We start from the raw sequence: 109,827 nt of genomic DNA on the forward strand, positions 1-109,827 counted from the left end.
AGCACCGTGCTCTTGCCGGCGCCGCTGGGGCCGACGAGCGCCACCGTCTCGCCGGGGCGCACGTCCAGCGAGAAGTCCGCGAGCGAGGGCTGGCCGGGGCGCGACGGATAGCAGAAGGTGACGGCGTCCAGTCGCACCGCCGAGCCGCCCCGGGTGGCCGGCAGGGCCCGCGGCTGCGCCGGGTCGGCCACCGGCGAACGCGCCGCCAGCAGCTCCATCAGCCGTTCGGTGGCGCCGGCGGCGCGCAGCAGCTCGCCCCAGACCTCGGACAGCACCGCCACCGCGCCGACGAAGATGATGACGAAAACCACCGTCTGGCCGAGGTGGCCGGCGCTGATGCGGCCCTCGATCACCGCCTGCGTGCCCTGGTACAGGCCCCAGACCAGCGCCCCGAAGGTCGCGGTGATCATGAAGCCGACGAGCAGCGAGCGCACCACGGTGCGCCGGCGCGCGGTGTCGAAGGCGCTCTCGGTGGCGGCGTCGAAACGCGCCGACTCGCGCCGCTCCTGCACGTAGCCCTGCACGACGGGAATCGCGTTGAGCACCTCGGCGGCGATGGCGCTGGAGTCGGCGACGCGGTCCTGGCTGGCGCGGCTCAACTTGCGCACCCGGCGGCCGAAGTAGATCGACGGCAGCACGACCAGCACCAGGATGCCCAGCACCTGGGTCATCACCCAGGGGTTGGTGACGACCAGCGCGGCCAGCGCGCCCAGGCCCATCACGGTGTTGCGCAGGCCCAGGCTGAGGCTGGAGCCGACGACGGTCTGCACCAGCGTCGTGTCGGTGGTCAGGCGGCTGAGCACCTCGCCGGTCTGGGTGGTCTCGAAGAACTCCGGGCTCTGGCGCACGACGTGGGCGTAGACCGCGTTGCGCAAATCGGCGGTGATGCGCTCGCCCAGCCAGGTGACCATGTAGAAGCGCAGCGCCGAGAACAGCCCCAGCGCGCCGCCGACGGCGAACAGCGCCAGGAAGTGCCCGCGCAGCGCCATCACGCGCTGGCCCGGGTCGGCGGCGACCAGGCCCTGGTCGATCAGCGACTTCAGCGCCACCGGGAAGGCCAGCGTGCTGGCCGCGGCGAGCACGAGGAACAAACCGGCCAGCGCGACGCGGCCGCGATACGGCCGCACGAAAGGCAGCAGTCCGGAGAGGGAACGCACGCGGCGCGCCGGCGCCGGCTCTTCGGCGGCACGCGCCGCCGGGGCAGTGGAGGAGGAGGCCATCGCCGCGCAGTGTAGGCAGCGCCGGCCGACGGCGCTGGCGGCGGGCCGGGCGCTAGAGGTTGTTGGCGAGCAGCCGGCGCACCAGCAGGTCGCGCAGGCCGTGCGCGTCGGCCAGGCCCAGGCGCTCCAGGTAGGCGCGCGGCGCCTCGCGGCCTTCCCAGAGGCTTTTGACCGTCATCTGCAGCAGTTCGGCCGGGTGCTCGCTGGCGTGCTTGAGCTTCTTCAGCGCACGCACGATGCGGATCTCGTCGTCGGTGAGGTCGGTGCCGAACGGGAACTCGGGCAGCAGCCCGGCGGCGGCCCAGGGCTGGAGCTGGTCTTCCAGCTTCTGCGGCAGGTTGTGGCGCTGACGCTCGGGCACGACGTAGCCGGCTTCGAGCTTGCCGTGGGCCTGCGCCTGGCGCACCAGCTCGTCCTGGAAACGCGAGTCGGCGATCGCGATCAGGCGCTTGACGACCTCGCCGTCGGGCTGGCCGCGCAGGTCGGCGACGCCGTACTCGGTGACGACGATGTCGCGCAGGTGGCGCGGGATCGTCACGTTGCCGTAGTTCCAGACGATGCTGCTGGTGAGCGCCTGCTTCGTCGCGTGCGTCGAGCGCAGCATCATCACCAGGCGCGCGTCGGGCAGGGCGTGCGACATCGCGACGAAGTTGTACTGGCCGCCGACGCCGCTGACCACCTGGCCGTTCTCCAGCGCGTCGCTGGCCGCGGCGCCGAGCAGCGTGACGACCATCGTCGTGTTCATGAAGCGCGCGCGGCGGCGCTGCTGGCGCTTCAACTCGTCGTCGCCGTAGAGCTGGTTGATGAAGTCGATGCGCGTCATGTCGATCTTCGCCAGCTCCTGCGGCGGCATCGTGCGCAGGCGCTCGTAGAAGTCGCGCGGGCCGAGGAAGAAGCCGCCGTGCATGAAGACGCCGCCCAGCAGCCGCGAGCCGAGCATCGTGCCGCAGACGGTGTCGAAGGCGCGGGCATCGCGCAGGTCGGCGCTGCAGCGCGTCGTGCCGCAGACGAGCTCGCCGCCGTCCAGGCGCACGTCGGCGCGCAGCACGCCGAACTTCTGCAGATAGGCCAGGTCGCGCGCGTCCAGCGGCGCGCGCACGCGGCCGGCCTCCAGCAGCGCCGTGAGGGTCTGCGGGCGCACCGTCGCGTCGGCGATGCGGCCTTCGTTGAGCAGGCGTTGCAGCACCGCGTCGGCATAGACCTCGCGGCGCACGATGCCGGCCTCGATGAGCTTCAGGAAGCCGTTGACGAACATCTCCGAGCAGCCGTAGAGCCCGGTGTCGAAGCGCCCGGTCTCGCGGCCGGACAGGTCGCCCTGGGTCAGCGACTCGAGGATGCGGCGGTACTCGCTGCCGTGGCGGTCGCGCACGATCAGCGACTGCGCGATCGCGTCGCCCAGCGAGCCGATGCCGATCTGCAGCGTGCCGCCGTCGACGACGAAACTCGAGGCGTGCAGGCCGATCGCGTAGTCGGCGAACGAGACCTTGTTGTTCGGCGGCGCGAACACGGCGTGCGTGCCGCGCGGGTCGGTGACGACGAGGTCGAACAGCCCCGGGTCGACCTCGGCGCCGTTGGGCATGAACGGCATCTTCTGGTTGACGACGCCGACGGTCATCACCTTGCGGCCGCTGGCGTGCACGCGCTCGATGATCTCGGCGCTGACGTCGGGGTTGGACGACAGCGACAGCCGCATCTGCGCGCCGGTGCCGCGCGCCGCCACTGCCTGGGCGATGACGTTCATGCCCTGCACCGCCATGTCGCGCGCGACGAAGGTGTAGTTCGTCGAGATGTAGTTCTGCTGCGCCGCGGCGTTGCCCAGGTAGTCGCCGGTCTTCATGAAGAACTCGCTGACCTCGACGTTGCTCGGCAGCCGGCCGGCGCGCAGGTCGACGACGTAGTCCAGGTCGGGGTAGTCCTCGAAGACGCGAGCCACCAGCGGCTCGAGGAAGTGGCGCTCGATGTCGGTCTTGCCGACCGGCTTCTGCAGCGACAGCGCGGTGACGATGCGCAGCCGCCGCGACGGATCGGCGCGCAGCCGCCGGTACAGCGCGTTGACGAACGGGTTGGGCTTGCCCACGCCCAGCGGGATGCCGAGCACGATGTCGCCCGGCACGCTGGCCAGGACCAGGTCGACCGCCGCCTCGATCGAGTCGACGAACTTCGGGCTGCCCATCTCTGTCTCCGTTGTGATGTCTGTTGGGGTCGCGGTCAGCATCCTGTGCGCCCCGCCCGGTCCGCTTGACGCAGAGCAAGCGGCCGAAGCCCGCTTTCTAGGGGGTGATGACCGTATGCTTCAGTCGCCTCCGGATGTGGTCGAATACCGGACGGCGGTGCGCCCATGCTGAACGTTCCGACGATCCCGACCCCCGACGAGACCCTTACTCCGCGTCGCCGGCTGGCGACCGGGGTCGCGCTCGGCGTGCTGCTGGTCGCGCTGATGGCCGCCGCCGGCTGGGGGCTGGCGCGGCTGTTCGGCGGTTTCGGCACGCTGGCGGCACCGGCGGCCGCGGCGCTGGCCGCCGCCGGGGTCGGCGTGCCGCTGGTGCTGTGGCTGCTGCACCTGCTGCGTGCGCTGGACGGCACGCGCGCCGCGCTGGCGCGGCTGGACACCGTCGACCCGGCCACCGGCATCGCCAACCGGCCCAATTTCCTCGCCTCGGCCGAACGCGAGTGGTCGCGGGCGCGCCGCTACGGCACCGGCGCGGCGCTGCTGGTCGCCGAGGTCGACCAGGTCGACCGGCTGATCGAAGGCCGCGGTGTCGCCGCCTCCGAGACCGCGCTGCGCGCGCTGGCGCGCGACACCGAGCAGACGCTGCGCGGCGGCGACCTGATCGCGCGCTTCGGCGACACCCAGTTCGCCGTCTGGCTGGTGCACGCCGACCCGACCGGTGCGCTCGACGTCGCCGAGCGCATCCGCGAGCGCGCCGAGCAGATGGAGATCCCCTGCGGCGCGCATCCGCTGCGTGTCACCGTCAGCGTCGGTGTCGCGGCGCTGCGGCCGGCGCACCAGAACCTGTCGGCGCTGATCGACGACGTCGAAGCCGCACTCGCCGCCGCGCAGCAGGCCGGCGGCAACTGCGTGCGCGCCGCGCCGGTGGACCTGCGCCGCCGCCGCGCTGACGCGCCGCCGCCTTGATCAGCCCAGGCGCAGCCGGCTGGCGTAGCCCGTCATCTCCAGGTAGCCCAGGCCGACGCGGCGCCCGCTGTCGTCGAGCAGTTCGCTCAGGCCCTCCCAGTAGACCGCGCCGGTGCCGCCGCGGCTGTCGAGTTCCTGGCCGTCGAGCAGCGCGCGCACGCGCCAGCGGCCGGCCGGCGTGTCGACCTGCCACTCGACCGGGTAGTCGGCGCGGGTGGCGGGGCTGGTCCAGCGCCGGCCGGGCGTGAAGACCACGTCGCCGGGAGCGAAAGCCGCCGCCGTGCCGTGGGCCGCACGCCAGCTGCCGCCGGCCCACAGCGCCGCGCCGTCGGCACGGCGCAGGCGGAAGGCGGTCAGCGCGCTGCCGTCGAACAGGTTGATGCCGATCCAGTCCCAGCCGACGGCCTCGGCGTGCAGGATCTCGTCGCTCCACTCGTGGTCCATCCAGGCGACGCCGCGGGCCTCGGCCGGGCGGCCGTCGGCGCTGAATCGGCACGAGGCCGCGAGTTGGGGCTCGCTCACGTAATGGCTGGCCTGGCGTTCGTCCGGGCCTTTGCGCGAGAAACCGGCGTCGCCCTGCAGCAGCAGCGGCTGCGTCGGTGCCAGAGTCAGGTCCAGGCCGAAGTCGCCGGCCGGCAGCCGCGCGCGGTAGCCGCTGCCCGACCGTTCCAGCTGCCAGTCGCCCAGGCGCACGCCAACGTCGTCGGTCTTCGCCCAGGCCGGGCCTTCGCTGCCGTCGCCCGACCAGCGTGCGATGCGCTGCGCGTGGTGGTGGCGGCGCGCGCCCAGGTCGGTCAGCGCGGCGTGCGCGAACAGGATCTGGCGCGGCGCGAAGCGGCTCTGCACGTCCTCGGCCAGCCCGGTGCGGCTGCGGAAGAAGGTCAGCTGGAAGCCCCAGCGCGGCGCCTCGGGCGTGCCGGCCCAGCCGGTGGCGTACCACCACTCGGTGCGCGTGTCGGGGTGGGCGCCGTGGTCGCGCGGGAAGGCCAGCGGCCGGCGGCGGATCCCGGCCTGCACCGGCAGCGAGGCGGCGCCGGCGAGCAGCAGCAGATGGCGGCGTCGCATCACCAGTCCTCCTTCACCGACAGCACCGCCGAGCGGCCGGCGGCGCTGCGCGCGCTGAACGCGGCGGTGGCGATGCCGGCGGCGAACACCGCCGCGGCCAGCGCCGCCAGCCGCCCGACCGGCACGACGAGCTCCATCGTCCAGTGGAAACTCTGCGGGTTGACGACGAAGACCAGCACCGCGCTGACCGCCATGCCCAGCGCCAGCCCGACCAGCACCCCGGCGGCCAGCCAGGCCGCGCCTTCGCCGGCGACCAGCGTGATCACCTGGCCGCGTGTCAGCCCCAGGTGCGCCAGCAGGCCGAACTCCTTGCGCCGCGCCAGCACCTGGGCCGACAGGCTGGCGGCGATGCCGACCAGGCCGATGCCGATGGCCACCGCCTGCAGGTAGTAGGTGACGGCGAAGCTGCGGTCGAAGATGCGCAGCGACATCACGCGCAGCTCGCCGGTGGCGGCGAACTCGAGCATCGCCGGGTCGGGCAGCAGCGCGCGCAGCCGCGCCTGCACCGCGGCCATCTCGGCGCCGGGCGCCAGCCACAGCGCCAGGTCGTTGACGCGTTCGTCGCCGGTGATGCGGCGGTAGTCGGCGGCGTCCATCACGATGCTGCCGAACTGGCGCGCGTAGTCGCGCCAGACGCCGAGCACGCGCACCGTCGTGCCGCCGGCCAGCGGCAGCACCAGCGTGCCGCCGACCTTGGCGCCGTAGAGGTCGACCATGGCCTCGCTGACCCAGACGCCGGTCTCGCCGGCGCGCGGCGGCAGCGCCGTGCCGACCAGCGGCAGCGCACTCGCCGCGTCGGGCACCGGCCGCGCCATCAGCGTCACCGCCGGCCGGCCTTCGGCCATCTGCAGCGCGCGGTGGCGCGTCGCCGCCACGCGCGCGACGCCGGGCACGCTGGCCGCGGCGGCGAGGAAGTCCGGCGGCAGCCAGGCCTGCTCGGTGGTGCCGCCGGTGGCGGCGCTGCGCGCGTAGAGCTCGGCCGGCAGCATCGAGTCCAGCCAGTGCGAGACGCCGTCGCGGAAGCTGGCCACCATCACCGTCAGCGCGACCGACAGCGCCAGGCTGGCGACGACGCCCGACACCGCGGCGGTGGCCGTCGCGCGCTGGAAGCGGGCACGCTGCAAGGCCAGCAGCGCCAGCGCCGAACGCGGCGTCGAGATCCCTCCGAGCAGCGCGTGAACGACGGCCGGCACCAGCGCGACGCCGCCGAAGAGCAGCGCCGCGACCGCGACGTAAGCCGCCAGCGGCAGGCCGAAGACCGGTGGCGCGAAGGCCAGCGCAGCGCCGGCGGCCAGCAGCAGCAGGCCCGGCAGGGCCGGCGGCGCCGGCTGCTGCGGTGCACCCAGGCCTTTCAGCGCCTGGGCCGGCGCCAGGCGCTCGGCCTGTTTCGCCGGCCACCAGCCGCCGATCAGCGCGGAGGCCGTGCCCAGCGCCAGGAAGGCCAGCGCGCCGCCGGCGCCGAAACGCACCGTCGGCGCGATGCCGGGGAAGTAGCCGCCGCCCAGGTCGCCCGACATCCAGCGCAGCGCCAGCACCGCCATGCCGGCGCCCAGCGCCAGCCCGGCCGCGCTGCCGGCCGCGCCCAGCGCCGCGCATTCGGCCAGCACCAGGCCGCGGCGCTCGCCGGCGGTGAGCCCGAGCACGCCCAGGAGCGCGAAGCTCGGCGTGCGCTGCGCCACCGACAGCGAGACCACCGAGAACACGAGGAAGGCGCCGACGAACAGCGCCACCAGCGCCAGCACCGTCAGGTTGACGCGGTAGGCGCGCGACAGGTTGGAGATGCGCTGCTCGGCTTCGCCCGGCGCGACGGCCTCGACACCGGCCGGCAGCGCCAGCCGGGCGACCAACGCCGCGCAATCCGTTCCCGGCGCCAGCCGCAGGTCGATGCGCGTCAGCCGGCCGTCGTAGCCGAAACGCGTCTGCGCCGCGGCAACGTCCATCACCGCCATCGGCGGCCCGCCGGCGGCGACGCTGCCGGCGATCTCGAAACGCTGCCAGGCGGTGCCCGCCTGCAGCGCCAGCATCGTGCCGTCGGCGGCGCCGGTCTGCTGGCGCGCCGCGGTGTTGAGGAAGACGAGCGCCGGGTCCAGTCCGGCCATCGTGCGGCTGTCGTCGGCCGGGCGCGGCAGCAGCGTCGCCGCCACCGGCGCGATGCGCAGCACGTCGATGCCGACGACACGCAGCGCGACACGCCGGCCGTCGGCGGTCGCGGCATAGGTCTCGAACTCGACCACCGGGCTGGCGAGCTCGACCGCGGCGTCGGTCGCGACGCGGTCGAACAGCGCATCGTCGAAACCTTCGCGCTGGCCGCGGATCGTCAGGTCGGGCTCCCCGTTGGCGGCGCGCACCGCGGCCGAGAACTCGGACAGCGCCGAGCTGTTGATCAGGTGCACCGAATACGCCAGCGCGACGCCCAGCGCCACCGCCAAGAGCGCGACGCCGTGGCGCCAAGGGTGGTGGCGCCACTCGCGCCACAGCAGGCTGGCCAGCAGGTGGCGGTTCATCGCGCCACGATGCCGTGCGCGCTGAGGCGCAGCACGCGGTCGGCGCGCGCCGCGGCGGCTTCGGAGTGCGTCACCAGCAGGCAGGCGGCACCGGCTTCGCGCACCTGGGCGAGCAGCACGCCGAGCACGCGTTCGGCGGTCTCGGGGTCGAGGTTGCCGGTCGGTTCGTCGGCCAGGATCAGCCCGGGCGCGTGCACCACCGCGCGCGCGATCGCCACGCGCTGCAGCTGGCCGCCGGAAAGCTGGGCCGGATAACGTGCACCCAGCGCGCCCAGGCCGACGGCGTCCAGCAGCGCGGCGACGCGGCGCTCGTCCGGACGGTTCAGCAGCAGCAGCGGCAGCGCGACGTTTTCGGCCACCGTCAGGTGCGGCAGAACGTGGAAGGCCTGGAAGACGAAACCCAGGCGGGCGCGGCGCAGCCGGGCGCGGCCGGCTTCGTCCAGCGTCGCGAGGTCGGTGCCGCCCACCGTGATGCGGCCGGCGTCGGCGCCGTCCAGCCCGGCGATGCAGTTCAGCAGCGTCGACTTGCCGACACCGGACTCGCCCAGCAGCGCGACGAACTCGCCGGTGCCCAGTTCGAGCGTGACGTCGTGGAAGACACGGGTCTCCCCGTAAGACTTGGACAGACCCTCGAGCAGCAGCATGGGCGGCGATGATGCCCGAGCGGCCGCGACCGTCCCGGCGCGGGGTCAGCCGGCGGCTGCTTCCAGCGCCGCCAGCGCCTGCGCCAGCGCGTCGGGTGCGTCGCAGGCCACGACGACGCGCTCGGGCATGGACCGCAGCCAGGTGATCTGGCGTTTGGCGAGCTGGCGAGTCGCGGCGATGCCGCGTTCTCGCAGCGGCGCCAGGTCGCCGGCGTCCAGCGCCTCCCAGGCCTGGCGGTAGCCGACGCAGCGCATCGACGGCAGGCCCGGGTGCAGGTCGCCGCGCGCACGCAGGGCACGCACCTCGTCGACGAAACCGGCCGCCAGCATGGCGTCGAAACGCTGCGCGATGCGCTCGTGCAGCCAGGCGCGAGAGGCCGGCTCCAGCGACACCAGCGGCCAGGCCGCGGCGGCGGGCTTCTCGCTGCGGGCGCCTTGCTGCCAGGCCGAGATCGGCCGGCCGCTGCCGAGATAGACCTCGAGTGCGCGCTGGATGCGCTGGGCGTCGTGGGGCGCCAGCCGCGCGGCCGTCGGCGGGTCGACACGCGCGAGTTCGGCGTGCAGCGCCGGCCAGCCCTCGGCGGCGGCGCGCGCGTCGAGCGCGGCGCGGATCGCCGGGTCGGTCTCGGGCATCGCGTCCAGGCCGTCGCGCAGCGCCTTGAAGTACAGCATCGTGCCGCCGACCAGCAGCGGCAGCCGGCCGCGCGCGGTGATCTCGTCGACCAGCCGGCTGGCGTCGGCGACGAAACGTGCCGCCGAGTAGCTGTCGGCCGGGTCGACGATGTCGATCAGGTGGTGCGGCGCGGCGGCACGTTCGGCGGCGCTGGGTTTGGCCGTGCCGATGTCCAGGCCGCGATAGACCAGCGCCGAGTCGACGCTGACGATCTCCACCGGCCGGTGCGCGGCCAGCGCCAGCGCCGCGGCGGTCTTGCCGCTGGCGGTGGGGCCGGCGAGGCAGACGGCGTGTGCGCTCATTTGTGCACCGCCTCGGGCAGCCGCCGCACCAGCGTCCACGCGACCAGCGTCGTCGCCACGGCGCAGAAGGCGACGGTCAGCGCATACGGCCGCACGTCGGCGCCGAGCACCAGCCCCAGCCAGCGGCCGATGCAGAAGGCGGTGAAGGCCAGCACGAAGCCGGCCAGCGCCGAAGCCGCGCCGGCCCCGCGCGGGAAGGGGCCGACGGCGCCGGCCTGGCCGCAGGGCTGGTGGATGCCGTGGCCGAAGCAGAACAGCGCCTGCGGCAGCAGATAGGCCCAGAGGCTCTCGATGCCGGCCAGCGCCGCGCCGGCCGTGCCCAGGCCGCCGGCCAGCGTGAAGAGCGCCGCGCGGCGCACCGAACGCGACATGCCGTGGTGCAGGATCCAGCGCCGGCAGACCACCGTGCCGCCGAGGTAGGCCACCGAGCCGGTCGCCATCGCCAGGCCGTACTCGCCGGCGCCGAGGCCGAAGCGGTTCATGTAGACGAAGGACGAGCCGGCGAGGATGGTGTACAGCCCGCCGTAGGTGCAGGCCGTCAGCAGCGCCCAGGCGAGAAAGGTCGGGTGGCGCGCCACCTGGCCCCAGGCGGCCAGCAGCGGGCCCGGCGCGGTGGCGTGCGCATTGCGCTGCACGATCGTCTCGGGCAGGCGCAGCGCCAGGAAGGCCAGGATCGCGGCGCTGCCGGCGCCGATGACGGCTAGCGTCGCGCGCCAGCCGCCCCAGCCGGCGACCAGGCCGCCGAACACCGGCGAGGCGATCGCGATCAGCCCTAGCCCGGACAGCGCCAGCGCCATCACGCGCGCGCCTTCGTGCGGCTCGTAGAGGTCACGCAGCATCGCGCGGGCGACGACCACCGCCGCGGCCAGCGCCACGCCCTGCAGCGTGCGCCACGCGACCAGCGTGCCGACGTCGGCCGCCAGCGCGGCGCCGATGGCCGCCGCGGTGTAGAGCGCGACGCCGGCCAGCAGCACCGGCCGCCGGCCGATGCGGTCGGCCAGCGGGCCCCAGACGAGCTGGGCGATGCCGAAAGCGAGGATCAGCGCTGCCATCGTCATCTGCACCGCCGGCATCGGCGCGGCCAGGTCGCGCGCCAGCAGCGGCAGCGCCGGCATCATCACGTCGGTGGCCAGCGGCTGCAGCCCCAGCAGCAGCGCCAGCGCGACGGCGGCCAGCGCGTGCGAGACGCGCGGCGGCGCCGCCGGCACCGAGGCGGCGGCGGACATCAGATGAAGCGCTCGTTCTCGCCGAGGTAGCGCCACTGGCCCGGCGGCAGCTGGCCCAGCGACACGCTGCCGATGCGCACGCGCTTCAGGCCCACGACCTTCAGCCCGACCAGCTCGCACATGCGGCGGATCTGGCGCTTGCGGCCTTCGCGCAGCACGAAGCGCAGCTGGTCCTCGTTCTGCCAGCTCACGCGCGCCGGGCGCAGCGGCCGGCCGTCGAGCTCCAGGCCGTGGCGCAGGCGTTCCAGCTCCGCGTCGGGCAGGCGGCCGGGTTTGCCGTACTGCACGCGCACCAGGTATTCCTTCTCGACCTTGGTCTCGTCGCCGATCAGCGTCTTGGCGATGCGCCCGTCCTGGGTCAGCACCAGCAGGCCGGTGGAATCGATGTCCAGCCGTCCGGCCGGCGCCAGGCCGCGCAGCTGGCCGGGGTGGAAGGCCATGCGCGTCGGGTCGTCCTTCCAGCGGTTGGCCGGGATGACCAGCGTCGCCGCCGGCTTGTAGCCGTCTTCGGCCTGGCCGCTGACGAAACCCATCGGCTTGTGCAGCAGCACCGTGACGCGCCGCGCCTGCTCGTGGCGCGCGCGGGGATCGATCTCGATGCGGCAGTCGGCCGCGGCACGCTGGCCCAGCACGGCCATCTTGCCGTCGACCTTGACCCAGCCGGCCTCGATCCAGGCGTCGGCCTCGCGGCGTGAGGCCAGGCCCCGTTCGGTGATCAGCTTGGAGACGCGCACGCCCTCGGCGGCGCCGGAAATCGGCTCGGACATCCCTGAATTGGACCACGGCCGGCAGCCGCCGTGCCTGCCGCGCTCCGGGCAAGCACCGAGGCGACGGCCCTACGCGGCGGCCGGTGCATGGGCTAGTCTGGGGCACCACGGCCCGCGGGAGCTCGACGATGAAACCGGTCTCCGAAGTGCTGCACCGTCGCCAGGGCACGCTCTGGCACCTGCACCCCGACGACAGCGTCTACGCGGCGCTGGAACTGCTGGCCGAGCACGAGATCGGCGCGCTGCTGGTGATGGACGGCGGGCGCCTGGTCGGCGTCGTCTCCGAGCGCGACTACACGCGCAAGGTGGCGCTGCAGGGACGCAACTCGCGCGAGACCAAGGTCGCCGAGATCATGACGCGCGAGGTGGTGCGCGTGCAGTCCGACGCGCCGATGCACGAGTGCATGGCGCTGATGAGCGAGCACCGCATCCGCCACCTGCCGGTGGTCGACGGCGCCACGGTGCTGGGCATGATCTCGATCCGTGACCTGCTCGACGAGCTGATCGCCGAGCAGGAACGCACGATCGCCGAGCTGGAGCACTACATCCACTCGTGACCCGGTGGCGGGCGGTTCGTCGGCCGCGGCAGCCGTTTCGTCGCAAGGGGGATGCTCCCCCGCCAGGGGCGGTGCATGCTCTGCCGCGTCTCTTTCCGAGGAAACGCCTGCATGACCAAGCCTCTTCTCGCGCCGCTGGCCGCGGCTGCGCTCGTGTTGCCCTTCGTCGCTCCCGCGTCGGCCCAGCAGGCTGCGCCGGCCGCCCCGGCGGCGCGTGCCGCCGTGCCGCCCGAACTGCCGCTGCGCGACTTCTTCCGCAGCCCGGCGCGTTCGGGCTACAACCTGAGCGACGGTGGCCGCTGGGTCTCGTTCCTGCAGCCGGCCGCCGGCGAGGCCGGCGCCGCGCCGCGCCGCAACGTCTTCGTGCAGAAGCTGGTCGACGGCCGCGCCGTCGGCGAGCCGCGCCAGCTGACGCGCGAGACCGCACGCGACATCCGCATGTACGCGTGGAAGGGCGACGACACCGTGCTCTTCATGAAGGACTTCGGCGGTGACGAGAACTTCCACGTCGTCGCCGCCGACGCCGCCACCGGCAAGGTGCGCGACCTGACGCCCTGGGAGGGCGTGCGCGCCGAGCTCGTCGACAACCTGCCCGAAGACCCCGGCCACGTGCTCGTGATGCACAACCGCCGCGACCGCAAGGCCTTCGACGTCGTGCGCCTGGACGTGCGCAGCGGCGCCGAGACCGTCGTCGCGACCAACCCGGGCAACATCGTCAACTGGGTCACCGACCACCGCGGCCGCATCCGCGTGGCGATCGCCAGCGACGGCGTCAACAACACCGTGCTCTACCGCGACGGCGACAGCGGCGAGTTCAAGCCGCTGCTGACGACCGACTTCCGCACCGCCGTGCAGCCGCTGTTCTTCGACGGCGACAACCGCCTGTTCTACGCCGTCAGCAACCGCGGCCGCGACAAGAGCGCGCTGGTGCTGATCGACCCGGCCAAGCCTGACGCCGAACAGGTGGTCTACGCCCACCCCGAGGTCGACGTCGAGGGCGCGCACTGGTCGCGCGTGCAGAAGAAGGTGCTGTGGGCGAGCTACGAGACCGACAAGCACGGCAAGCAGTTCTTCGACCCGGCGATGCAGGCCACCTACGAGAAGCTGCAGCAGCAGTTCCCCGGCGAGCAGGTCGACCTGACGGCCTGGACGCTGGACGAGAAGCGCTACATCGTCGTCAACTGGAGCGACCGCACGCTGGGCGCGCGCAGCCTGTACGACGTGCGCAGCGGCAAGCTGACCAAGCTCGCCGACGCCGCGCCCTGGATCAAGCCCGAGCAGATGGCCGAGATGAAGCCGGTGCGCTACACAGCGCGCGACGGCCTTTCGATCCCCGCCTACCTGACGCTGCCGGCCGGCCGCGAGCCGAAGAACCTGGCCTGTGTCGTCAACCCGCACGGCGGCCCCTGGGCGCGCGACAGCTGGGGCTTCAACCCCGAGGTGCAGTTCCTCGCCAACCGCGGCTACTGCGTGCTGCAGATGAACTTCCGCGGCTCCACCGGCTTCGGCCGGCAGTTCTGGGAAGCGAGCTTCGGCCAGTGGGGGCTGAAGATGCAGGACGACATCAGCGACGGCGCCAAGTGGCTGGTGGAGCAGGGCATCGCCGACCCGAAGCGCATCGGCCTGTACGGCGGCAGCTACGGCGGCTACGCGACGCTGGCCGGCGTGACCTTCACGCCCGACCTGTACGCCGCGGCGGTCGACTACGTCGGGGTGAGCAACCTCTTCACCTTCATGAAGACCATCCCGCCGTACTGGGAGCCGTGGCGCCAGCAGATGTACGCGATGGTCGGCAACCCGGACGATGCCAAGGACAAGGAGCGCCTGACCGCGACCTCGCCGGTGTTCCACGTCGACCGCATCAAGACGCCGCTGCTCGTCGCCCAGGGCGCACGCGACCCGCGTGTCAACAAGGCCGAGAGCGACCAGATCGTCGAGGCGCTGAAGAAGCGCGGCGTCGAAGTCGAGTACCTCGTCAAGGACAACGAAGGCCACGGCTTCGCCAACGAGGAGAACAAGTTCGAGTTCTACGGCGCGATGGAGAAGTTCTTCGCCAAGCACCTGAAGTGAGTCGGCGGCGCCGGACGCTCGTCTCGCGGGATGAGCGTCCGGCCGCCACCGCGGCGCCGGCGCCTCGCCGGCGCCGAAGATGCGCCGCCCGGGCCCGTGACGCCCGGAAGAGCGCTCGTCGATGAAGCGATTCCTGAACCTCGGCCGGCGGCTCGCCGCCGGTCTGCTGGTGGCCTCGGTGACGGCCTCGTTGACGGCCGCGACGGCCTGGGCCGCCGGGCCCGACCGCCTCGAAACGCCGCGAGGCGCTCACCTGGCCGTGCGCGCCGACTTCCCGCCCGGCCCGGGCCCGTTCCCGACGCTGGTGCTGGCGCCGGGCGCCGGCTACCACATGGATCTGCCGGTGCTGGCCGAGACCGCCGCTCAGCTGCTGGCGCGCGGCTTCGCGGTCTGGCGCTTCAACTGGGCGTATTTCACCGCCGACCCGGCCGGCGGGCGGCCGTCCGACGAGCTGACGCCCGAGCGCGAGGACCTGCTGGCGGTGCTCGACCGTGCGCTCGCCGATCCGCGGGTCGCACGCGAGCGTGTCTTCGTCGGCGGCAAGTCGATGGGCTCGGTCGTCGCCTGGAGCGTGCTGCGCGAGCGGCCGGCCGTGCGTGGCGCGGTGCTGCTGACGCCGGTCTGCAGCCGTGTGGTGGCCGGTGTGCCGGTCGCCGAGTTCGACCAGAGTTATCCCGGCGTGGCCGACGAGCGGCGGCCGTTGCTGCTGATCTCTGGTGACCAGGACCCGCTCTGCGCCCCCTCCGTGCTCTACCGGCTGGCGGCCTTGCCGTCCGGCCCGGTGCGTGTCGCGGTGCTCGATGGCAACCACGGGCTGGAGGCGCCGGCCGGGTCCGTCGACGAACGCGAGGCTGCCCGCCGCCACAACGCCGCGCTGGCGGCGACGCTGGTCGCCGACTTCGTCGCCGCGCACGCCGGCCGCTGAGACGCCCGGGGCGCTCCCGGCGTGACGCCTGCACGCCCTGCAGGCGCCGTCGGCGCAACGTTTGCTTGCATGTCACGCGCTGCGGCGACAATCTCGCAAAGCCGCACAAAGCTCTGGAATCACCAGTTCCGGGAGCGCGGTCGCGCCGGGTCCGTCGACGGCGAGAACGAGATGCAAGAACGACAACACTGCAGAAAGAGCGCGCGCTGATGGCTACCTGGGGTTTCGGTCTGCGCGCCAAGTCCATCCTCGCGCTGGTGGCGGCCTGCCTGCTGGCGCTGCTGCCGGCCAGCCTGCTGGGCTGGCAGCTCGTCGAGGGCGTGCGCGACTATTTCGGCGAGGCCTACGCCCGCAACTACACGCAACTCAAGCGCGAGCAGATCCTGGGCCTGCTCGACCGCGAGCTGGCGCTGGCCAAGCGCCTGGCCGGCTCGCAGCTGACGCGCCAGTGGCTGGCCGACGAGGACGCCCCGGCGAAGAAGACGCTGGCGCTGCGCGAGGCCGAGGCCTTCCGGCTGGACCTGCACGACCACGCCTACTTCATCGCCAGCGGCATCAGCGGCCACTTCTTCTTCAACGACGACAGCAAGCCCTTCAGTGCCCAGCCGCGCTACACGCTGGACGCGGCCAAGGCCGAGGACTCGTGGTTCTTCGCCACGCTGCGCCGGCCCGAGGACTACAACATCAACGTCAACGTCGACGTGCCGCTGCAGATCACGATGGTCTGGTTCAACGTCGTCATCCGCGACCGCGACCGCGCGATCGGCGTGGCCGGCGCAGGGCTGAACCTGCGCGAGTTCCTCGCCGAGTTCATCAACACCGAAGAGGCCGGCGTCACGCCGATCATCCTGGCGCGCAGCGGCGCGATCCAGGCGCACCGCGACACCAAGCTGATCTCGACGAACCAGGCCGGCAGCACGGCGCGCGCCGAGCAGACCCTGGCCGGACAGCTGGCCGATGCGGTCGATCGCGCCGAACTGGGGCGCGCGATGGAGAACGCCGCCGCGCGGCCGGGCCAGGTGGCCAGCTTCTGGGCCACGCTCGACGGCCGGCGCCAGCTGCTGGCGCTGTCCTACGTGCCCGAGCTGAAGTGGTACGTCGTCACCGCCGTCGACCTGAAGACGGCGCAGGTGCTCGACGGCGACTGGCTGCGCACCGCGGTGCTGGTGGTCGTCGGCACGCTGGCGCTGCTGCTGACGGCCTTCGCCCTGGCGGTGCACCGGCTCGTCATCCACCCGCTGCGCCGGCTGCACCGCTCGGCCACCGCGATCTCGCACGGCGACTTCCAGGTCAGCGTGCCGGCCGACGGCCGCGACGAGATCGCCGACCTCGGCCGGGCCTTCGCGACGATGGCCGAGAAGGTGCGCGCCTACACCGAGAACCTCGAACGCGAGGTCCAGGAGCGCACCCAGGCGCTGGAGGCGGCCAACCGCGACATGCGCGCCGCGCACCAGAAGATCAGCGACTCGATCGACTACGCCAGCCTGATCCAGCGCGCCATCCTGCCGGCGCGCCAGCTGACGCAGCAGCTCGGCGAGCACCACTTCGTGCTCTGGCGTCCGCGCGACGTCGTCGGCGGCGACTTCTACGTCTTCCGTGCCGACGGCCCGCGTTACCTGATCGGCGTCGTCGACTGCGCCGGCCACGGCGTGCCCGGCGCGCTGATGACGATGCTCGCGCGCGCCGCGCTGGACCACGCGATGTCCGAGGCCGGCATCGCCTCGCCGGCCGAGGTGCTGCGACGCACCGACGCGGCGATGCGCGCGATGCTGCAGGACACGCCGCTGCCGCGCGCCATCGCGACCAACATGGACGCCGGCCTGGTCTGCGTCGACCTGGAGAACCGGCGCATGGTCTACGCCGGCGCGAAGATCCCGCTCTTCTGGAGCGACGGCGAGACGCTGGCCAGCGTGCCCGGCGGCCGGCGTGCGATCGGCGACCGCCGCCAGGGCGAGTACAGCGACGAGGTCGTGCCGCTGCGCCCGGGCACGACCTACACGCTGGTCACCGACGGCTATCTCGACCAGTCCGGCGGCGAACTCGGTTACGGTTTCGGCAACGCGCGTTTCGCCTCGCTGCTGCGCGAGGTGGCGCGGCGGCCGCTGCGCGAGCAGGCGCAGGCGCTGGAGCAGGCCCTGGGCGAGTACCAGGGCGAACATTCACAGCGGGACGACATCACCATCCTGTCCTTCCGTTTCGACTGACTCGGAGCATCATGGAATCCATCGATCTGTTCGGTCTGAGAGAGCACTTCAACCGCGGCCGCATCCTGCTGTGTTTCAACGGGCCGATCTCGCGCAGCCTGATCGAGGAGATCGGCAACGCGCTGAAGAACTACCTGCAGGCCGACCAGGCGCGCACCTCCTCGGCGATGGACGTCTTCGGCGTCTACATCGAACTGACGCAGAACATCCGGCACTACGCCGCCAGCCGCAACTACGACGAACTGGCGGGTTCGGCGACGGTCGTCGTCGCGCGCGACGAGAATGGCGGCTACATCGTTCAGGCCGGCAACCTCGTCGAGGCGTGCGACGGCGTGCCGCTGCTGGAGCGGGTGCGGGCGCTGGCGGCGATGGACAAGGCGCAGCTCAAGGCCGCGTACAAGGAGCAACTGCGCAAGCCGCGTGCGGCCGACGCCGCGTCCGGCGCCGGGCTGGGGCTGATCGACGTGGCCCGCAAGTCGGCCGCGCCGCTGGCGGCGGCGCTGTCGCCGGCGGGCGAGGGCAGGGCGTTCTTCAGCCTGCGGGCGGTGATCTGAAGCGAACGAGATGACGATGAAAGAGCTGCACATCCAGGGCGGGCAGTCGACGCCCGAGATCCTGGCCGACTGGGAGCAGGGCGTCCTGGCGATGCGCGGGGACTCGTACCCGGAGAACTCGTTCGAGTTCTTCGCCGACGTGATCCAGTGGCTGGAGGACTACCTGGGCCAGCACCAGCGGCCGCTGCGGCTGGAGCTGCGCCTGGTCTACATGAACACCAGCTCGGTGAAGGCGATGATGGACATCTTCGACCTCTGCGAGGAAGCCTTCGGCAAGGGCCGCGACGTGCGCGTCGCCTGGTACTACGACCCGCGCAACGACCGCGTCTTCGATCTCGCCGAGGAGTTCAAGGAAGACTGCAGCTTCCCCTTCGAGATCCTGGCCGATGGCGGCGCCTAAACTTCACGGCGACGACCTGGAGCTGGTGGCGCGCGTCGAGGCGCTGCTGGCCGACCCGGCGCAGCAGCACAACCCGCTGCACGAGCCGCTGGCGGCGCTGCTCGGCCACTTCCGCGGCCAGCGCGAGCGCCTGGAGCGCCTGGTGCGCATCTCCGACGGTTACCACCACGTCGCGCGCGAGCAGCGCCTGACGCTGGTCGAGCAGTACGACAAGCAGGTGCGCCGGCTGGAGAAGCTGGTGCGCATCTCCGACCGCTACCAGAACAGCCTGCGCGACCTGAGCCTGGCGCTGCGCGACGCCGCGATGCGCGACCCGCTGACCGGCCTGGGCAACCGCCGTTTCCTGATGGAGCGGCTGCGCGAGGAGAGCGAGCGCACCCAGCGCCTGGGCCGCGGCTTCGCGGTGGCGATCATGGACGTCGACCACTTCAAGGCCGTCAACGACGCCTACGGCCACGAGACCGGCGACCAGGTGCTGCTGGCGATCGCGCAGGCCGTCGAGTTCGGCCTGCGCAAGTACGACCACTGCGGGCGCTGGGGCGGCGAGGAGTTCCTGATGCTGCTGCCGGAGACGCCGGTCGAGCATGCCTACACGATCGTCGAGCGCATCCGCCTGGCGATCGCCGAGATCGCCGACGTCGGCGGCGTGCGCGTTTCGCTGACCGCCAGCTTCGGCCTCGCCGGCCACCGCGAAGGCGAGGGTTTCTCGGCCACCGTCAGCCGCGCCGACCAGGCGCTCTACGCCGCCAAGGCCGCCGGCCGCAACCGCGTCGAAAGCGCCTGATCCGCCGCCGCGGCGGCGCCGGCTGCGCCGAGAGCCCTGCGGTACAGTGAGGCTCAGCTCACAGGCTGCGTCGCGGCCGGGTGCCGGCCGCTGCAGCCTCCCCGAGGCAATCCCTCCATGTCGGTTTCCTTTTCCACGATCAGACCGGGCCTGCGACTGGCCGACCAGGTGGCCAGCGCGCTGGAAGCCGAGATCCGCTCCGGCGCGCTCGGCGCGGGCCAGAAACTGCCGACCGAGCAGGCGCTGGTGCAGCAGTTCGGCGTCAGCCGCACCGTCGTACGCGAAGCCGTGCAGCAGCTGAAGTCGCGCGGCCTCGTCGATTCGCGCCAGGGCAGTGGCGTCTACGTGCTCGCCGCCGGCTGCGAGCCGCTGAGCTTCGAGCCGACGGCGGCCGCCTCGCGCGAGGCGGTGCTGCAGATCATCGAGCTGCGCCGCGCGCTCGAGGCCGAGGTCGCCGAGCTCGCCGCGCAGCGGCGCACGCCGGCGCAGGCGCGGGCGATCCGCGAGGCGCTGCAAGCCATTGCCGACGCGGTGGCCGGCGGCGGCGACGGCGCCGTCGAGGACGTGCGTTTCCACCGCGCGATCGGCGAAGCCGCCGGCAATCCCTTCCTGATCCGCACGCTGGACTACCTCGCCCAGTTCCTGCAGGGCGTGACGCGCGTGACGCGCGCCAACGAAGCCCGGCACCGCGAGTTCGCCGAGCAGGTCAAGCAGGAGCACGAAGCGGTCGTGCGGGCCATCGAAGCCGGCGACGCGCCGGCGGCGCGCCACGCCGCGGCGCAGCACATGAACAACGCGATGCTGCGCCTGCAGCACGCCGACGCCAGCTTCTGGCGGCAGGACGGCACGCGGCTGGCCGCGGTGCTGGTGCCGCCGACGATGCCGGCCTGAGTCGCGCGCCGCGGCGCGCGCTCCATTTCCGCTTGCTTGGCCCCCGAACGCCGCCCGGCGTGTTGTACCCGTGCGGTTCCCGATCGCCTCGCTGCGGGCCGGTGACACGCGCTCGCCGGCGGCGCGGGCCCGGTTTTGTGCTCAACGGGGGCCAAAACCGCCGTTTGTGCTGCAACGACACGAATCCGGGTTAACCCTAGGGTGTAACTTGTCTGAAATGTGTACGATGACCATATGAACTGATCGGTTCATGGCGCCGGCCATCACCCGCACGCGGCCGCACCTTCCACACACTCCAAGCGCCCGAGGAGACAAACCGCATGTCCACCCCCCATCCTGCTCGGCATAGGCGCGGCCGGCATCGCCCTGCTGTTGCTGATGATCATCCGCTGGCAGGTGCACGCATTCGTCGCGATGATGCTGGTCAGCCTGCTCGTCGCCCTGGCCGTCGGCATGCCGATCGGCGACATCATCAGCACGCTGATCGCCGGCATGGGCGGCACGCTGGGCAGCGTCGCCATCCTCGTCGCACTCGGCGCGATGCTCGGCCGCATGATCGAGGTCTCCGGCGGCGCCGCGAACCTCGCCGGCCGCTTCACGCAGATCCTCGGCCCGACGCGTGTGCCGGCGGCGCTGACCGCCGCCGCGCTGGTGCTGGCGATTCCCGTCTTCTTCGACGTCGGCTTCATCATCCTGGTGCCCATCGTCTACGGCTTCTGCAAGGCTGCGAAGGTCGACCCGGTGAAGTTCGGCCTGCCGGTGGCCGGCATCATGCTGGCGGTGCACGTCGTCGTGCCGCCCCACCCGGGCATCGTCGGCGGCTCCGCGGTGCTGAGCGCCGACGTCGGCTGGGTGACGATCATCGGCCTGCTGGTCTGCCTGCCGCTGGGCGTGCTGTCGCAGGTCGTCTCGAAGTGGCTGAACCGCCGCCGCTACGAGATGCTGCCGACGACCGCCGAGCAGTTCGCCAAGTTCGGCGGCGAAGGCGAGCCCGGTGCCGCCAAGCTGCACGCCCCGGGCGTCGGCGTCGTGCTGACGCTGATCCTGGTGCCGCTGGCGCTGATCATGGTCGGCACCACCGGCGCGACGCTGCTGCCCAAAGGCGACGCGCTGCGCAACGTGCTGGCCTTCATCGGCTCGCCGATCTTTGCGTTGATGGTCGCCATCGGCCTGTCGTTCTGGCTCATCGCCCGCCGCCTCGGCTGGAGCATGGCGCACACCAACCAGGTCATGGAGTCCTCGCTGCCGCCGGCGGCGACCGTGATCCTGGTCACCGGCGCCGGCGGCGTGTTCGCCAAGGTGCTGACGGCCAGCGGCATCGGCGCCGCGCTGTCGTCGAGCATCGCCGCGGCGCACCTGCCGCTGATCCTCGCCGGCTTCGTCATCTCGCTGGTGCTGCGCGCCGCGCAGGGCTCGGCGACGGTGGCCATCCTCACCACCTGCGGCCTGCTGGCCGAAGCCATCACCGGCGGCGGCTACAGCCCGCTGCAGGTGGCGCTGCTGACGGTGGCCATCGGCTTCGGCGGCCTTGGCCTGTCGCACGTCAACGACTCGGGCTTCTGGATCGTCACGCGCTACCTCGGCCTCACCGTGGCCGACGGCCTGCGCAGCTGGACGGTGCTGACCACCGTGCTCGGCGTCGCCGGCTTCCTGATCACCTGCGGCCTGTGGGCGGTGCTGGCCTGAGCCGGCACCCCATCCGCCGCGCTTCGTCCTCACGGACCTTCTGAACGGATCTGACTGTCATGACTACCCGCAATGTCGGCGTGATCGGCCTCGGCGCCATGGGCGTGGGCATCGCCCAGACGCTTCGCCGCAACGGTTTCAACGTGCACGTCTGCGACGTGCGTCCCGGCGTCGCCGAAGCTTTCGCCCGTGAAGGCGGCGTCGCCGGCGCCAACCCGGCGGCGCTGGCTGCGGCCTGTGACACGCTGGTGTCGGTGGTCGTCAACGCCGCGCAGACCGAAGCCGTGCTGTTCGGCGAAGGCGGCGCCGCCGCGGCGATGCGCCCGGGCTCGACCTTCATCATGTGCTCGACGGTCGACCCCAACTGGTCGATCGCGCTCGAAGCCAAGCTCGAGGCCGCCGGCATCCACTACATCGACGCGCCGATCTCCGGCGGCGCCGCCAAGGCCGCTGCCGGCCAGATGACGATGATGACCTCGGCCAGGCCCGCGGCCTACGCCGCCGCCGGCGCCGTGCTCGACGGCATGGCCGGCAAGGTCTACCGCCTGGGCGACAAGGCCGGTGCCGGCTCCAAGGTGAAGATCATCAACCAGCTGCTGGCCGGCGTGCACATCGCCGCCGCCGCCGAGGCGATGGCGCTGGGCCTGCGCGAAGGCGTCGACGCCGCCGCGATCTACGAGGTCATCACGCACAGCGCCGGCAACAGCTGGATGTTCGAGAACCGCATGGCGCACGTGCTGGCCGGCGACTTCACGCCGCTGTCGGCGGTCGACATCTTCGTCAAGGACCTGGGCCTGGTGCTCGACACGGCGCGTGCGAGCAAGTTCCCGCTGCCGCTGGCGGCCACCGCGCACCAGATGTTCATGCAGGCCTCGACCGCCGGCTTCGCCAAGGAAGACGACAGCGCCGTGATCAAGATCTTCCCGGGCATCACGCTGCCGGCGAAGAAGGACGCGCCGTGAGCACCCGGCTCAAGCTCGGCTGCATCGCCGACGACTCGACCGGCGCCACCGACCTGGCGAACAACCTGGTGCGCGCCGGCATGCGCGTCGTGCAGACGATCGGCGTGCCGCCCGGGCCGCTGGACGCCGACGTCGACGCCGTCGTCGTCGCGCTGAAGTCGCGCACCATCGCGCCCGAGGACGCGGTGGCGCAGTCGGTCGCCGCGCTGCGCTGGCTGCAGGCGCAGGGCGCGACGCAGTTCTATTTCAAGTACTGCTCGACCTTCGACAGCACGGCGCGCGGCAACATCGGCCCGGTCACCGAGGCGCTGATGGACGCCTTGGGCACGCCGTTCACGATCGCCACGCCGGCCTTCCCGGAGAACCAGCGCACGGTCTTCAAGGGCCACCTCTTCGTCGGCGACCTGCTGCTCAGCGAAAGCGGCATGAAGGACCACCCGCTGACGCCGATGACCGACGCCAACCTCGTGCGCGTGCTGCAGGCGCAGTGCAAGCGCAAGGTCGGGCTGATCGACTACCAGGTGGTGGGGCAGGGCGCCGACGCGGTGCGCGCACGCATCGCCGAGCTGAAGGCCCAGGGCGTAGCGATCGCGATCGTCGACGCCGTCTCCAACGCCGACCTGCTGCGCATGGCACCGGCGCTGGCCGAGCTGCCGCTGCTGACCGCGGGTTCGGGCGTCGCGATCGGCCTGCCGGGCAACCACGGCCTGGCGCCGTCGTCGCAGGCGGCCGAGCTGCCGGCGGCCGAAGGGCTGCAGGCGGTGGTCTCGGGCAGCTGCTCGCTGGCCACCAACCGCCAGGTGCTGGACTTCATCCGCTCCGGCCGCCCGGCGCTGGCGATCGACCCGCTGCGCATCGCCGCCGGCGAGGACGTCGCCGCCGAGGCCCTGGCCTGGGCCGGCGAGCACCTGGCCAGCGGCCCGGTGCTGGTCTATTCGACCGCCGAGCCGGCCGCGGTGCGCGCCATCCAGGCCCGGCTGGGCGTCGAGCAGGCCGGCGGTCTGGTCGAGCAGACGATCGCGCGCATCGCGCAAGGCCTGGTCGAGCGCGGCGTGCGCCAGCTGGTCGTCGCCGGCGGCGAGACCTCGGGCGCCTGCGTGCAGGCGCTGGGCATCGCCCAGCTGCGCATCGGCGGCCAGATCGACCCGGGCGTGCCCTGGTGCCATGCGGTCAGCCCGGCTGCGCCCGGCGGGCTGCACCTGGCGCTGAAGTCGGGCAACTTCGGCACCGACGACTTCTTCACCAAGGCCTTCACCCGGTTGCAGGGCTGAGCACCATGGCCACGCCCTTCCTCGACGAAGACTTCGCACGAGCCGAGATCTGCCGCGTCGGCCGCAGCCTGTTCGAGCGTGGCTACGTGCACGCCACGGCCGGCAACATCAGCGTGCGCCTGGCCGACGGCTACCTGATCACGCCGACCGACGCCTGCCTGGGCATGCTGGAGCCGGCGCGGCTGGCGCGGCTGGACGCCGAGGGCCGCCAGCTCGCCGGCGACCGCGGCAGCAAGACCATCGTGCTGCACCGGCGCATCTACGCCGCCAGCGAAACGACGGCGCAGCCGGCGCGCTGCATCATCCACACCCACAGCACGCACCTCGTCGCGTGTTCGCTGCGGGCCGCGGCCGGCAGCGTGCCGGCCGAGGGCGAGTTGCTGCCGCCGATCACGCCGTACTTCGTCATGAAGGTGGGCCGCGTGCCGCACATCGCCTACCAGCGCCCGGGTGCGCCCGAAGCCGCCGACGCGGTGGCCGAGGCCATCACGCGCTACGCCGCCGCCGGCAGGCCCATCCGCGCCGTGATGCTGGCGCGCCTGGGCCCCAACGTCTGGCACGACAGCCCGGCCGCGGCGATGGCGGTTCTGGAGGAACTCGAGGAGACCGCGCGCCTGGCGCTGCTGGTGCCCGAGGCCGGCCACTGCCCGCTGGACGAGGCCCGGATCCAGACCCTGCGCGACACCTTCGGTGCCTCCTGGTGAGGCGTCTTTCCCCCTGAACAACACGAGTCCACCATGCCCCGTTTCGCCGCCAACCTGTCGATGCTCTACAACGAGCACGACTTCCTCGACCGTTTCGCCGCCGCGGCGCGCGACGGCTTCAAGGCCGTCGAGTACCTGTTCCCCTACGCCTACACGACCGAGCAGCTCGCCGCCTTGCTGAAGGCCCACGACCTGCAGCAGGTGCTGTTCAACGCGCCTCCGGGCAACTGGGACGCCGGCGAACGCGGCATCGCCTGCCTGCCCGGGCGCGAAGCCGAGTTCCGCGACGGCATCGCCCAGGCGCTGGCCTACGCCCGCGCGCTCGACTGCCCGCGCATCCACGTGATGGCCGGCCTGGTGCCCGCCGGCCAGACCCGCGAGTCGGTGCGGGCGACCTACGTCGCCAACGTCGCCTACGCCGCCGCCGAAGCGGCCAAGCTGGGCATCAATGTGCTGATCGAGCCGATCAACGAACGCGACATGCCGGGCTTCTTCCTGAACCGCCAGGACCAGGCCCACGCCATCGTCGCCGAGGTCGGCGCGGCCAACCTCAAGGTGCAGATGGACCTCTACCACTGCCAGATCGTCGAAGGCGACCTGGCGGCCAAGATCCGCCAGTGGCTGCCGACGGGCCAGGTCGGCCACTTCCAGATCGCCGGCGTGCCGACGCGCCACGAACCGGACGTCGGCGAGATCCACCACCCCTATCTGTTCGCGCTGATCGACGAACTCGGCTGGGACGGCTGGATCGGCTGCGAGTACCGCCCGCGCCGCGGCGCGGTGCCGGGCGGCACCTCGGACGGCCTGGGCTGGATGAAGCCTTACCTGGCCTGAAGACGGCCGCGGGCACCGGCCGCGCCGGCGCCCGCGGGTTTCACTTCATGCAGTTGGCGTAGAAGGCCGGCGTCGCCGGCCAGTCGCTGAACATGCCGCGGATGCCGACCTGGCGCGCGAGCACGTCCAGCACCAGCAGCATGTCGCCTTCGCGGTGGATCGCGCTGTCGAAGGTCTGGTAGTACGAGCCGTTGTTGCCGTCGGCCAGGATGCCCGAGCGCTCCAGCGACCAGCTGATGATGTCCAGCCCGGCGGCCTTCGCGTCCTTGGCGTATTGCGAGGGCACGATGTTGCCGGCGGCGTCGGTGGTGAGCAGCGCGAAGATCGGCGGCGCGACGATGTTGATGCCCTGGGCCTTGTAGCCGGCCAGTTCGGCCGCGTTCGGCAGGTCGGCCGGCGTCGCCGCATCGTCCAGGTAGACCGCCTGCTTGCCGTAGGCGGTGTTCTGCACCCAGTACTGGATGTCGGGCAGGTAGAAGGACTGCGGGAACACACGCGCCGGCGGCACGCGCGCGGCCTTGTATTCGTCGATCAGCTTCTGCGCGTAGGCCTCCTGCGTGAAGCCGTCGAACGGCATCGCCACCGCGGGGTACTTCAGCTCCGGCGTCATCTTCACGCCCAGCTGCTTGAAGAGCTCGATGCTCTCCTTGTGCGTCATCAGCGTGCCGCTGGTCGGGCCCGAATACAGGTCGGTGCGCCAGCCCGGCGTGCCGGCCATGTACTCGGCGACGGTGCGCGCCTTCGGGTTGTAGCCGTCCATCTTGCCGCGCAGGGTCTTGAACTCGGCCAGCGTCAGTTCGCTGGTGCGGCAGCTGGCGCTGGCCGGCGTCAGCAGGTTGCCGGCGGCGTCGAAGGTCGCCGGCGTGAAGGGCTTGACGCACTTGGCCGCCAGCGGCGTGGCCAGGATGTTGGTCGTCGTGTGCAGATCGTCCTGGGCGTGGCGGCAGACGAGCTGCTTGTCCTTGGTGAAGACGACGTCGCACTCGACGATGCCGGCGCCCATGCGCGCCGCGGCGACGTAGCTCTCGCGCGTGTGCTCGGGGAACTGCAGCGACGCGCCGCGGTGGCCGATCGCGAAGTCGTGGCGCGTATAGGCCTTGCGCCCGGCGGCGCAGGCCTGCAGCGCCGTCTTCAGCGGGCTGTCGGCCATGTCGTCGACGAGGAAGAAGGGGCGCGGGCCCAGTTGCACCGTCGGCGGGACGACGGCGGACGGCGCGGCCTGGGCGCCCAGCGTGGTGATGGCCAGCGTGGCAGCGGCCAGCGCTCGGATCGGCGTGTGCATCGGTGTCTCTCCTGTGGTCGTGGTCACCGGCTCGAGGGCCGGCGGGCGCGACGCTAGGGGCCGTGCATGGCGCCGCCGTGACGGCGACAAGTCCTTACCGTCCGCGCAGGAAGAGCGCGTCCAGCTCCTTCATCGTCAGCTGGCGCCAGGTCGGCCGGCCGTGGTTGCAGGTGTCGGCGCGTTCGGTGGCTTCCATCTGGCGCAGCAGCGCGTCCATCTCGGGCAGCGTCAGACGGCGGTTGGCGCGCACCGCGCCGTGGCAGGCCATCGTCGCCAGCAGCTCGTCGCGCGAGCGCTCGACGGTGCGGCTGGCGCCGGTCTGCTCCAGCTCGGCGAGCACCGAGCGTGCGAGTTCGGCGACGTCGGCGTCGGGCAGCGCCGCCGGGCGGCTGCGCACCACCAGCGTCGTCGCCGACAGCGGCGCGACGTCCAGTCCCAGCGCCAGCAGCGCCTCACGTTCGGCTTCGGCGGTGGCGACCTCGGCGGCGGTGGCGGCAAAACTCACCGGCAGCAGCAGCGGCTGTGCCGGCAGCGTCGTCGCCGCCGATGCCGCCTGCTTCAGCCGCTCGTAGACGATGCGTTCGTGCGCGGCGTGCATGTCGACGACGATCAGGCCGTGCGCGTTGCGCGCCAGCACGTAGACGCCGCCGACCTGGCCGATCGCTTCGCCCAGCGGATGTGCGGCGGGGGCGGCTTCGGGCAGCGACGGGGCGGGTTGCGACGCCGGGCGTTCGACCAGCGCCGGCTCGGCGGCCGCCGGCGGCCGCAGCGCGGCCCAGGCCTGCAGCCCGCCGCTGCCGAGCGGCGTCGTGCGCGGGCCCGGGTCGCGCCAGGCGGCGGGCGCCGGTGCATCGCGCGCGACCAGCGGCAGCGGCGGCTGCCAGGCCGGGCGCGGCGACGGGGCGGCGGGCGCGGCCACGGGCGTGGCAACAGGCGCCGGCTCGGCGGCGACCGCCGGTGTCGTTTCGGCCGCCGGCGCCGCGTGGGCGCGCGTGCCGGCCAGCGTGTCGACGACGGCGCGCTGCACCGCCTGGTGCACCGCACGGCCGTCGCGGAAACGCACCTCGATCTTCGTCGGGTGCACGTTGACGTCGACGAGCTCGGGTTCGATCTCCAGGAACAGCGCGTAGGCCGGCTGCTTGCTGCCGTGCAGCTGGTCTTCGTAGGCGGCGCGGATGGCGTGCGAGACCAGGCGGTCGCGCACGTAGCGGCCGTTGACGAACAGGTACTGCAGGTCGGTGCGGCTGCGCGCGGCCTCGGGCTGGCCGGCCCGGCCCGTCAGGCGCAGCGGCCCGGCGGCGGCCTCCAGCGGCCGGCTGGCGGCGACGAACTCGCGGCCCAGCACGTCGGCCAGGCGCTGCTCGGTGCCGGCGGCGCGCCACTGGGCGACCGCACGGCCTTCGTGCCAGACGGCGAAACCGACGTCCGGCCGCGCCAGCGCGTGGCGGCGCACGGCGTCAAGCGCGTGCGCCAGTTCGGTGGCTTCGCTCTTCAGGAACTTGCGCCGCGCCGGCGTCGAGAAGAACAGCTCGTGCACCTCGACCGTCGTGCCCTGGGCGCGCGCCGCGGGCTGCAGCTCGCCGCTGCGTGCGTCCACGCGCCAGCCGTGCGCGGCGTCGGCGTTGCGGCTGGTGATCGCCATCTCGGAGACCGAGGCGATCGCGGCCAGCGCTTCGCCGCGGAAACCCATCGTGCGCACCGACTCCAGTTCGCCCAGCGAGCCGATCTTGCTGGTCGCGTGGCGCTTGAGCGCCAGCGGCAGCTCTTCCATCGGGATGCCGCAGCCGTCGTCCTCGACGACGATGCTGCGCACGCCGCCGGCGGCCAGGCGCACGACGACGGCGCGGGCGCCGGCGTCCAGCGCGTTGTCGACCAGTTCCCGCACCACCGAGGCGGGGCGCTCGACGACTTCGCCGGCGGCGATCTGGCTGACGAGCTCGTCGGGCAGTTCGCGGATCGGGCGGCGTTCGGTCGGGGCGGTCATCCGGCGGGATTGTAGGCAGCGCCCTCCGGCGGCCCGCAGTCGCGGCGCAGCAGCTTGAGCAGCAGCTCGGCGCGCAGCGCGTCGACGCGGCCGCGGGTGGCGAAGACACGCTGCGCATCGCCGTCGCCGCCCTGGGCGACGATCTCGAAGCGGCGTGCGCCGTCGTGGGCGCGCAGCAGCAGCTCGCTGCCGGCCAGCGGCAGCACGAAGAGTTCCTGGACGCTGAGCAGACCGCGGCGCTCGGCGCGCAGCAGGCATTCGGGCGTCAGCTCGAAACGCCAGTCGATCTCGGAGGCGGCGGCCGCGGCGGCTTCGTTGAGCAGCTGCAGCCGGCGGGTCTGGTCGAGGCGGTGCGGATCGGGCACCGGCGCATCGCCGCTGGGGTAGCCGTCGGTGCAGGCGGCGAAGACGACGGCAAAGACCAGGGCGAGCGCGGCGCTCGTCCTGGCCGGAACGGGAAGTCTCATGGTGAGCTGCCGCGCGAGCGGCAGGGCAGGGCGGGAAGGACGGCCCCGCGGGCGCGGGGCGGCGGCGGACGCGGGGTGTCAGCCGCGAGGCGGCCTGAAGCGGCCGGCCTGCGGCGCGTCGGGGCGGCGTGCGCCGGCGGGTGGCGGCACGCGCCGCACGCGGAGGTCCGCCGGCGCCAGGGCCGGCGTGGCGGCGATCAGCACGTCGGCGGCCGGCAGGTCGCCGCCCCAGGCCGACTGGGCCGGGGCGTCGTCGAGGTGGTGGTCCTCGACGCTGCCGTCGTCGCCGGCCCCGGCCGGGACCGCGGCGACGCCGTCGTGCCCGGTGGCGGCGAAGACGTCGCCCTGCGTCGCCGCGCCGGCCCAGGCCAGCGTCAGCACCAGCAGCAGGGCGAGCAGGCGCCGGGCCAGCGGCACGCGTCTCACAGCCATTGCGCCAGCAGCGCGCGCAGCTGCTCGCGCGTGTAGGGCTTGGACAGGTGCGCGTCCATGCCGGCGGCCAGCGACAGCGCCGCGTCCTCGTCGAAGGCGTTGGCCGTCAGCGCGACGATCGGCACGCGCGCCGTGCGCAGCCGGGCTTCGCGTTCGCGGATGCGCTGCGTCGCGGCGTAGCCGTCGAGCACCGGCATCTGGATGTCCATCAGCACCAGGTCGAAGTGCTGGCCGTCGATGCGCGCCAGCGCCTGCTGGCCGTCCTCGGCCTCGACGACGTCCAGGCCGAAGGACTTCAGCATCTCGGCGGCGATCAGCCTGTTCACCGGGTTGTCCTCGACCAGCAGCACGCGCCCCTGCAGCGCCGGCGCGGCGTCCAGCGGCATCAGCCCCGAGTCCAGCGGCGGCGGGGCCATCGGCACCGGGTCGGGCGCCGGCGGCAGCGCCAGCGTGAACATGAAGCGCGAGCCCTGGCGTTCGGCGCTCTCGACCGTGATGCGCCCGCCCATCGCCTCGACGATGCGCTGGCTGATCGACAGCCCCAGCCCGGTGCCGCCGTGGCTGCGGCTGCGGGTCGCGTCGACCTGCGAGAAGGGCTGGAAGAGCTTGGGCACGGCCAGCGGCGGAATGCCGATGCCGGTGTCGACGACCTCGAAGCGCACGCCGCACAGCCCCGGCGGCGCCGGCGCACGCGCCAGCCTCAGGCTGACGCCACCGCGCTCGGTGAACTTGATGCCGTTGCCGATCAGGTTGAGCAGCACCTGCTTGAGCCGCGAGGCGTCGCCGATGACGGCGTCGGGCACCTCGGGCTGGATCTGCAGGTCCACCGTCAGCCGGCGCTGCTCGGCGGTCGAGCGCAGCAGCGCCGCGGCCGAGGCGGCGACGGCGTGCAGCGACATCGGCCCCGGGTCGAGCTTGAGCTTGCCGGACTCGATCGTCGAATGGTCGAGCACGTCGTCGATGATGCACAGCAGCGACTCGCCCGAGGCGACCGCGGTGCGCACCAGCGAGCGCTGGCGCTTGTCCAGCGGCGTCTCGCGCATCAGGTCCAGTGCGCCGAGGATGCCGTTCATCGGCGTGCGCATCTCGTGGCTCATCGTCGCCAGGAACTGCGACTTGGCGATGCTCGCGGCGTCGGCGGCCTGCTTGGCGCGCTGCAGCGAGGCGTTGACGGCCTCGGCCTCCAGGCCGCGGCGCAGCGACTCGGTGATCGTCGTGCGCAGCTCGCGCGCGGCGTTGAGCATCGCCAGCCCGTACAGCGGCGCGATGACGGCCAGCGGGATCGAGCGCACCGGCTCCAGCACCAGGCTGACGACGACGATCGCGCCGACCTGCAGCGCCGTCAGCCAGGCGAAGGAACGCCCGGCCATGGCCATGAACTGCGCCGAGTAGGCGATCGAGCCGCAGACCATCACCAGGTACAGCGTGCGTGCCGTCTCGCCGAGCGCGGGGTAGACGGCGAAGGTGCAGACCGCCCACATCAGCCCGACGGCGATGGCGGTGGCGTCGAGCCAGCGCACGACGCGTGCCATCTCGGCCCCGGTCTCGGGCGGGCGCTCGGCGTGGCGGCGTTCGAGCCAGTGCCGCATCAGCGCCGCGACGCCGCCGACGGCGGCGGCCAGCGCGCCGGCCAGCGGGCGCTGGGCCAGCCAGCCCAGTACGGCCACCAGCAGCATCGCCACCAGCAGCATCCAGACGCTGCGGGTGGCGTTGCGAAGCGCCGTGTGCAGCAGCCTGCGGCGAACGGCGCTGTCGATGTCCGTCGACGGCTGTATTTCGATTCCCATCCGGGAGCGAGCATAACCAGCCGTCGATAATCCCGTGCCATGGAACTCGTGCATTGGTTGATCGACTTCGTTCTCCATGTCGATCTGCATCTGTCGGCGTTCGTCCAGGACTACGGCACCTGGGTCTACGCGCTGCTGTTCGCGGTGATCTTCGTCGAGACCGGCGTCGTGGTGATGCCTTTCCTGCCCGGCGACTCGCTGCTGTTCGTCGTCGGCGCCCTCTGTGGCGTGGGGCTGATGAACCTGCCGCTGTCGATGGCGCTGCTGATCGCCGCGGCGGTGCTGGGCAACCAGTGCAACTACACGATCGGGCGCACGCTCGGGCCGCGTGTGTTCGGCTGGAACCAGTCGAGATTCTTCAATCGCAGTGCTTTCGATCGCACCCACGCGTTTTACGAACGTTACGGCGGATTTACGCTGATCGCCGGGCGCTTCATGCCCTTCGTGCGCACCTTCGCGCCCTTCGTCGCCGGCGTCGCGCAGATGACGCGCAGCAAGTTCACGCTGTTCGACGTCACCGGCGCGGTGCTGTGGATCGGCGGCCTGACGACCGCCGGCTACCTGTTCGGCAACCTGCCCTGGGTCAAGCAGAACCTCAGCACCATCATCTGGTCGATGATCCTGGTGCCCGGGCTGTTCGTGCTCTACGGCGCCTGGAAGGCGCGGGGCGCGGGGCCCGAGGCGGCCTGAATCAGAGCGTGCGCTGCCGCGCCAGCGGCGGGTTCTTCGCGAAGTAGCGGCGTATGCCGGTGGCCAGCGCGTCGACGAGGCGATCGCGGTAGTCGGCCTCGCGCAGCAGGCCTTCTTCCTCGGGGTTCGAGATGAAGGCCGTCTCGACGAGGATCGAAGGGATGTCCGGCGCCTTCAGCACCGCGAAGCCGGCCTGCTCGACGTCGCGCTTGTGCAGCCGGCCGACGCGGTCCAGCCGCGACAGCACTTCGCGGCCGAGCTTCAGGCTGTCCTTGATCTGCGCCGTCGTGCTCATGTCCAGCAGCGCCTGGCGCACCTGGGCGTCGCGCACGTTGGCGACGTTGACGCCGCCGATCTGGTCGGCGGCGTTCTCGCGCTGCGCCATCCAGCGCGCGGCGGCGCTGGACGCGCCCTTGGTCGACAGCGCGAAGACGCTGGCCCCGCGCGCCTCGGGGCGCATGAAGGCGTCGGCGTGGATCGACACGAACAGGTCGGCCTGCACGCGCTGGGCCTTGCGCACGCGCTCGTGCAGCGGCACGAAGAAGTCGGCGTCGCGCGTCATCATCACGCGCATGCCGGGCACGGCGTTGAGCTTCTCGCGCAGCGCCAGGCCGACGGCGAGCACGACGTCCTTCTCGCGCAGCCCGGTCGGGCCGATCGCGCCCGGGTCCTCGCCGCCGTGGCCGGGGTCCAGCGCGACGATGATCAATCGGTCGACGCGGCGGCGCTCGGCGTCGGTCGGCGGCGTCTCCTTCTCGGGCGCCGGGGTCTGCAGCGGCGGCACCGGCACCGTCGGCTTGGGCCGGGTCGGCTGCGGCAGGCCGGGTTTGTCGACGCGTGCGATCAGCTCGCCGAGCGCGTCTTCCACCGCCTTGGCGGCTTCGCGTTCGGCGGCTTCCTTCTCGCGGATCAGCGCCAGCAGCGGGTCGGTCTCGGCCTTGGGGTAGAGGTCGAACACCAGCCGGTGCTGGTAGGCGGCCACCGGCGCCAGCGTGAACTGCTGCGGCACCACCGGCTGCTTCAGGTCGAGCACCAAGCGCACGACACGCGCCTGGAACTGGCCGACGCGCACGCCGGCGATGTACGGGTCGTCGGGGCGGACCTTGCCGACGATGTCGCGCAGCATCGGGCTGAGTTCCAGGCCGTCCAGGTCGATGACCAGGCGGTCGGGGGCCTGGGTGACGAAGTGCCGGGCGACGAGCGCGCCGTCGGACTCGATCGTCATGCGCGTGTAGTCGGCCGCCGGCCAGACACGCACCGCGACGATGCCGGCGCCCCAGGCGATCTGCGGGGCACCCAGCAGCAGCACGAGCTGGCCGGCGCCGGCGAGGAGCTGGCGGCGCTTCATGCCAGCAAGGCGCGGCCGCGCGCGGTGCAGGCCTCGACGGTGACGAGGCGGCGATCGTCGTCCTGCGGCGCGATCGCCAGCCGCAGGTCGGGCGGCGGCAGCACGGCACGCGCCTTCTCGGGCCATTCGGCGATCTTCAGGCCGGGGCGCGCGAAGACGTCGCGGAACCCGGCGTCCTCCCACTCGCGTGGGTCGTCGAAACGGTAGAAGTCGAAGTGCGAGACCGTCAGCCCGTCCGGCAGGACGTAGGGCTCGACGACGGCGTAGGTGGGGCTCTTGATGCGCCCGGCGACGCCGAGCGCGCGCAGCAGGTGGCGCACGAATGTGGTCTTGCCCGCGCCGAGCGGGCCATCGAGTTCGAGGTAGGCGTCGCGGAGTTCGGGCCGGGCGGCGAGCGCGGCGGCCCAGGCGGCACAAGCGGCCTCGTCAGGCCAGGCCACGAGGCGGCTCTCTAGAATCGTCGGATGCGAACCGAACGACACGTCGACGGGCCCTCCGTGCTCGCACGACTGCGGACCTGGGCGCATGAGGTGGGATTCTCCCAGATCGGCGTGGCCGACATCGACCTGGCATCCGCCGAACCGGGCCTGCTGGCCTGGCTGGAGGCCGGTTTCCACGGCTCGATGGCCTACATGGCGGCGCATGGGTTGAAGCGTGCGCGGCCGGCCGAACTGGTGCCGGGCACGGTGCGCGTGATCACCGCGCGCATGGACTACTTGCCGCGCGACCTGGCCGAAGACTGGCGCGATGCCGAACGGCGCCGCCTCGCGACACCCGGCGAGGCCGTGGTCTCGGTCTACGCCCGCGGCCGCGACTATCACAAGGTGCTGCGCACCCGGCTGCAGCGCCTGGCCGACCGGCTGGCGGCCGAGATCGGGCCCTTCGGCCACCGCGTCTTCGTCGATTCGGCGCCGGTGCTGGAGGTCGAGCTCGCCTCGCGCAGCGGCATCGGCTGGCGCGGCAAGCACACGCTGACGCTGTCGCGCGAAGCCGGCTCCACCTTCTTCCTCGGCGAGATCTACGTCGACCTGGCGCTGCCGGTCACCGCGCCCGAGGCGCCGCACTGCGGCAGCTGCACGGCCTGCCTGGACGCCTGCCCGACGCAGGCCATCGTCGCGCCCTACCGCGTCGACGCGCGGCGCTGCATCAGCTATCTGACGATCGAGACCGACGACCCTGTTCCCGTCGAGCTGCGGCCGGCGCTCGGCCTGCGTGTCTACGGCTGCGACGACTGCCAGACGGCCTGCCCGTGGAACAAGTACGCGCGCCGTGCGACCGTGCCCGACTTCGACTGGCGGCCCGAGCTGGCGGCGCCGTCGCTGCTCTCGCTGTGGGCCTGGACCGAGACCGAGTTCCTGAAGCGCACCGAAGGCAGCCCGATCCGCCGCATCGGCTGGCGACGCTGGCGGCGCAACCTGGCGGTGGCCGCCGGCAACAGCCTGCGCGCCGCCGACGACCCGGCGCTGGCCGCGGCACTGGCCGCCGGGCGCGACGCCGCCGGCGAAATCGTCGCCGAGCACGTCGACTGGGCGCTGGCTCAGCGCAGCGCGGCCAGCGCCGCCAGCGCCAGCGGCAGCCCGGCCATCGCGACCAGCGTCGACAGCGTCACCAGGCCGGCGACGTAGCCGCCGTGCCCGCCCATGCGCGTCGCCAGCACGTAGGCGCTGGACGCGGTGGGCAGGGCGGCGAAGGCGACGACGATGGCCTGCTGGCCCGGCGGCAGGTCCAGCGTGATCACCAGCGCCAGCGCCAGCGCCGGCAACGCCAGATGGCGGATCGCCAGCAGCGCCGCGGCCAGCCGGGGCGCTTCGCGCAGGGCGCCGAACTGCAGCCCGGCGCCGACCGCCATCAGCCCGATCGGCACCGCTGCCGAGCCGACGCGGCTCAGCGCGCCGGACAGCAGCTCGGGCAGCCGGAGCCCCAGCAGGTTGAACACCAGCCCCGAGGCCGTCGCCAGGATCAGCGGGTTGCGCACCAGCTCGCGGGCATAACCGTGGCCGCCGTGGCGCGCCAGCGGCCAGACCGCGGCGATGTTGCACAGCGGTACGCACAGCGACACCAGCAGCGCCGTCCAGGCCACGCCGTCGGCGCCGGCGATGCGCGCCGCGACCGCCAGGCCGACGTAGGAGTTGAAGCGGAAGGCCGTCTGCGCGCCCGAGGCGTGCAGCCGCGCGTCGACGCCGGGCGCGTGCGCCAGCGCGTAGGCCAGCACGATGCCGGCGGCGACGACGGCCAGCCCGCTGCCGGCCAGCGGCAGCATCGCACCCAGCGACAGCGGCTCGCGCACGATGCTGCCGAACAGCAGCGCCGGGAACAGCACGTAGTAGACGAGGCGCTCGGCACCGTCCCAGACGCCGCGCCCGAGCGGCGTGTGGCGGCAGATCAGGTAGCCGGCGACGATGAGCAGGAAATCGGGGGCGAGCAGCAGCAGGTCGGGCATCGGAGGCGCAGTGTGCCAGCGCCCCGGTCGGCGGCGGGGCTTGCGGCTGCGTTGTACAACGGGCCGCCTTCCCCGATGGAAACGACGATGATCGATCGACGCCAACTCGTGCTGGCCGCTGCCGCCGGCCTGCTGCTCGCCCGCCCGGCCGTGGCCCAGATGACGATCGCCGGCCAGACTTTTCCGGCGACCATGAAAGTCGGCAACGCCGAGCTGGTGCTCAACGGCGTCGGCACGCGTTCGGTCGCCTGGCTCGACGGCTATGCCGCGGCGCTCTACCTGTCCAAGCGCGCGAACACGCCCGACCAGGTGGTGGCCACGCCCGGCGCCAAGCGGCTGCAGCTGCGCATGCTGCAGACCGCGCCGGCCAAGGAGTTCGTCAAGGCGATCGACAAGGGCTTCCGCCGCAACACGCCGGCGGCGCAGCAGCCCGCGCTGGCGCAGCGCCAGGCCGCGTTAGACGCCCAGGTGATGGCCGCCAAGCAGGTGAAGAAGGGCGATGTCGTGAACCTGGACTACCTGCCCGGGCGGGGCCTGGTGTTCTCGATGAATGGCAAGCCGGGTGGCGCCGACCTGCCGGGCGAGGACCTCTACGCGGCCGTGCTGCGCATCTTTCTCGGCGACCGCCCCGTGGACGAGCGGCTGAAGGCCGGATTGCTCGGACAGCCGAAGAGCTGATCACCCACAATCGGCGGCAGACCCCGTTCCCACCCACCACGAATGGAGACTGCCCGCATGAAGAGACGATCGCTGACCGCGCTGTTCCTCGCCTGCCTGGCCGCACCGCTGGCCGCCTGGGCCCAGGGCTACCCGACCAAGCCGGTGAAGCTGGTCGTGCCCTTCGCGCCGGGCGGCACGACGGACATCATCGCGCGCACCGTGGCTGACAAGATCACGCCGGCGCTGGGCCAGACGATGGTCGTGGAGAACAAGGCCGGCGGCGGCGGCATCGTCGGTGCCAACGACACCGCCAAGACCGCGGCCGACGGTTATTCGCTCGGCGTCGCCACGGTGTCGACGGTGGCCTCCAACCCGGCGATCAACCCGAAGGTGCCGTACAACCCGCTGACCGACTTCACGCCGATCATCAACATCGCCGCCACGCCCAACGTCATCGTCGTGCACCCGAGCTTCCCGGCGCGCGACTACAAGGGCTTCATGGCCGAGCTCAAGAAGAACCCGGGCAAGTACAGCTACGCCAGCTCGGGCACCGGCGGCATCGGCCACCTGCAGACCGAGCTCTTCAAGAGCCTGGCCGGCGTCTTCATCACCCACATCCCGTACCGCGGTGCCGGCCCGGCGCTCAACGACACGGTGGCCGGGCAGGTGCAGATCATGTTCGACAACCTGCCGTCGGCGCTGCCGTTCATCAAGGACGGCCGGCTGATCGCGATCGTCGTCGCCGCGCCGCAGCGCCTGGCGGTGCTGCCCAACGTGCCGACCTTCAAGGAAGTCGGCCTGGAGCCGGTGAACCGCATGGCCTTCTACGGCGTCTACGGGCCCAAGAACCTGCCCAAGGAGGTCGTCGACAAGATCCACGCCGCGGTCAAGACGACGGTCATGCTGCCCGAGGTGAAGAAGCGCATCGAGGACACCGGCTCGCTGATCGTCGCCAACACGCCCAAGGAGTTCGGCGAGCAGATCAAGTCGGAGTACGAGGTCTACAAGAAGGTCGTGCAGACGGCCAAGCTGTCGCTGGAGTGAGCCCGCAGACCGTCGACGCGCCGGCCGCCACCGAGGCCGGCGCCAGCGCCGCCTCGATCGACCGTTTCGTCGACGCGCTGTGGATCGAGGACGGGCTGGCGCCGCTGACGCTGGCCGCCTACCGGCGCGACCTGGAGCTGTACGCCGGCTGGCTGGCGCGCCGCCAGGGCAAGCGCCTGGACGACAGCCGCGAGGCCGATCTGCTGGCCTACATCGCCGAGCGCCACGCGGCGACGCGCGCGACGACGGCCAACCGCCGGCTGACCGTCTTCAAGCGCTACTTCCGCTGGGCGCTGCGCGAGCACCTGGTCGCCGCCGACCCGACGCTGCGCCTGCAGTCGGCGCGCCAGCCGCTGCGTGTGCCCAAGAGCCTCAGCGAACGCCAGGTCGAGTCGCTGCTGGCCGCGCCCGAGACCGACACCGCGCTCGGCCTGCGCGACCGCGCGATGCTGGAGCTGATGTACGCCAGCGGGCTGCGCGTCAGCGAACTCGTCGGCCTGAAGAGCGTGCACCTGGGGCTGGCCGAAGGCGTGCTGCGGGTCGTCGGCAAAGGCTCCAAGGAGCGCATCGTGCCGTTCGGCGAGGAGGCGCACGGCTGGCTGCTGCGCTACCTGGGCGAGGCACGCGCGGCGATCCTCGGCGGCCAGGCCAGCGACGCGCTCTTCGTCACCGCGCGCGGCGGCGCGATGACGCGCCAGGCCTTCTGGCTGCTGGTGAAAAAGTACGCGCGCGACGCCGAGATCCTGGTGCCGCTGTCGCCGCACACGCTGCGCCACGCCTTCGCGACCCATCTGCTGAACCACGGCGCCGACCTGCGTGCGGTGCAGATGCTGCTGGGCCACGCCGACATCGGCACGACGACGATCTACACCCACGTCGCGCGCGAGCGGCTGCGGCTGCTGCATGCCCGCCACCATCCGCGCGGCTGACGCTCAGCCGTCGGTCGGCAGCGGCGCCTGCGGCTTGATCTCTTCCAGGCAGATCATCGAGCGCACGTCGTCGACGCCGGGGATCTGCATCACGCGGTCGGTCAGGAACTGCGACAGCGCCTTCAGGTCGCGTGCGACGACCTTCAGCAGGTAGTCGTAGTCGCCGCTGACGGTGTGGCACTCCAGGATCTGCGGGAAGTCGCGGATGCGGGCCTCGATGTCGCGCACGCGGTCGAAAGCGCCGCCGTGGATGTTCAGGCTCACGAAAGCGGTGACGCCTAAGCCCAGGGCGGCCGGCTCGACACGCGCGCCGTAGCCGCGCAGCACGCCGCGCTCCTCCAGCGCGCGCGTGCGCCGCAGGCACTGCGGCGCCGACAGGTGCACCCGCGCCGCAAGTTCGACGTTGGAGACGCGGCCGTCGCGCTGCAGTTCGGCGACGATCTTGCGGTCGATGGCGTCAAGCTCGTTCACGGCACGTTCCATCCGTCGTTTCGGAGAAAGAATATTGCACCGAAACGGCGGAACCGCGCAGCATCTGGAAAGCACATTTCCTCGCCGCTTGGGCACAGTGTGGGTATGAACGACCGTCTGCACCCCACCGCGACCCGGCTTTCGCCGATCGAACTCGAGGCGCGTTACGGCGCGCACAACTACCACCCGCTGCCGGTCGTGCTGACCCGCGGCGAAGGCGTCTGGCTGCGCGACACCGAAGGGCGGCGCTACCTGGACATGATGAGCGCGTACTCGGCGGTCAGCTTCGGCCACGGCCATCCGGAACTCGTGGCCGCCTTGACCGAGCAGGCCTCGCGGCTGGCGGTGACCTCGCGTGCGTTCCATACCGATCGCCTGGGGCCGTTCCTGGAGCGCCTGTGCACGCTGACCGGCATGGACCGCGCGCTGCCGATGAACAGCGGCGCCGAGGCCGTCGAGACGGCGCTGAAGGCGGCGCGCAAATGGGGCTACAAGGTCAAGCGCATCCCGGACGGCCAGGCGCGCATCGTCGTCGCCGCCGGCAACTTCGCCGGCCGCACGACGACCATCGTCGGCTTCTCTAGCGAAGCCCAGTACCGCGACGGCTTCGGCCCGTTCGCGCCCGGGTTCGACAGCGTGCCATTCGGCGACGTCGCGGCGCTGGAGGCGGCGATCGGCGAGCACACCTGCGCCGTGCTGCTCGAGCCGATCCAGGGCGAAGCCGGCATCGTCGTGCCGCCACCGGGTTATCTGCGCGCCGCGCGCGAGCTCTGCACGCGCCGCAACGTGCTGCTGATCTGCGACGAGATCCAGACCGGGCTCGGCCGCACTGGCCGCCGTCTGGCCGTCGACCATGAAGAGGTCGTGCCGGACGGCCTGACGCTGGGCAAGGCGCTCGGCGGCGGCCTGCTGCCGGTCAGCGCCTTCCTCGCGCGCGAGGACGTGATGGCGCAGTTCACGCCGGGCGACCACGGCAGCACCTTCGGCGGCAACCCGCTGGCAGCGGCGGTCGGCCTGGCGGCGCTGGACCTGCTCGAACGCGAGCAACTGGCCGAGCGCGCGGCGGCAATGGGCGAGCGCCTGATCGGCGCACTGAAGGCGCTGGGCCATCCGGCCGTGGCCGAGGTTCGTGGTCGCGGTCTGCTGGTCGGCGTCGAACTGGCGCCGGACTTCGCGTCGGCGCGTGCTGTCTGCGAGGCGCTGATGGCCGAGGGCGTGCTGACCAAGGACACGCACGGCACGGTCGTGCGCCTGGCGCCGCCGCTGATCGTCGACGCGCCGCAGATCGACTTCGCCGTGGCCGCCTTCGCGCGTGCACTGAAGGCCTGCGGCGGTTGATCCGGGGCGGCCGGCTCGCGGCATCGCGCCGCGAGCCGGCATAAAAAAAGCCGGTCTTGCGACCGGCTTTTTGCTGTCGGTTGGAAACCGATCAGAAGTTGTGGCGCACGCCGACCGCGAAGGAGCTCGGGTCCTTGCCGGTGAAGGCGGTGCCGTAGGCGGCGTTGCTGTCGTTTTCGACGGCCGTGTAGAACGCGTACACCTTGGTGCGCTTCGACAGGTTGTAGTTGTAGCCCACCGTGTATTGCAGCGCGCCGCTCTTGCTCAGGTCGTCCCAGTCGTCGGCCCAGCCGACGTTGACGTGGAACTCGCTGGCGCCCAGCGTGTACATGGCCGAGGCACGCACCGAGTTGCGCTTGCCGAGGTCGACGCTGTCGGCCAGCTGGTAGTAGCCGCCGAAGGTGAAGGCGCCCATTTCGTACAGCGCGCGGATCGCGAACTGCTTGTCGCCCGGGTCGTTCTCGTCGTAGCCGGCGCCCAGGTGCAGCGCACCGGCGTCGTAGTTGACGGCGGCTTGCCACGACTTGGCGGCGTCGTTGCCTTCGCCGGCGGAGGCGGCGAATTCAGCGGTCAGGCCACCGAAGCTCGGGGTCAGGTAGGCGACGGTGTTCTTCGGCGAGCTGGCCGCGACGTACAGCTTGTCTTCCGACGTGCCGGTGTCGTGGTTGTGCATGCTGACGTAGTCAGCCGTGGCGTAGTAGGCCGGGCTGGTGATACGGCCAGCGCGGATCGTGCCGTAGTTGGTCTGCAGGCCGACGTAGGCGTCGCCGGACCAGAAGTCGCCGGTCGTCGTGCCGGTGTCGCTGTTGAAACGGTGCTCGAGCAGGAACAGGGCCTTGATGCCGCCGCCCAGATCTTCCGTGCCCTTGAAGCCCAGACGCGAAGCGTTGTTCTGCAGAACAGTCTTCGTGTCGGTCGAATCGATGTTCTTCTGATATTCGACCGTGGTGTTCAGGCGGCCGTAGATCGTGACATTGCTTTGCGCGAACGCGGCCGTCGAGGCCAGGCACGCGAGAGCGATCAGGGTGCGCTTCATAGTCGTTTCGTCCTTTACGTTAGACCCCAGGAGCTCTTCGTGAAGTCTGTCTCCGGGGTTCGCAGCAAGTCTACGGCCCAGCCTCGGGCAAACCCGGTGCAGCCCTGTCATATGGCGGCCTCATGACAGGGATCTGCGGCTTCCACGCAACAGCTGCACCGTCATGGGGCGGGCACCGGCCGAGGCGACAATGACGCCATGGATCATGACTTTCTCTCGGCTTTCGTCCTGCTTCTGCTCGTTCTGGACCCCTTCGGCAGCCTGCCGATCTTCATCTCCGTGCTGCGCGGCGTCGATCCCGCGCGCCGCCGCCGCGTCGCCATCCGGGAGGCGACGATCGCCTTTCTCGTGCTCGCCGCCTTCATGGTCGGCGGGCAGGCCTTCCTGTCGCTGATGCGGCTGTCCGAGCGCTCGCTGGAGGTCGCCGGCGGCGTCATCCTGCTGATCATCGCGATCCGCATGATCTTCGCGACCGGCGGCGAGGTCTACGCGGCCGACGGGCGCGGCCGCGAGCCCTTCATCTTTCCGCTGGCGGTGCCGCTGCTGGCCGGGCCGTCGGCGATGGCCACCGTGCTGCTGCTGGCCTCGCGCCAGCCCGACAACATGGCGCAGTGGTTCGGTGCCCTGACCGCCGCGATGCTGGTCTCGGGCATCGTGCTGCTGGCCGCCGACCGCATCCGCAACCTGCTGGGCTCGTCGATGGTCGCGGCGATCGAGAAGCTGATGGGTCTGGTGCTGACCGCGGTGGCAATCGAGATGATCCTCGCCGGCCTGAAGCGCTACTTCTTCGACAACTGATCGCCAGGCATGAAAAAGGCCGGCGGCCCCGAAGGGCGGCCGGCCTGTCGCCGAGCAGGCGGCTTCAGCGTCCGCGCAGATGCGCCGGCGCTTCAAGGCGCTTGGCCAGCAGCGACAGCGTCAGCGTCAGCACCAGGTACATCGCGGAGATCGCGAGGTAGGGTTCCCAGTAGCGCGAGTACGCGCCGGCCACCGTGCGCGCCGCCAGGGCGAGCTCCGCGAGGCCGATCGCCGACACCAGCGACGAGTCCTTGATCAGCGTGACGCCTTCGTTCACCAGCGCCGGCACCATGCGCCGGAAGGCCTGCGGCAGGATCACGTAGCGCATCGCCTGCGCATGCGTGAGGCCGACGCTGTAGGCCGCCTGGGTCTGTCCGCGGTGGATCGACAGGATCCCGGCGCGGAAGATCTCGCTGATGTAGGCCCCCGCGTTCAGGCTCAGCGCGACGCAGCCCGACAGGAAGGCGCCGTGCTCCTGGCGGAACATGCGCGCCGTCTCGCCGGAGATCAGCAGGCCATGGTCCGGGTGCACCAGCGCCGGCATCAGCGCGAAGTGCACCAGCAGGATCTGCACGAACAGCGGCGTGCCGCGGAAGAACGTGACGTACGCGAGCGTGATCCCGCGGGCCACGCGCAACAGCATGGCCAGCGGGGGAGACTTCGGTTGGGGTGCGTCGGCCGAACTGCTGACGAGGCCGAACATCACCCCCAGGACCAACCCGGCGCCGATGGCGACCAGCGTCAGCTGGATCGTCATCAGCAGGCCGCTGACGAACAGCGGCCCATAGCCGGCGAGGATCTCCCAACGAAGATCCATCGCCGATCCGGGTTAGTTCGAAGCGGCGGAGGCCGGCGCTTCAGCCTTGGCCGGCGCCGCGCCGAAGTACTTCGCGTAGATCTGATCGTAGGTGCCGTCGGCCTTGATCGCGGCCAGGCCCTGGTTGATCTTCTCGAGCAGGGCGGTGTTGCCCTTCTTCACGGCGATGCCGTAATGCTCGGGCGCGAACTCCTTGTCGCTGATGGTCTTGAACTTGGCGCCCGGGTTGTTGGCGACGTGGTGGATCACGACGCCGTTGTCGGCGACGACCGCGTCGACACCGCCCGATTCCAGTTCCTTCAGCGCCAGCGGCGTGGACTCGAAGCGCTTGATGTTGGTGTTGGTCTTGCCCAGCAGCTTGGTGGTCGCTTCGTCGCCGGTCGTGCCGGTCTGCACGCCCACCTTCAGCTTCTTCAGGTCGGCGAACTTGGCGACCTTGCTGTTGTCGCGCACGGCGATCAGCTGGGCGGCGTCGAAATACGGCTCGCTGAAGTCCAGCGTCTGCTTGCGCTCGTCGGTGATCGTGACGGCCGAGACGACGATGTCGCGGTCACCCTGGCCGAGCGCGTTGAAGATGCCTTCCCACGGCGTGTTGATGAACTTGACCTCGAAGCCGGCCTTGGCGGCGATGGCCTTCAGCACGTCGATGTCGAAGCCGACGATCTCGCCCTTCTCGTCCTGGCTCTCGAACGGAGCGTAGGCGGCGTCGGTGCCGACCGCATAGACGGTGGGCGCCGGGGCCGGAGCCGGGGCCGAGGCCGCCGGGGCCACCGGAGCCGGCTCCTCCTTCTTGCCGCAGGCGGCGAGCACGATGCCGGCCGCGAGAACCGCGGCCGTCTGCAGGAAGCGACGGGTCGTAATCTGGGTCATGGGGTTGGGACAGGAAGGGTTGAGGCCCGCGAAGTGTACTCGTGGGTCCGCTGCTTTTTTCAGCACGAAGCGCGGTCCAGGTCAAGGGCGGCGCGCGATGTCCTGAGGCAGTCGGGTCCACGGGAGCTCGGCCGGGTCGGCGGGCATCGGACCCGGCGCGAGCGCGACGATGATGCGCGAGGCGATCGCCGTGAACGCGGCGCGGAAATGCACCGAGCTCTTCAGGACAAGCAATTTCAGCGCCCGGGGCTCGACGCCGAGGAAGCGGCACAGCGCCTCGTCGAGCAGCTGGCCCTTGCCGCTGGTGACGAGCACGCGCACGCCGTCGATCTCCAGGCAGGCGCTGGGCCCCAGGTGCACGGTGTTGCCGGCGCTCATCGGCCCGTGCAGCGCGACCTCGCCGTCGTGCAGCGCGAGCACGGTGGCGCTGGCCTGCAGCGGCGGCTCGCTGTCGCGCCCGTCGGCGCAGCGCACGCTGCGGCCCAGCGTCAGCGCAAGCGTCGCGCCGAGGCCGGCGGCGTGCGCGGCACGCGCCGCCTCGGGGTCGTGCATCAGTCCGAGCGCCACCGCACCGGGAAAGCGCCGCCCGGCACCGGCATCGAGCAGCGCGCGCAGCAGACCGGTGGTGTTGGCGTCGGCGCCGGCCCCGGGGTTGTCCTGGGTGTCGGCGATGACCAGCGGCCGCTCGGCGTGGCGCGCGGCGCGCAGCGCCTGGGCGACCGCTTCGGCGGCGTCGGGCAGCGAGACGGCGAAGTCCTCGCGCGCGTCGATCAGGTTCTCGGCCAGCGCCATCACGTTGGCCTCGACGGCCTCGGCGTCGCGGCCGTGGCCGAAGACCACCGGCCCGCATTCGGGCACGTCGGCGGCCGGGAAGCCGAAAGCCAGGCCGAGGTGCACGCCGCTCTGGGCCTCCAGCGTCGCCAGGTCGGCCATCACGCCGGCGGCCGGGTCGACGAGCGTGCACTGGGCGTTGATCGGCAGCAGGAAGGGCAGGCGCCGCGAACGCGTGACGAAGGCGCCGCCGGAGACACGTTCGGCAAGCAGCCCGGCGGCACGCGCGCCGGTCTCGGCCATGTCGACGTGCGGATAGGTGCGGAACACCGTCAGCGCGTCGGCGTGGCGCAGCAGCCGGGCGCCGACGTTGGCGTGCAGGTCCAGGCTGGCGACCAGCGGCAGCGTCGGGCCGACGACGGCGCGCAGGCGTTCGAGCAACTCGCCTTCGCAGTCGTCGACGTGCTCGGCGACCGCGGCGCCGTGCAGGTCCAGGTAGACGGCGTCGAAGCCGCCCTGGCGCGCGTCCTCCAGCAGCATCGCGGCGATGTGCTCGAAGGCCTCGCGCGTGACCTGGGCCGAAGGCGAGGCGCCGGCCCAGATCGACGGCACGAGCGTCCAGCCGCGCTCGTGCGCGTCGGCGATGAAGCCGGCCATCGGCAGCGAGGTCGGTGCCAGGCGCTCGAGCATCGCCGCGCCGCGCGTGAACTCGGGGAAGGCGTCGCCTGCGAGGAAGGCCGGCCAGTCGGCTTTCGTCGGCGCGAAGGTGTTGGTCTCGTGCTGGAAACCGGCGACGAAGACTCGCATCAGCGGCCGGCCTCCAGCGCCGCGAGTTCGGCCTCGTCGAAGCCGGCGGCGCGCCGGGCCGCGGTGTTGAACGGGCCCTTGAGCCGCGGCGCGCCGTGCGTCGCCGCCAGCCGGGCGTAGGTCGCCAGCGGTTCCAGACCGTCGCGTGCACAGAGCCAGCGGTACCAGCGGTTGCCGATCGCGACGTGGCCGATCTCCTCGGCGAGGATCACGTCGAGGATCTCGACGGCGCGTGCATCGCCGGCCTGGGCCAGCCGCGCCTGCATGCCCGGCGTCACGTCCAGCCCGCGCGCTTCCAGCGTGCGCGGCACCAGCGCCATGCGCGCCAGCGGGTCGGCGGCGGTCTTCTCGGCCATCGCCCACAAGCCGTCGTGGGCGTCGAAGTCGCCATAGGCGTGGCCCAGCGTCGCCAGGTGCCCGGCCAGCAGGCGGAAGTGGCGCGCCTCCTCGGCGGCCACACGCAGCCAGTCGCGGTAGAAGTCCTCGGGCAGGCCGGCGAAGCGCCAGCAGGCGTCGAGCGCGAGGTTGATGGCGTTGAACTCGATGTGCGCGATGGCGTGCAGCAGGGCCGCACGGCCTTCGGGCGTGAACGGGGAACGCTGCGGCACCTGCGCCGGCGGCACGAGCCGCGGCCGCGGCGGGCGGCCGGGCAGGGCGGCCGGCGGCTGCAGCGCGGCCAGCGGGTCGACCTGCGGCGCGGCGGCGTGCAGCGCCAGCGCCGCCGCGGCCTTGGCCTCGGGGTCGGCGAGCGCCAAGGCCCGCAGCGCGTCGGATCGCAGCTCCATCCTTAAAATTATCCCCTTTGCCTGGAGTGCCGCCGTGGCCATCTACCGCCTCGGGGACGCCGTCCCCCGCATCGATGCGACGGCCTGGGTGGCCGAGACGGCCACCGTGATCGGCCGTGTCGCGCTGGAGCCTGGCGCCAGCGTCTGGTACGGCGCCGTGCTGCGCGGCGACAACGACTGGATCACGGTCGGCCGCGACAGCAACGTGCAGGACGGCAGCGTGCTGCACACCGACGCCGGCATCCCGCTGGCGATCGGCGAACGCGTGACGATCGGCCACAAGGTCGTGCTGCACGGCTGCACGATCGGCGACGGTTCGCTGGTCGGCATGGGTGCGGTGCTGCTCAACGGCGCGCGCATCGGCGCCGGCTGCATCGTCGGCGCCGGCGCGCTGGTCACCGAAGGCAAGGAGTTTCCGGACGGCTCGCTGATCGTCGGCGCGCCGGCCAAGGTGGTGCGCACGCTGACGCCGGAACAATCGGCCCGGCTGGCGCTGTCCGCCGTGCATTACGTGAACAACGCGGCTCGCCACCGCGACCAACTGGAGCGAATCGGCTGATGTCCGACCTGACCAAATTCCTTTTCGAAGGCCTGCCGGTGCGCGGCATGCTCGTGCGCCTGGGTGAAGGCTGGCGCGAGATGCTGGCGCGGCGCCAGGCCGCCGGCGGCTACCCGCGCCCGGTGCGCGAGCTGCTCGGCGAGATGTCGGCCGCGGCGGTGCTGATGCAGGCCAACATCAAGTTCAACGGCGCGCTGGTGCTGCAGATCTCGGGCGACGGGCCGGTCAAGCTGGCGGTCGCCGAGGTCCAGCCGGACCTGGCGTTCCGCGCCACCGCGACGCTCACCGGCGAGATCACCGACGACGCCCGCCTGGAGGCGCTGGTCAACGTGCACGGCCAGGGCCGCTGCGCGATCACGCTGGACCCCAAGGACCGCCTGCCGGGCCAGCAGCCCTACCAGGGCGTCGTGCCGCTGCACGGCGACCGGCGCGAGCCGCTGCAGAACGTCTCCGAGGTGCTGGAGCACTACATGCTGCAGTCCGAGCAGCTCGACACCAAGCTCGTGCTCGCCGCCGACGACATGACCGCCGCCGGCCTGCTGATCCAGCGCCTGCCGGTCGAAGGCGAGCTCAACCTCGCCGGCAAGCGCAACGAGGACGACATCGGCCTCAGCGAAGCCTTCGAGCGTGTCGCGATGCTCGCCGCCACACTGACGCGCGAGGAGCTGCTGGAACTGCCGCCCGAGCGCATCCTGCACCGCCTGTTCTGGGAGGAGACGCTGCGCGTCTTCGAGCCGATGACGCCGCGCTTCGCCTGCACCTGCTCGCGCGAGCGCGTCGGCGAGATGCTGAAGACCCTGGGCCGCGAGGAGAGCGTCTCGCTGATCGAGGAGCGCGGCGAGGTCGAGGTCGGCTGCCAGTTCTGCGGCCAGCACTACCGTTTCGACGCCGTCGACGTCGGCGAGATGTTCACGCCGCAGCGCGACCAGCCGCCGTCTTCCGGCACGATGCAGTAGGCGCCTGCGCCTCAGCCGCGGCGTGCGGCGTGCTCGCAGGCCGGGTCGTCGCAGAGTTCGCAGCGCCAGGGGCGGTCGGCCGCGTCGCGGCCGGCCAGTCGTGTGAACAGCCCGCGCCGCGGTGCGCTGCGCTCGCGCAGCAGCGGTGCGAGCGCGTCGAGCGCGTTCTCCAGCCGCTCGTCGCCGTCGCCGCAGACCAGCGCCCAGGCCACGCCGTGCCGGGCGAGCAGTTCGCGGATCGTCGCATCGACCGGTGCGCGCACCTGCGGGCCGTCACGCTGCAGGCCGTCAGGTACCCAGGGCAGGTCCAGCGCGGTGAGCAGCGTCGCGGCGCAGCGCTCGCGCTGCCAGGCGCAGGCTTCGGCGTCCAGCGTGTCGTCGGCGAACAGCAGCCGGCTGTAGACCGCGGTCATCAGCGGCGTCGTGTCGGCGACGACGACGTCGGCGCCGGCGGCCGCGGCCTCGATCGCGTCGCGCTGGGCGCTTGCGATCGCCGCCTGCTCGTCGGCGCGCGGCGTGCGCCCGCGGGCCTCGCACCAGATGCGCAGCTGCTCGGGCACCCAGGTGCAGACGAGGCCGGTCTCGGCCTCGATGCGGGCGGCCAGCGTCTGCGCGAGCACCGTCTTTCCGGTGCTCTCGGCGCCGACGATGGCGAGGATCAGCGCTTCAGCGGCCACGGTGTTCCTGCGCCAGCTGTGCCCAGGCGCGCCAGCCGAAGGCGGCCATCACCGCGAACACCGCGTACAGGACCACGGTGAGCCACAGCCCCTTGAAGCCGAAGAGCGCGATGCTGACCGCGTTGACGGCGATCCACACCGGCCAGTTCTCGACCAGCTTGCGGCCCAGCAGCAGCTGGCCGGCGACGCTGCCGACGGTCGGCAAGGCGTCCAGCCAGGGCACGTCGCTGTCGGTCGCCAGGTCCAGCAGCAGCGCCAGCGCTGGCCAGGCCAGCGCCGTGGCCAGCAGCGCGCGCTGGCGCGCGGCCGGCGTCAGCCGGTGCACGACCAGCGGCTGGCCGTCGTCGCCGCGGCCACGCAGCCATTGCCACCAGCCCCAGAAGGCCACGGCGATGAAGAAGAACTGCAGCGTCGCTTCGCCGTAGAGCCGGCTGTCGGCGAAGAGCAGGGCGTACAGCAGCGAACTGGCGATCGCCAGCGGCCAGGCCAGCGGGTTCACGCGCAGGTTGCACAGCACCATCCAGACCCCGAGCGCGAAGGCGACGAGCTCCAGCCAGGTCACCGGGCTGCCCAGCAGCGTGAAGGCCACGCGCAGCAGCGGCTGCGCGGGCGCGAGGACCGCTTCGATCACGTCCGGGACCGTCTCAGCGCCGGGGCGGCGCCACCTGCACCAGGATCTCGTCGGGCTTGACCATGCCGAGTTCGGCGCGTGCCTTCTCCTCGACCATCTCCAGCCCTTCCTTCAGGTCGCTGACCTCGGCTTCCAGGCGCTCGTTGCGTTCACGCGCCCGGTCGTTGGCCGCCTGCTGGGCGGCCAACTGGGTGCGCAGGCTCATCGTGTAGGGAACGCTCGAGCGGCCGAACCAGAGGTCGGCCTGCACGGCGGCGAGCAGCCCCGCCAGCACGAAGCTGAGCCAGCGCAAGGCTCAGCGAAGGTTGTAGAACGCCGAGCGACCCGGGAACGAGGCGATCTCGCCCAGGTCTTCCTCGATGCGCAGCAGCTGGTTGTACTTGGCGATGCGGTCGCTGCGCGACATCGAGCCGGTCTTAATCTGGCCGGCGTTGGTGCCCACGGCGATGTCGGCGATTGTCGAGTCCTCGGTCTCGCCCGAACGGTGGCTGATGACGGCGGTGTAGCCCGCGCGCTTGGCCATCTCGATGGCGGCGAAGGTTTCGCTCAGCGTGCCGATCTGGTTGATCTTGATGAGGATGGAGTTGGCGATGCCCTTGCGGATGCCTTCCTCGAGGATCTTGGTGTTGGTGACGAACAGGTCGTCGCCGACGAGCTGCAGCTTGTCGCCCAGGCGCTCGGTCAGCAGCTTCCAGCCGTCCCAGTCGCCTTCGTGCATGCCGTCTTCGATCGAGATGATCGGGTACTTGTCGGCCCAGGTGGCGAGCATGTCGGTCCACTCGCCGGCCGACAGCACCAGGCCTTCGCCGTCGAGGTGGTACTTGCCGTCCTTGTAGAACTCGCTGGCGGCGCAGTCCAGGCCCAGCGCGATCTGCTCGCCCGGGGTGTAGCCGGCCTTGTCGATGGCTTCCAGGATCAGCTGGATCGCGGCCTCGTGGTTGGCGACGTTGGGCGCGAAGCCGCCTTCGTCGCCGACCGAGGTCGGCATGCCCTTGGCGTCGATGATCTTCTTCAGCGCGTGGAAGACCTCGGCGCCGTAGCGGATGGCTTCACGGAAGGTCGGCGCGCCGACCGGCAGGATCATGAACTCCTGCAGGTCGAGGTTGTTGTTGGCGTGCGCGCCGCCGTTGATGACGTTCATCATCGGCACCGGCAGGCTCATGCGGCCCATGCCGCCGAAGTAGCGGTACAGCGGCAGGCCCGATTCCTCGGCCGCGGCACGCGCCACGGCCATGCTGACGGCCAGCGTCGCGTTGGCGCCCAGGCGGCTCTTGTTCTCGGTGCCGTCCAGGTCGATCAGGGTCTTGTCCAGGAAGGCCTGCTCGCTGGCGTCCAGGCCCAGCACGGCTTCGCTGATCTCGGTGTTGATGTGCTCGACGGCGCGCAGCACGCCCTTGCCGAGGTAACGGCTCTTGTCGCCGTCACGCAGCTCGATCGCCTCGCGGCTGCCGGTGGACGCGCCCGAGGGCACGGCCGCACGGCCCATCGTGCCGCTTTCCAGCAGCACGTCGCATTCGACGGTGGGGTTGCCGCGGCTGTCGAGAATCTCTCGGCCGACGATATCGACGATCGCACTCACGGTGGCTGCCTTTCTTTTCTGATGGAGGTTTGTCGTGCTCAGACCGGGGCGTCAACGCCTTCGACGAGCACCATGTTGAAGTAGTCTGTCGCGTCCTGACGGTGGACACGCGCGGCACGATACATCTGGCCGTCGTAGAAGGACTTGGCCGCCTCGTAGCTGGGGAAACGCAGCATCGCCACGCGCGCCGGGTTCCAGTCGCCTTCGAGGCACTCGTGGCGGCCGCCGCGCACGAGGTATTCGCCTCCCGCAGCCTTCACCGCCGCCGGCGCCTCGGCCATGTACTGCTTGTAGCGCTCGGGGTCGCTGATCTTCATCTCGACCAGCAGGTAGGCGGGGGCGGTCATCGCCGGGCTCAGCAGCTGAAGTCGTTCTCGAGCAGCGGCTGCTGCTTGACGACGCGGTCGATGGCGACGAGCTGTTCCAGCAGCGCCTTCATGTGCTTCAGCGGCACCGCGTTCGGGCCGTCGGACATCGCGTTGGCCGGGTCCGGGTGCGTCTCCATGAAGAGCCCCGCGACGCCGACGCCGACCGCCGCGCGCGACAGCACCGGCACGAACTCGCGCTGGCCGCCCGAGCTGGTGCCCTGGCCGCCCGGCAGCTGCACGCTGTGCGTGGCGTCGAAGACCACCGGCGCGCCGGTCTCGCGCATGATCGCCAGGCTGCGCATGTCGGAGACGAGGTTGTTGTAGCCGAAGCTCGCGCCGCGTTCGCAGACGGTGAACAGGTCCTCGGCCAGGCCTTTCTCGCGCGCTGCGGCGCGGGCCTTGTCGATGACGTTCTTCATGTCGTGCGGAGCGAGGAACTGGCCCTTCTTGATGTTCACCGGCTTGCCGCACTGGGCGACGGCGCGGATGAAATCGGTCTGGCGGCACAGGAAAGCCGGCGTCTGCAGCATGTCGACCGCGGCCGCCACCAGCGGCACCTCGGCTTCGGTGTGCACGTCGGTCAGCACCGGCACGCCGATCTCGCGGCGCACCTTGGCCAGGATCTCCAGCCCGCGCTCCATGCCCGGGCCGCGGAAGGAGCTGCCGCTGGAGCGGTTGGCCTTGTCGTAGCTAGACTTGAAGATGAACGGGATGCCCAGCGCCGAGGTGATCTCCTTCAGCCGCCCGGCGACGTCCATCTGCAGCTGCTCGCTTTCGACGACGCAGGGGCCGGAGATCAGGAAGAACGGCCGGTCGAGGCCGACGTCGTAACCGCAGAGCTTCATGCGACGGCCTTACGGACGGGTTCGGCGCGGCGCGCCTGGTGTTCCAGCGCCGCCTTGACGTAGCTGGAGAAGAGCGGGTGCCCGCCCCAGGGCGTGCTCTTGAACTCGGGGTGGAACTGCACGCCCATGAACCACGGGTGCTGCGACTGCGGCAGTTCGACGATCTCGGTGAGCTGCTCGCGCTGGGTCAGCGCGCTGATGACGAGGCCGGCGGCCTGCAGCTGGTCGAGATAGTTGACGTTGGCTTCGTAGCGGTGGCGGTGGCGTTCGGTGACGACCGGGCCGTAGATCTGGTAGGCCAGCGTGCCCGGCTTGACGTCCGAGCTCTGCGCGCCCAGGCGCATCGTGCCGCCAAGGTCGGAGCTGGCGCTGCGCTTCTGGATCGAGCCGTCGCGGTCCTGCCATTCCTCGATCAGGGCGATCACCGGGTGGGCGGTCTGCGGCTCGAACTCGGTGCTGTTGGCGTCGGTCAGGCCGGCGACGTGGCGCGCGTACTCGATCGTCGCGACCTGCATGCCCAGGCAGATGCCGAGGTAGGGCAGGCGGTGCTCGCGGGCGAACTTGGCGGCCAGGATCTTGCCCTCGATGCCACGCTTGCCGAAGCCGCCCGGCACCAGGATCGCGTCGTACTGCGCGAGCTGCGAGACGTTGTGCTCGTCCAGCGTCTCGGCATCGACGTACTCGATGTCGACCTTGGCGTGGTTGTGGATGCCGGCGTGGCGCAGCGCCTCGTTGAGCGACTTGTACGAGTCCGACAGGTCGGTGTACTTGCCGCACATCGCGATCGTCACGCGCGCCTGCGGGTGCTCGACTTCCTGCACCAGCGTGTCCCATCGGCGCAGGTCGGCGGGCTTGGTCAGCAGCTGCAGCTTCATGCAGATCAGCTCGTCCAGGCCCTGCTCGTGCAGTACGCGCGGCACCTTGTAGATGGTGTCGACGTCGGGCATCGAGATCACGCCGTGCTGCGGCACGTTGGTGAACAGGCTGATCTTCTCGCGCTCGTCGTCGGGGATGCGGCGGTCGGCGCGGCACAGCAGCGCGTCGGGCTGGATGCCGATCTCGCGCAGCTTCTGGACCGTGTGCTGCGTCGGCTTGGTCTTCAGTTCGCCGGCGGCGGCGATCCAGGGCACGTAGGTCAGGTGCACGAAGGCGGTGTTCGCCGGGCCGAGCTTCAGGCTCAGCTGGCGCACGGCTTCGAGGAAGGGCAGCGACTCGATGTCGCCGACCGTGCCGCCGATCTCGACGATCGCGACGTCGACGTCGACCGCACCGCGGCGCACGTAGTCCTGGATCTCGTTGGTGACGTGCGGGATCACCTGCACCGTCTTGCCCAGATAGTCGCCGCGGCGCTCCTTCTCGAGCACGCTCTTGTAGATCTGGCCGGTGGTGAAGTTGTTCGTGCGCTTCATCCGGGTGGTGATGAAACGCTCGTAGTGGCCGAGATCCAGGTCGGTCTCGGCGCCGTCGTCGGTGACGAACACCTCGCCGTGCTGGAACGGGCTCATCGTGCCCGGGTCGACGTTGAGGTACGGATCCAGCTTGATCAGGGTGACCTTCAGACCTCGCGACTCGAGGATCGCCGCCAGCGAGGCTGCCGCGATTCCCTTGCCGAGGGAGGACACCACGCCGCCGGTGACGAAGACGAACTTGGTCATGTCGCGTGGGGCAGCAGCGCGTGAGCGTGCGCCCAGGTGGTAAAGCGTGATTATAGGCGGCACCCCCCGCATCGCCGGGGTGCGCCGGTGCGGCGCTCGGGCGTGCCGCTTGCCGGGGCGGCGGTGCTAGACTCCGCCCCGCTTGCATCAGGTGCCCTCTTGCACGGCAGGTGTCGGAGGGTTGAACGGGAAGCCGGTGCGCGGCGCGTCCAGGACGCGCGGCAATTCCGGCGCTGCCCCCGCAACGGTCGGCGAGGTGCGGTCAGCATTGCGGCCACTGGTCCTTCGAGGACTGGGAAGGCGCTGACGGCTTCGGTCCACGGCACACGCCGTCGGACCGGCACTCGCGAGCCCGGATACCGGCCCGATGCCAGGGATGCCGGCGTCGCGGTGGGCGGCGCGCACGAGCTTCGGCCCGCAGTCCGTTCGCGACCTCGGGGCCGAGGTCCGCTTCTGCGCGCGTGTCCACGGACGGTGGCTGCTTCATCACTGTCCGCACGGGGTGTGCGGCTGGAGGCCGTCTTGTTCGTCACCATCTTCGACCGCCGTTCCGTCGTCGCGGTCGCTTCCTGCGTTGTCGCCGCCACCGCGGCGGCGCAATCTTCCGAAACCATCGTCATCACCGGCTCGCGCGAGCCGCTGGCCGTCTCGCGTCTGGCTGCCGACGTCGTCGTGATCGACGGCGACGCGCTGCGCGCATCCAGCGCCGGCTCGCTGGCCGACCTGCTGCGTGAGCAGGCCGGCGTGCAGATCTCGCGCAATGGTGGCCCCGGTGCCGCCACCTCGGTGATGATCCGCGGCTCCTCGGGCAGCCAGACCGTCGTGCTCGTCGACGGCGTGCGCGTCGGCTCGGCGACGCTGGCCGATCCGTCGATCCAGGCGCTGCCGCTGGCGCAGATCGAACGCGTCGAGGTGCTGCGCGGCCCGGGCTCCAGCCTCTACGGTGCCGACGCCGTCGGCGGCGTGATCAACATCGTCACGCGCCGCGCCGACGCCGGCCTGCGGTTCGACGCCGCCACCGCGTTCGGCAGCCGCGGCGCACGCGAGCTGTCGGCCGGCGTCAGCGCCACGCAGGGCGCCTGGGACATCGCCGCGTCGCTGGCCCAGGAGCACGACGACGGCGGCAACGCGATGCGTCCCGGCGACCCGTACGGCAACTACAACGCCGACCACGACGGCTACACGCGCGACAGCGGCCAGGCGCGCATCGGCTTCACGCCGGCGCCGGGCCACCGCATCGGCCTGTCACTGCTGCGCAGCCGCCTGGAAACGCAGATCGACAGCACCGAGTACGCGCCGCCGACCTACGCCCCCGACAACACGCCCGACTTCCGCGACAAGCTCGACGTCGACGCCACAGCGCTCGACTGGCGCGGCACGCTCGCGCCGGGCCTGGTCGCGACGATGCGCCTGGACCGGGCGGTCGACGACTCGCGCAGCGGCAAGGCCGTCGTCGATCGCTACCGCACGACGCGCGACCACGCGCTGGCCCAGATCGCCTGGGAGACCGGCGTCGCCGGCCAGCTGGTCGCCGCCATCGAACGCCTGGAAGAGAAGGCCAAGACCAACAGCTACCGCGGCGACCGCGACACCGACATCGGCGTGCTGTCCTGGACAGGCACCGCCGGCCGCTTCTCCTGGCAGGCCGACCTGCGCCGCGACGACAGTTCCGACTACGGTGCCGAGACCACCGGCCGCCTGGGCGCCAGCTTCGCCCTGACGCCGGCATGGCGGCTGCGCGCGCTGGCCGGCAACAGCTTCCGCGCGCCGTCGTTCAACGACCTGCTGTATCCCGGCTACGGCGTCGCGGACATCAAGCCCGAACGCGGCCGCAGCGTCGAGTTCGGCGTCGAGTGGGCCGCCGACGGCGACCGCGCCGGCCTGACGGTGTTCCACAACAAGGTCAAGAACCTGATCGGCTACCAGCCCGACCGCAGCTTCTGCCCCGAGGACCCGGCCTACAACTACGGCTGTGCCGGCAACGTCTCGCGCGCCCGGCTGCAGGGCGCGACGCTGTCGGGCGCCAAGGCGCTGGGCGACTGGTCGCTGCGCGCTCAGGTCGACTTCCTCGACGCCAAGAACGAGGACACCGGTGCCCGCCTGGCGCGCCGCGCGGCGCACCAGGAGACGCTGGGTGTCGACTGGCGCCACGACGTCTGGAGCGCCGGTGCCAGCCTGCTGCGCGTCGGCGCACGGCCGGACAGCCGCGAACTCGGCGCCGAGACCACGCTGGACCTGAAGGCCGGCTGGCGCTTCGCCAAGGGCTGGACGCTGGAGAGCCGGCTGCTGAACGCGACCGACGAGGACCTCGAGCCCTCGGCCTACTACCGCGGCCCGGCGCGCCAGTTCTGGCTGGGCCTGCGTTACGAAGGCGGCGTCTGACGCTGCACGAAAGGGGCGAACGATGCACGAGCTGATCCTCGGCGGCGCCAAGAGCGGCAAGTCGCGCTGCGCCGAAGGGCGCGCCGCGCACTGGCTCGCGCTGCCGGGACACAGCGCCGTGCTCGTCGCCACCGCGCTGGCCGGTGACGACGAGATGCGCGTGCGCATCGAGCGCCACCGGGCCGACCGCGCCGCGCGCGTGCCGGCGCTGGCCACGCGCGAGGCGCCGCGCGCCCTGGCCGCGGCGCTGCGCGAGGAGTCGCAGCCCGGCCGCCTGGTCGTCGTCGACTGCCTGACGCTGTGGCTCACCGGCCTGCTGATGCCGCTCGAAGGCGCTCCGCTCGACGATGCCGATGCCGAGGTCGACGCGCTGCTTGCGGCGCTGAAGGCCGCGCGTGGCCCGGTCGTGCTCGTGTCCAACGAGATCGGCCTGGGCGTGATGCCGATGTCGCGCGAGGCGCGGCGCTTCGTCGACGAACTCGGCCGGCTGCACCAGCGTGTGGGCGCCGAGTGCGCGCGCGTGACGATGATGGTCGCCGGGCTGGAGCTGCCGCTGAAGGGGCCGCGATGAGCGCGATGAGGCTGTTGCGACGCCTGGCCGGGCTGCTGGCGCTGTGCGCCGGCGTCGCGGCGGCCGCCGAGCCGGTGCGCGACGACCGCGGCGTCGCCTGGCAGGGCGGGCCGCCGCGGCGCATCGTCAGCCTGCTGCCTTCGCTGACCGAGACCGTCTGCGCGCTAGGCGCCTGCGATCGTCTGGTCGGCGTCGATCGTTTCTCCGACTGGCCGGCGCAGGTCAACACGCTGCCGCGCCTGGGCGGGCTGGACGACGCCAGCGTCGAGCGCATCGTCGCGCTGCGGCCCGACGTCGTGCTCGCCGCGCGCTCGGCGCGGGTCGCCGAACGTTTCGAGGCCCTGGGTCTGAAGGTGCTGGTCTTCGACTCGGACAATCACGCCCAGGTGCGACACTCGACCGAGGCCCTGGCGCGCGTGCTGGGCCAGCCGCAGCGCGCGGCCCAGCTCTGGGCCGCGATCCACCGCGACGAAACGGCGGCCGCGGCGCGCATCCCGCCGCGGCTGCGTGGGCGCAGCGTCTATTTCGAGGTCGACTCGACGCCTTACGCTGCCGGCACCACCTCGTTCATCGGCGAGACGCTGCAGCGCCTTGGGCTGCGCAACGTCGTGCCGGCCGAATACGGCGCCTTCCCGCGCCTGAACCCCGAGTTCCTGGTGCGCCGTTCGCCCGACCTCGTGATGGCGATGGACCGCGAACTGGCGACGATGGCCGCGCGCCCCGGCTGGCACACGCTGCGCGCGCTGAAAGACGGCCAGACCTGCGGCTTCGAGTCCGAGCGTTACGTGCTGCTGATCCGGCCCGGCCCGCGCATGGGCGAAGCCGCGCTCGCGATCGCCGACTGCCTGGCCGGGCTGCCCGAGCGATGAACGCCGCCCTCGCGCTCGACCTGTCGCGCCGTCGCCGCCTGGTGATGGGGCTGGCCGTCGCCGCGCTGGCGCTGTCGCTGCTCGGCCTGGGCGTCGGCAGCGAAGGCTGGAGCTGGCACTGGAGCGACGCCGATTCGGCGGTGCCGATGGAGCTGATCGTCGGCCAGATCCGTGCCCCGCGCACGCTGGGTGCGCTGCTCGTCGGCGCGCTGCTCGGGCTGGCCGGCGCGATCGCGCAGGGGCTGTTCCGCAACCCGCTGGCCGATCCTTATCTGCTGGGCACCGGCTCGGGTGCTTCGCTGGCCGTGGTGCTGGTGCTGGCCGCCAGCGCTGCCGGCGGCCACGCGCTCGCGCTGGCCAACGTCGAGTGGCTGCCGCGCATCGGCCTGGTCGTCGCTGCGTTCTTCGGCGCGCTGGGCGGCGTCTCGCTGACGCTGTTGCTGGCGCGCGGCGCGCAGGAGCCGCTGCGGCTGCTGCTGTCGGGCGTCGTCGTCGGCGTCGTGCTCGGTGCCGGCAGCGACCTCGTGACGACCTGGTCGCCCGACGCGCTGCGCGGCAAGCAGAGCTTCATGCTCGGCTCCACCGGTTTCCTCGGCTGGCAGAGCGTGGCGCTGCTGGCTGCCGGCCTGGCGCTGGCGCTGCCGCCGGCCTGGCGCCTGGCGCGTGCGCTCGACGCGCTCGGCCTGGGCGAAGAAAGCGCCGCCAGCCTGGGCCTTGCGCTGCCGCGGCTGCGGCTGCTGCTCGTCGTGCTGCTGGCGCTGTGCACCGCGCTGGCGGTGTCGCAGGCCGGGCTGGTCGGTTTCGTCGGCCTCGTCTCGCCGCACCTCGTGCGCCGCTTCGCGCCGGCGCCGCAGCGTTTCATGCTGCCCGCCAGCGCCGCCGCCGGCGGCGTGCTGATGCTCGGCGCCGACATCCTGGCGCGCGGGCTGATCGCGCCGCAGGAGCTGCCGGTCGGCGTGCTGACCGCGGTGCTCGGCGGCGGCTACCTGCTGTGGCTGCTGCACAAGCGGGGCGTGCGATGAACCTGATCGCCGCCGACGTCGGCGCGCGCCTGGGCGCACGCGAGGTGCTCTCGGGCGTGAGCTGCGTGCTCGAGACCGGCTGGACGACCATCGTCGGCCCCAACGGCGCCGGCAAGTCGACGCTGCTGCGTGTGCTGGCCGGGCTGCTGCCCTACCAGCGCGGCACGGTCGAACTCGACGGCCGGCCGCTGGCCGACTGGGCGCCGCGCGAGCGCGCCGTGCGCGTGGCCTGGCTGGCGCAGGCCGGCGAAGCGAGCGCCGATCTGACGGTGCGCGACACGGTGATGCTCGGCCGCCTGCCGCACCTGGGGCTGCTGGGCACCGCCGGCGCGCGCGACGACGCCGCGGTCGACGCGGCGATGGACGCCACCGAGTGCCGCGACTGGCAGTACCGGCGGCTGCAGCAGCTGTCCGGCGGCGAGCGCCAGCGCGTGCTGCTGGCGCGGGCGCTGGCCACCGAAGCGCCGGTGCTGCTGCTCGACGAACCGACGACGCACCTTGACGCGCCGCACCAGGTGGCGCTGGCAAAGTTGTTCCGCCGGCTCGGAACTACGCACACGGTGGTCTCCGTGCTGCATGATCTGCCGTTGGCGCTGCACGCCGATCGGCTGCTGGTGCTGTGCGGCGGGCGCGTGCTCGCCCACGGCAGCCACGATGATCCGGTCGTGCACGCCGCACTCGTCGACGCCTTCGGCGGCGCGGTGCGCATCGACCGCAGCGGCGCCCGGGCCATGGCGCTGCCAGATCTGGGATAAGAGTTCGTGATGGAAAAGAAGGCTAGGGCGCTGATCGTCTGGGGTACGACGAGCGGCGCCGGGAAAAGCTGGCTGGCCACCGCTTTGTGCCGTTGGGCTGCGCGCCGCGGCGTCGACGTCGCGCCGTTCAAGGCGCAGAACATGAGCAACAACGCCCGAGTCGTGCCGGCGCTGGACGGTGGCTGGGGCGAGATCGGCGCGGCGCAGTACTTCCAGGCGCTGGCCTCGGGGCTGGCGCCGTCGGTCGAGCACAACCCGGTGCTGCTCAAGCCCGAGCGCGACACCGCCAGCCAGGTGCTGCTGCACGGGCGTGTCGAACCGGGGCTGTCGCGTGCCGGCTGGCGCGAGCGCAGCGAGCTGCTGGCCGCCACCGCGCGCGACAGCCTGGAGCGGCTGCAGCGCCGCCACGAGCTGCTGATCATCGAAGGCGCCGGCTCGCCGGCCGAGATCAACCTCGCGCCGCACGACTACGTCAATCTGCAGACCGCACGCTGGGCCGAGGCCCGGGCGCTCCTCGTCAGCGACATCGACCGCGGCGGCTCCTTCGCCCACCTGTACGGCACCTGGGCGCTGCTGCCCGACGACCTGAAACCGCAGCTGCAGGGCTTCGTGCTGAACCGCTTCCGCGGCGACCCGGCGCTGCTGGCGCCGGCGCCGCAGCAGCTGGAAGAGCGCACCGGCGTGCCGACGCTGGCCGTCGTGCCGATGTGGCGCGACCACGGACTGCCCGAGGAAGACGGCATGCTCGACGAAGCGCCGATCGGCCGCGGCCCGGCGCGCCGGCGCATCGCCATCGTCGCCTACCCGCACATCAGCAACCTCGACGAGTTCCAGCCGCTGGCGCGCGTCGAGGGCCTGCGCCTGATCTGGGCGCGCGACGCGGCGGCGCTCGAAGGCGTGGACTGCATCATCCTGCCCGGCTCCAAGCAGGTCAGCGGCGACCTCGCCTGGCTGCGCGCCCGCGGCCTGGACGCGGCCATCGCCCGCCACGCCGCCGCCGGCGGCCCGGTGATCGGCGTCTGCGGCGGGTTGCAGATGCTGGGCCAGACGCTGGCCGACCCCGAGGGCCACGACGGCGACGTCGGCTTCTCGGCGCCCGGCCTGGGTCTGCTGCCGCTGGCCACCGGCTTCGTCGCCGACAAGCACGTGCAGCCGGCGCGCGTGTGTTTCGGCGCCACCGACGGCGCCTGGCACGCGCTGTCCGGCGTCGAGGCCGCCGGCTACGAGATTCACTGCGGCCGCACCGTGGCGCTGTCCGACGCCGCGCGGCCGGTGCTGCACGACCCCGCCGGCCTGGTGATCGGCTGGCAGCGCGGCAACGTGCTGGGCGTCTACGCCCACGGCCTGTTCGAGTCGCCGAACGTGCTCCACGCGCTGTACGGCGACACCGTGCCGACGCTGCAGAGCGTCTTCGAAGGCCTGGCCGACCACGTCGAGGCGGCGTTCACGCCCGGCACGCTGGAGCGCCTGCTGCTCGCTTGAACCCAGCGGCGCCGTGGCCTTGCAGGGCGGCCGGCGCCGTGTTTCGTGTCCTGCGTCACCCGGCGGCGACCGTCCGCCGGAGCTTCCATCGTCGTGCCGCTTCGGCGGCCAGTGCTCCATGAACTTCTCCGTCCCCGACTTCCAAGACCCCCAACTCGCCGCGCGCGTGCAGCACCGGCTCGACCAGAAGACCAAGCCGCAGGGCTCGCTCGGCCGCATCGAGGCCGTCGCGCTGCAGATGGCGCTGGTGCAGGGGCGCGAGAACCCGCGGCTCGACGCGCCGCAGATGGTCATCTTCGCCGGTGACCACGGCATCGCCGCGCAAGGCGTCTCGGCCTTCCCGCAGGAAGTGACGGTGCAGATGGTGCACAACATGCTGGCCGGCGGCGCCGCGATCTCGGTGCTGGCGCGCCAGCACGGCCTGGCGCTGACGGTGCTGGACTGCGGCGTGAAGGAAGACTTCGCGCCGGCGCCCGGCCTGGTCGCCGCCAAGTGCTGCCGCGGCAGCGCCGACAGCACGCAGACCCAGGCCCTCAGCGACGCCGAGTGCGAAGCCGCGATCGCCAACGGCGCGGCCTTCGTGCGCGACCTGCCGGGCAACGTGCTGATGCTCGGCGAGATGGGCATCGCCAACACCTCGCCGGCGGCGCTGCTGATGGCGCGCCTGACCGGGCTGTCGATCGAGCAGTGCGCCGGCCGCGGCACCGGCCTGGACCCGGCCGGCGTCGCCCACAAGGCGGCCGTGCTGCAGCGCGCGCTGGACCGCCACCCCGACGCGAAGACGCCGATGGCGGCGCTGGCCGCGCTCGGCGGCCCGGAGATCGCGACCATGGTCGGCGCCGTGCTGCAGGCCGCGGCGCTGCGCCGCCTGATCGTCGTCGACGGCTTCATCACCACCTCGGCGGTGGCGGTGGCCGCGGCGATCGAGCCGCGCGTGCTCGGCGCCTGCGTGTTCTCGCACGGCTCTGCCGAGAACGGCCACGGCCGCTGGCTGTCGCTGCTGGGCGTGCGCCCGCTCGTCGACCTGGGCCTGCGCCTGGGCGAAGGCTCGGGCGCGGCGCTGGCCTGGCCGCTGATCAAGTCGGCCGAGCTGATCCTGGCCGAGATGGCGAGCTTCGAGTCGGCGCAGGTCAGCAGTGCTGCATGAGCTGAGGCTGTTCTTCGTCGCGCTTCAGTTCATGACGCGCGTGCCGGTGCCGGCCTGGGTGGGCTGGCGGCCGGAGCTGATGCACGCCAGCTCGCGCTACTACCCGGCCGTCGGCCTGGTGGTCGGCGGCTTCGGCGCCGCGGTGCTGTGGTTCGCGGCACCGCTGTGGCCGGCGCCGGTGGCCGTCGGGCTGTCGATGGCGGCCACGGTCTGGATGACCGGCGCCTTCCACGAGGACGGCCTGGCCGACACCTTCGACGCGCTGGGCGGCGCGGTGAGCCGCGAGAAGGCGCTCACGATCATGAAGGACTCGCGCATCGGCAGCTACGGCGCCTGCGGGCTGGTGGCCGTGCTCGGCCTGAAGGCCGCGGCGCTGCACGGGCTGGCGACACGCGACTTCCTCGCCACGCTGGCCATCCTGCCGCTGGCGCACGCCTGGTCGCGTGCGGTGCCGGTGCTGATGCTGCGCCTGCTCAGCTACGCCGGCGACCTGGAGCACGCCAAGTCCAAGCCGCTGGCGCAGAAGGCGAGCGTGGGCACGCTGGCGGTCGTCGTCGGCTGGTGCGCGGCGGCGGGCGCCGCGGCGGTGCTGTGGCGGCTGGACCTGGCGCACACGACGCTGGCGGCGCTGGTCGTCGGCGCGGTGACGCTGTGGATGGCGCGCTGGCTGGCGCGCCGGCTGGGCGGCTACACCGGCGACACGCTGGGCGCGGCGCAGCAGTTCGCCGAACTCGGCGTCTACCTCACCTTCCTGGCGGGCATGCAGCATGGCTGAACTCTGGGCCTGGCGACATCCGCGTGTGGCCGGCGCCGCCGGCCGCTGTCTGGGCCGCACCGACCTGCCGGTCGACCGGCGCCGCGCCAAGCGCCTGGCGCACCGCATCCGCGCCGCGGCGCGCCGTAACGGCCTGCCGCGGGCGGTGACGGTGTCGCCGCTGGCGCGCTGCCGCGAGGTCGGCCGCTGGCTGGCGCGCTGGGGCTGGCGGGTCGAGGTCGACGCCGGCCTCGCCGAACTCGACTTCGGCGCCTGGGACGGACGTCGCTGGAGCGACATCGACTGGGCCGAGGTCGAGGCCTGGCAGAACGACCTCTGGCGCTACGCGCCGGGCGGCGGCGAGACGCTGGAGGCGCTGACGGCGCGGGTGCACGGCTGGGCCGGCGCGGTGCAGGGCGTGCGCCTGGCCGTCGGCCACGCCGGCTGGCTGAACGCGCTGCGCGCCGTGCCGCGTGGTGCGACCGACTTTGCCGCGCGCGACTGGCCGACACCGCCGCGCCACGGCGAGTGCGTCGTCTGGCGCGGCTGAAAACGCAGTTCATCGGCCGCGCTCCGCACTTCGTCGCACGCGGCTCGCGGCGCCCGGGGCCGCTGCCTAGAGTTCACTCCATCGACAACGCCACCCGATGGAGAGCGAAATGAAAGACAGCTTCGTTGCCCGTGCCGCCGCCTTCGGTCTGGCCGCGCTGATGACCCTGGGCGTGCTGGAGAGCGTGGACTTCCTCGCCACCCCGCAGGCCACCGCCTCGGCCGGCCAGCTGGCTGCCGTGCCGGCGCCGCGCGCCTGAGGCGCTCAGCGCCGCCGCACCACCAGTTCCGCGTACCCCGTCGCCGTGTCGGGCTCGCGCGAGAAAGCCCAGTCGGGCAACAACACGAGCAGCACTTCGGCCGTCGTCAGCACGATAGCGCCGTAGCCCAGATGGCCGCCGAGCACGCGGCCCGCCGCGTCGGAGACGCTGGCATGCAGGTGCGACGCCCCGGGCGCCACGCTGCCGGCCAGCGTCAGCAGCTCGACGCTGCCTTCGGGCGCCACCGTCGTCTCGGCGCCGGCCAGCCGCAGCACGGCCGGCTGCAGGCTGCCGATGCCTTGCAGCACGAAGCCGGCCTCGGCGCCGTGTTCGGCCAGCGCCGCTTCCAGCGCACGCCGCAGGTCGGCGCCGGGCGCCAGCCGCAGCGGCAGCGTCTTCATGCCGCTTCGGCCGCCGCCAGGCGCGCCAGCACCGCGTCGGCCACCGCCAGTGGCTGCTCCATCGGGATCAGGTGCGTGCCGGCGATCCACTCGACCTGGCCGCGCGTGATCGCGCGGGTGGCCGCCAAGCCGACCTGGCGCACCTCGGCCGACTGCGTGCCGCCGATGAAGGCCACCGGGCAGCGCGGCGGATGCCGGTGCACCAGCTCGCCCAGGTGGTGCGGCAGCGTGTTGTAGAAGCGCGTCTCGACGTCGCGGTGGAAGGCCAGACGCACGCCGCCGGTCGGGTCAGGCTCGGTGCCGTGGGCGATGTAGTCGGCCAGCACGCGCGGGTCCCAGCGTGCGAACACCGCCTTCTTCGCGAAGTGCTCCAGCGCCGCCTCGGCCGAGGGCCAGTGCTGGCGCCTCGCCTTGGACACCTTGCCCGGCGAGATGCGGCCGATCAGCCGGGTCGCCTTGGCCACCTGCACGCTGTGCGCACGCCAGCCGGCGAGCACCGGCGAATCGAGCATCACGACCGAGGCGGCGATCTCGGGCCGCCGGCAGGCCGCCATCAGGCTCAGGTAGCCGCCCAGCGAGTGGCCGACGAAGTGCACGCGCCGGCCCGGCGCCGCCTGGTCGACGAAGTCCAGCAGCTGGCGCGCGATGTGCGGCCAGTTGCCGGTGACGGGGTAGCGCGGGTCGTGGCCGACCTTGGGCAGCGCCAGCACCTCGTGCCCGGCGGCGCGCCAGTGCGCGAACAGCACGCCGTAGCTGCCGGCCGGAAAGCCGTTGGCGTGCGAGAAGACGATGGGGGAATGCTCCGTGGCCATCTGCAGTATTCGTGGACGGCGAATGATCGTCGACAACCGGGACGCGGAGCACGTCTCCGGCGGGACAGGCGGCCGCGGCGCGGCCGTGGATCAGACGATCCTCTCTCCAGGGTGCGTGATTTTCCGCATCGGCTCGTAGCGCGAATGGCGCGACAGCAGCGGGTGAGCGGTGTCGCCGCCGTCCCAGCGCGGGTCGTCGATCGACTCGAAGACTTCGCGCAGGCGCTGGCCCCAGGTGCTGCGGATCATGCGGAAGTACGGGTTCTGCTCGTCGATGCAGACGTGGTCGCCCGAGGACAGCGCGCCGGCGCGGTAGACCATCAGGTCCAGCGGCAGGCCGACCGAGAGGTTGGACTTCAGCGTCGAGTCCATCGACACCAGCGCGCACTTGGCGGCTTCGTCCAGCGGTGTGGACGGCGTCAGCACGCGGTCGAGGATGGGCTTGCCGTACTTGCTCTCGCCGATCTGGAAGAAGCAGGTCTCGCGCGTGGCCTCGATGAAGTTGCCGGCCGAATAGACCAGGAACATGCGCATCGCCTCGCCGCGGATCTGGCCGCCGAAGATCATGCTGGTGTTGAAGTCGACGCCGGCAGCCTTCAGCGACGGGCCGTCCTGCTGGTAGACACGGCGCACCGCGGCGCCGAGCACGCGCGTGGCGTCGAACATGCTGCGCGCGTTCCAGATCGTCAGCGGTTCCTCGTCGCCGTTGTCCAGCTTCTCGACCTGCAGGATCTCGCGCACGCTCTGGCTGATGCTCAGGTTGCCGGCCGACAGCATCACCATGAAGCGGTCGCCGGGGCGCTCGTAGATCATCATCTTGCGATAGGTGCTGATCTGGTCGAGGCCCGCGTTGGTGCGCGAGTCGGAGAGGAAGACGAGCCCGGCTTCGAGCCGGATGCCGACGCAGTAAGTCATGCCTGGAGTAACGGGTGCGGTGGCCCGGGCTTGAGCGCGATGGGAGGCGGCAAGCGTAACAGGGCGTCGCTCTCGGCGCGCCCCCTTTGTTGCCGCCGCCGGCCGCGCGGCGTGAAGCGCCTCGCGCTTCAGCCGAGCAAGGCCTTGAGCTTGTAGAGCGCGTCCAGCGCCTCGCGCGGCGCCAGGCGGTCGGGGTCGATCCCGGCCAGCGCCGCTTCCACCGCCGAAGGCTCGGGCGCTGCGGCGGCCGGCGGCGGCGCGAACAGGTCGACCTGGGCATGGCCGGCCTGGGCCTTGGCTTCCAGCGCCTCCAGCGTCGCACGCGCCTGGCGGATCACCGCCGCCGGCATGCCGGCCAGGCGCGCGACCTGCACGCCGTAGCTGCGGCTGGCCGGGCCGGGTTCGATCTGGTGCAGGAAGACGATGTCGTGCCCGCTCTCGACGGCACCGACGTGCAGGTTCAGCGCGCGCTCGTGCTCGGCCGGGAACTCGGTGAGCTCGAAGTAGTGCGTCGCGAACAGCGTGAAGCTGCGGTTGCGGTCGTGCAGCTGGCTGGCGATGGCCGCGGCCAGCGCCAGGCCGTCGAAGGTGCTGGTGCCGCGGCCGATCTCGTCCATCAGCACCAGGCTGTGCTCGGTGGCGGTGTGCACGATGGCCGCGGCCTCGGTCATCTCGAGCATGAAGGTCGACTGCGCGTTGGCCAGGTCGTCGGCGGCGCCGATGCGGGTGTGGATCGCGTCGACCGGCCCCAGCCGGCAGGCCGTGGCCGGCACGTACGAGCCCATCGCCGCCAGCAGCACGATCAGCGCCACCTGGCGCATGAAGGTGCTCTTGCCGCCCATGTTGGGGCCGGTGATGACCAGCAGCTTGGTCTTCGCGTCGAGCCGGCAGTGGTTGGCGATGAAAGGCCCGGCGCCGGTCTCGCGCAGCCGCGCCTCGACGACCGGATGGCGGCCGGCCTCGATCTCGATGCAGGGGTAGGGCACGAACTCCGGCCGGCACCAGCCCAGCGCCGCGGCACGTTCGGCCAGCGTCGCCAGCGCGTCCAGCGAGGCCAGCGCGCGCGCCAGCGCGGTCAGCGGCGGCAGCAGCGGCTGCAGCGCGTCGAGCACCTGCTCGTAGAGCCACTTCTCGCGCGCCAGCGCACGTTCCTGCGCCGACAGCGCCTTGTCCTCGAAGGCCTTCAGCTCGGGCGTGATGTAGCGCTCGGCGTTCTTCAGCGTCTGGCGGCGCTGGTAGTCGGCCGGCACCTTGTCGCGGCCGGAACTCGTGACCTCGATGTAGAAGCCGTGCACCTTGTTGAACTGCACGCGCAGGTTGCCGATGCCGGTGCGGGCGCGTTCGCGCGCTTCCAGGTCGAGCAGGAAGGCGTCGCAGTTCTGGCTGATCGCGCGCAGCTCGTCGAGCTCGGCGTCGACGCCGGCGGCGATGACGCCGCCGTCGCGCAGCATCACCGCCGGCTCCTCGGCGATGGCCGACAGCACGTTGGCGATGCCGTCGTCGGGCGCCAGCGCGGCGTCGAACTCGGCGAGCAGCGGCGCGCCGGCCGGCACCGCGCCGCGCAGCGCCGGCAGGCCCAGCAGCGTCGCGCGCAGGCCCGACAGCTCGCGCGGGCGCACCTGGCGCAGCGCGATGCGCGCGGTGATGCGCTCGACGTCGCTGACGCCGCGCAGCGCGTCGCGCAGCGGCTCGAAGCTCCGGTCCATCAGGCAGGCGATGGCTTCGTGGCGCGCGCGCGCCTCGCTGCGGTCGCGCTGCGGATGCGTCAGCCAGTGGCGCAGTCGGCGGCTGCCCATGCCGGTGCGGCAGGTGTCCAGCAGCGACAGCAGCGTCGGGCTGTCCTCGCCGCGCAGCGTCTGCACCAGCTCGAGGTTGCGGTGCGTGGCCGGCGGCAGCTCGATCAGCTCGCTGGAGCGCGGCACGGCGACGCTGCGCAGATGCGCCAGCGCGCGCCCCTGGGTGTGTTCGGCAAAACTCAGCAGCGCCGCGGCGGCGGCATGCGCGACCTTCAGTTCCTGGGCGCCGAAGCCGGCCAGCGTCGCGACCTGCAGCTGCTCGCGCAGCTTGCGTTCGCCCAAAGCCGACTCGAACTGCCAGGCCGGGCGCGCCGTGCGTGCGCAGGGCGCCTGGGCCAGCGCCGCCGGCAGCTCGCCGCTGCCGTCGTGCAGCAGCTCGGCCGGCTGCAGCCGCGCCAGCCAGCCGGCGAGTTCACGTTCGGCGCATTCGGTGAGCCCGAGCTCGCCGCTGGCCAGGCCCAGCCAGGCCAGGCCCCAGCTGTTGCGCTGGCGGTGCACGGCCAGCAGCAGCGTGTCGCTGCGTTCGGCCAGCAGCTCGCTGTCGGTCACCGTGCCCGGCGTGACGACGCGCACCACCTTGCGTTCGACCGGGCCCTTGGCGGCGCCGACCTCGCCGACCTGCTCGGCGATCGCTACCGCCTCACCCAGCTTCAGCAGGCGCGCGAGGTAGGCGTCGACCGAATGCACCGGCACGCCGGCCATCACCACCGGCTCGCCGGCGCTCTGGCCGCGTGTCGTCAGCGTGATGTCCAGCAGCCGGTTGGCCTTGCGCGCGTCGTCGTAGAAGAGCTCGTAGAAATCGCCCATCCGGTAGAAGACGAGCGTGTCGGGGAACTCCGCTTTGATGCGCAGGTACTGCGCCATCATCGGCGTGTGCGCGGCCAGGGCCGCGTCGTCGAGCGCGTCGGGGCGGCGCAGCGGCGGGGAAGCGTCGGTCATTCGGGGCGCGTGGAGCGGGAAAGCGGCGCGCCGGGCGCCGCGGTCTCGGATGTCAGACCGGGGCGTCGCCCGGCTTGGCCAGGTCGACCTTGCGGATGCGCGTCGGGCGCTTCTTCTCGGCCGGGGCGGCCGGTGCCGGCGTGACGGCGGCGACGAAGGCGTCGGTCGCGTCGGGCTGCGCGTCGGCGGCGGCCGGCGCGGCCTCGGGTTCCTTGATGATGCGGGTGTACGGCGCCAGGACCTGCACCAGCTGGCCGTAGACCTTCGGGTTGCCGGCGACGACTTCGCGCTGATACAGGAAGTCGGCTTCGCCGGTGAAGTTGCCGATCAGGCCGCCGGCCTCGGTGATCATTAGCGAGCCTGCGGCGATGTCCCAGGGGCTCAGACCGGTCTCGAAGAAGCCGTCGTAGTAGCCTGCGGCGACGTAGCACAGGTCCAGCGCGGCGGCGCCCGGGCGGCGCAGGCCGGCGCAGCTCTGCATCACCTCCTCGAACATCTTCACGTAGCGCTTGAAGTTGTCGCCCTTGCGGAACGGGAAGCCGGTGCCGACGAGCGAGTCCGACAGCCGCGTGCGCTTGGAGACCCGCAGACGACGGTCGTTGAGGAAGGCGCCGCGGCCGCGCGAGGCGTAGAAGAGGTCGTTGCGCGTCGGGTCGTAGACGACGGCCTGCTGCACCACGCCGCGGTGGGCCAACGCGATCGACACCGCGTAGACCGGGAAGCCGTGCAGGAAGTTGGTCGTGCCGTCCAGCGGGTCGATGATCCAGACGAACTCGCTGTCGCGCGAGCCGTGTTCGCGGCCCGACTCCTCGGCCAGGATGCCGTGGCCCGGGTAGGCGTCCAGCAGCGTGTCGATGATGGCCTGCTCGGCCGCGCGGTCGACCTCGGTGACGAAGTCGTTGGGGCCCTTGCTGCCGACCTTCAGCACGTCCAGATCCAGCGCCGCCCGGTTGATGATGGAACCTGCCGCGCGGGCCGCCTTCACGGCGATGTTGAGCATGGGATGGATCGCGGTCGACATGGGCAGGGCCTGTTCGTAGGGGAGTGGGGGCGGGGCGGGATGAAAGAGCGGTGCGCGCCCGGGGCGGCGACAATGCGCGCCCCGCAGCGTGTGCAACCCGGCATTTTAACGGCGATGACCGACCCGACCCGATTCGTTCTCGTGGAAACCAGCCATGCCGGCAACGTCGGCGCCGCTGCGCGTGCGATGAAGGTGATGGGCTTCACGGATCTTGTGCTGGTTCGCCCGCGCTGGGCCGACGTGCTGCAGCGCGAGGAGACGCTGGCGATGGCCAGCGGCGCCACCGACGTGCTCGCCGGCGCGCGTGTCGTCGCCACGCTGGCGGAGGCGCTGGACGGCGTGACGCACGCCTGCGCGACGGCGATGACGCCGCGCGACTTCGGCCCGCCGACGGCGGCCCCACGCCCGCACTTCGCCGAGCTGGCCGCACGCGGCGACGACCGCGTGGCCTTCGTCTTCGGCCCCGAGCGCACGGGGCTCGCCAACGACGACGTCTACCGCTGCCACGTCTGCCTCTCGATCCCGACGCACCCCGACTACGGCTCGCTGAACCTGGCCCAGGCGGTGCAGATCCTGGCCTACGACTGGCGCCAGGCGCAGGGCGGTTTCCCGGTCGTCGCACGCACCGCCGACCCGCGCCTGGCCGATGCCGCGGCGGTGCAGGGCGTGCTCGAGCACTGGCAGCGCACGCTGGTCGAGATCGGTTTCCTCGACCCCGAGGCACCGAAGAAGCTGATGCCGCGGCTCAACCAGCTGGCCAACCGTATGCGTTTGACGCATGAAGAAGTGCAGATCCTGCGAGGAATCGCACGTGCGGCTACACTGAAACGCGACTGATTCCCCCCGGAGCCCACCCTCATGTTCGCCCGTCTGCGAGAGGACATCGCCTGCATCCGCGAGCGCGATCCCGCCGCCCGTTCGACGTGGGAGGTGCTGACCTGTTATCCGGGCCTGCATGCGCTGGTGATGCACCGGCGCGCGCACTGGTGCTGGCTGCATGGTTTCCGCTGGCTGGCGCGTTTCATCTCGCACGTCTCGCGCTGGGCCACCGGCATCGAGATCCACCCCGGCGCGACGATCGGCCGCCGCGTCTTCATCGACCACGGCATGGGCCTGGTGATCGGCGAAACGGCCGAGGTCGGCGACGAGTGCACGCTCTACCACGGCGTGACGCTGGGCGGCACCTCGCTGGAGCGTGGCGCCAAGCGCCACCCGACGCTGGGCCGCGGCGTCATCGTCGCCGCCGGTGCCAAGGTGCTGGGCGGCTTCACCGTCGGCGACGGCGCGCGTGTCGGCTCCAACGCCGTGCTGCTGCAGCCGGTGCCGCCGGGCGCCACCGCGGTCGGCATCCCGGCGCGCATCGTAGTCAAGCACGCCGACGCCGAGCGCGAGGAACGTGCCGCGCGCCTGGGCTTCTCGGCCTACGGCGTCACGCAGGGCGACGACCCGGTGTCGCTGGCGATGAAGGGCCTGATCGACAGCGCCTCGGGCCACGAGCACCAGATCGCGCTGCTGTGGCAGGCGATCGAGAAGCTGGCCGCCCGTTCGCGCGAACTGCCGGCCGCCGACTGCGTGCCGCAGGACGCGCACACGACCGAGCGTTTCGACGCCGACCGCCTGAACCGCCTCGTGAAGTGATTCAGGCCGAGGCCGGCCGCTGTGCGGACTTCGGTCTGAACGCGGCGCAGCGCGCCGGGTCGGTCTCCAGGTACGGCCCGCCGATCAGGTCGATGCAGTAGGGCACCGCGGAGAAGATGCCGCGCACCGGCGGTGTCGCCTGCGGCAGGCCTTCCAGCGTCTCGGCGATGGCCTTGGGCTGGCCGGGCAGGTTGAGGATCAGCGCCTGGCCACGCACCACCGCCGTCTGGCGCGACAGGATCGCCGTCGGCACGAAGGCCAGGCTGATCTGGCGCATCTGCTCGCCGAAGCCCGGCAGCTCGCGTTCGGCGACGTCGCGTGTCGCCTCGGGCGTCACGTCGCGCGGCGCCGGGCCGGTGCCGCCGGTGGTCAGCACCAAGGCGCAGCCGCGCTCGTCGACCAGTTCACGCAGCGTCGCGGCGATCAGCGGCCGTTCGTCGGGGATCAGCCGTTCCTCCCATTCGACCGGGTTGCGCAGCGCCGCCGACAGCCAGGCGCGCAGCGCCGGCAGGCCCTTGTCCTCGTAGACGCCGGACGAAGCCCGGTCGCTGATCGAGACCAGGCCGATGCGCACGGGGTCGAGCGCGCTCACACCGCGTCCCCGATGAAGGGCTTGAGGAACTGGAACAGCTCGCGGAAGTTCTTCGTCTGGCGCTGCTCGACGCTGGCGGCGGCGTCGCGGCGCGCGGCGCGCACCAGGCTGCGCAGGCGCTGCACGTCGGTCTCGGGATGGGCCTGCACCCAGCGCTCGACGGCGCTGTCGTCGGCGATCAGCTCGCTGCGCCAGCGTTCGACCTCGTGCAGCTTCAGCGTCTCGCGCGCCGAGCCCAGCGCGGCGGCGGCGACGGCCTCGCGCAGCACGGCTTCGTCGGCCGAGCGCATCAGCTTGCCGACGTACTGCATCTGGCGGCGCCGGCCTTCGTGCGAGCGCGTGCGGCGGTATTCCTCGATCGCGTCGCGCAAGGCCTCGGGCATCTCGGTGGCGGCCAGGCGCTCGTCGGACAGCGCCGCGAGTTCGACGCCCAGCGCCTGCAGGTCGTGCGACTTCTGCTTGAGCTGGGTCTTGCTGGGGCGATCGTCGTCGTCGGCGTCGTTGCCGCCGCCGTAGGGGAGTTCGAGGCCGCGGTGCGGGGCTGCGCGTCGGGTCATCGCGGTCAGGGTCTTGGAAGCGGGCCGGTATCATAGTCGGGCGCCCCTTTCTCGCACTTCCGAGCCGGTTCCGGCCCGTTCCTCCCCACGATGACGACCTCCAGCGCCCCCGGCTTCGCCTACCGCCGCGAACAGTTCCAGCAGATCGTCGACGACGTTCTCTCCCGGGCGAAGAAGCTCGGCGCCAGCGACGCCGGCGTCGAGGTCTCCGAAGGCGTCGGCCTGTCGGTCTCGGTGCGCAAGGGCGAGCTCGAGAACGTCGAGCGCAACCAGGACAAGTCGCTGGGTGTCAGCATCTACCTCGGCCACCGCCGCGGCAACGCCAGCACCTCGGACTTCTCGCCCGCGGCGATCCAACGCACCGTGCAGGCGGCCTACGACATCGCGCGCTTCACCGCCGAAGACCCGGTGGCCGGTCTGCCCGACGAGCAGGACCTGGCCACGGCCGAAGAGGCCGCGCGCGACCTGGACCTGTTCCATCCCTGGGCGATCGACGCCGCCGGCGCCGCCGAGCTGGCGCGGCGCTGCGAGGCTGCGGCCTTCGCCGTCGACCGCCGCATCACCAATTCCGAAGGCGCCGGCGTCTCGGCGCAGCAGTCGCACTTCTGGGCCGGCAACACGCGCGGCTTCCGCGGCGGCTACGCCAGCTCGCGCCACTACCTGTCGGTGGCGCCGATCGCCTCGCTGCCCGGCCGCCGCCACGACATGCAGCGCGACGCCTGGTACAGCTCGATGCGCGACGCCAGCGAGCTGGCCTCGCCCGAGGCCGTCGGCCGCTACGCCGCCGAACGCGCGCTGTCGCGGCTCAAGTCGCGCCGCGTCGCCACCGCCGAGGTGCCGGTGCTGTTCGAGTCGACCGTCGCGGCCGGGCTGCTGGGCGCCTACGTGCAGGCGACCTCGGGCGGCGCGCTGTACCGCAAGGCCAGCTTCCTGCACGGCTGCCTGGGCGAGAAGGTGCTGCCGGCGCACGTCGACATCGTCGAGGACCCGCACGCCGCCAAAGGCAAGGGCAGCGCGCCCTTCGACGACGAAGGCGTGCGCACCTCGGGCCGCCGCGTCGTCGACGCCGGCGTCGTGCAGGGCTACTTCCTGTCGAGCTACTCGGCACGCAAGCTGGGCCTGCGCACCACCGGTAACGCCGGCGGCTCGCACAACCTGGCGATGACCAGCCGGCTGACGCAGCCGGGCGACGACCTCGACGCGATGCTGCGCCGCCTGGGCCGCGGCCTCTTCGTCACCGAGCTGATGGGCCAGGGCCTGAACTACGTCACCGGCGACTACTCGCGTGGTGCCGCCGGCTACTGGGTCGAGGACGGCCGCATCGCCTTCCCGGTGCACGAGGTGACGATCGCCGGCAACCTGCGCGAGATGCTGGCCGGCATCGCCGCGATCGGCTCGGACGTCTACGTGCAGGGCAGCAAGGCCGTCGGCTCGGTGCTGATCGAGCGCATGAAGCTGGCGGGCGCCTGACGTTGTTGCGGCGCGCCAGCGCCGCCCCCCTGAACGGGAAAACCCCCCGGAGGCCCTGGGGGGCGCTGCCTAGAATCCTGCGCACCCGAACCCTTCAGCGTTCTCGGGATCAGGAGACAGCTTCATGGAACGTCGTTCCTTCGTCCGAGGCGCCGGCCTGGCCGGCGTGCTCGCCGCCGGCAGCGCGCCGGCCATCGTGCATGCGCAGGCCAACATCCGCTGGCGCCTGGCGTCGAGCTTTCCGAAGTCGCTCGACACCATCTTCGGTGCGGCCGAACTGTTCGCCAAGCGTGTCGGCGAGATGTCGGGCGGCAAGTTCCAGATCTCGGTGCACGCCGGCGGCGAGCTGATGCCGCCGTTCGGCGTCGTCGACGGCGTGCAGAACGGCACCGTCGAGATGGCGCACACGGCGCCGTACTACTTCGTCGGCAAGGACATCACCTTCGCGCTGGGCACGGCGATCCCCTTCGGCCTGAACTCGCGCCAGATGACGGCCTGGATGTACGAAGGCAACGGCCTGACGCTGATGCGCGAGTTCTACGCCGCGTACAACATCGTCAACTTCCCCGGCGGCAACACCGGCGCGCAGATGGGCGGCTGGTTCCGCAAGCCGATCACCAAGCTGGCCGACATGAAGGGCCTGCGCTTTCGAACCGTCGGCGTCACCGGCCAGGTGATGGAGCGCCTGGGTGTGGTCGTGCAGGCGCTGCCCGGCGCCGAGATCTACCAGGCGCTGGAAAAGGGCACGATCGACGCCGCCGAGTGGGTCGGCCCCTACGACGACCTGAAGCTGGGCTTCAACAAGGTGGCGCCGCACTACGCCTACCCGGCCTGGTGGGAAGGCGGCCCGCAGCTGGACTTCTTCATCAACAGCAAGGCCTTCGCCGGCCTGTCGGCCGAGTACAAGGCGATGGTGCAGGCGGCGGCCTCCGAGGCCCACGTCGACATGCAGGCCAAGTACGACGCGCGCAACCCGAACGCGCTGCGCCAGCTGGTGGCCGGCGGCACCAAGCTGTTCCGCTTCCCGAAGGACGCGATGGACGAGGCCTTCAAGCAGGCGATGGGCCTGTACGCCGAGCTGTCGACCAAGAACCCGGCGTGGAAGAAGGTCTACACCGACTACTCCAAGTTCCGCAGCGAGCAGAACCTGTGGTGGCGTTTCGCCGAAGCCGGCTTCGACAGCTACATGCAGGCGCAGAAGATCTGAGGCCGCGCGGCCGCACCCAAGCGGCCCGCAGCGCAACGAGAAAGGCCCGCCGTGGCGACACGGCGGGCCTTTTGCTTGGGCGGCCCGGTGACCTACTTGCCGGGCGCGCTGGCCGGCGTGCCGAACAGATCGTCCAGGTTCTCGGTGCTGTCGTCGCGGTTCTCCGCCGGCGGCTGGGCCTCGATGACGATGTTGCTGGTGTCCAGCGCGGCCTTCTTGTCCAGCCCGCCCGAGACCAGGTTCGGGAAGGCGATGACCAGCGCGACCATGATGATCTGGATGATCACGAACGGGATCGCGCCGCGGTAGATCTGCCCGGTCGTCACTCGCCCGATGCGCCGCCCGGTCGGGCGATCGACGTAGTCCTCGGCCGGCGCCACGCTGCGCAGGTAGAACAGCGCGAAGCCGAACGGCGGGTGCATGAACGAGGTCTGCATGTTGATCGCCAGCAGCACGCCCAGCCAGACGAGGTCGATGCCCAGCTTGTCGGCCACCGGCGCCAGCAGCGGCACGACGATGAACGCGAGCTCGAAGTAGTCGAGGAAGAACGCGAGCACGAAGATCAGCACGTTCACCGCGATCAGGAAGCCGACCTGGCCGCCGGGCAGGCCGGTCAGCAGGTGCTCCACCCACTTCGGCCCTTCGACGCCCTGGAAGGTCAGGCTGAAGACCGTCGAGCCGATCAGGATGAACATCACGAAGCACGACAGCTTCATCGTCGTGTCCATCGCCTGGCGCAGCAGTGGCAGCGACAGGCGCCGGCGCCCGACGGCCATCGCCAGCGCGCCGACGGCGCCCATCGCGCCGCCTTCGGTCGGCGTCGCGATGCCCAGGAAGATCGTGCCCAGCACCAGGAAGATCAGCGCCAGCGGCGGGATCAGCACGAAGGTCACGCGCTCGGCCATGCGCGACAGCAGCCGTGCCCGCGCGACGTGGTTGAGCACCGAGAGCGCGAAGGCGATGCCGACGCCCACCGACATCGACAGCACGATCAGCTCGTCGGTCGGCATCTCGTCGGGCCGGGTCTTGGCGAAGGCGATCGCGGCGGCCAGCGAGACCAGCGTCAGCACGCCCAGCGAGCGCAGCCCGGAGCTGCCGTCGTCCTCGCGGATCGTGCGCGCCTCGGCCGGCAGCGCCGGCACCCAGGCCGGGCGCAGGAAGGCCACGCCGATGACGTAGAGCACGTACAGCCCGGTGAGCACGAAGCCGGGGATGAACGCGCCCTTGTACATGTCGCCGACGCTGCGGCCGAGCTGGTCGGCCATGATGATCAGCACCAGCGACGGCGGAATGATCTGTGCCAGCGTGCCCGAGGCGGCGATGACGCCGCTGGCCACGCGCCGGTCGTAGCCGTAGCGCAGCATGATCGGCAGCGAGATCAGGCCCATCGAGATCACCGAGGCGGCGACGACGCCGGTGGTCGCCGCCAGCATCGCGCCGACGAAGATCACCGCGAACGCGAGCCCGCCGCGCACCGGGCCGAAGAGCTGGCCGATGGTGTCGAGCAGGTCCTCGGCCATGCCCGAGCGCTCGAGGATCAGGCCCATGAAGGTGAAGAAGGGCACCGCCAGCAGCGTGTCGTTCTGCAGGATCCCGAAGATGCGCAGCGGCAGCGCCTGCATCAGCGACGGCGGCAGCAGGCCCAGCTCGATGCCGATGAAGCCGAAGACCAGGCCGCAGGCGGCGAGCGAGAACGCGACCGAGTAGCCGACCAGCAGGAACAGCACCAGGCCGGCGAACATGATCGGGGCCATGTTGGCCGAGATGAACTCGATCACTTCTTCGCCCCCTCGGCCTGTTCACGGAGGAAGGCGGCGAGTTCCTCCTCGTCGCTCTTGTCCTTGCCGCGCCGCCCCGGGTCGGGCGCCTGGCCGCGCAGGAAGGCGATGCGTTTGATGAGCTCGGAGATGCCTTGCAGCATCAGCAGCGAGAAGCCGGCCGGCACCAGCGCGTAGACCGGCCAGCGGATCAGGCCGCCGGCGTTGGACGACATCTCCTGGGTCTCGTAGGCCTTGACGACCAGCGGCAGCACCAGGTCGATGACGAGAAAGCCGAAGGGCATCAGAAAGAGCAGGATGCACACCGACTCGACGACGACCTGGGTGCGGCGCGTGAAGCGACCGAGCACGACGTCGATGCGCACGTGCTCCTGGCGCAGCAGCGTGTAGCCCGCGGCGAGCAGGAACACGGCGGCGAACAGGTACCACTGGATCTCGAGAAAGGCGTTCGAGCTGGCGGCGAAGACCTTGCGTGCGACGGCGTTGGTCGCGCTGATCAGCACCATCGCCAGCACGAGCCAGGCGAGGTGGCGGCCGACGAACTCGTTGAGCGCGTCGATCAGCCGGGACAGGCGGAGTAGGGCGGACACGTCGTCTCCAGTGGCGGCCGCTGGCCGCCGCTTGCGTCCGGTGGGCCGGACGTCGTCTCGTGATGCCGGGCGTGCGCCGGCGTGGCCAGGCTCAGAGGGCCGTGGCCAGCTGGTACAGCCGTGCCGACCGGCTGCCGGAGCGGCAGAACATCAGCAGAGGCCGTGGCAGCTCGCGCAGCAGCGCGGCGCAGGCGGCGATCTCTTCGGGCGACTGGTAGCCGCCGTCGACCGGCAGGTGCCGGTACTCCAACCCCGCCGCGCGGGCCGCGGTCTCGATCTCCGCGCTGCTGGGTTGACCGGGCCCGTGTTCGTGGTCGGGCCGGTTGTTGATGACGCTCCTGAACCCGGCGCTGGCCGCCTCGGCCATCGCTTCCGGACTGAGTTGGGGAGCGACGTAGACGTCTGGGGCGATCGCGCGCAGGGCTGGGGCGTTCATGCCCCTTACTTTGCCAGAGCCTGCTTGACCGCGGCGGAGACCAGCGCCATTTCCGCCTTCCCCGCGAGCCGGGTCTTGGCAGCGCCCATCACGCGGCCCATGTCACCCGGGCCGGCGGCGCCGAGTTCGGCCACCAGCGCCGCGATCTCGGCGGCGATCTGCTCGGCCGACAGGCGTTGCGGCACGTAGGCTTCGAGCACCGTGATCTCGGCGCTTTCCTTGGCCACGAGGTCGGGGCGGCCGCCTTGCTCGAAGGCGACGACCGAGTCCTTGCGCTGCTTGATCAGCTTGTCGACGATGGCGATGACCGCCGCGTCGTCCAGCGTCACGCGCTCGTCGACCTCGCGCTGCTTGATCGCCGCCTGCAGCATGCGGATCGTCGAAAGCTTCGCGCTGTCCTTGGCCCGCATCGCGGCCTTCATGTCTTCGCTGATCCGTTCCTTCAGGCTCATGTCTTCGTCTTTCGTCTGACAAAAAGGAAAAGCCCGCAGCGGCGTCCCGCGCGGGCTGTTCGGTGTGGCGCGCGGCCGAAGCTCTTAGTAGAGCTTCTTCGGCAGCTGCATGCTGCGCACGCGCTTGAAATGACGCTTCACCGCGGCGGCCTTCTTGCGCTTGCGCTCGGCCGTGGGCTTCTCGTAGAACTCGCGCGCACGCAGTTCGGTCAGCAGACCGATCTTTTCGATGGTGCGCTTGAAGCGGCGCAGGGCAACGTCGAACGGCTCGTTCTCTTTGACGCGGATGGTGGTCATGTAAGCAGGGATCCCGTGTGGTGTGTGCGCTCGGTGTCTCGGCGGTTCTGGGCTGGCCCAGGCGGCCCGAGATCGACACGCTAGGTGTTTGCCAGCAAAGCGCGCGATTCTAACCGGTTCCTGCCGGGCTTGCCAAGCGCGGCGGCCCCAGGCCGCTCAGACCGCAGCGCCGGCGGCCTCGCAGACGGCCAGCGGCGCCTCCATTTCCTCGAGCGCGCCGAGGATGCACTGCACCTGGCGCGTCAGCGGTGCCGGCGCGGGTTTCTCGCCGCTCAACACCGACTGGATGTAGAGCGCCGTCGTCGCCGCGTCGATCTCGCGCGGCAGCACCGGCAGCTCGGTGACGACGCCTTCGTGCGCCGGCATCGACCACTCGCTGCGCAACTGGCCGCCGATCCAGGTCTCCATTCGCGGCTGGCGGCGCGGGTCGGCGGCGACCTCGCCTTCGGTGCCGCGCAGCAGCATCGCGTCGATGCGCTCGCGCTGCGCCCAGGCGCCCATCAGCGCGCCGAACTCCGGGTGGGTGAAGCTGGCCAGCCGCAGCACGCGTGCACCGCTGCAGGGGTTGAGCATCTTGGCGACCGTGTGGCCGCTGTTGCGCACGCCGACGCTCCAGCGCACGTCCAGCAGTCGCTGCAATGCCGGGCTCAGCGTCGCCGTGCTCACGAAAGCCGGCTCGCGCCGCGCCCAGAAGGCGTGCACGTCGCCCTCGTCCTGCGCCACCGGCATGCCCAGGTCGCGGAAGATCGCCGCCGTCGTCACCCGGGTCGGGTCCTGCGAAGGGCCGTGCACCAGCACGCGCGCGCCTTCCTGGGCCAGCGTCATCGCCAGCAGCGGCGTCAGGTTGGGCAGGCGCCGGGCGCCGTTGTAGGTCGGGATGACGACCACCGGACGTTCGCTGCGAAAGCGGGTGATGCGCGCCTGCGCGGCGGCGAGGAAGCCGACCAGTTCGTCCAGCGTCTCGCCTTTCATGCGCATCGCCAGCGCGAAGGCACCGACCTCGAGGTCCGAGGCCTGGCCGTCGAGCACCGCGCTCATCAGCGTGTCGGCGGCCTCGACCGACAGCGAACGGGCGCCGTTGGCTCCGCGGCCGATCTCCTTGATGTAGCTGGCGATGCCCATGTTTCGTGTCTCCCTAGTTTCAGTTTCGCAAGTTCCGGACCGATGCACCGCTTCTGCCGCGAGGAGTGGGCCTATTGGGGAGCGGCTGGACAGCGGCCGCAATCGGGCCCGATACGGGGTGCGTGGGCCTCCGGCGCTGGCCGGCGCGCGGTCCCGCGGCTGGTGCGGCGGCGCGTCTGCTGGTGCGCGACCGCCCTGTCCAGGGGAAGGCCGCGCGAGCTAGGGGTCCGCTTGCGTCAAAATTGGTGTTTTGCTTGATGCCGTCTGCCGCAGTCGGCGGCTTCCGGCTCTCGCGAAACGAATACCGCCCATGACCGACGTGATCGATTCCGGCCTTGCCGACGCCCGCGTGCCCGCTGCGCTGGCCTCGCTGCTGGACGCTTGGCTGCAGCGCGACGGCGCCCTGGCCGCCATCAAGGACGCGGCCAGCGGACGCTACGAGTTCGCCAACGCCGCGCTGCTGCGTTTCCTGGGCCGCGAGGCCGAGGCCGTCATCGGCCACACCGACGCCGAGCTGTTCGACGCGCCGGTCGTCGGCGCGCTGCGTGCGGCCGACCAGTCGGCGCTGCTGCACGGTGCACCGTTCAGCAGCGAACACCGCATCGAGCGCGACGGCCAGCGCCACGACTTCTCGGTCCTGCGCATCGTCGACGAGCAGGACGGCCGCCGGCGCATCGCCGCGCTGTGGATCGACCTGGCGCCGCAGCGCCACCAGCAGACGCAGCTCGCCACCGCGCTGGCGCAGATCGAGCAACTGCAGAAAGCCAACGAGTCGCTGCGCCGCGAACTTGCCGACCAGGCGCTGCGCGACCCGGCCTCGGGCCTGTACACGCGGGCCCACTTCGAGGACCAGCTGCGCCGCGAGGTCGACCTGTCGACGCGCGAGCACCGCGAGTTCTCGATCGTCTTCATCGAGCTCGACCCGCTGGCCGACGCGGTGCGTGCGCACGGCGAGGCCGCGCACAAGCGCATCCTCGAGGCGCTGGGTCGGCTGCTGCGCAGCGGCACGCGCGCGATGGACGCCTCGTGCCGGCTCGACGACCGCCGCTTCGCGGTGCTCCTGTCGGGCGTCGGTCTGGCCACCGCGCACTCGCGCATGGAGAGCATCCGCCGCCAGTGCGCGTCTCAGATCGTCGTGCTCGACGGCCAGGAGCTGACGTTCACGGTGTCGATGGGCATCGCCAGCTTCCCGCACACCGCGCACACGCGCGAGGAACTGCTGGGCGCCTGCGAGACCGCGATCGCCGAGGCCCGCCGCCGCGGCGGCAACCACGTCACGCTGGCGGCGATCCCGTTCGAGCCGCGCTGAGCGCGCTCAGGCGAAGGCCCTCGTGGCCATGTAGCCCGCGAGCGAGAACAGCAGCACCGCGAAGATCCGCCGCAGCCGGCGCTGGTCCATGCGCTGCGCCGCGCGTGCGCCCACCGGCGCCAGCGTCACGCTGGCCGCCGAGACGATGACCAGCGCCGGCAGGTACAGGTAGCCGAAGGCGCCGGGCAGCGCCGGCGGCAGCGCTCGCCCGGCGATCAGGTAACCGGCGACGTTGGCCAGCGCGATCGGGAAACCGAGCGCGGCGCTGGTCGCGATGGCCTGACGCAGCGGCACGTTGCACCAGCTCATGAACGGCACCGACAGGAAACCGCCGCCGGCGCCCAGCAGCCCGGACACCAGGCCGATGCCCGAGCCCACCGCCGCCTGGCCTGCCGCGCCCGGCATCGCCCGCGAGGCACGCGGCTGGGCCCCGCGCAGCATCTGCACCGCCGAAACGCCGATGAAGACGGCGAAGAACAGCGCCAGCCCGCGCCCCTTGGCGAGCGCGAAGACGCCAGCGCCCGAGGCCAGTCCGCCGAGCACGATGCCCGGCGCGATGCCGCGCACGTAGTCCCATCGCACCGCGCCGTGGCGGTGGTGGGCGCGCATGCTCGACAGCGAGGTGAAGACGATGGTCGCCATCGAGGTCGCGATCGCCATCTTCACCGCCAGGCCGGGCTCGACGCCGCGCTGCGACAGGATCGCGGTCAGAAAGGGCACCATCGTCATGCCACCGCCGACGCCCAGAAGCCCGGCGACGAAACCGGTGGCGACGCCGAGCGCGATCAGCTCGGCGACGAGCAGGACGCCGAACTCCACGCCGGCGTCAACGCTCGAGCCGGGCCAGCACGGCGGCCCATTCGGCGTCGTCGACCTCGGTGATCGACAGCCGGTTGCCCGGCTGCAGCACGCGCATCGTCGCCAGTTCCGGCGCCTGGCGCATCTCGCGCAGGCTCAAGAGCCGCGTCTTGCGCACCAGCTCGACCTCGACCTGCAGCCAGCGCGGCTTGTCGCGTGTGCTCTTCGGGTCGTGATAGGGGCTTGCCGGGTCGAACTGGGTCTCGTCGGGCACCGCCGCGCCGACGATGCGCGCCAGGCCGGCGATGCCGGGTTCGGCGCAGGACGAGTGATAGAAGAGCACGTCGTCGCCCGGGCGCATCGCGTCGCGCATGAAGTTGCGCGCCTGGTAGTTGCGCACGCCGGTCCAGGGCAGGCGCCGGTCGGGCGCGGCGGCGAGGTCGTCGATCGAGGCCTCGTCGGGCTCGCTCTTCATCAGCCAGTGGCGCGCCATGCGATGGACCGTCGCGGGGAGATCGGGGAGGGGGAGGGTGTCCGCCGCGCGCTCGGGGGCCGCATTCCTGAAGAACCCATGGGGAACGTTCAGGTGGGCGAGGTCAGCCAAGCTTCGGGCTCATCTGACGCGAGACGTTCACACCAGCGAGGCGATGTTCCAAGCCCATGGTCAAAGACCATCGGATCGAGGAAATCTAGACCCGCGCACGCGCGACGGACAGGTCCATTCTAGTCGGCCGCCTCGCGGCCCGGATGCGAAAAGGGCTACAGAAGATGCCCGTCTTCGCCGAGCGCGGCGTCGAGGCGGCGCACCAGGGCGTCGATCGCCTCGGTGTCGGCGGCGGACGTCGCCGTGGCGGCTTCCGGCTGCGGTGCGGGCGCCGGCGCGGGCGCAGGGGCCGGCGCATTGCCGCGCTCGGCGATCTGGTAGGCCAGGTTCAGCGCCGCGAGCACGGCGATGCGCTCGCGCGCCTTGACCTTGCCGGCGTCGCGGATGGCGCTCATCTCGCGGTCGACCGCGGCGACGGCTGCGGCCAGCAGCGTCTCGCCGCCTTCCGGGCAGCCCAGGATGTAACCCTGGCCGAGGATCGTGACTTCGACCTGCTTCATGCGCCTTCTCCGGGCGCCGGTGCCGCCGGCGGCGTGGCCGGCAGGCGTTCGATCAGCGCGTCGATGCGCGCGCGTGCCGCAGCCAGCCGCGACACCAGGCTGTCGCGCTCGGCCGTCACCGCGGCCAGCCGGGCCTCGAGCAGCGCGTTCGAGCGCTTCAGTTCCTCGTGTCTCAACACGAGGCGATCGACACGCTCGCTCAAATCCTGCAGGTTGCCCATCTTCGACGCCTATCCCTCCGCGGGCATTGTAGAAGCAGCGGTGTCACACCAGCGGCGCACCGCGCAGCGTTCGCACTGCGGCCGCCTCGCCTGGCAGACGTAGCGGCCGTGCAGGATCAGCCAGTGGTGCGCGTCGACCGCGTACTTCGCCGGCACGCGCTCCAGCAGCTTCAGCTCGACGGCCAGCGGGTTCTTGCCCGGCGCCAGCCCGGTGCGGTTGGCGACGCGGAAGATGTGCGTGTCCACCGCCATCGTCGGCTCGCCGAAGGCGACGTTGAGCACGACGTTGGCCGTCTTGCGGCCGACGCCGGGCAGCGCCTCCAGCGCTTCGCGCGAGCGCGGCACCGCGCCGCCGTGCTGCTCGACGAGGATGCGGCAGGTCTGGACCAGGTTCTTCGCCTTGGTGCGGAACAGGCCGATCGTGCGGATCAGCTCGGTGACCTGCTCCAGCCCCAGATCCAGCATGCGCTGCGGCGTCGGCGCCAGCGCGAACAGGCGCTTCGTCGCCTTGTTGACGCCGGCGTCGGTGGCCTGCGCCGACAGCAGCACCGCGCACAGCAGCTCGAAGACGCTGGTGAACTCGAGCTCGGTCTGCGGCGACGGGTTGGCCGCGGCCAGCGTCGCGAAGAAGGGTTCGATCGCGTCGTCGTGCATCAGGCTTCCTGGCGCCGGGCGCGGGCCCGCGCCAGCGCGGCTTCGATGACCGCGCGTTTGCGGTCGATCGCCGCCGGGTCGGTGAGCCGGGTCTGGTTCGGCAGGTCGGCGAGTTTGGCCGCGGCCTTGGCGGCCAGGCGGTCGTCGTTCTCGCGCTTGTCGCGGTCCAGCCGCGTGCGGCGGGCGGCGTAGCGGGTGCGTGCCTCGTCGGCCTGGGCGGCGCTCCAGGCGGCCCAGCCGCTGACGCCGGGCGTCGCGTCGACCATGGCGATGCAGTCGACCGGGCAGGCCGGAAGGCACAGCCCGCAGCCGGTGCACAGCGTGTCGATCACGGTGTGCATGCGTTTGGGCGCGCCGACGATGCAGTCCACCGGGCAGGCCTTGATGCACAGCGTGCAGCCGATGCACCAGCTCTCGTCGACGACGGCCAGGCCGCGCGGGCCCTCGGCGCCGTGCGCCGGGTCCAGCGGGCGCGGTTCGACGCCCAGCAGCGCGGCCAGCCGCGCGACGCCTTCGGCGCCGCCGGGCGGGCAGCGGTCGAGGGTGGCGCTGCCGGCGGCCAGCGCTTCGGCATAGGCGCAGCAGTCGGCGTAGCCGCAGCGCGTGCACTGCGTCTGCGGCAGGGCGGCGTCGAGTCGGTCGGCGAGGGCGGCGAGGGCGGCGGTCACCGCCGGATTATCGGGCGGCCGCGCGCGGCGCCGGCTTGTCGAAGCGGGCGATGAAGCTGCGCAGCTCGGGGTAGACCTTCTCGCGCCAGCGCCGGCCCGAGAAGATGCCGTAGTGGCCCGCGCCTTCGACGTCGTAGTGGAACTGGCGCGTTCGCGGGATGCCCGAGCACAGGTCGTGCGCGGCGCGCGTCTGGCCGGCGCCCGAGATGTCGTCGAGCTGGCCTTCGACGGTCAGCAGCGCCGTCGTCTTGATGTCCTGCGGCCGCACGAGCTGTCCGTGCACGTCCCAGGTGCCGTTGACCAGCGCGAAGTCCTGGAAGACGGTCTTGATCGTGTCCAGGTAGTACTCGGCCGGCATGTCGAGCACGGCGTTGTACTCGTCGTAGAACTTGCGGTGCGCCTCGGCGCTGTCCTCGTCGCCACGCACGAGATCGAGGAAGTAGTCGTAGTGGCTGCTGACGTGGCGGTCGGGGTTCATCGCCACGAAGCCCGAGTGCTGCAGAAAGCCCGGATACACCGCGCGCCCGGCGCCCGGGTAGTTGCTCGGCACGCGGTAGATCACGTTGGCCTCGAACCAGGCGTGGCTCTTGTTCATCGCCAGGTTGTTCACCGCCGTCGGGCTGCGGCGCGCGTCGATCGGGCCGCCCATCATCGTCATCGTGCGCGGCGTCGCTTCGCCGCCGCTGGCCAGCAGCGACACCGCGGCGAGCACCGGCACCGTCGGCTGGCACACCGAGATGACGTGCACGTTCGGGCCGATCAGGCGGATGAAGTCCTGCACGTAGGCGACGTAGTCGGCGAGGTGGAACGGGCCCTCGTCCTCGGGCACCATGCGCGCGTCGGTCCAGTCGGTGATGTAGACCTTGTGGTCGTGCAGCAGGCTGGTGACGGTGTCGCGCAGCAGCGTCGAGTGGTGGCCCGACAGCGGCGCGACGACGAGCACCGTCGGCTGCGTCTTCATGCGCGCCAGCGCGTGCGGTTCGTCGCTGAAGCGCTTGAAGCGCAGCAGCCGGCAGAAGGGCTTGGCCAGCGCCACCTGCTCCTGCACCGCGACGGCGACGCCGTCGACGGTGGCCGAGGTGATGCCGAACTCGGGCTTCTCGTATTCCTTGGCCAGCCGGTGCAGCAGGTCGAAGCCGGCGGACACGCGCTGCGCCATCGGCGTGTGCGCGAACGGCGACAGCGGGTGGTCGTAGAGCTTGGCGGTGGCGGCCGCGAACTCCGCGAACGGCGCCATCAGCGCGCGTTGCGTCTCGTACAGGTGGTACAGCATGCTCGTCTCCCGTCCTCGCCGGCCGCATTGTGCGGTGCAGCAATATTAGTCGGTCAACGAGCATCCTGCCGCGCAAAGCGGCCGGTGAAAACGCGGAAAACGCTCGGGTTCCGGCCGGTTGTCACCGGCCGGAGGGACTTCAGGCGACCTTGGCGATCGCCGCGGCGACGGCGTCGAGGTTCTTGCTGTTGAGCGCGGCGACGCAGATGCGGCCCGAATCGACGCCGTAGACGCCGAATTCGCTGCGCAGGCGCTGCATCTGCTCGGCCGACAGGCCCGAGTAGCTGAACATGCCCTTCTGGCGCGTGATGTAGGACAGGTCGCCCGGCACGCCGGCGGCGGCCAGCTTCTCGACCAGCGAGGCGCGCATCGCGCGGATGCGCAGCCGCATGCCGGCCAGCTCCTCTTCCCACTGCGCGCGCAGCGCCGGCGTCGTCAGCACGGTGGCCACGAGCTGGGCGCCGAAAGTCGGCGGGTTGGAGTAGTTGGTGCGGATGACGATCTTCAGCTGCGACAGCACGCGCGTGGTCTCGTCGCGGTCGGCGCAGACGACGCTGAGCGCGCCGACACGTTCGCCGTAGAGCGAGAAGCTCTTGGAGAACGAGGTCGAGACGAGGAACTGCAGGCCGCTGGCGACGAACTGGCCGATGACCGCGCCGTCCTCGGCGATGCCTTCGCCGAAGCCCTGGTAGGCCATGTCGAGGAAAGGCACGAGGCCGGCGGCCTGGCAGGCGGCGACGACTTCGGTCCACTGCGCCGGCGTCAGGTCGCAGCCGGTCGGGTTGTGGCAGCAGGCGTGCAGCACGACGATGGTGCCGGCCGGCGCGGCCTTCAGCGCGGCGAGCATGGCGTCGAAGCGGATGCCGCGCGTCGGCGCGTCGTAGTACGGGTAGGTCGAGACCTCGAAGCCGGCGTTGGTGAACAGCGCGCGGTGGTTTTCCCAGCTCGGGTCGCTGATCAGCACGCGTGCGCCCGGGTTCAGCTTCTTCAGCAGGTCGGCGCCGACCTTCAGCCCGCCGGTGCCGCCCAGCGCCTGCACGGTGGCCACACGGCCGGCCCGCAGCACCTCGCTGCCGGCGCCGAAGACGAGGCCCTGAACCGCCTTGTCGTAGGCGGCGATGCCGTCGATCGGCAGGTAGCCCTTGGGCTTGCTCGCTTCCAGCAGCTGCTTCTCGGCGGCGGCGACGCAGTCCAGCACCGGCAGCTTGCCGTTGTCGTCGAAGTAGACGCCGACACCCAGGTTCACCTTGGCCGGGTTCGGGTCGGCGGCGAACTGTTCGTTGAGACCGAGGATCGGGTCGCGCGGAGCCATCTGGACGGCGGCGAACACGGAGGCGGACATGGCGGTTTCCTGAGGAGTGGCGGGGGAGGAAAGCGGATCCGGCAGGGAGCCCGCGGCTGCGTTACCCTCTGCGGTTGCCCTCGAATTCTAGATGTCCGCCACCAGGTTTCCCCGATGACCGAAGACACCGACGTCGCGACGGAGCTCGCCCGGGGCGAGTTCGTCACATTTGCCGATTCCCCGTTCCAGCTCTTCCAGCCGTATCCGCCGGCCGGTGACCAGCCGGCCGCGATCGAGCAGCTCGTCGACGGCGTGGGCGACGGCCTCGCCTACCAGACGCTGCTCGGCGTCACCGGCTCGGGCAAGACCTTCACGATGGCCAACGTCATCGCCCGGCTGGGCCGGCCGGCGATCGTCTTCGCGCCGAACAAGACGCTGGCCGCGCAGCTGTACAGCGAGTTCCGCGAGTTCTTCCCGAAGAACGCCGTCGAGTACTTCGTCAGCTACTACGACTACTACCAGCCCGAGGCCTACGTGCCGCAGCGCGACCTGTTCATCGAGAAGGACAGCGCGATCAACGAGCACATCGAGCAGATGCGGCTGTCGGCGACCAAGAGCATCCTCGAGCGCCGCGACGTCATCGTCGTGGCCACCGTCAGCGCGATCTACGGCATCGGCAAGCCCGAGGACTACACGCAGATGCGGCTCATCGTGCGTGTCGGCGACAAGCTGGGCCAGCGCGACGTCATCGCGCGGCTGGTGTCGATGCAGTACACGCGCAACGAGGTCGAGTTCGGCCGCGGCACCTTCCGCGTGCGCGGCGACACGATCGACGTCTTCCCGGCTGAACACAGCGAGCTGGCGCTGCGCATCGAGCTCTTCGACGACGAGATCGAGTCGCTGGCATTGCTGGACCCGCTGACCGGCCGCGTGCGCCAGAAGGTGCCGCGGTTCGTCATCTACCCGTCGAGCCACTACGTGACGCCGCGCGAACAGGTGCTGCGCGCGGTCGACGGCATCAAGGCCGAGCTGCGCGAGCGCGTCGACTTCTTCGTCAAGAACGGCAAGCTCGTCGAGGCCCAGCGCGTCGAGCAGCGCACGCGCTTCGACGTCGAGATGCTGCAGGAGGTCGGGCACTGCAAGGGCATCGAGAACTACACCCGCCATCTGTCGGGCGCCGCGCCCGGCGAGCCGCCGTCGACGCTGGTGGACTACCTGCCGCGCGACGCGATCATGTTCCTCGACGAGAGCCACGTGCTGATCGGCCAGCTCGGCGGCATGTACAACGGCGACCGCGCGCGCAAGACGACGCTGGTGGAGTACGGTTTCCGCCTGCCCAGCGCGCTGGACAACCGGCCGCTGCGCTTCGAGGAGTTCGAGCGCCGCATGCGCCAGGCGGTGTTCGTCACCGCGACGCCGGCCGACTACGAGAAGACGCATTCCGGCCAGGTCGTCGAGCAGGTGGTGCGCCCGACCGGCCTCGTCGACCCCGAGGTCGAGGTGCGCCCGGCCTCGACCCAGGTCGACGACGTGCTGCAGGAGATCCGCGAGCGGGTCGACGTCAACGAGCGCGTGCTGATCACGACGCTGACCAAGCGCATGGCCGAGCAGCTCACCGACTACCTGTCGGACAACGGCGTCAAGGTGCGCTACCTGCACAGCGACATCGACACCGTCGAACGTGTCGAGATCCTGCGCGACCTGCGGCTGGGCTCGTTCGACGTGCTGGTCGGCATCAACCTGCTGCGCGAAGGCCTGGACCTGCCCGAGGTGAGCCTGGTGGCCATCCTCGACGCCGACAAGGAAGGTTTTTTGCGCGCCGAACGCAGCCTGATCCAGACCATCGGCCGCGCGGCGCGCAACGCGCGCGGCAAGGCCATCCTCTATGCCGACAGGATCACCGAGTCGATGCGCCGCGCGATCGACGAGACCGAGCGCCGGCGCGCCAAGCAGATCGCGCACAACGAGGCGATGGGCATCGTGCCGCGCACCGTCAACAAGAAGATCCGCGACCTGATCGACGGCGTCGTCAGCGACAAGACGGCCAAGGACGAGGTCCAGGCGGCGCAGGCCGCGGCCGAGGTCGAGGCGATGTCCGAGAAGGATCTGGGCAAGCGCATCAAGGCGCTGGAGAAACAGATGCTCGAACACGCGCGCAACCTCGAGTTCGAGAAGGCGGCGCGCGTGCGCGACCAGCTCGCGCTGCTGCGCGAGCAGGCGTTCGGCTCGGGAGGCCATGACGTCAACGTGGTTCCGCTTGACGCGGCGCGCGGAGGCGCTCGATGAACGCGTCGCCGAGCAGCATCTTGTTGATCTGCATGGGAAACATATGCCGCTCGCCGAGCGCCGAAGGCGTGCTGCGCGCCAAGCTCGAGGCTGCCGGACTGGGGCGGCAGGTGCGGGTCGACTCCGCCGGAACGCTCGGATATCACGCCGGTGAGGCGCCGGACCCACGCGCTGTTCGCCACGCGGCCGCGCGGGGTTACGATCTCACCCGGCTGCGGGCCCGGAAGGTCGAGCGCGAGGACTTCTCGCGATTCGACTGGATCCTCGGGATGGACGAGGACAACCTGGCCCGGCTGAGGCAGATCGCGCCCGACGACGCCCGCGCCGACCTCGGGTTGCTCATGGATCACGCCCTGCGCCATGCAGGCGTGCGCGAGGTGCCCGACCCCTATTACGGGTCGGCGGCAGGGTTCGAACGTGTGCTCGACCTGATCGAGGACGCGTGTGACGGGATCGTGGCCCGCCTGCTGCGCGCGCAGTCGACGTGACGGCGCCGCAAAGCTTGACCAAATTGGTTGGTCTCAGCTATACTTGAGCAATCTAGTCGGGATCGCTCTACGGGGAAACCCGCGGTCGCCGACGCCTTCCGTAAGGAGACATCCATGAGACTGACCACCAAAGGCCGCTTCGCCGTCACCGCGATGATCGACCTCGCGCTGCGCTCGCACAGCGGCCCGGTGGCGCTGGCAGCCATCAGCCAGCGGCAGCAGATTTCGCTGTCCTACCTGGAGCAGCTGTTCGGCAAGCTGCGCCGCCACGAACTCGTGGAGAGCACGCGCGGCCCGGGCGGCGGCTACTCGCTGGGCCGTCCGGCCGACGAGATCACCGTCGCCGACATCATCGTCGCCGTCGACGAGCCGATCGACGCCACCGGCTGCGGCGGCAAGGAAAACTGCCACGGCGAAGACGGCGGCCGCTGCATGACGCACGACCTCTGGGCGAGCCTGAACAACAAGATGATCGAGTACCTCGACTCGATCTCGCTGAAGAAGCTCGTCGACGAGCAGATCGCCAAGGGCGTCTCGGTCGAGGAAGCGCCGATCAAGCGCGCGATCTCCTCGCAGCCGGTCGTCAAGCCGATCAAGGTCACCGCGCCGAACTCGGTCTTCGCGTTCGGCAGTTCCTTCACCAAGTAAGCGACATGACTCCGCATTTCCCGATCTACATGGATTACGGCGCGACGACGCCGGTGGACCCGCGCGTCGTCGACGTGATGATCCCGTGGCTGCGCGAACACTTCGGCAACCCGGCGTCTCGCAGTCACGCCTGGGGCTGGGAAGCGGAAGAGGCGGTGGAGAAGGCGCGTGCCCAGGTCGCTTCGCTGATCAAGGCCGACCCGCGCGAGATCGTCTGGACCTCGGGTGCCACCGAGAGCAACAACCTCGCGATCAAGGGCGCGGCGCACTTCTACGCCTCGCGCGGCAAGCACCTGATCACCGTGAAGACCGAGCACAAGGCGGTGCTCGACACGATGCGCGAGCTGGAGCGCCAGGGCTTCGAGGTGACCTATCTCGACGTGCGCGAGGACGGCCTGCTCGACCTGGAGCGCTTCAAGGCGGCGCTGCGTCCGGACACGATCCTCGTGTCGGTCATGTTCGTGAACAACGAGATCGGCGTGATCCAGGACATCCCGGAGATCGGCCGCATCTGCCGCGAGCGCGGGATCATCTTCCACGTCGATGCCGCGCAGGCCACCGGCAAGGTCGCCATCGACATGGGCACGCTGCCGGTCGACCTGATGAGCCTGGCCTCGCACAAGACCTACGGTCCCAAGGGCATCGGCGCGCTGTACGTGCGCCGCAAGCCGCGCGTGCGCCTGGAAGCCCAGATGCACGGCGGCGGCCACGAGCGCGGCATGCGCTCGGGCACGCTGCCGACGCACCAGATCGTCGGCATGGGCGAGGCCTTCGCGATCGCCGAGGCCGAGATGGGCACCGAGAGCGAGCGCATCCGCATGCTGCAGAAGCGGCTGCTGGACGGCATCGCCGACATCGAGCAGGTCTTCATCAACGGCGACCTCGAGCGCCGCGTGCCGCACAACGTCAACGCCAGCTTCAACTTCGTCGAGGGCGAGTCGCTGATCATGGGCATCAAGGGCATCGCCGTGTCCTCGGGCTCGGCCTGCACCTCGGCGAGCCTGGAGCCCAGCTACGTGCTGCGCGCGCTCGGCCGCAGCGACGAGCTGGCGCACTCCAGCCTGCGCATGACGATCGGCCGCTTCACGACCGAAGCGGAGATCGACTACGCGGTCTCGACGCTGAAGGACCGCGTGGCCAAGCTGCGCGAGCTGTCGCCCCTCTGGGACATGTACAAGGACGGCGTCGACCTGAGCACGATCCAGTGGTCTGCGCACTGAACGGATAGAACAGGAGAACTGACATGGCCTACAGCGACAAAGTCGTCGACCACTACGAGAACCCGCGCAACGTCGGGGCCTTCGAGAAGGGCGACGAGACGGTGGGGACCGGCATGGTCGGCGCCCCGGCCTGCGGCGACGTGATGAAGCTGCAGATCAAGGTCGACCCGAGCACCGGGCTGATCGAGGACGCGCGCTTCAAGACCTACGGCTGCGGCTCGGCGATCGCGTCGAGTTCGCTCGTCACCGAGTGGGTCAAAGGCAAGACGCTGGACCAGGCTCTGACGATCAAGAACACCGACATCGCCGAGGAACTGGCGCTGCCGCCGGTGAAGATCCACTGCTCGATCCTCGCCGAGGACGCGATCAAGGCCGCGGTGCAGGACTACAAGGCCAAGCACGGCGAGGCCGTGGCGACGCAGCACTAAAGGGATCATGTCGATCACTCTGACCGAAGCGGCGGCCCGCCACGTCACGCGCTATCTCGGCCGCCGGGGCAAGGGCGTCGGCGTGCGCCTGGGCGTCAAGACGACCGGCTGCTCGGGCCTGGCCTACAAGCTGGAGTACGCCGACGAAGTGGGCACCGAGGACATCGTCTTCGAGGATCACGGCGTCAAGGTGCTCGTCGACCCGAAGAGCCTGCCCTATCTGGACGGCACGCAGCTGGACTTCGTGCGCGAAGGCCTCAACGAAGGCTTCAAGTTCCACAACCCTCGCGAACGCGACCGTTGCGGCTGCGGCGAGTCCTTCCGCGTCTGACCGACAATATCGGGTTGCCCCGAGTCCGGCGCGGCCCTCGTGGCCGCGCTTTGCCTTGCACGCGATGCTGACCATCCGCCCCGAACGCCCCGACCAGCCCGAGGTCGCCGCGCTGCTCGAGCAGCTCGACGCCTATCTCGCGGCGCTGTACCCGCCGGAGGCCAACCACATCCTCGACGTGCAGGCGCTGCTGGCGCCGGACGTTTACTTCCAGGTCGCGCGCCGCGCCGGCCGGCTGGTGGGCATCGGCGCGTTCCGCCGCATGCCCGGCGAGACGGCTACCGCGGGCGAGCCCTACGGCGAGATCAAGCGCATGTTCGTGCCGCCGGCCGAACGTGGCCAGCGCATTGCCGAGAAGCTGCTGAACTCGCTGGAAGACCGGCTGCGCACCGAGAGCTATCGCTGGGCGCTGCTGGAGACCGGCGTCGACCAGCACGAGGCGATCCGCCTGTACGAGCGCTGCGGCTACGGTCGCCGCGGCGCGTTCGCCGGCTATCCCGACAATGGCCTCTCGGCCTTCTACGCCAAGGCACTATGAAGCTCGACGACGACGACTTCACGCTGCTGGGCCTGCCGCGCCGGCACGCGGTCGACCGCGCCGCGCTCGACGCCGCCTGGCGCCGGCTGCAGGGCGAGGTTCACCCCGACCGCTTCGCCGCCCAGGGCGCCGCCGCGCAGCGCGTGGCGATGCAGTGGGCGGTGCGCGTCAACGAGGCCTACCAGCGCCTGAAGGACCCACTCGCACGCGCCGCCTACCTCTGCGAGCTGCGCGGCGCCGCGGTCGACGCCGAGCGCAACACCGCGATGCCGACCTCGTTCCTGATGCAGCAGATGCAGTGGCGCGAGGCGCTGGAAGAGGCCGCCGACCTGGCCGCCGTCGAGGCGCTGGATGCCGAGGTCGCCGCCGCCGAACGTGCGCTGCTGGCCGACGTCGAACGCCGCCTCGACACCGAGGACGACGCCGCCGCGGCTGCCGCCGACGTGCGTGCGCTGATGTTCGTGAACCGTTTTCGCCAGGACATCGAGCGCCGTCTCGATGCCCTGGACCCGACCCGCTGAAGAGCCGATGGCGCTGCTGCAGATCTCCGAACCGGGCGAGACGCCCGACCCGCACCAGCGGCGAATCGCCGTCGGCATCGACCTGGGCACGACGCATTCGCTCGTCGCCTCGCTGCGCCACGGCGTCGCCGAGTGCCTGCCCGACGAGCAGGGCCGCGTGCTGCTGCCCTCGGCGGTGCGTTATCTGGAAAACGGTGGCCGCCGCATCGGCTGGGACGCGCTGGCCGCGGCCGCCGAGGACCCGGAGAACACCGTCGTCTCGGCCAAGCGTCTGATGGGCCGGCGCCTGGCCGACCTGCAAGGCACGGCGGGCAAGCTGCCGTACCGTTTCGTCGACACGCCGGGCATGGTGGCTATCGCCACGCGCGACGGCGAGAAGACGCCGGTCGAGGTCTCGGCCGAGATCCTTGCCGCGTTGCGCCAGCGTGCCGAGGACTCCTTCGACGACGAGATCTTCGGCGCCGTCATCACCGTGCCGGCCTATTTCGACGATGCCCAGCGCCAGGCCACCAAGGCCGCGGCGCAGCTCGCCGGGCTGAACGTGCTGCGTCTGATCAGCGAGCCGACGGCGGCCGCGGTCGCCTACGGGCTGGACCAGGGCAGCGAAGGCCTGTACGCCGTCTACGACCTGGGCGGCGGCACTTTCGACCTGTCGCTGCTGCGCCTGAACCGCGGCGTCTTCGAGGTCGTCGCCACCGGCGGCGACGCGGCGCTGGGCGGCGACGACGTCGACCATGCGCTGGCCGACTGGGCGCTGGCGCAGGCCGGCGTCACGGCCGTCTCGCCGCAGGACAAGCGCAGCGCGCTGGTCGCCGCGCGTGCCGCCAAGGAGGCGCTGAGCGCTGCCGAATCGGCCACCTGGCGCGCCGCGATCGGTGGTGCCGAACACGCCGTCGAGCTGAGCCGCACGCAGCTGGAAACGCTGGCCCGCCCGCTGGTCGAGCGCACGCTGGCCCTGGTGCGCAAGGTGCTGCGCGACGCCCGCGTCACGCGCGAGGACGTGCAGGGCGTCGTGATGGTGGGCGGCGCGACGCGCATGCCGCTGGTGCGCACCGCGGTCGGCGAACTCTTCGGCCGCGAGGTGCTGACCAACCTGAACCCCGACGAGGTCGTCGCGCTGGGCGCGGCGATCCAGGCCAACGCGCTGGCCGGCAACGCCGGCGATGGCGAACTGCTGCTGCTCGACGTGATCGCGCTGTCGCTGGGGCTGGAGACGATGGGCGGCCTGGTCGAACGCATCGTCGAGCGCAACACGACGATCCCGGTGGCCAAGGCGCAGGACTTCACGACCTTCAAGGACGGCCAGACGGCGATGGCGATCCACGTCGTCCAGGGCGAGCGCGACCTCGTCTCCGAGTGCCGCTCGCTGGCGCGCTTCGAGCTGCGCGGCATCCCGCCGATGGCCGCCGGTGCGGCGCGCATCCGCGTCACCTTCCAGGTCGACGCCGACGGCCTGCTCAGCGTCTCGGCGCGCGAGCAGGGCTCGGGCGTCGAGGCCAGCGTCGTCGTCAAGCCCAGCTACGGGCTGGACGACGGCCAGATCGCGCGCATGCTGCAGGACGGCTTCACGCACGCCGCCGATGACATGGCCGCTAGAGCCCTGCGCGAGGCGCGGGTCGAGGCCGAGCGCATGGTGCTGGCCACGCGCGCCGCGCTGGACGCCGACGGCGCGCTGCTGTCGCCCGAGGAGCGCGCCGAGATCGACGCGCTGATCGCCTCGACGCTGGCCATCGCCGCCAGCGGCGAGGCTGCGGCGATCGAAGCCGCCGTCAAGGCGCTGGCCGACGGCACCGAGGCCTTCGCCGCCGCGCGCATGAACCAAGGCATCCGGCAGGCGCTGTCCGGCCGCCGTGTCGAGGACGTCTGAACCATGCCCGTCATCCGCATCCTTCCCCATCCCGAGTACTGCCCCGAGGGCAAGACCATCGAAGCTCCCGCGGGCACCTCGATCTGCGAGGCGCTGCTGGACAACGGCGTCGAGATCGAGCACGCCTGCGAGATGAGCTGCGCCTGCACCACCTGCCACGTCGTCGTGAAGGAGGGCTTCGCGTCGCTGGGCGAACTCGACGAGACCGAGGAAGACCTGCTCGACCGCGCCTGGGGTCTGCAGCCGACCTCGCGGCTGAGCTGCCAGGCCATCCTGTCGAACCAGGACGTGACGGTCGAGATCCCGCGCTACTCGATCAACCACGCACGCGAGAAGCACTGAGCCGGAGCGCCGCGCCCCGCGTCGGTGCCAGGGTCTTGTCGCCAGGCGAAAAAAAACCTCCCCGGCGGGGCCGGAGAGGTTGGGATAAAGGGCCTGTTGCCCTGCTGAGGAGATAGACAGACACCCGACGGAGGTGTCGAGTTCTCTCTCGCAAGCACCGTGCCAGCACCTCGCGCCGCGCCTGCCCGCCTCTACACTTCCCGCCATGATCGTTCTCGGATTCGAGTCTTCCTGCGACGAGACCGGCGTCGCGCTGGTCGAGACCCGGCCTGGCGCCGCGCCCCGCCTGCTCGGCGAGGCGCTGCACAGCCAGGCCGAGATGCACGCCGAGTACGGCGGCGTCGTGCCCGAGCTGGCCTCGCGCGACCACATCCGCCGCGTGCTGCCGCTGGCGCGCCAGGTGCTCGCCGAGTCGGGGCGCACGCTGGCCGAAGTCGACCTCGTCGCCTACACGCGCGGCCCGGGGCTGGCCGGCGCGCTGCTGGTCGGTGCCGGCGTCGCGGTCGCGCTCGGCGCCGCACTGGGCCGGCCGACCTTCGGCGTGCACCATCTCGAAGGCCATCTGCTGTCGCCTTTCCTCGCCGACCCGGCGCCCACGTTCCCCTTCGTCGCGCTGCTGGTCTCCGGCGGCCACACGCAGCTGATGCGGGTCGACGCCGTCGGCTCGTACGAGCTGCTCGGCGAAACGATCGACGACGCCGCCGGCGAAGCCTTCGACAAAAGCGCCAAGCTGCTCGGCCTGGGCTATCCGGGCGGGCCGGCGCTGTCGCGGCTGGCCGAGTTCGGCGACGCGACGGCTTTCGCGCTGCCGCGGCCGCTGCTGCACAGCGGCGACCTCGACTTCTCCTTCGCCGGCCTCAAGACCGCGGTAATGACGCAGCAACGAAAGCTCGGCACCAACGTCTGCGAGCAGTCGCGTGCCGATCTGGCGGCGTCGACGCAGGCGGCGATCGTCGACGTGCTGTCGGCCAAGGCGCTGCGCGCGCTGAAGGCCAGCGGCACGAAGCGCCTGGTCGTCGCCGGCGGCGTCGGCGCCAACCGGCGGCTGCGCGAGACGCTGGACGCCGGCGCGAAGAAGCTCGGTGCGCGTGTCTTCTACCCGCCGCTGGCGCTGTGCACCGACAACGGCGCGATGATCGCGATGGCCGCGGCGATGCGGCTGGAGCGCGGCCTGGCCCAGGGCAGCACCGATGGCGCCTTCGACGTGCGGCCGCGCTGGCCGCTGGACGAGCTCTCCGCGGCCGCCTCCTAGAATCCCGCCTCCACCCCGGCGCGCCGCCGTGCGCCGGCTCCCCGGGCGGGCCACCGCGCCCGCCGCCAGCCGAACGCCTCCGCGATGACTCCCTCCTCCCTGACGCGCCGTGCCTGGCTCGCGCTCGCCGCCGCCGGCCTGTCCCCTCCGCTGCACGCCCAGCCGCAAGCCGCGCCGATCAAGATCGCGCTGATCGAAGGCCTCTCGGGCGCCTTCGCCAACGCCGGCGACGCCGTCGCGCGCAACATCCAGTGGGCCGTCGAACGCGTCAACGCGCGGGGCGGCGTGCGCCTGCTCGGCGGCGCGCGGCCGCTGGAGCTGGTGCGTCTGGACAGCAAGGGCTCGACCGAGGAGGCCCTGTCGCTGCTGCGCGCGGCGCTGGACCAGCGCATCGCCTTCGTGCTGCAGGGCAACAGCTCGGCCACCGCGACGGCGCTGATCGACGCGCTGGACAAGCACAACGCGCGTGAGCCCGACCGGCGCGCGATCTTCCTGAACTACTCGGCCGTCGACCCGTCGCTGACCAACGAACGCTGCAGCTTCTGGCACTTCCGCTTCGACGCCCACGCCGACATGCGGCTGGCGGCGCTGACCGATGTGCTGCGTGACGACCGCTCGGTGAAGAAGGTCTACCTGATCGGCCAGGACTACAGCTTCGGCCAGCACGTCAACCGCAAGGCACGCGAAATGATCGCCGCCAAGCGCCCGGACATCGAGATCGTCGGCGACGAGCTGCACCCTATGGGCCGGGTGAAGGACTTCATCCCCTACGCCACCAAGATCAAGACCAGCGGCGCCCAGGCGGTGCTGACCGGCAACTGGGGCAACGACCTGACGCTGCTGGTGCGCGCGCTGCGCGAGGTCGGCAGCGACGCCAAGCTCTACACCTTCTACGGCAACGCGCTGGGCGCGCCGGCGGCGGTGGGCGACGCCGGCATCGGCTCGGTGCTGGCGGTGGCCGAGTGGCACCCGAACGTCGGCGGCGCGCCGGCCGAGGCCTTCTACGCCGCGTTCCGCAAACGTTTCCCCGATCCGCGCGAAGACTACGTGCATGCGCGCATGCAGGTGATGGTCGAGATGCTGGCCGCGGCGATCGAACGTGCGCGCAGCACCGAAGCCGCCGCAGTGGCGCGTGCGCTCGAAGGCCTGAGCTACGACGGCGCCACGCTTGGCGGCCTGCACCGCGCGACGATGCGCGCCGAGGACCACCAGCTGCAGCAGCCGCTGGTCGTCAGCGTGATGGAACGCGCCGGCACGCGCGAGGTGCCGCACGACGTCGAAGGCTCGGGCTACGGCTTCAGGACGCTGCGCCGCCTGGACGCCGCCGCCGTCGCCCAGCCCAGCGCCTGCCGCATGAACCGCCCCCGCTGACACCGAGAACCCGATGCGCGACACCATCCAGACCCTGCCGGCCTCCAAGATCCGCGAAGTCGCCAACGCCGGCCTGGGCCGCGACGACGTGCTCGCTTTCTGGTTCGGCGAAAGCGACGAGGTCACGCCCGAGCCGGTGCGGCGGGCTGCGGCGCGCTCGCTCGAAGCCGGCGAGACCTTCTACTCGCACAACCTCGGCCTGCCCGAGCTGCGCGAGGCGATCGCCGCCTACGCCAGCGCGCTGCACGGCCCGGTCGACGCCGGCCGCATCGCGGTCACGTCCTCGGGCGTCAACGCGCTGATGCTGGCGATGCAGCTGCTCGTCGGTGCCGGCGACGAGGTCGTCGCCGTCGTGCCGGTCTGGCCCAACCTGACGGCGCAGCCGGAGATCCTGGGCGCCACCGTCACCCGCGTGCCGCTGCGGCCGCAAGGCGGGCGCTGGGCGCTGGACCTGGACGAACTGCTGGCGCACGTCACCGAGCGCAGCCGCGTGCTGCTGGTCAACGCGCCGAACAACCCGACCGGCTGGACGCTGACACGCGCCGAGCAGCAGGCCATCCTCGCGCACTGCCGCAAGACCGGCACCTGGATCGTCGCCGACGAGGTCTACGAGCGCCTGGTCTTCGACGGCGGCGCCCAGGCCGCGCCGAGCTTCCTGGACATCGCCGGTGCCGACGACCGGCTGGTCGTCGTGCACAGCTTCAGCAAGAGCTTCCTGATGACCGGCTGGCGCCTGGGCTGGCTGGTGCTGCCGGCCGGCCATCACGACGGCATCGGCAAGCTGCTGGAGTTCAACAGCTCCTGCGCGCCGGTCTTCGTGCAGCGCGGTGGCCTGGCGGCGCTGGGCATCGCCGACGAGTTCGTGCCCGGCCTCGTCGCGCGCTTGCGCGGCTGCCGCGACCGGCTCGTCACCGGGCTGCAGGCGCTGCCCGGCGTCACGGTGGCCTCGCCGCCGGGCGGCATGTACGCCTTCTTCCGCGTCGAGGGCCGCGACGACTCGCTGGCCTTCGCCAAGACGCTGGTGCGCGAGCACGGCCTGGGGCTGGCGCCGGGTGCGGCCTTCGGCCCGGAAGGCGAGGGCTGGCTGCGCTGGTGCTTCGCCTCGAAGGACCCGGCACGGCTCGATGCGGGTCTGGAACGGCTGGCCACCGCGATCCGTCTATAATAGCGTGTTCCGCTGGTTTCGGCCGGCGGGATCCAAGCACGGCACCGGTCGGTTTCACTGGTGATCCGCAAGTCCGCAACACGGAAACCGCAGCCAGCGCCGACGGCCTGGGCGGTCTCCACTCGTCAAGAGGAAACGCCCATGTCCCTCGATATCGCGAAGAAGGCCGAGATCGTCGCGGCCAACGCCCGTGGCGCCAACGACACCGGCTCCCCCGAAGTCCAGGTCGCGCTGCTGACCGCTCGCATCAACGAGCTGACCCCGCACTTCAAGCAGCACCTGAAGGACCACCACGGCCGCCGCGGCCTGCTGAAGATGGTCAACCAGCGCAAGCGCCTGCTGTCCTACCTGAAGGACCGCGCGCCCGAGCGCTACACCGCGCTGATCGCCAAGCTCGGCCTGCGCAAGTAAGAATCGGATCCGGGGCTGCCGCACTAGCGGCGGCCCCGTCTTCACCGCTTTCTCCAACCGGGCACGGACGCAGCCGTGTCATTCCAACGACGCCTCGAACAGGGTTTCACTGGAATGGCATCGCGCCGGCCCACCACCGAAAGGCAATGCCCATGAGCATGTTCAACAAGGTCACGAAGAGCTTCCAATGGGGCTCGCACCAGGTCACGATGGAAACGGGCGAGATCGCCCGCCAGTCCACCGGCGCCGTCGTCGTCAGCGTCGATGACACCGTCGTGCTGGCTACCGTGGTCGCCAAGACTGAAGCCAAGACCGGCCAGGACTTCTTCCCGCTGACCGTCGACTACATCGAGAAGACCTACGCCGCCGGCAAGATCCCCGGCAGCTTCTTCAAGCGTGAAGGCCGCCCGAGCGAGCTCGAGACCCTGACCTCGCGCCTGATCGATCGCCCGATCCGCCCGCTGTTCCCCGAAGGCTTCTACAACGAAGTCCAGGTCGTCATCCACGTGCTGAGCCTGAACCCCGAGGTCCAGGCCGACATCCCGGCGATGATCGCGACCAGCGCCGCGCTGTCGATCAGCGGCATCCCGTTCAACGGCCCGATCGGCGCCGCGCGCGTCGGCTACGTCAACGGCGAATACGTGCTCAACCCGAGCGCCGCCCAACTGGCCGACAGCCAGATGGACCTCGTCGTCGCCGGCACCGAAGCCGCCGTGCTGATGGTCGAGTCCGAAGCCACCGAGCTGTCCGAGGAAGTGATGCTCGGCGCCGTCGTCTTCGGCCACGACCAGGGCAAGATCGCGATCGCCGCGATCAACGAACTGGTGCGCGAAGCCGGCAAGCCGGCCTGGGACTGGCAGCCGCCGGCCAAGGACGAGCCCTTCATCGCCAAGGTCAACGCGCTGGCCGAAGAGCCGCTGCGCGCCGCCTACCAGATCCGCAGCAAGCAGGCCCGCACCCAGGCCACCCGCGCCGTCGGCGCCAGCGTGCAGGCCGCGCTGAAGGAAGAGGGCGTCGCCTTCGACCCGGTCGCCGTCGACAACCTGCTGTTCGAGATCGAAGCGCGCATCGTGCGCGGCCAGATCCTGGCCGGCGAGCCGCGCATCGACGGCCGCGACACGCGCACCGTGCGCCCGATCGAGATCCGCTCCAGCGTGCTGCCGCGCACCCACGGCTCGGCGCTGTTCACGCGTGGCGAGACGCAGGCGCTGGTCGCCGCGACGCTGGGCACCGAACGCGACGCGCAGCGCATCGACGCGCTGGCCGGCGAGTTCGAAGACCGCTTCATGCTGCACTACAACATGCCCCCGTTCGCCACCGGCGAGACGGGCCGCGTGGGCAGCCCCAAGCGCCGCGAGATCGGCCACGGCCGCCTGGCCAAGCGCGCGCTGGTCGCCGTGCTGCCGCCCAAGGACGAGTTCCCGTACACGATGCGCGTGGTCTCGGAGATCACCGAGTCCAACGGTTCGTCGTCGATGGCCTCGGTCTGCGGCGGCTGCCTGTCGCTGCTGGACGCCGGCGTGCCGCTGAAGGCGCACGTCGCCGGCATCGCGATGGGCCTGATCAAGGAAGGCAACCGCTTCGCCGTGCTGACCGACATCCTCGGTGACGAGGATCACCTCGGCGACATGGACTTCAAGGTGGCCGGCACCGCCAGCGGCATCACGGCGCTGCAGATGGACATCAAGATCCAGGGCATCACCAAGGAGATCATGCAGGTCGCCCTGGCGCAGGCCAAGGAAGCGCGTCTGCACATCCTGGGCAAGATGGTCGAGGCCGTCGGCGGCGCCAAGGCCGAGGTGAGCCAGTTCGCCCCGCGCCTGTACACGATGAAGATCAACCCGGAGAAGATCCGTGACGTCATCGGCAAGGGTGGCGCGACGATCCGGGCGCTGACCGACGAGACCGGCTGCACGATCGACATCGGCGAAGACGGCACGATCACGATCGCCAGCACCGACGCCGACAAGGCCGCCTTCGCCCAGAAGCGCATCGAGGAGATCACGGCCGAGGCCGAGATCGGCAAGGTCTACGAAGGCCCGATCACCAAGATCCTGGACTTCGGCGCCCTGGTCAACATCCTGCCGGGCAAGGACGGCCTGCTGCACATCAGCCAGATCGCCCACCAGCGCGTCGAGAAGGTCACCGACTTCCTGACCGAAGGCCAGGTCATCAAGGTCAAGGTGCTCGAGACCGACGAGAAGGGCCGCATCAAGCTCAGCATGAAGGCGCTGCTCGACAAGCCCGAGGGCTACGTCGAGGAAGAGCGTCCGCGCCGCGAGCGCAGCGACCGAGGTGACCGTGGGGACCGCGGCGACCGTGGCCCGCGCCGCGAGCGTGAACCCCGCGAGCCGCGTGAGCCGCGTGCCGAGGCGGCTGCGGCCACCGACGCGCCGGCCACCGAGGCGCCGGCTCCGGAACAGGGCGCCGAGCGCGCCCCGGGCCAGGAGTAAGGCACGGCGATGCGTGCCGTCGAGATCAGCCGTTTCGGCCCGCCCGAGGTGCTGCAGCTGGTGCAGCGCCCGGCGCCGGTGCCGGCGGCCGGCGAGTTGCTGATCGCGGTGCAGGCCTCGGGCGTCAACCGCCCGGACGTGCTGCAGCGCAAGGGGCACTACCCGCCGCCGCCGGGCGCATCGGACCTTCCGGGTCTGGAGATCGCCGGCACGGTGCTGGCCGGTGCGCCGGCGGATCTCGCGGCCGCGGGGCTGGCGATCGGTGACGCGGTGTGCGCGCTGGTCGCCGGCGGCGGTTATGCCGAGCAGTGCGTCGCTCCGGCGGTGCAGTGTCTGCCGCTGCCGCGCGGGCTGACGATGGTCGAGGCGGCGAGCCTGCCCGAGACCTTCTTCACCGTCTGGCAGAACGTGTTCGCCATCGCGCGCCTGGCGCGCGGCGAGACGCTGCTGGTGCAAGGCGGCACTAGCGGCATCGGCGTCACCGCGATCCAGCTCGCCAAGGCCTTCGGCGCCCAGGTGATCGTCACCGCCGGCAGCGACGACAAGTGCGCGGCCGCGCTGGCGGTCGGCGCCGACCACGCGGTCAACTACCGCATGCAGGACTTCGTCGCCGAGGCCAAGCGCCTGACCGACGGGCGCGGCGTCGACGTCGTGCTCGACATGGTCGCCGGCGACTACGTCGCGCGCGAGGTCAAGTGCCTGGCGGTCGACGGCCGCCTGGCGATCATCGCGGTGCAAGGCGGCACGGCCAGCAGCTTCGACGCCGGCGCGGTGCTGCGCAAGCGCATCGCGATCACCGGCTCGACGCTGCGTGCGCGCAGCGTGGACTACAAAGCCGGCTTGGCGCGCGCGCTGCGCGAGCAGGTCTGGCCCTTGCTGGAGACCGGCGCCGTCAAGCCGGTCGTGCACCGCGTGTTCCCGGCGGCCGAGGCGGCCGCGGCGCACGCGCTGATGGAATCCGGTTCGCACGTCGGCAAGATCGTGCTGACCTGGTGAACCCCTTCTCGAGGACTCACAAGATGCGACGCAAGCTCGTGGTGGGCAACTGGAAGATGCATGGCAGCCGCCCGGCCAATGCCGAGCTGCTGGCCGCGCTGATCGCCGGCCGTCCTTACGCCGCCGACGTGGCGGTCTGCGTGCCCAACGTGTTCCTGTCCGAGACCGCGGCGACGCTGGCCGGCAGCGAGCTGCGCTGGGGTGCGCAGGACGTCTCCGAGCACGAGCAGGGCGCCTACACCGGCGAGGTGTCGGCGGCGATGCTGGCCGAATGCGGCTGCCGCTACGCCATCGTCGGCCACTCGGAGCGCCGTGCCTACCACGCCGAGAGCGACGCCGTCGTCGCGCGCAAGGCGCAGGCGGCGCTGGCGCGCGGCGTGACGCCGATCGTCTGCGTCGGCGAGACGCTGGAGCAGCGCGACGCCGGCGAGACCGAAGCGGTCGTCAAGCGCCAGCTTTCGGCGGTGATCCACCAGCTGGCGCACTGCGCCAGCGAGATCGTCGTCGCCTACGAGCCCGTCTGGGCCATCGGCACCGGCCGCACCGCGACGCCCGAACAGGCGCAGGCGGTGCATGCCGTGCTGCGCGCGCAGCTGCACGCGGCCACCGGTCGCGGGCACACGATGCGCATCCTCTACGGCGGCAGCGTCAAGGCGGACAACGCCGCGACGCTGTTCGCGCAACCCGACATCGACGGCGGGCTGATCGGCGGTGCTTCGCTGAAGGCTGCCGACTTCATCGCGATCTGCCGCGCCGCGGCCTGAGCTTTTCCCCGGAGTTTGTTCCCATGCACATCTGGATGAACCTCATCCTCGTCCTGCAGATCCTGTCGGCGCTGGCGATGATCGGCCTCGTGCTGATCCAGCACGGCAAGGGCGCCGACATGGGCGCCTCGTTCGGCGGCGGGTCCTCCGGCAGCCTGTTCGGCGCCACCGGCAGCGCGAACTTCCTGTCGCGTTCGACCGCGGCCTGCGCGACGCTCTTCTTCTGCTGCACGCTGGCCCTGGCCTTCATGTCCAACAGCGTGCGCGGCCCGTCCACGGACGGCGGCAGCGTGCTCGACCGCGCGGCCCCGGTCGCCCCGGCGGCGCCCAGCGCGCCGGCCACCGGTGTCATTCCCGGCACGCAGCCGCTGGCCCCGGCGACGCCGGCCTCCGGCGCGACCGGCGCGAATTGAGCGCGACTGAATCGTCTGTAAGGGTTTCCAAGAAATAAACTAGAAGTCGATATAGAATGCTTCTTTGTCCGGTGAGCGACCCTCATGCCAACCGGACAGTAAGCGCCAGGGTTTGACGTCTTGCCGACGTGGTGAAATTGGTAGACACGCTATCTTGAGGGGGTAGTGGCGAAAGCTGTGCGAGTTCGAGTCTCGCCGTCGGCACCAAAGACCGAGTGACGTGTTGTCCGGAGGTGGTCCAAGCATCCGGCAACGCCGTTCAAAGGAGTGATCCGAATGAACGGTAAAGCGCGCCCAGCGGGCAGCCTGTGTAGGCTGTTCGAGGCGCGTTTTTTTTCGACCTGACAGAACCTGACGGGACTCTGACAAGGATCAAGAAAACATGGACATCCAGGCCTACCTCCCCGTCATCCTGTTCGTGCTCGTCGGCCTCGCTGTCGGCGTCGCGCCGCAGGTTCTCGGCTTCATCTTCGGCCCCAACCGGCCGGACGTCGAGAAGAACAGCCCGTACGAATGCGGCTTCGAGGCCTTCGAGGACGCGCGCATGAAGTTCGACGTGCGCTACTACCTCGTCGCCATCCTGTTCATCCTCTTCGATCTCGAGATCGCCTTCCTCTTCCCCTGGGCCGTGGCCCTGCGCGACATCGGCGCGACGGGGTTCTGGGCGATGATGCTGTTCCTCGGCATCCTCGTCGTCGGTTTCGTCTACGAGTGGAAGAAGGGCGCGCTGGACTGGGACTGACCCCGCCGGCTGGGAGACAAGCTATGGGAATCGAAGGCGTCATCAAGGAAGGCTTCGTCACCACCTCGGTGGACAAGCTGATCAACTGGTCCAAGACCGGATCGCTGTGGCCGATGACCTTCGGCCTGGCCTGCTGTGCGATCGAGATGATGCACGCCGGCGCGGCGCGCTACGACATCGACCGCTTCGGGATGCTGTTCCGCCCGAGCCCGCGGCAGAGCGACCTGATGATCGTCGCCGGCACGCTGTGCAACAAGATGGCACCGGCGCTGCGCAAGGTCTACGACCAGATGGCCGAACCGCGCTGGGTGCTGAGCATGGGCTCGTGCGCCAACGGCGGCGGCTACTACCACTACAGCTACTCCGTCGTGCGCGGCTGCGACCGCATCGTGCCGGTGGACGTCTACGTGCCGGGCTGTCCGCCGACGGCCGAGGCGCTGCTGTACGGGATCCTGCAGCTGCAGAGCAAGATCCGACGCGAAAACACCATCGCGCGCTGACCGCGCGATCAGCACGATGAGCACCCGACTCGACCTCCTGCAGAGCGCCCTCGAAAGCGCACTGGCCGGCAAGATCCGCACGTCCGTGCGCGCGCTCGGCGAGATCACCATCACCGTCGGCGCCGCCGACTACCTCGAGGTCGCGCGCACGCTGCGCGACACGCCCGAACTGCGCTTCGAGCAGCTCGTCGACCTGTGCGGCGTCGACTACTCGGAGTACCGCAACCAGCCCTGGGACGGCCCGCGCTTCTGCGTCGTGTCGCACCTGCTGTCGCTGACCCACAACTGGCGCCTGCGGCTGAAGGTCTTCTGCCCCGACGACGACCTGCCGGTGCTGCCCTCGGTCAACGACATCTGGCCCTCGGCCAACTGGTTCGAGCGCGAGGCCTTCGACCTGTTCGGCATCGTCTTCGACGGCCACCTCGACCTGCGTCGCATCCTCACCGACTACGGCTTCATCGGACACCCGATGCGCAAGGACTTCCCGACCACCGGGCACGTCGAGATGCGCTACGACCCGGAGCAGAAGCGCGTCATCTACCAGCCGGTGACGATCGAGCAACGCGAGATCATTCCGCGCGTCGTGCGCGAGGACAACTACGGCGGGCTGCACTGATGGCCGAGATCAAGAACTACACGCTGAACTTCGGACCGCAGCACCCGGCAGCGCACGGCGTGCTTCGCCTCGTGCTCGAGCTCGACGGCGAGGTCATCCAGCGTGCCGACCCGCACATCGGCCTGCTGCACCGCGCCACCGAGAAGCTGGCCGAGACCAAGACCTTCCTGCAGACGCTGCCGTACATGGACCGCCTCGACTACGTGTCGATGATGGTCAACGAGCAGGCCTACTGCCTGGCGGTCGAGAAGCTGCTCGGCATCGAGGTGCCGCTGCGCGCGAAGTACATCCGCACGATGTTCGCCGAGCTGACGCGGCTGCTCAACCACCTGCTGTGGCTGGGCACGCACTCGCTGGACTGCGGCGCGATGAACGTCTTCCTCTACGCCTTCCGCGAGCGCGAGGACATCTTCGACATGTACGAGGCGGTGTCGGGCGCGCGCATGCACGCCGCCTACTTCCGTCCGGGCGGCGTCTACCGCGACCTGCCGGACTCGATGCCGCAGTACACCTTCAGCAAGATCCGCAACGAACGCGGCATGAAGGAGCTGAACGCCAAGCGCCAGGGTTCGCTGCTCGACTTCATCGAGGAGTTCGTCAAGCGTTTCCCCAGCCGCGTCGACGACTACGAGACGCTGCTGACCGACAACCGCATCTGGAAGCAGCGCACCGTCGGCATCGGCGTCGTCGAGCCCGATCGCGCCAAGGCCCTGGGCTTCACCGGCCCGATGCTGCGCGGCTCGGGCATCGCCTGGGATCTGCGCAAGCAGCAGCCCTACGACGCCTACGACCGCGTGGAGTTCGACATCCCGGTCGGCGTGCAAGGCGACACCTACGACCGCTATCTCGTCCGGATGGAGGAGATGCGTCAGTCCAACCACATCGTCCAGCAGTGCGTCGACTGGCTGCGGGCGAACCCCGGGCCGGTCATCACCGACAACCACAAGGTCGCGCCGCCGGCCCGCGTGGACATGAAGGCCAACATGGAAGAGCTGATCCACCACTTCAAGCTCTTCAGCGAAGGCATGCACGTGCCCGAGGGCGAGGCCTATGCGGCGGTCGAACACCCGAAGGGCGAGTTCGGCATCTACCTGATCAGCGACGGGGCGAACAAGCCCTACCGCATGAAGATCCGTCCGCCGGGTTTCGTGCATCTGGCCGCGCTCGACGAGATGTCGCGCGGCCACATGCTCGCCGACGCGGTCGCGATCATCGGCACCATGGACATCGTGTTCGGCGAGGTCGATCGATGAATTTCTCCGAAGCCACGCTGGCGCTGTTCGCGCGCGAAGTGGCCAAGTTCCCCGCCGACCAGAAGCAGTCGGCCGTCATGGCCTGCCTGGCGATCGTCCAGCACGAGCAGGGCCACGTCTCGCAGGAAGCCGAGGAGGCGATCGCCGCCTACCTGGGCATGCCGGCGATCGCGGTCCACGAGGTCACGACCTTCTACAACATGTACAACCAGCAGCCGGTGGGCAAATACAAGCTCAACGTCTGCACCAACCTGCCGTGCCAGCTGCGCCACGGCGAGCATGCGCTGGACCACGTCTGCAAGAGGCTGGGCGTCAAGCCCTACGGCACGACCGAGGACGGCCTGTTCACCGTGCAGCCCAGCGAGTGCCTGGGCGCCTGCGCCGACGCGCCGGTGATGCTCGTCAACGACCGCGAGATGCTGAGCTTCATGGACGACGACAAGCTCGACGAGCTGATCGACACGCTGCGCAAGGAAGGATGAGCATGGTCGACCTGTCCAAGTTCAAGACCCGCGGCGTCGAGACCTGCTTCCACGGCCGCCATCTGCAGCCGCAGATCTACGCCGGGCTGGACGGCCGCAACTGGCGGCTGGCCGACTACGTCGCGCGCGGCGGCTACTCGGCGCTGAAGAAGATCCTCGGCGCCCACGGCGGCCCGGGCATGACGCCGGACCAGGTCATCGCCGAGGTCAAGCTCTCGGCACTTCGCGGCCGCGGCGGCGCGGGCTTCCCGACGGGGCTGAAGTGGAGCTTCATGCCGCGCCAGTTCCCGGGGCCGAAGTACTTGGTGTGCAACTCCGACGAGGGCGAGCCCGGCACCTGCAAGGACCGCGACATCCTCTCGTTCAACCCGCACATCGTCATCGAGGGCATGTGCATCGCGGCCTACGCGATGGGCATCCGCACGGGCTACAACTACATCCACGGCGAGATCTTCGAGGTCTACCAGCGCTTCGAGGAGGCGCTCGACGAAGCGCGTGCCGCCGGTTTCCTCGGCGACAACATCCTCGGCTCGCAGCACAGCTTCCAGCTGCACGCCTTCCACGGCTTCGGCGCCTACATCTGCGGCGAAGAGACCGCGCTGCTCGAGTCGCTCGAAGGCAAGAAGGGCCAGCCGCGCTTCAAGCCGCCGTTCCCGGCGAGCTTCGGCCTGTACGGCAAGCCGACGACGATCAACAACACCGAGACCTTCGCCGCGGTGCCGTGGATCATCAACCACGGCGGCCAGGCCTATCTCGAGGTCGGCAAGCCGAACAACGGCGGCACGAAGATCTTCTCGGTGGTCGGCGACGTCGAACGCCCGGGCAACTTCGAGATCCCGATGGGCACGCCGTTCTCGACGCTGCTGGAGATGGCCGGCGGCGTGAAGGGCGGGGCGCTGAAGGCGGTGATCCCCGGCGGCTCGTCGGCGCCGGTGCTGCCGGCCAAGGTGATGATGGACCTGACGATGGACTACGACGCCATCGCCAAGGCCGGCTCGATGCTGGGCTCGGGCGCGGTCATCGTCATGAACGACACGCGCTGCATGGTCAAGAGCCTGCTGCGCCTGTCCTACTTCTACCAGCACGAGAGCTGCGGCCAGTGCACGCCGTGCCGCGAAGGCACCGGCTGGCTGTGGCGCCTGGTGGAACGCATCGAGACCGGGAAGGGCCGCGCCGAGGACCTGGCGCTGCTCGACTCCGTCGCGGACAACATCAAGGGCCGCACGATCTGCGCCCTGGGTGACGCGGCTGCCATGCCCGTGCAGGGCATGCTGAAGCACTTCCGCGACGAATTCGCCTGGCACGTCGACCACAAGACCTGCATGGTCCCCCAGCACGCCTAGGGCACGCATGATCGAAATCGAACTCGACGGGAAAAAGGTCCAGGTCGCCGAAGGCAGCATGGTCATGCATGCCGCCGACGCGGCCGGCACCTACGTTCCCCACTTCTGCTATCACAAGAAGCTCTCGATCGCGGCCAACTGCCGCATGTGCCTGGTCGAGATCGAGAAGGCGCCGAAGCCGATGCCCGCCTGCGCGACCCCGGTCACGCAGGGCATGGTGGTGCGCACCAACAGCGAGAAGGCCCAGCGCGCCCAGAAGGGCGTGATGGAGTTCCTGCTGATCAACCATCCGCTGGACTGTCCGATCTGCGACCAGGGCGGCGAGTGCCAGCTGCAGGACCTGTCGATGGGCTACGGCGGCGTCGCCTCGCGCTACAGCGAGGAGAAGCGCGTCGTCTTCCACAAGGACGTCGGCCCGCTGCTGTCGATGGAGGAGATGTCGCGCTGCATCCATTGCACGCGCTGCGTGCGCTTCGGCCAGGAGATCGGCGGCGTCATGGAGCTCGGCATGGTCCACCGCGGCGAGCACAGCGAGATCACGACGATGCTGGGCAACAGCGTCGACAGCGAGATCTCGGGCAACATGATCGACCTGTGCCCGGTCGGCGCGATCACCAGCAAGCCCTTCCGCTACCAGGCCCGCACCTGGGAGCTGTCGCGTCGCAAGAGCGTCAGCCCGCACGACAGCACCGGCGCCAATCTGATCGTCCAGGTCAAGGCCAACAAGGTGCTGCGTGTCGTCCCGTTCGAGAACGAGGACGTCAACGAGTGCTGGATCGCCGACCGTGACCGCTTCAGCTACGAGGCCCTGAACAGCCCGTCGCGCCTGACCCAGCCGATGATCAAGCAGGGCGGCCAGTGGCAGGCGG

Annotated in this window: 113 protein-coding genes, 1 tRNA gene and 1 riboswitch (2 of these 115 only partly in view); of the genes, 64 read left to right on the plus strand and 50 right to left on the minus strand. The window is 71.2% G+C overall.

Annotated features, from left to right (window positions below; all coding sequences use genetic code 11):
* Together RGE_RS07125 and RGE_RS07130 are read right to left on the minus strand one after the other, a co-directional pair.
* Positions 1 to 1,220, minus strand: partial view of an ABC transporter transmembrane domain-containing protein gene (locus RGE_RS07125; RefSeq protein ID WP_014427661.1) — the 5' portion only. 604 nt of this gene lie to the left of the window's left edge; only the first 1,220 of its 1,824 coding nucleotides appear in the window; it begins with the start codon at positions 1,218 to 1,220; the stop codon falls past the left edge of the window.
* Positions 1,221 to 1,272: 52 nt separating this feature from the next.
* Positions 1,273 to 3,393, minus strand: a complete 2,121-nt coding sequence (locus tag RGE_RS07130) for an acetyl-CoA hydrolase/transferase C-terminal domain-containing protein (RefSeq protein ID WP_014427662.1) — start codon at positions 3,391 to 3,393, stop codon at positions 1,273 to 1,275.
* Between the two features lie 165 nt (positions 3,394 to 3,558).
* On the opposite strand from RGE_RS07130, the gene RGE_RS07135 reads away from it, so the two are divergent.
* Positions 3,559 to 4,356 carry a GGDEF domain-containing protein gene (locus RGE_RS07135; RefSeq protein WP_014427663.1) on the plus strand — a complete coding sequence of 266 codons (798 nt, stop codon included), beginning with the start codon at positions 3,559 to 3,561 and terminating at the stop codon, positions 4,354 to 4,356.
* Here RGE_RS07135 and RGE_RS07140 read toward each other — a convergent pair whose 3' ends face one another.
* The 6 genes from RGE_RS07140 to RGE_RS07165 are packed head-to-tail and all read right to left on the minus strand — an operon-like array spanning position 4,357 to position 11,537.
* Complete coding sequence (locus RGE_RS07140; protein ID WP_014427664.1) at positions 4,357 to 5,421, minus strand: lipocalin-like domain-containing protein; 1,065 nt, start codon at positions 5,419 to 5,421, stop codon at positions 4,357 to 4,359.
* A complete protein-coding gene (locus RGE_RS07145; RefSeq protein ID WP_014427665.1) occupies positions 5,421 to 7,925 on the minus strand; it encodes an FtsX-like permease family protein in 2,505 nt (834 codons plus the stop codon). Before RGE_RS07145 ends, RGE_RS07140 begins: the two co-directional genes overlap by 1 nt.
* Positions 7,922 to 8,569, minus strand: coding sequence for an ABC transporter ATP-binding protein (locus RGE_RS07150; protein ID WP_014427666.1), 648 nt, complete (start codon positions 8,567 to 8,569; stop codon positions 7,922 to 7,924). Before RGE_RS07150 ends, RGE_RS07145 begins: the two co-directional genes overlap by 4 nt.
* A 45-nt stretch (positions 8,570 to 8,614) precedes the next feature.
* Complete coding sequence (gene miaA, locus RGE_RS07155) at positions 8,615 to 9,544, minus strand: tRNA (adenosine(37)-N6)-dimethylallyltransferase MiaA (RefSeq protein WP_014427667.1); 930 nt, start codon at positions 9,542 to 9,544, stop codon at positions 8,615 to 8,617.
* Positions 9,541 to 10,770, minus strand: a complete 1,230-nt coding sequence (locus tag RGE_RS07160) for a Bcr/CflA family efflux MFS transporter (RefSeq protein WP_014427668.1) — start codon at positions 10,768 to 10,770, stop codon at positions 9,541 to 9,543. The genes miaA and RGE_RS07160 overlap by 4 nt, the downstream gene beginning before the upstream one ends.
* Positions 10,770 to 11,537 (minus strand): pseudouridine synthase, encoded by a 768-nt coding sequence (locus RGE_RS07165; protein WP_014427669.1) that lies wholly within the window; start codon positions 11,535 to 11,537, stop codon positions 10,770 to 10,772. Before RGE_RS07165 ends, RGE_RS07160 begins: the two co-directional genes overlap by 1 nt.
* A 128-nt stretch (positions 11,538 to 11,665) precedes the next feature.
* On the opposite strand from RGE_RS07165, the gene RGE_RS07170 reads away from it, so the two are divergent.
* The 13 genes from RGE_RS07170 to otnI all read left to right on the plus strand — a co-directional run bounded on the left by RGE_RS07170 (position 11,666) and on the right by otnI (position 25,379).
* The gene (locus RGE_RS07170; protein ID WP_014427670.1) at positions 11,666 to 12,094 is read left to right on the plus strand and encodes a CBS domain-containing protein; all 429 of its coding nucleotides are present in this window, start codon (positions 11,666 to 11,668) and stop codon (positions 12,092 to 12,094) included.
* A gap of 111 nt (positions 12,095 to 12,205) precedes the next feature.
* Positions 12,206 to 14,164, plus strand: a complete 1,959-nt coding sequence (locus RGE_RS07175; RefSeq protein ID WP_014427671.1) for an alpha/beta hydrolase family protein — start codon at positions 12,206 to 12,208, stop codon at positions 14,162 to 14,164.
* 121 nt (positions 14,165 to 14,285) lie between these two features.
* Positions 14,286 to 15,089 carry an alpha/beta family hydrolase gene (locus RGE_RS07180; RefSeq protein WP_014427672.1) on the plus strand — a complete coding sequence of 268 codons (804 nt, stop codon included), beginning with the start codon at positions 14,286 to 14,288 and terminating at the stop codon, positions 15,087 to 15,089.
* A gap of 209 nt (positions 15,090 to 15,298) precedes the next feature.
* Positions 15,299 to 17,293 (plus strand): biofilm regulation protein phosphatase SiaA, encoded by a 1,995-nt coding sequence (siaA, locus tag RGE_RS07185; RefSeq protein ID WP_014427673.1) that lies wholly within the window; start codon positions 15,299 to 15,301, stop codon positions 17,291 to 17,293.
* Between the two features lie 11 nt (positions 17,294 to 17,304).
* Complete coding sequence (gene siaB, locus RGE_RS07190; protein WP_014427674.1) at positions 17,305 to 17,847, plus strand: biofilm regulation protein kinase SiaB; 543 nt, start codon at positions 17,305 to 17,307, stop codon at positions 17,845 to 17,847.
* A gap of 16 nt (positions 17,848 to 17,863) precedes the next feature.
* Positions 17,864 to 18,247, plus strand: coding sequence for a biofilm regulation phosphoprotein SiaC (gene siaC / locus RGE_RS07195; protein WP_014427675.1), 384 nt, complete (start codon positions 17,864 to 17,866; stop codon positions 18,245 to 18,247).
* A complete protein-coding gene (gene siaD, locus RGE_RS07200; protein ID WP_014427676.1) occupies positions 18,234 to 19,031 on the plus strand; it encodes a biofilm regulation diguanylate cyclase SiaD in 798 nt (265 codons plus the stop codon). Before siaC ends, siaD begins: the two co-directional genes overlap by 14 nt.
* A 117-nt stretch (positions 19,032 to 19,148) precedes the next feature.
* Entirely contained in the window at positions 19,149 to 19,922 is a 774-nt protein-coding gene (locus tag RGE_RS07205) for a FadR/GntR family transcriptional regulator (protein WP_014427677.1), read from the plus strand.
* A 345-nt stretch (positions 19,923 to 20,267) separates the two neighbouring features.
* Positions 20,268 to 21,608 carry a GntP family transporter gene (locus tag RGE_RS07210; protein WP_310732396.1) on the plus strand — a complete coding sequence of 447 codons (1,341 nt, stop codon included), beginning with the start codon at positions 20,268 to 20,270 and terminating at the stop codon, positions 21,606 to 21,608.
* A gap of 59 nt (positions 21,609 to 21,667) precedes the next feature.
* On the plus strand, positions 21,668 to 22,570 hold the full coding sequence (gene ltnD / locus RGE_RS07215; RefSeq protein WP_014427679.1) for an L-threonate dehydrogenase: 903 nt from the start codon (positions 21,668 to 21,670) through the stop codon (positions 22,568 to 22,570).
* The gene (gene otnK, locus RGE_RS07220) at positions 22,567 to 23,841 is read left to right on the plus strand and encodes a 3-oxo-tetronate kinase (protein WP_014427680.1); all 1,275 of its coding nucleotides are present in this window, start codon (positions 22,567 to 22,569) and stop codon (positions 23,839 to 23,841) included. The genes ltnD and otnK overlap by 4 nt, the downstream gene beginning before the upstream one ends.
* Before the next feature lie 5 nt (positions 23,842 to 23,846).
* Positions 23,847 to 24,545: a class II aldolase/adducin family protein gene (locus RGE_RS07225; protein WP_014427681.1), complete on the plus strand. Its 699-nt coding sequence runs from the start codon at positions 23,847 to 23,849 to the stop codon at positions 24,543 to 24,545.
* A gap of 33 nt (positions 24,546 to 24,578) precedes the next feature.
* Positions 24,579 to 25,379 (plus strand): 2-oxo-tetronate isomerase, encoded by an 801-nt coding sequence (gene otnI / locus RGE_RS07230; RefSeq protein WP_014427682.1) that lies wholly within the window; start codon positions 24,579 to 24,581, stop codon positions 25,377 to 25,379.
* A 40-nt stretch (positions 25,380 to 25,419) separates the two neighbouring features.
* Here the strand turns inward: otnI and RGE_RS07235 are convergent, their stop codons facing one another.
* The 5 genes from RGE_RS07235 to RGE_RS07255 all read right to left on the minus strand — a co-directional run bounded on the left by RGE_RS07235 (position 25,420) and on the right by RGE_RS07255 (position 31,331).
* Entirely contained in the window at positions 25,420 to 26,661 is a 1,242-nt protein-coding gene (locus RGE_RS07235) for a glycerophosphodiester phosphodiesterase family protein (protein WP_014427683.1), read from the minus strand.
* A 94-nt stretch (positions 26,662 to 26,755) separates the two neighbouring features.
* Complete coding sequence (gene mutL / locus RGE_RS07240) at positions 26,756 to 28,645, minus strand: DNA mismatch repair endonuclease MutL (protein ID WP_014427684.1); 1,890 nt, start codon at positions 28,643 to 28,645, stop codon at positions 26,756 to 26,758.
* Positions 28,642 to 29,112 carry a hypothetical protein gene (locus RGE_RS07245; protein ID WP_014427685.1) on the minus strand — a complete coding sequence of 157 codons (471 nt, stop codon included), beginning with the start codon at positions 29,110 to 29,112 and terminating at the stop codon, positions 28,642 to 28,644. The genes mutL and RGE_RS07245 overlap by 4 nt, the downstream gene beginning before the upstream one ends.
* Positions 29,113 to 29,190: 78 nt before the next feature.
* Entirely contained in the window at positions 29,191 to 29,544 is a 354-nt protein-coding gene (locus RGE_RS24265) for a hypothetical protein (protein ID WP_158443085.1), read from the minus strand.
* Positions 29,535 to 31,331, minus strand: a complete 1,797-nt coding sequence (locus tag RGE_RS07255) for an ATP-binding protein (protein ID WP_014427687.1) — start codon at positions 31,329 to 31,331, stop codon at positions 29,535 to 29,537. The genes RGE_RS24265 and RGE_RS07255 overlap by 10 nt, the downstream gene beginning before the upstream one ends.
* Before the next feature lie 39 nt (positions 31,332 to 31,370).
* On the opposite strand from RGE_RS07255, the gene RGE_RS07260 reads away from it, so the two are divergent.
* Positions 31,371 to 32,021: a DedA family protein gene (locus tag RGE_RS07260; protein WP_014427688.1), complete on the plus strand. Its 651-nt coding sequence runs from the start codon at positions 31,371 to 31,373 to the stop codon at positions 32,019 to 32,021.
* A gap of 1 nt (position 32,022) precedes the next feature.
* Here the strand turns inward: RGE_RS07260 and RGE_RS07265 are convergent, their stop codons facing one another.
* The gene (locus tag RGE_RS07265; RefSeq protein WP_014427689.1) at positions 32,023 to 33,369 is read right to left on the minus strand and encodes an N-acetylmuramoyl-L-alanine amidase; all 1,347 of its coding nucleotides are present in this window, start codon (positions 33,367 to 33,369) and stop codon (positions 32,023 to 32,025) included.
* The gene (gene tsaE / locus RGE_RS07270) at positions 33,366 to 33,809 is read right to left on the minus strand and encodes a tRNA (adenosine(37)-N6)-threonylcarbamoyltransferase complex ATPase subunit type 1 TsaE (protein WP_014427690.1); all 444 of its coding nucleotides are present in this window, start codon (positions 33,807 to 33,809) and stop codon (positions 33,366 to 33,368) included. The genes RGE_RS07265 and tsaE overlap by 4 nt, the downstream gene beginning before the upstream one ends.
* A gap of 24 nt (positions 33,810 to 33,833) precedes the next feature.
* Here tsaE and queG point away from each other — a divergent pair, with 24 nt between their 5' ends.
* Positions 33,834 to 34,994, plus strand: coding sequence for a tRNA epoxyqueuosine(34) reductase QueG (queG, locus tag RGE_RS07275; RefSeq protein WP_014427691.1), 1,161 nt, complete (start codon positions 33,834 to 33,836; stop codon positions 34,992 to 34,994).
* Here the strand turns inward: queG and RGE_RS07280 are convergent.
* Positions 34,907 to 35,809, minus strand: a complete 903-nt coding sequence (locus RGE_RS07280) for an AEC family transporter (RefSeq protein ID WP_014427692.1) — start codon at positions 35,807 to 35,809, stop codon at positions 34,907 to 34,909. The genes queG and RGE_RS07280 overlap by 88 nt on opposite strands.
* An 87-nt stretch (positions 35,810 to 35,896) precedes the next feature.
* On the opposite strand from RGE_RS07280, the gene RGE_RS07285 reads away from it, so the two are divergent.
* From RGE_RS07285 to xerD, 3 genes are read left to right on the plus strand one after another with little or no spacing between them, the layout of a single operon-like run.
* Entirely contained in the window at positions 35,897 to 36,487 is a 591-nt protein-coding gene (locus tag RGE_RS07285; RefSeq protein ID WP_014427693.1) for a chalcone isomerase family protein, read from the plus strand.
* A 57-nt stretch (positions 36,488 to 36,544) separates the two neighbouring features.
* Positions 36,545 to 37,513 carry a tripartite tricarboxylate transporter substrate binding protein BugE gene (locus RGE_RS07290; RefSeq protein WP_014427694.1) on the plus strand — a complete coding sequence of 323 codons (969 nt, stop codon included), beginning with the start codon at positions 36,545 to 36,547 and terminating at the stop codon, positions 37,511 to 37,513.
* Positions 37,510 to 38,442: a site-specific tyrosine recombinase XerD gene (gene xerD, locus RGE_RS07295; protein ID WP_014427695.1), complete on the plus strand. Its 933-nt coding sequence runs from the start codon at positions 37,510 to 37,512 to the stop codon at positions 38,440 to 38,442. The genes RGE_RS07290 and xerD overlap by 4 nt, the downstream gene beginning before the upstream one ends.
* A gap of 3 nt (positions 38,443 to 38,445) precedes the next feature.
* Here the strand turns inward: xerD and RGE_RS07300 are convergent, their stop codons facing one another.
* Positions 38,446 to 38,913, minus strand: coding sequence for an Lrp/AsnC family transcriptional regulator (locus RGE_RS07300; RefSeq protein ID WP_043784926.1), 468 nt, complete (start codon positions 38,911 to 38,913; stop codon positions 38,446 to 38,448).
* Positions 38,914 to 39,018: 105 nt separating this feature from the next.
* Between RGE_RS07300 and rocD the strand changes: the two genes are divergently transcribed.
* Positions 39,019 to 40,251: an ornithine--oxo-acid transaminase gene (gene rocD / locus RGE_RS07305; RefSeq protein WP_014427697.1), complete on the plus strand. Its 1,233-nt coding sequence runs from the start codon at positions 39,019 to 39,021 to the stop codon at positions 40,249 to 40,251.
* A gap of 91 nt (positions 40,252 to 40,342) precedes the next feature.
* Here rocD and RGE_RS07310 read toward each other — a convergent pair whose 3' ends face one another.
* A complete protein-coding gene (locus RGE_RS07310; RefSeq protein ID WP_014427698.1) occupies positions 40,343 to 41,287 on the minus strand; it encodes a porin in 945 nt (314 codons plus the stop codon).
* Positions 41,288 to 41,485: 198 nt separating this feature from the next.
* Here RGE_RS07310 and RGE_RS07315 point away from each other — a divergent pair, with 198 nt between their 5' ends.
* A complete protein-coding gene (locus RGE_RS07315) occupies positions 41,486 to 42,085 on the plus strand; it encodes a MarC family protein (protein WP_014427699.1) in 600 nt (199 codons plus the stop codon).
* A gap of 64 nt (positions 42,086 to 42,149) precedes the next feature.
* Here the strand turns inward: RGE_RS07315 and RGE_RS07320 are convergent, their stop codons facing one another.
* The 4 genes from RGE_RS07320 to RGE_RS07335 form a co-directional block, all read right to left on the minus strand.
* Positions 42,150 to 42,902 carry an amino acid ABC transporter permease gene (locus tag RGE_RS07320; RefSeq protein ID WP_014427700.1) on the minus strand — a complete coding sequence of 251 codons (753 nt, stop codon included), beginning with the start codon at positions 42,900 to 42,902 and terminating at the stop codon, positions 42,150 to 42,152.
* 12 nt (positions 42,903 to 42,914) lie between these two features.
* Positions 42,915 to 43,772: a basic amino acid ABC transporter substrate-binding protein gene (locus tag RGE_RS07325; protein WP_014427701.1), complete on the minus strand. Its 858-nt coding sequence runs from the start codon at positions 43,770 to 43,772 to the stop codon at positions 42,915 to 42,917.
* A gap of 81 nt (positions 43,773 to 43,853) precedes the next feature.
* Positions 43,854 to 45,350, minus strand: a complete 1,497-nt coding sequence (locus tag RGE_RS07330; RefSeq protein WP_014427702.1) for a M81 family metallopeptidase — start codon at positions 45,348 to 45,350, stop codon at positions 43,854 to 43,856.
* Complete coding sequence (locus RGE_RS07335; protein WP_014427703.1) at positions 45,350 to 46,135, minus strand: ferritin-like domain-containing protein; 786 nt, start codon at positions 46,133 to 46,135, stop codon at positions 45,350 to 45,352. Before RGE_RS07335 ends, RGE_RS07330 begins: the two co-directional genes overlap by 1 nt.
* A gap of 34 nt (positions 46,136 to 46,169) precedes the next feature.
* Here RGE_RS07335 and RGE_RS07340 point away from each other — a divergent pair, with 34 nt between their 5' ends.
* Positions 46,170 to 46,694, plus strand: a complete 525-nt coding sequence (locus tag RGE_RS07340; protein WP_014427704.1) for a gamma carbonic anhydrase family protein — start codon at positions 46,170 to 46,172, stop codon at positions 46,692 to 46,694.
* Positions 46,694 to 47,650 (plus strand): Hsp33 family molecular chaperone HslO, encoded by a 957-nt coding sequence (hslO, locus tag RGE_RS07345; protein WP_014427705.1) that lies wholly within the window; start codon positions 46,694 to 46,696, stop codon positions 47,648 to 47,650. The genes RGE_RS07340 and hslO overlap by 1 nt, the downstream gene beginning before the upstream one ends.
* Before the next feature lie 11 nt (positions 47,651 to 47,661).
* On the opposite strand, the gene RGE_RS07350 is transcribed toward hslO, so the two are convergent.
* Genes RGE_RS07350 through RGE_RS07380 form a run of 7 tightly spaced genes read right to left on the minus strand, consistent with a single transcriptional unit; the run spans position 47,662 to position 53,405 of the window.
* Positions 47,662 to 48,327, minus strand: a complete 666-nt coding sequence (locus RGE_RS07350; RefSeq protein ID WP_014427706.1) for an AAA family ATPase — start codon at positions 48,325 to 48,327, stop codon at positions 47,662 to 47,664.
* Entirely contained in the window at positions 48,317 to 48,958 is a 642-nt protein-coding gene (gene pnuC / locus RGE_RS07355; protein WP_014427707.1) for a nicotinamide riboside transporter PnuC, read from the minus strand. The genes RGE_RS07350 and pnuC overlap by 11 nt, the downstream gene beginning before the upstream one ends.
* Positions 48,959 to 48,971: 13 nt before the next feature.
* Positions 48,972 to 49,250, minus strand: coding sequence for a cell division protein FtsB (gene ftsB / locus RGE_RS07360; RefSeq protein WP_014427708.1), 279 nt, complete (start codon positions 49,248 to 49,250; stop codon positions 48,972 to 48,974).
* Positions 49,251 to 49,253: 3 nt separating this feature from the next.
* A complete protein-coding gene (gene eno, locus RGE_RS07365) occupies positions 49,254 to 50,537 on the minus strand; it encodes a phosphopyruvate hydratase (RefSeq protein ID WP_014427709.1) in 1,284 nt (427 codons plus the stop codon).
* A 38-nt stretch (positions 50,538 to 50,575) separates the two neighbouring features.
* Positions 50,576 to 50,884 (minus strand): DUF1330 domain-containing protein, encoded by a 309-nt coding sequence (locus RGE_RS07370; RefSeq protein ID WP_014427710.1) that lies wholly within the window; start codon positions 50,882 to 50,884, stop codon positions 50,576 to 50,578.
* Positions 50,885 to 50,892: 8 nt separating this feature from the next.
* Complete coding sequence (kdsA, locus tag RGE_RS07375; RefSeq protein WP_014427711.1) at positions 50,893 to 51,750, minus strand: 3-deoxy-8-phosphooctulonate synthase; 858 nt, start codon at positions 51,748 to 51,750, stop codon at positions 50,893 to 50,895.
* On the minus strand, positions 51,747 to 53,405 hold the full coding sequence (locus tag RGE_RS07380; protein ID WP_014427712.1) for a CTP synthase: 1,659 nt from the start codon (positions 53,403 to 53,405) through the stop codon (positions 51,747 to 51,749). Before RGE_RS07380 ends, kdsA begins: the two co-directional genes overlap by 4 nt.
* Before the next feature lie 132 nt (positions 53,406 to 53,537).
* Positions 53,538 to 53,787, plus strand: a riboswitch (cobalamin riboswitch).
* A gap of 140 nt (positions 53,788 to 53,927) precedes the next feature.
* Here RGE_RS07380 and RGE_RS07385 point away from each other — a divergent pair.
* From RGE_RS07385 to RGE_RS24375, 10 genes are all read left to right on the plus strand, one after another.
* Complete coding sequence (locus RGE_RS07385; protein WP_014427713.1) at positions 53,928 to 55,787, plus strand: TonB-dependent receptor domain-containing protein; 1,860 nt, start codon at positions 53,928 to 53,930, stop codon at positions 55,785 to 55,787.
* 22 nt (positions 55,788 to 55,809) lie between these two features.
* Entirely contained in the window at positions 55,810 to 56,358 is a 549-nt protein-coding gene (locus RGE_RS07390) for a bifunctional adenosylcobinamide kinase/adenosylcobinamide-phosphate guanylyltransferase (protein ID WP_014427714.1), read from the plus strand.
* Complete coding sequence (locus RGE_RS07395) at positions 56,355 to 57,227, plus strand: ABC transporter substrate-binding protein (protein WP_014427715.1); 873 nt, start codon at positions 56,355 to 56,357, stop codon at positions 57,225 to 57,227. Before RGE_RS07390 ends, RGE_RS07395 begins: the two co-directional genes overlap by 4 nt.
* On the plus strand, positions 57,224 to 58,249 hold the full coding sequence (locus RGE_RS07400) for a FecCD family ABC transporter permease (RefSeq protein WP_014427716.1): 1,026 nt from the start codon (positions 57,224 to 57,226) through the stop codon (positions 58,247 to 58,249). The genes RGE_RS07395 and RGE_RS07400 overlap by 4 nt, the downstream gene beginning before the upstream one ends.
* Positions 58,246 to 59,004: an ABC transporter ATP-binding protein gene (locus RGE_RS07405; protein ID WP_014427717.1), complete on the plus strand. Its 759-nt coding sequence runs from the start codon at positions 58,246 to 58,248 to the stop codon at positions 59,002 to 59,004. Before RGE_RS07400 ends, RGE_RS07405 begins: the two co-directional genes overlap by 4 nt.
* A 9-nt stretch (positions 59,005 to 59,013) precedes the next feature.
* The gene (locus tag RGE_RS07410) at positions 59,014 to 60,486 is read left to right on the plus strand and encodes a cobyric acid synthase (RefSeq protein WP_014427718.1); all 1,473 of its coding nucleotides are present in this window, start codon (positions 59,014 to 59,016) and stop codon (positions 60,484 to 60,486) included.
* 118 nt (positions 60,487 to 60,604) lie between these two features.
* Positions 60,605 to 61,633: a nicotinate-nucleotide--dimethylbenzimidazole phosphoribosyltransferase gene (gene cobT, locus RGE_RS07415; RefSeq protein ID WP_014427719.1), complete on the plus strand. Its 1,029-nt coding sequence runs from the start codon at positions 60,605 to 60,607 to the stop codon at positions 61,631 to 61,633.
* Positions 61,623 to 62,408 (plus strand): adenosylcobinamide-GDP ribazoletransferase, encoded by a 786-nt coding sequence (locus RGE_RS07420; protein WP_014427720.1) that lies wholly within the window; start codon positions 61,623 to 61,625, stop codon positions 62,406 to 62,408. Before cobT ends, RGE_RS07420 begins: the two co-directional genes overlap by 11 nt.
* Positions 62,401 to 62,937, plus strand: a complete 537-nt coding sequence (locus RGE_RS07425; RefSeq protein ID WP_014427721.1) for a histidine phosphatase family protein — start codon at positions 62,401 to 62,403, stop codon at positions 62,935 to 62,937. Before RGE_RS07420 ends, RGE_RS07425 begins: the two co-directional genes overlap by 8 nt.
* A gap of 109 nt (positions 62,938 to 63,046) precedes the next feature.
* Positions 63,047 to 63,196 carry a hypothetical protein gene (locus tag RGE_RS24375; protein WP_014427722.1) on the plus strand — a complete coding sequence of 50 codons (150 nt, stop codon included), beginning with the start codon at positions 63,047 to 63,049 and terminating at the stop codon, positions 63,194 to 63,196.
* 5 nt (positions 63,197 to 63,201) lie between these two features.
* On the opposite strand, the gene RGE_RS07430 is transcribed toward RGE_RS24375, so the two are convergent.
* From RGE_RS07430 to RGE_RS07450, 5 genes are all read right to left on the minus strand, one after another.
* Positions 63,202 to 63,597 carry a PPC domain-containing DNA-binding protein gene (locus RGE_RS07430; protein ID WP_014427723.1) on the minus strand — a complete coding sequence of 132 codons (396 nt, stop codon included), beginning with the start codon at positions 63,595 to 63,597 and terminating at the stop codon, positions 63,202 to 63,204.
* Complete coding sequence (locus RGE_RS07435) at positions 63,594 to 64,409, minus strand: alpha/beta fold hydrolase (RefSeq protein ID WP_014427724.1); 816 nt, start codon at positions 64,407 to 64,409, stop codon at positions 63,594 to 63,596. The genes RGE_RS07430 and RGE_RS07435 overlap by 4 nt, the downstream gene beginning before the upstream one ends.
* A gap of 90 nt (positions 64,410 to 64,499) precedes the next feature.
* Entirely contained in the window at positions 64,500 to 65,324 is an 825-nt protein-coding gene (locus RGE_RS07440) for a proteasome-type protease (protein ID WP_014427725.1), read from the minus strand.
* Positions 65,325 to 65,452: 128 nt separating this feature from the next.
* Positions 65,453 to 68,059: a DNA mismatch repair protein MutS gene (mutS, locus tag RGE_RS07445; protein ID WP_014427726.1), complete on the minus strand. Its 2,607-nt coding sequence runs from the start codon at positions 68,057 to 68,059 to the stop codon at positions 65,453 to 65,455.
* A 52-nt stretch (positions 68,060 to 68,111) separates the two neighbouring features.
* Complete coding sequence (locus RGE_RS07450; protein ID WP_014427727.1) at positions 68,112 to 69,080, minus strand: inositol monophosphatase family protein; 969 nt, start codon at positions 69,078 to 69,080, stop codon at positions 68,112 to 68,114.
* 114 nt (positions 69,081 to 69,194) lie between these two features.
* Here RGE_RS07450 and RGE_RS07455 point away from each other — a divergent pair, with 114 nt between their 5' ends.
* Positions 69,195 to 69,917 (plus strand): RNA methyltransferase, encoded by a 723-nt coding sequence (locus tag RGE_RS07455; protein WP_014427728.1) that lies wholly within the window; start codon positions 69,195 to 69,197, stop codon positions 69,915 to 69,917.
* A 21-nt stretch (positions 69,918 to 69,938) separates the two neighbouring features.
* Entirely contained in the window at positions 69,939 to 70,718 is a 780-nt protein-coding gene (cysE, locus tag RGE_RS07460) for a serine O-acetyltransferase (protein WP_014427729.1), read from the plus strand.
* A 1-nt stretch (position 70,719) separates the two neighbouring features.
* Here cysE and mog read toward each other — a convergent pair whose 3' ends face one another.
* Together mog and yjgA are read right to left on the minus strand one after the other, a co-directional pair.
* Complete coding sequence (gene mog, locus RGE_RS07465) at positions 70,720 to 71,310, minus strand: molybdopterin adenylyltransferase (protein WP_014427730.1); 591 nt, start codon at positions 71,308 to 71,310, stop codon at positions 70,720 to 70,722.
* Positions 71,307 to 71,867, minus strand: coding sequence for a ribosome biogenesis factor YjgA (gene yjgA, locus RGE_RS07470; protein WP_014427731.1), 561 nt, complete (start codon positions 71,865 to 71,867; stop codon positions 71,307 to 71,309). The genes mog and yjgA overlap by 4 nt, the downstream gene beginning before the upstream one ends.
* Positions 71,868 to 71,957: 90 nt before the next feature.
* On the opposite strand from yjgA, the gene pmbA reads away from it, so the two are divergent.
* On the plus strand, positions 71,958 to 73,337 hold the full coding sequence (gene pmbA, locus RGE_RS07475) for a metalloprotease PmbA (protein WP_014427732.1): 1,380 nt from the start codon (positions 71,958 to 71,960) through the stop codon (positions 73,335 to 73,337).
* A gap of 124 nt (positions 73,338 to 73,461) precedes the next feature.
* Positions 73,462 to 74,544, plus strand: coding sequence for a TRAP transporter substrate-binding protein (locus RGE_RS07480; protein WP_014427733.1), 1,083 nt, complete (start codon positions 73,462 to 73,464; stop codon positions 74,542 to 74,544).
* Positions 74,545 to 74,636: 92 nt separating this feature from the next.
* Here the strand turns inward: RGE_RS07480 and RGE_RS07485 are convergent, their stop codons facing one another.
* From RGE_RS07485 to ybiB, 6 genes are all read right to left on the minus strand, one after another.
* Positions 74,637 to 76,319 (minus strand): TRAP transporter large permease, encoded by a 1,683-nt coding sequence (locus RGE_RS07485; RefSeq protein WP_232505018.1) that lies wholly within the window; start codon positions 76,317 to 76,319, stop codon positions 74,637 to 74,639.
* Positions 76,319 to 76,912: a TRAP transporter small permease subunit gene (locus RGE_RS07490; RefSeq protein ID WP_014427735.1), complete on the minus strand. Its 594-nt coding sequence runs from the start codon at positions 76,910 to 76,912 to the stop codon at positions 76,319 to 76,321. Before RGE_RS07490 ends, RGE_RS07485 begins: the two co-directional genes overlap by 1 nt.
* A gap of 91 nt (positions 76,913 to 77,003) precedes the next feature.
* Positions 77,004 to 77,348, minus strand: coding sequence for a TIGR01244 family sulfur transferase (locus RGE_RS07495; RefSeq protein WP_014427736.1), 345 nt, complete (start codon positions 77,346 to 77,348; stop codon positions 77,004 to 77,006).
* 5 nt (positions 77,349 to 77,353) lie between these two features.
* Positions 77,354 to 77,800, minus strand: coding sequence for a GatB/YqeY domain-containing protein (locus tag RGE_RS07500; protein ID WP_014427737.1), 447 nt, complete (start codon positions 77,798 to 77,800; stop codon positions 77,354 to 77,356).
* Between the two features lie 84 nt (positions 77,801 to 77,884).
* Positions 77,885 to 78,097 (minus strand): 30S ribosomal protein S21, encoded by a 213-nt coding sequence (rpsU, locus tag RGE_RS07505; protein WP_009857718.1) that lies wholly within the window; start codon positions 78,095 to 78,097, stop codon positions 77,885 to 77,887.
* Positions 78,098 to 78,253: 156 nt separating this feature from the next.
* A complete protein-coding gene (ybiB, locus tag RGE_RS07510) occupies positions 78,254 to 79,219 on the minus strand; it encodes a DNA-binding protein YbiB (protein ID WP_014427738.1) in 966 nt (321 codons plus the stop codon).
* A gap of 310 nt (positions 79,220 to 79,529) precedes the next feature.
* On the opposite strand from ybiB, the gene RGE_RS07515 reads away from it, so the two are divergent.
* Positions 79,530 to 80,528 carry a GGDEF domain-containing protein gene (locus RGE_RS07515; protein WP_014427739.1) on the plus strand — a complete coding sequence of 333 codons (999 nt, stop codon included), beginning with the start codon at positions 79,530 to 79,532 and terminating at the stop codon, positions 80,526 to 80,528.
* Positions 80,529 to 80,534: 6 nt separating this feature from the next.
* Here RGE_RS07515 and RGE_RS07520 read toward each other — a convergent pair whose 3' ends face one another.
* From RGE_RS07520 to RGE_RS07555, 8 genes are all read right to left on the minus strand, one after another.
* A complete protein-coding gene (locus RGE_RS07520) occupies positions 80,535 to 81,347 on the minus strand; it encodes a sulfite exporter TauE/SafE family protein (protein ID WP_014427740.1) in 813 nt (270 codons plus the stop codon).
* A 7-nt stretch (positions 81,348 to 81,354) separates the two neighbouring features.
* Positions 81,355 to 81,819: an EVE domain-containing protein gene (locus RGE_RS07525; RefSeq protein ID WP_014427741.1), complete on the minus strand. Its 465-nt coding sequence runs from the start codon at positions 81,817 to 81,819 to the stop codon at positions 81,355 to 81,357.
* A gap of 266 nt (positions 81,820 to 82,085) precedes the next feature.
* Positions 82,086 to 82,430, minus strand: coding sequence for a cell division protein ZapA (locus RGE_RS07530; RefSeq protein WP_014427742.1), 345 nt, complete (start codon positions 82,428 to 82,430; stop codon positions 82,086 to 82,088).
* Positions 82,427 to 82,651 (minus strand): hypothetical protein, encoded by a 225-nt coding sequence (locus RGE_RS07535; protein ID WP_014427743.1) that lies wholly within the window; start codon positions 82,649 to 82,651, stop codon positions 82,427 to 82,429. The genes RGE_RS07530 and RGE_RS07535 overlap by 4 nt, the downstream gene beginning before the upstream one ends.
* Before the next feature lie 9 nt (positions 82,652 to 82,660).
* The gene (gene nth, locus RGE_RS07540) at positions 82,661 to 83,305 is read right to left on the minus strand and encodes an endonuclease III (RefSeq protein ID WP_014427744.1); all 645 of its coding nucleotides are present in this window, start codon (positions 83,303 to 83,305) and stop codon (positions 82,661 to 82,663) included.
* Positions 83,305 to 83,973 carry an electron transport complex subunit RsxB gene (gene rsxB, locus RGE_RS07545; RefSeq protein ID WP_014427745.1) on the minus strand — a complete coding sequence of 223 codons (669 nt, stop codon included), beginning with the start codon at positions 83,971 to 83,973 and terminating at the stop codon, positions 83,305 to 83,307. The genes nth and rsxB overlap by 1 nt, the downstream gene beginning before the upstream one ends.
* A gap of 7 nt (positions 83,974 to 83,980) precedes the next feature.
* Positions 83,981 to 85,246, minus strand: coding sequence for a polyhydroxyalkanoate depolymerase (locus tag RGE_RS07550; RefSeq protein ID WP_014427746.1), 1,266 nt, complete (start codon positions 85,244 to 85,246; stop codon positions 83,981 to 83,983).
* A gap of 139 nt (positions 85,247 to 85,385) precedes the next feature.
* Positions 85,386 to 86,588, minus strand: coding sequence for an amino acid aminotransferase (locus tag RGE_RS07555; RefSeq protein WP_014427747.1), 1,203 nt, complete (start codon positions 86,586 to 86,588; stop codon positions 85,386 to 85,388).
* A 114-nt stretch (positions 86,589 to 86,702) separates the two neighbouring features.
* Here RGE_RS07555 and uvrB point away from each other — a divergent pair, with 114 nt between their 5' ends.
* The 26 genes from uvrB to nuoG all read left to right on the plus strand — a co-directional run.
* Positions 86,703 to 88,814: an excinuclease ABC subunit UvrB gene (uvrB, locus tag RGE_RS07560; protein WP_014427748.1), complete on the plus strand. Its 2,112-nt coding sequence runs from the start codon at positions 86,703 to 86,705 to the stop codon at positions 88,812 to 88,814.
* Complete coding sequence (locus RGE_RS07565; RefSeq protein ID WP_014427749.1) at positions 88,811 to 89,302, plus strand: low molecular weight protein-tyrosine-phosphatase; 492 nt, start codon at positions 88,811 to 88,813, stop codon at positions 89,300 to 89,302. The genes uvrB and RGE_RS07565 overlap by 4 nt, the downstream gene beginning before the upstream one ends.
* Before the next feature lie 114 nt (positions 89,303 to 89,416).
* A complete protein-coding gene (iscR, locus tag RGE_RS07570) occupies positions 89,417 to 89,950 on the plus strand; it encodes a Fe-S cluster assembly transcriptional regulator IscR (RefSeq protein WP_014427750.1) in 534 nt (177 codons plus the stop codon).
* Between the two features lie 5 nt (positions 89,951 to 89,955).
* Positions 89,956 to 91,170: an IscS subfamily cysteine desulfurase gene (locus tag RGE_RS07575; protein ID WP_014427751.1), complete on the plus strand. Its 1,215-nt coding sequence runs from the start codon at positions 89,956 to 89,958 to the stop codon at positions 91,168 to 91,170.
* A gap of 23 nt (positions 91,171 to 91,193) precedes the next feature.
* On the plus strand, positions 91,194 to 91,598 hold the full coding sequence (gene iscU, locus RGE_RS07580; protein ID WP_014427752.1) for a Fe-S cluster assembly scaffold IscU: 405 nt from the start codon (positions 91,194 to 91,196) through the stop codon (positions 91,596 to 91,598).
* Positions 91,599 to 91,605: 7 nt separating this feature from the next.
* Positions 91,606 to 91,929: an iron-sulfur cluster assembly protein IscA gene (iscA, locus tag RGE_RS07585; protein WP_014427753.1), complete on the plus strand. Its 324-nt coding sequence runs from the start codon at positions 91,606 to 91,608 to the stop codon at positions 91,927 to 91,929.
* Between the two features lie 64 nt (positions 91,930 to 91,993).
* Positions 91,994 to 92,467 carry a GNAT family N-acetyltransferase gene (locus RGE_RS07590; protein ID WP_014427754.1) on the plus strand — a complete coding sequence of 158 codons (474 nt, stop codon included), beginning with the start codon at positions 91,994 to 91,996 and terminating at the stop codon, positions 92,465 to 92,467.
* Positions 92,464 to 92,988 carry a Fe-S protein assembly co-chaperone HscB gene (hscB, locus tag RGE_RS07595; protein ID WP_014427755.1) on the plus strand — a complete coding sequence of 175 codons (525 nt, stop codon included), beginning with the start codon at positions 92,464 to 92,466 and terminating at the stop codon, positions 92,986 to 92,988. The genes RGE_RS07590 and hscB overlap by 4 nt, the downstream gene beginning before the upstream one ends.
* 7 nt (positions 92,989 to 92,995) lie before the next feature.
* Positions 92,996 to 94,855 (plus strand): Fe-S protein assembly chaperone HscA, encoded by a 1,860-nt coding sequence (gene hscA, locus RGE_RS07600; protein ID WP_014427756.1) that lies wholly within the window; start codon positions 92,996 to 92,998, stop codon positions 94,853 to 94,855.
* A gap of 3 nt (positions 94,856 to 94,858) precedes the next feature.
* Positions 94,859 to 95,197, plus strand: coding sequence for an ISC system 2Fe-2S type ferredoxin (gene fdx, locus RGE_RS07605; RefSeq protein ID WP_014427757.1), 339 nt, complete (start codon positions 94,859 to 94,861; stop codon positions 95,195 to 95,197).
* Positions 95,198 to 95,402: 205 nt separating this feature from the next.
* Positions 95,403 to 96,449 carry a tRNA (adenosine(37)-N6)-threonylcarbamoyltransferase complex transferase subunit TsaD gene (gene tsaD, locus RGE_RS07610; protein ID WP_014427758.1) on the plus strand — a complete coding sequence of 349 codons (1,047 nt, stop codon included), beginning with the start codon at positions 95,403 to 95,405 and terminating at the stop codon, positions 96,447 to 96,449.
* 84 nt (positions 96,450 to 96,533) lie between these two features.
* Entirely contained in the window at positions 96,534 to 97,820 is a 1,287-nt protein-coding gene (locus RGE_RS07615; RefSeq protein WP_014427759.1) for a branched-chain amino acid ABC transporter substrate-binding protein, read from the plus strand.
* A gap of 13 nt (positions 97,821 to 97,833) precedes the next feature.
* Complete coding sequence (locus RGE_RS07620) at positions 97,834 to 98,985, plus strand: pyridoxal phosphate-dependent aminotransferase (protein ID WP_014427760.1); 1,152 nt, start codon at positions 97,834 to 97,836, stop codon at positions 98,983 to 98,985.
* A 141-nt stretch (positions 98,986 to 99,126) separates the two neighbouring features.
* Positions 99,127 to 99,396 carry a 30S ribosomal protein S15 gene (gene rpsO / locus RGE_RS07625; RefSeq protein WP_014427761.1) on the plus strand — a complete coding sequence of 90 codons (270 nt, stop codon included), beginning with the start codon at positions 99,127 to 99,129 and terminating at the stop codon, positions 99,394 to 99,396.
* Between the two features lie 152 nt (positions 99,397 to 99,548).
* Positions 99,549 to 101,849 (plus strand): polyribonucleotide nucleotidyltransferase, encoded by a 2,301-nt coding sequence (gene pnp / locus RGE_RS07630; protein WP_014427762.1) that lies wholly within the window; start codon positions 99,549 to 99,551, stop codon positions 101,847 to 101,849.
* A gap of 9 nt (positions 101,850 to 101,858) precedes the next feature.
* On the plus strand, positions 101,859 to 102,845 hold the full coding sequence (locus RGE_RS07635) for an NAD(P)H-quinone oxidoreductase (RefSeq protein ID WP_014427763.1): 987 nt from the start codon (positions 101,859 to 101,861) through the stop codon (positions 102,843 to 102,845).
* Positions 102,846 to 102,868: 23 nt separating this feature from the next.
* Complete coding sequence (gene tpiA, locus RGE_RS07640; RefSeq protein ID WP_014427764.1) at positions 102,869 to 103,609, plus strand: triose-phosphate isomerase; 741 nt, start codon at positions 102,869 to 102,871, stop codon at positions 103,607 to 103,609.
* Positions 103,610 to 103,632: 23 nt separating this feature from the next.
* Positions 103,633 to 104,022, plus strand: coding sequence for a preprotein translocase subunit SecG (gene secG / locus RGE_RS07645; RefSeq protein WP_014427765.1), 390 nt, complete (start codon positions 103,633 to 103,635; stop codon positions 104,020 to 104,022).
* A gap of 122 nt (positions 104,023 to 104,144) precedes the next feature.
* Positions 104,145 to 104,229 (plus strand) — tRNA-Leu (locus RGE_RS07650).
* 175 nt (positions 104,230 to 104,404) lie between these two features.
* Entirely contained in the window at positions 104,405 to 104,764 is a 360-nt protein-coding gene (locus RGE_RS07655; protein ID WP_014427766.1) for an NADH-quinone oxidoreductase subunit A, read from the plus strand.
* 23 nt (positions 104,765 to 104,787) lie between these two features.
* A complete protein-coding gene (locus RGE_RS07660) occupies positions 104,788 to 105,264 on the plus strand; it encodes a NuoB/complex I 20 kDa subunit family protein (RefSeq protein WP_014427767.1) in 477 nt (158 codons plus the stop codon).
* Between the two features lie 16 nt (positions 105,265 to 105,280).
* Positions 105,281 to 105,880 (plus strand): NADH-quinone oxidoreductase subunit C, encoded by a 600-nt coding sequence (locus RGE_RS07665; RefSeq protein ID WP_014427768.1) that lies wholly within the window; start codon positions 105,281 to 105,283, stop codon positions 105,878 to 105,880.
* Positions 105,880 to 107,133 carry an NADH-quinone oxidoreductase subunit D gene (locus tag RGE_RS07670; RefSeq protein WP_014427769.1) on the plus strand — a complete coding sequence of 418 codons (1,254 nt, stop codon included), beginning with the start codon at positions 105,880 to 105,882 and terminating at the stop codon, positions 107,131 to 107,133. Before RGE_RS07665 ends, RGE_RS07670 begins: the two co-directional genes overlap by 1 nt.
* On the plus strand, positions 107,130 to 107,615 hold the full coding sequence (locus RGE_RS07675; RefSeq protein ID WP_014427770.1) for an NADH-quinone oxidoreductase subunit NuoE family protein: 486 nt from the start codon (positions 107,130 to 107,132) through the stop codon (positions 107,613 to 107,615). Before RGE_RS07670 ends, RGE_RS07675 begins: the two co-directional genes overlap by 4 nt.
* A complete protein-coding gene (gene nuoF / locus RGE_RS07680) occupies positions 107,612 to 108,958 on the plus strand; it encodes an NADH-quinone oxidoreductase subunit NuoF (RefSeq protein WP_014427771.1) in 1,347 nt (448 codons plus the stop codon). The genes RGE_RS07675 and nuoF overlap by 4 nt, the downstream gene beginning before the upstream one ends.
* Positions 108,959 to 108,965: 7 nt before the next feature.
* Positions 108,966 to 109,827 carry the 5' end (the start) of an NADH-quinone oxidoreductase subunit NuoG gene (gene nuoG, locus RGE_RS07685; RefSeq protein ID WP_014427772.1) on the plus strand. 1,463 nt of this gene lie beyond the right edge of the window, so the window shows 862 of its 2,325 coding nt (coding positions 1-862); the start codon lies at positions 108,966 to 108,968; the stop codon falls past the right edge of the window.

The organism is Rubrivivax gelatinosus IL144 (assembly GCF_000284255.1).
Classification (GTDB): domain Bacteria; phylum Pseudomonadota; class Gammaproteobacteria; order Burkholderiales; family Burkholderiaceae_C; genus Rubrivivax; species Rubrivivax gelatinosus_A.

Excerpts from the sequence above, each read along its gene's own strand:
- yjgA (WP_014427731.1), bottom strand. The coding sequence starts at position 71,867 with ATGACCCGACGCGCAGCCCCGCACCGCGGCCTCGAACTCCCCTACGGC.
- RGE_RS07405 (WP_014427717.1), top strand. The coding sequence starts at position 58,246 with ATGAACCTGATCGCCGCCGACGTCGGCGCGCGCCTGGGCGCACGCGAG.
- RGE_RS24265 (WP_158443085.1), bottom strand. The coding sequence starts at position 29,544 with ATGGCTGTGAGACGCGTGCCGCTGGCCCGGCGCCTGCTCGCCCTGCTG.
- RGE_RS07180 (WP_014427672.1), top strand. The coding sequence starts at position 14,286 with ATGAAGCGATTCCTGAACCTCGGCCGGCGGCTCGCCGCCGGTCTGCTG.
- RGE_RS07395 (WP_014427715.1), top strand. The coding sequence starts at position 56,355 with ATGAGCGCGATGAGGCTGTTGCGACGCCTGGCCGGGCTGCTGGCGCTG.
- siaB (WP_014427674.1), top strand. The coding sequence starts at position 17,305 with ATGGAATCCATCGATCTGTTCGGTCTGAGAGAGCACTTCAACCGCGGC.
- RGE_RS07285 (WP_014427693.1), top strand. The coding sequence starts at position 35,897 with ATGATCGATCGACGCCAACTCGTGCTGGCCGCTGCCGCCGGCCTGCTG.
- RGE_RS07175 (WP_014427671.1), top strand. The coding sequence starts at position 12,206 with ATGACCAAGCCTCTTCTCGCGCCGCTGGCCGCGGCTGCGCTCGTGTTG.
- RGE_RS07140 (WP_014427664.1), bottom strand. The coding sequence starts at position 5,421 with ATGCGACGCCGCCATCTGCTGCTGCTCGCCGGCGCCGCCTCGCTGCCG.
- secG (WP_014427765.1), top strand. The coding sequence starts at position 103,633 with ATGCACATCTGGATGAACCTCATCCTCGTCCTGCAGATCCTGTCGGCG.
- RGE_RS07575 (WP_014427751.1), top strand. The coding sequence starts at position 89,956 with ATGACTCCGCATTTCCCGATCTACATGGATTACGGCGCGACGACGCCG.
- RGE_RS07455 (WP_014427728.1), top strand. The coding sequence starts at position 69,195 with ATGACCGACCCGACCCGATTCGTTCTCGTGGAAACCAGCCATGCCGGC.
- RGE_RS07145 (WP_014427665.1), bottom strand. The coding sequence starts at position 7,925 with ATGAACCGCCACCTGCTGGCCAGCCTGCTGTGGCGCGAGTGGCGCCAC.
- pnp (WP_014427762.1), top strand. The coding sequence starts at position 99,549 with ATGAGCATGTTCAACAAGGTCACGAAGAGCTTCCAATGGGGCTCGCAC.
- RGE_RS07315 (WP_014427699.1), top strand. The coding sequence starts at position 41,486 with ATGGATCATGACTTTCTCTCGGCTTTCGTCCTGCTTCTGCTCGTTCTG.
- RGE_RS07335 (WP_014427703.1), bottom strand. The coding sequence starts at position 46,135 with ATGGAGCTGCGATCCGACGCGCTGCGGGCCTTGGCGCTCGCCGACCCC.
- nuoF (WP_014427771.1), top strand. The coding sequence starts at position 107,612 with ATGAGCATGGTCGACCTGTCCAAGTTCAAGACCCGCGGCGTCGAGACC.
- RGE_RS07615 (WP_014427759.1), top strand. The coding sequence starts at position 96,534 with ATGACTCCCTCCTCCCTGACGCGCCGTGCCTGGCTCGCGCTCGCCGCC.
- RGE_RS07480 (WP_014427733.1), top strand. The coding sequence starts at position 73,462 with ATGGAACGTCGTTCCTTCGTCCGAGGCGCCGGCCTGGCCGGCGTGCTC.
- RGE_RS07260 (WP_014427688.1), top strand. The coding sequence starts at position 31,371 with ATGGAACTCGTGCATTGGTTGATCGACTTCGTTCTCCATGTCGATCTG.
- RGE_RS07255 (WP_014427687.1), bottom strand. The coding sequence starts at position 31,331 with ATGGGAATCGAAATACAGCCGTCGACGGACATCGACAGCGCCGTTCGC.
- RGE_RS07225 (WP_014427681.1), top strand. The coding sequence starts at position 23,847 with ATGGCCACGCCCTTCCTCGACGAAGACTTCGCACGAGCCGAGATCTGC.
- hscA (WP_014427756.1), top strand. The coding sequence starts at position 92,996 with ATGGCGCTGCTGCAGATCTCCGAACCGGGCGAGACGCCCGACCCGCAC.
- RGE_RS07555 (WP_014427747.1), bottom strand. The coding sequence starts at position 86,588 with ATGTCCGCCTCCGTGTTCGCCGCCGTCCAGATGGCTCCGCGCGACCCG.
- RGE_RS07535 (WP_014427743.1), bottom strand. The coding sequence starts at position 82,651 with ATGGGCAACCTGCAGGATTTGAGCGAGCGTGTCGATCGCCTCGTGTTG.
- ltnD (WP_014427679.1), top strand. The coding sequence starts at position 21,668 with ATGACTACCCGCAATGTCGGCGTGATCGGCCTCGGCGCCATGGGCGTG.
- RGE_RS07320 (WP_014427700.1), bottom strand. The coding sequence starts at position 42,902 with ATGGATCTTCGTTGGGAGATCCTCGCCGGCTATGGGCCGCTGTTCGTC.
- RGE_RS07290 (WP_014427694.1), top strand. The coding sequence starts at position 36,545 with ATGAAGAGACGATCGCTGACCGCGCTGTTCCTCGCCTGCCTGGCCGCA.
- kdsA (WP_014427711.1), bottom strand. The coding sequence starts at position 51,750 with ATGAAGCTCTGCGGTTACGACGTCGGCCTCGACCGGCCGTTCTTCCTG.
- RGE_RS07380 (WP_014427712.1), bottom strand. The coding sequence starts at position 53,405 with ATGACCAAGTTCGTCTTCGTCACCGGCGGCGTGGTGTCCTCCCTCGGC.
- RGE_RS07135 (WP_014427663.1), top strand. The coding sequence starts at position 3,559 with ATGCTGAACGTTCCGACGATCCCGACCCCCGACGAGACCCTTACTCCG.
- RGE_RS07330 (WP_014427702.1), bottom strand. The coding sequence starts at position 45,350 with ATGCGAGTCTTCGTCGCCGGTTTCCAGCACGAGACCAACACCTTCGCG.
- ybiB (WP_014427738.1), bottom strand. The coding sequence starts at position 79,219 with ATGGGCATCGCCAGCTACATCAAGGAGATCGGCCGCGGAGCCAACGGC.
- RGE_RS07620 (WP_014427760.1), top strand. The coding sequence starts at position 97,834 with ATGCGCGACACCATCCAGACCCTGCCGGCCTCCAAGATCCGCGAAGTC.
- RGE_RS07665 (WP_014427768.1), top strand. The coding sequence starts at position 105,281 with ATGAGCACCCGACTCGACCTCCTGCAGAGCGCCCTCGAAAGCGCACTG.
- RGE_RS07500 (WP_014427737.1), bottom strand. The coding sequence starts at position 77,800 with ATGAGCCTGAAGGAACGGATCAGCGAAGACATGAAGGCCGCGATGCGG.
- tpiA (WP_014427764.1), top strand. The coding sequence starts at position 102,869 with ATGCGACGCAAGCTCGTGGTGGGCAACTGGAAGATGCATGGCAGCCGC.
- RGE_RS07130 (WP_014427662.1), bottom strand. The coding sequence starts at position 3,393 with ATGGGCAGCCCGAAGTTCGTCGACTCGATCGAGGCGGCGGTCGACCTG.
- RGE_RS07370 (WP_014427710.1), bottom strand. The coding sequence starts at position 50,884 with ATGACCGCCCCCGCCTACCTGCTGGTCGAGATGAAGATCAGCGACCCC.
- mutL (WP_014427684.1), bottom strand. The coding sequence starts at position 28,645 with ATGACCGCCCCGACCGAACGCCGCCCGATCCGCGAACTGCCCGACGAG.
- RGE_RS07325 (WP_014427701.1), bottom strand. The coding sequence starts at position 43,772 with ATGACCCAGATTACGACCCGTCGCTTCCTGCAGACGGCCGCGGTTCTC.
- cysE (WP_014427729.1), top strand. The coding sequence starts at position 69,939 with ATGTTCGCCCGTCTGCGAGAGGACATCGCCTGCATCCGCGAGCGCGAT.
- RGE_RS07635 (WP_014427763.1), top strand. The coding sequence starts at position 101,859 with ATGCGTGCCGTCGAGATCAGCCGTTTCGGCCCGCCCGAGGTGCTGCAG.
- RGE_RS07310 (WP_014427698.1), bottom strand. The coding sequence starts at position 41,287 with ATGAAGCGCACCCTGATCGCTCTCGCGTGCCTGGCCTCGACGGCCGCG.
- iscA (WP_014427753.1), top strand. The coding sequence starts at position 91,606 with ATGTCGATCACTCTGACCGAAGCGGCGGCCCGCCACGTCACGCGCTAT.
- RGE_RS07655 (WP_014427766.1), top strand. The coding sequence starts at position 104,405 with ATGGACATCCAGGCCTACCTCCCCGTCATCCTGTTCGTGCTCGTCGGC.
- rpsO (WP_014427761.1), top strand. The coding sequence starts at position 99,127 with ATGTCCCTCGATATCGCGAAGAAGGCCGAGATCGTCGCGGCCAACGCC.
- RGE_RS07170 (WP_014427670.1), top strand. The coding sequence starts at position 11,666 with ATGAAACCGGTCTCCGAAGTGCTGCACCGTCGCCAGGGCACGCTCTGG.
- otnI (WP_014427682.1), top strand. The coding sequence starts at position 24,579 with ATGCCCCGTTTCGCCGCCAACCTGTCGATGCTCTACAACGAGCACGAC.
- RGE_RS07410 (WP_014427718.1), top strand. The coding sequence starts at position 59,014 with ATGGAAAAGAAGGCTAGGGCGCTGATCGTCTGGGGTACGACGAGCGGC.
- RGE_RS07515 (WP_014427739.1), top strand. The coding sequence starts at position 79,530 with ATGACCGACGTGATCGATTCCGGCCTTGCCGACGCCCGCGTGCCCGCT.
- RGE_RS07400 (WP_014427716.1), top strand. The coding sequence starts at position 57,224 with ATGAACGCCGCCCTCGCGCTCGACCTGTCGCGCCGTCGCCGCCTGGTG.
- hslO (WP_014427705.1), top strand. The coding sequence starts at position 46,694 with ATGTCCGACCTGACCAAATTCCTTTTCGAAGGCCTGCCGGTGCGCGGC.
- uvrB (WP_014427748.1), top strand. The coding sequence starts at position 86,703 with ATGACCGAAGACACCGACGTCGCGACGGAGCTCGCCCGGGGCGAGTTC.
- RGE_RS07425 (WP_014427721.1), top strand. The coding sequence starts at position 62,401 with ATGGCTGAACTCTGGGCCTGGCGACATCCGCGTGTGGCCGGCGCCGCC.
- RGE_RS07430 (WP_014427723.1), bottom strand. The coding sequence starts at position 63,597 with ATGAAGACGCTGCCGCTGCGGCTGGCGCCCGGCGCCGACCTGCGGCGT.
- RGE_RS07590 (WP_014427754.1), top strand. The coding sequence starts at position 91,994 with ATGCTGACCATCCGCCCCGAACGCCCCGACCAGCCCGAGGTCGCCGCG.
- RGE_RS07245 (WP_014427685.1), bottom strand. The coding sequence starts at position 29,112 with ATGAGACTTCCCGTTCCGGCCAGGACGAGCGCCGCGCTCGCCCTGGTC.
- siaC (WP_014427675.1), top strand. The coding sequence starts at position 17,864 with ATGAAAGAGCTGCACATCCAGGGCGGGCAGTCGACGCCCGAGATCCTG.
- pmbA (WP_014427732.1), top strand. The coding sequence starts at position 71,958 with ATGACGACCTCCAGCGCCCCCGGCTTCGCCTACCGCCGCGAACAGTTC.
- RGE_RS07280 (WP_014427692.1), bottom strand. The coding sequence starts at position 35,809 with ATGCCCGACCTGCTGCTGCTCGCCCCCGATTTCCTGCTCATCGTCGCC.
- rocD (WP_014427697.1), top strand. The coding sequence starts at position 39,019 with ATGAACGACCGTCTGCACCCCACCGCGACCCGGCTTTCGCCGATCGAA.
- rpsU (WP_009857718.1), bottom strand. The coding sequence starts at position 78,097 with ATGACCACCATCCGCGTCAAAGAGAACGAGCCGTTCGACGTTGCCCTG.
- RGE_RS07205 (WP_014427677.1), top strand. The coding sequence starts at position 19,149 with ATGTCGGTTTCCTTTTCCACGATCAGACCGGGCCTGCGACTGGCCGAC.
- nth (WP_014427744.1), bottom strand. The coding sequence starts at position 83,305 with ATGCACGACGACGCGATCGAACCCTTCTTCGCGACGCTGGCCGCGGCC.
- fdx (WP_014427757.1), top strand. The coding sequence starts at position 94,859 with ATGCCCGTCATCCGCATCCTTCCCCATCCCGAGTACTGCCCCGAGGGC.
- queG (WP_014427691.1), top strand. The coding sequence starts at position 33,834 with ATGCGAACCGAACGACACGTCGACGGGCCCTCCGTGCTCGCACGACTG.
- RGE_RS07165 (WP_014427669.1), bottom strand. The coding sequence starts at position 11,537 with ATGTCCGAGCCGATTTCCGGCGCCGCCGAGGGCGTGCGCGTCTCCAAG.
- tsaD (WP_014427758.1), top strand. The coding sequence starts at position 95,403 with ATGATCGTTCTCGGATTCGAGTCTTCCTGCGACGAGACCGGCGTCGCG.
- siaD (WP_014427676.1), top strand. The coding sequence starts at position 18,234 with ATGGCGGCGCCTAAACTTCACGGCGACGACCTGGAGCTGGTGGCGCGC.
- iscR (WP_014427750.1), top strand. The coding sequence starts at position 89,417 with ATGAGACTGACCACCAAAGGCCGCTTCGCCGTCACCGCGATGATCGAC.
- RGE_RS07530 (WP_014427742.1), bottom strand. The coding sequence starts at position 82,430 with ATGAAGCAGGTCGAAGTCACGATCCTCGGCCAGGGTTACATCCTGGGC.
- cobT (WP_014427719.1), top strand. The coding sequence starts at position 60,605 with ATGAACTTCTCCGTCCCCGACTTCCAAGACCCCCAACTCGCCGCGCGC.
- miaA (WP_014427667.1), bottom strand. The coding sequence starts at position 9,544 with ATGAGCGCACACGCCGTCTGCCTCGCCGGCCCCACCGCCAGCGGCAAG.
- RGE_RS07495 (WP_014427736.1), bottom strand. The coding sequence starts at position 77,348 with ATGAACGCCCCAGCCCTGCGCGCGATCGCCCCAGACGTCTACGTCGCT.
- RGE_RS07450 (WP_014427727.1), bottom strand. The coding sequence starts at position 69,080 with ATGTCGACCGCGATCCATCCCATGCTCAACATCGCCGTGAAGGCGGCC.
- hscB (WP_014427755.1), top strand. The coding sequence starts at position 92,464 with ATGAAGCTCGACGACGACGACTTCACGCTGCTGGGCCTGCCGCGCCGG.
- iscU (WP_014427752.1), top strand. The coding sequence starts at position 91,194 with ATGGCCTACAGCGACAAAGTCGTCGACCACTACGAGAACCCGCGCAAC.
- RGE_RS07525 (WP_014427741.1), bottom strand. The coding sequence starts at position 81,819 with ATGGCGCGCCACTGGCTGATGAAGAGCGAGCCCGACGAGGCCTCGATC.
- RGE_RS24375 (WP_014427722.1), top strand. The coding sequence starts at position 63,047 with ATGAAAGACAGCTTCGTTGCCCGTGCCGCCGCCTTCGGTCTGGCCGCG.
- RGE_RS07150 (WP_014427666.1), bottom strand. The coding sequence starts at position 8,569 with ATGCTGCTGCTCGAGGGTCTGTCCAAGTCTTACGGGGAGACCCGTGTC.
- RGE_RS07435 (WP_014427724.1), bottom strand. The coding sequence starts at position 64,409 with ATGGCCACGGAGCATTCCCCCATCGTCTTCTCGCACGCCAACGGCTTT.
- RGE_RS07675 (WP_014427770.1), top strand. The coding sequence starts at position 107,130 with ATGAATTTCTCCGAAGCCACGCTGGCGCTGTTCGCGCGCGAAGTGGCC.
- RGE_RS07160 (WP_014427668.1), bottom strand. The coding sequence starts at position 10,770 with ATGTCCGCCGCCGCCTCGGTGCCGGCGGCGCCGCCGCGCGTCTCGCAC.
- RGE_RS07265 (WP_014427689.1), bottom strand. The coding sequence starts at position 33,369 with ATGAAGCGCCGCCAGCTCCTCGCCGGCGCCGGCCAGCTCGTGCTGCTG.
- RGE_RS07660 (WP_014427767.1), top strand. The coding sequence starts at position 104,788 with ATGGGAATCGAAGGCGTCATCAAGGAAGGCTTCGTCACCACCTCGGTG.
- RGE_RS07390 (WP_014427714.1), top strand. The coding sequence starts at position 55,810 with ATGCACGAGCTGATCCTCGGCGGCGCCAAGAGCGGCAAGTCGCGCTGC.
- RGE_RS07670 (WP_014427769.1), top strand. The coding sequence starts at position 105,880 with ATGGCCGAGATCAAGAACTACACGCTGAACTTCGGACCGCAGCACCCG.
- mutS (WP_014427726.1), bottom strand. The coding sequence starts at position 68,059 with ATGACCGACGCTTCCCCGCCGCTGCGCCGCCCCGACGCGCTCGACGAC.
- RGE_RS07235 (WP_014427683.1), bottom strand. The coding sequence starts at position 26,661 with ATGCACACGCCGATCCGAGCGCTGGCCGCTGCCACGCTGGCCATCACC.
- siaA (WP_014427673.1), top strand. The coding sequence starts at position 15,299 with ATGGCTACCTGGGGTTTCGGTCTGCGCGCCAAGTCCATCCTCGCGCTG.
- RGE_RS07550 (WP_014427746.1), bottom strand. The coding sequence starts at position 85,246 with ATGCTGTACCACCTGTACGAGACGCAACGCGCGCTGATGGCGCCGTTC.
- RGE_RS07440 (WP_014427725.1), bottom strand. The coding sequence starts at position 65,324 with ATGACTTACTGCGTCGGCATCCGGCTCGAAGCCGGGCTCGTCTTCCTC.
- RGE_RS07565 (WP_014427749.1), top strand. The coding sequence starts at position 88,811 with ATGAACGCGTCGCCGAGCAGCATCTTGTTGATCTGCATGGGAAACATA.